Below are 115,343 nucleotides of genomic sequence, written 5' to 3' on the forward strand. Positions count from 1 at the left end.
TATTATCCATAGACTTTATAATGATATTGGTAATCAAGTTCCCATTTAGACAAGATTCGCTGTGTTACAAACAACTCTTTAGACTGATTTCGTGATAGCAACTGACGACCAGTGGTTAAAACAGCCATCGCTAACGGAATAGGGGCAATCTCAATATCTAATACTGAAATTTTTCCTTCAGGCAACCCAAGTGACTGAACCCAATCAAGAGCTAAGCATTCAGGCCGAGTTCGCCTCTGTAGTGGATCTTGCTCAAATTGTCGAAACAATACAGCCAAATCATAATCACTTTCTTTACTCGCATTCCCTTTTGCACGTGAGCCATAAAGCCACATAGCTTCAATACCCTCATCCATTTTGGCCAAACTAACGATAGAATCAATCATACTCAATCCATTATTGTTGTTTATTTGGATACTATAGCATAAGAGATAGACGCAACAAGTTGCTTAAGAGCGCTTCGCTTAAGACGGACTTCGTTCTAGAGACGCTACGCTTGAGGAAAGCAAAAGCAGTGCTCAGATCGCTTCGCTGGCAGAATTCAGAAGTGATCGTTAAAATTACCGCGCTCACAATATTGCTCCTCCCCTTTATCGCCATAGCCACTTGGCTAAAAAATATCAATATAAGGGGAGGTTGGGAGGGGTTGGTTATAAAAAACTAAAAACTAGGCTTCAGGACGCTACGCGCAGAGGTTTCAGGGGAACTCGCTTTTAATCTCACAGTATCAAATAAACACAGCGCATAATATCTAGTTTCACAACGATCACCTCTGAGCTCAGCAAGGGAGCCCGCGACCGATCTGAATTCTGCTCTTATCACTTCTACTCAGACAATAAAAAAGTGACCGCCTTCTCCGTAAAATCGGCAAGAGCTTGATAATGGCCTTCACGTAAAATATCTTCAACAATCAATAAATCAATATTTAAATAATCATGCACCAGACCATTACGCATACCAATAATCTGTTTCCACGTACGTAACTCATTACTAGAAATTAGGCCATGCTCTTTTAGCAAAGAAAATGATTGATAGGCTTCAGTTGGGCTTTTATTTTGGATTTTCTTTACCATGTGCTTAGATAATCCAATACACATTTCAGTAAAAACCTGCAATAAGCGCTCAGCAGCTAAATAATCACGACTTTTTAAGGTCGACTGATTAAGATCAAAACGAAGTTCATTTAACTATTTTAGGTATTTTTCTTTATGAGACTCAACTTCCGCGAGATATAGTTCAAGACCTTTATTCATACGATGCACTTCTTTTGCTTTCAATTAATTGATGTTCAAACATTGAGCTAATGCGATTCAGCTCTTTATAAAACAGAAGAGGATTATTGTTATAAATCAGTTTCCCGTACTCAATGACGTTAAATGCAAGGGCTATCGGTATGTGATTAATATCTACGATACTGACTTTATTCAAGGGTAGGTTCAAATGCTCAGCCCATTCTATGGCCAAACACTCAGGGCGAGTTCGCAAAGCAAAAGTAGATAACGAATGATCATTAAATGCCACCGCTAAATCAAAATCACTCTCTTGATGATGCGTGCCTTGAGCGCGTGAGCCGTATAGCCATACAAGTTCAATACTCTCATCCATTTTGGCCAAACTAACGATAGAATCAATCATACTCAATCCATTATTGCTGTTTATTTGGGTACTATAACAGAGTTTAGAGCGCTACGCTTAAGGCGGACTTCGTCCTTGAGACGCTTCGCTTAAGGAGAGCAAAAGCAGTGCTCCGATCGCTTCACTGGCAGAATTCAGAAGTGATCGCTTTTGATCTTAGCTCCTCCCCTTTATCGAACTAATCACTTGGCAGTAAATATCAATATAAGGGGAGGCTGGGAGGGGTTGGTTATAAAAAACTAGGGTTCAGGACGCTACCCGCAGAGGCTTCAGGTTTACTCGCTTTTGCTCTCCCTGAGCTCAGAATCCCGCTTCCGATCTATTCTTACTGAGTTTACTTTCTCAAACTCTGAATAATATCAACACTCAAACCCGTGTTTGCAGCTATTGTCTCATTGTCTAACAAACTCAACAGATTCTTAGCTATCTCGACTGATTTATTATATTCCCCTTCAGCCTTACCTTGCTCTATACCCTCGGCCTTACCTAGCTCCTTACCATCATCAAACGCGGTATCTATTACATTATTTAAATCACGGTAATACTTCAAACTGTTCTCATATTCTCTTTGTTTATCTAACGGCAATTGTGCTAATTCGGCTTCCGCAAAGAAAGATTTGAAAATACCACTGGTGAGTGACTCAGGGTACGCTTGCAATGAATCCAAATTCTTAAACACATACATCCAACGCTCAAAATGCGTATTCAACTCCGCTAACGGCTTGGTAAATTTGGGCATCTCAAGGTAAATAAAGGTGAGCTTATCGTAGAACACCTTATTGGTATCTACATCTGATAACTTCACTTTGTAAAAGTACTTTTCTTTGTCTTCCTTATCTTCATCAAAGACAAAATCCAAAATAGCGATGGTATAAATGGCCTTTAATTCAAAGTTCCAATTACCCTTTTGTCCCTGCTCTTGAATAGGAAATGACGAATAAAACACACTGCGATCTTTAAAGAAATTTTGCTTGGATTTCTGTAACTCAACAATAAACTTCTCGCCTTTCTCGTTTTCACAGTAAATATCAAACACCGCTCGACGATCGACCATTTGCTTACCTAACTGCTCATTAGAGATAAAAGTAAGATCAACAATGGTGGACTCTTCGCCTTCTAATAAGGTATTTAAAAAATCAATAAGGATGGTTTTATTCGCCTCAGAGCCAAACAGCTTTTTGAAGCCAAAGTCTGTAAACGGATTGAGGTATTTGTCGGTGAGATACGTCATGCTAAGCCTACTGTAAGAATAAACAGGTAAATATGAGTATATACTGTGGTTAATTAAAGAGCAAAAAATAGGATTCAGGACGCTACGCGCAGAGGCTTCAGGGGTACTCGCTGAACGAACAGCACCAAAGAAAGTTCTCCCCCTTAAACACTAAAATAATGAGATAGATAGAGTCAATACAAGGGGGAGTTAGAGGGGGTTGGTTATAAATGATTTAAGACTATACGCTGCGCTAACTAGAAACGAGACCGCTTCGCTCCTATAAGATCAAAAGCAAACGCTGTACCCGCTTTTGCTTTTATCGTCTCTAGTCAGCGCAGCGTATCGTTTCTAGTCTCGCAGTGTAGTCGTGATAAACCTTACATAAAGCTTCGCTTAAACTTCTCATGGTTTTCGACATTCGACCTCAAATCTTCTTTATCCCAAATTTGAAGCTCCCACGGAAAGTAAAAGTTACTTCTATTTTTAAAATAGATGTGAAGGCCTTTATAACCTTCCTTATCGCGCAAATACCAGTTTTTCAACCCAAGTTCATCTTGCCAGTTATCCAACTCTTCCATCACCTCTGCGATCTCAGGCTTGGTTAATATAATCCTTGCCCCAAAAATATCATTGAGCCAATTGTTCACCGGGTATTGATTATCACGCTCACTATAACGTGCAATTTTATCGTCGATACTTTCTCTTGTTTTTACTCGATAAAAGTATTTCAACTCAATATGGGAAGTCATAAGATAATCATTGATACTTTCATGAAGCACTAAGCGGTATTTATAGATATGAGAAACAGGAACGTTCGAGATTGTCCTAGATAACTTCACTTGCTCAAATATCCCCTGATCAAAGCAAGACTCTGAAAACTCTTTGTGAATTCTATTTATCTCTTCAATGAGTTTTTTAACTTGCTCTTTCATCCCACCTCCACGACGTTAACTGACTAATTAATAATCTAACATGACTAAATATGGATGAAAGTATAGCAAGTTTGGTGATGGAAGCAAAAGCAAGTGCCACAGCCGCTTTTGGGCTCCTCCCCTTTATCGCTATTAGTCACTTGGCTAAAAATATCAATATAAGGGGAGGCTGGGAGGGGTTGGTTATAAAAAACTAGGTTTCAGGACGCTACGCGCAGAGGTTTCAGGTGTATTCGCTTTTGATCTTCCTGAAACCTGAGACCTGAGCCCTGAGCCCTGCTCTATCCCTTAATCACTACCAAACAAATCGCGGGTATAAACCTTACCCTCAACATCTGCCAGCTCTTCCATCATACGATTTGAGACAATCACATCAGACACTTGCTTAAATTCATTTAAATCTTCAATAACACGAGAATTAAAGAAATCAGCTTCTTTCAGTACTGGCTCATACACCACAACTTCAATGCCTTTGGCTTTCAAGCGTTTCATGATGCCTTGAATCGAAGAGGCACGGAAGTTATCAGAACCCGCTTTCATAATTAAACGATAGATACCCACAACTTTTGGATTACGCTTCATAATAGAGTCAGCAATAAAATCCTTACGTGTGCGGTTAGCATCCACAATCGCACCAATAATGTTATTTGGCACTTCTTGGTAATTAGCTAACAACTGCTTAGTGTCTTTAGGTAAGCAATAACCGCCGTAACCAAACGATGGATTATTGTAGTGATTACCAATACGAGGATCTAAACCAACCCCTTCAATGATCTGACGAGCGTCTAAACCATGAGCTTCAGCGTAAGAATCTAATTCATTAAAGTACGCCACACGCAAAGCAAGGTAAGTGTTAGAGAACAACTTAACCGCTTCAGCCTCTGTAGAATGAGTGAGTAAGACCTCGATATTTTCTTTAATTGCCCCCTGAACAAGCAAATTAGCAAAAACTTCAGCACGCTCCGATTGTTCACCAACAATAATGCGAGACGGATGAAGGTTATCAAACAACGCACGACCTTCACGTAAAAATTCAGGAGAGAAAATAATATTTTCACAACCTAATTCTTGCTTAATACGCTCAGTATACCCAACAGGAACCGTCGACTTAACCACCATTACCGCATTTGGGTTAATTGCCATTACCTCTTTAATTACTGCCTCTACAGAGCCCGTATTAAAGTAATTAGTCGCTGGATCATAATCTGTTGGTGTAGCAATCACCACATACTCAGCATTTTTATAAGCCAACTCTTTATCTAAAGTAGCAATCAGGTTCAGCTTCTTATTAGCTAAGAAATCTTCAATCTCTACATCAGAAATTGGAGATTGCTTGTTGTTAATCAGCTCAACTTTTTCAGCCATAATATCAACCGCAATCACTTCATCATGTTGTGCTAACAACACTGCATTTGATAAGCCAACGTAACCTGTACCTGCAATGGCAATTTTCATTATTATTTATCCTGTAGGAGAATTTATCTTAGGGGATTATAAGGGAATGGAGTAGACGCAACAAGTTGCTTGAGGACGCTTCGCTTAAGACGGACTTCGTCCTAGAGACGCAATACTTAAGGAGAGCAAAAGCTATTTCTTTTAACTTCCTCAAGCAATTTATTGCGTCTTCAGCGCAGCGTTCTCAAGAGCGAAGCTCGTCTCAAGCCGAAGGCGTCTGATCTTGTGCCTTCCACACCAAATCACCAATCCCATCAACTGGCGCGAAACCAGTCGGTGCATCCAGAAGCAACTGACGTATCCCTTCATGGTCAAAATCATGACATGCCGTATCTAGCTTATCCAACAACAAATTATATTCATCAAGTGGTAAGAAATCTTCATGAGCCGTCATGATTCGCTCATGCGCGGTTGAATCGACATTGTCACCGATCAATAACTCTTCATACAGCTTTTCACCTGGACGTAGGCCTGTGTATTTAATCTCAATATCACCGTATGGGTTAGATTCATCTTTTACTTCCAAACCAGAAAGGAGAATTAAGTTCTTAGCTAAATCCACAATCTTAACCGATTCCCCCATATCAAGAACAAACACATCACCGCCTTTGCCCATAGCACCCGCTTGGATAACAAGCTGTGCCGCTTCAGGAATCGTCATAAAGAAACGCGTGATCTCTTCATGCGTAACTGTGATTGGTTCTCGGTTTTCAATTTGACGCTTAAATACCGGTACAACAGAGCCAGATGAGCCTAATACATTACCAAAACGCACCATACAAAAACTCGTACCTGCACTTGCGTCTTTTGCACGGATCTTATTTTGCTGCTCTGCCAACGCTTGCAGTCCTAATTCTGCCATACGCTTAGTCGTGCCCATCACATTCGTTGGGCGTACCGCTTTATCCGTTGAGATTAAAACAAACGACTCTACTTTTGCTTCAATGGCAGCACGCGCTGTGTAGTTAGTACCAAATACGTTATTACGCACCCCTTCAACGACGTTATATTCAACCAAGGGTACGTGTTTATAGGCAGCGGCATGATAAATGGTTTGAACTTTAAAGCTTCCCATTACTTTTGATAAACGATTAATACGTTGAACCGAACCAAGCAGAGGAATAATTTGAATATCTAAACCCTCTACTTCAACAAGCAAAGATAGCTCTCTATCAATCTGATATAAACCAAACTCAGATAACTCAAATAAGACTAACGCTTTAGGTTTGTTACGAACAATCTGACGACATAACTCAGAGCCAATAGAGCCCCCCGCCCCTGTTACCATAACCACTTTATCTTTAATGTTTGCTTCCATTAAGGCTTGCTGTGGTGCAACGGGATCACGACCTAACAGATCATCAATAGAGACATCTTTTAACTCATCAATACTTGCATTACCCGCAACAATATCGGACATATCAGGAACCGTCAGTATCTCAACAGGTAATAAAGAGATAGTATCAATCACCTCTTTACGACGGCGACGAGACGCACTTGGTATCGCTAGTAATATCTGCTTTACATTATATTTTACAATGATTTTTTCTGCATCTTCTGTTGTATAGACATACAACCCCATCATCATAGTATTTTGCAATGTGACATCTTCATCAACAAAACCCACGACTTTATGAGTCTCTGATTGACGGAGTGCTAACGCTAGCTGACGACCCGCACTGCCCGCACCATAAATTAATACGGGATTACCTGCTTTATTTGATGATTGTGCAACCAAGCTACGAATAATAAGACGGCTACCTCCAACAGAAATAGCTAAAAATGCACCATAGATAATAGGAACAGAACGCGGAATTGCAGCATCAAACCAAAATGCTAAGCCTGCCATCGCAATAGCAGATAAGGCAGTACCTAACCCAACTAAAGCAAGTACATGTAAACCTAAATATCTTAATACAGCTCGATATAGGCCTAACTTTGTGAATATAAGTAAGGTTAAGATTACAGTGCTAACTAAAACATACTGGCTTTCTATTGAAGGTAAAACCTTAAATTGTCCAATACGAACCCAATAAGCACCAAGAAAAGAGAGTGCAATAAAAAAGAAATCAATAACTAAGCTGATTAAGCGTTTTTTATAGCGAGGAAGTGACCAAATGACATTAAAGTTATGCATAGAAAACCGTATTATTTTTATAGTATGGATATACAAGAGCTATGTTAAAATGAGGGTATAAAAAATCCCAGAAATTATAGTGAAGAACTCACAATTCTGGGATTTAATACATAAAAAGCAATACTACTTTTGAGCCTGTAATAAAACAGTTCGAATTACTTCACAAGTTTTCGCTACTTCTGAATCAAGTAGCGTAGGATGAACCAAAAACATTAGGCTTGTCTCACCAAGCTCTACTGCATTCTTTAAGCGTTCTTTTGGTCGCCATGGCGTATTATCAAATGCCTTTTCTAAATACACTTCAGAGCAGCTTCCTTGATACGCAGGCACACCTTGCTCAACAATAGCATCGATAATTTTATCTCGTGTCCAACCCTCTTTAAGATTTTCAGGTTGAACAAAAAGATAATGCTTATATTCTGCATGCTCAATATAGTCAGGGACTTGAACAGTACGAACTACGCTTAAATCATTTACTGCATTATCAATCGCTTTACCATTTAATTGGCGCTTATTTGTCCACTCTTTCATTCGAGATAATTGAATACGACCAATAGCTGCTTGTATTTCGATCATTCGCCAATTAGTACCAAAGCTTTCATGTAACCAACGGAAACCCGGTGGATGTTCGCGGTTATAAATAGCATCATAGCTTTTGCCATGATCTTTATAAGACCACATAAACGACCATAACTCTTTATCTTTCGTAGTCACCATACCGCCTTCACCGCCTGTAGTCATGATTTTGTCTTGACAAAAAGACCATGCACCAATATGACCAATCGTACCGACACTGCGACCTTTATATTTAGCACCATGCGCTTGAGCACAGTCTTCAATTACTTTGAAGCCATGCTTTTCAGAAAGCGCCATAATTGCATCCATCTCGGCGGGCATACCGGCAAGGTGAACAACAATGACCGCTTTAGTTCGCTCGGTTAGTACCGCTTCAATAGATTGAGCTGTGATATTTTGACTGTTAAGATCTACATCAGCAAAAATAGGATTTGCACCAGCAGTAACAATCGACGAAGCTGAAGCTAAGAAGGTTCTTGAAGTAGTAATTACCTCATCACCCTCACCGATAGCAAAAGCTTTTAATGCAATATCAAGAGCCAAAGTTCCATTGCCAAGAGCAATAGCGTATTCACAGCTAGCCCAAGCTGCAAATTCTATTTCAAATTCTCGGCCTTCTTGACCAGTCCAATAATTAACTTTATTAGATAATAGAATCTGACTAACTTTTTCAGCTTCTTCTTGAGTAAAAGAAGGCCAAGGGGAAAACGGAGTATTAAGCATGCTCACTCTCCAGATATTTACGCTCTACATTTAACACTGCTTCCATATCTCTTTTCTTTAGTTCTTTCAATCTACCATCAACAACTGCGTAAACAGTCCAAGGTTTCAAGCTTTTACGAATAACTGCACCAGCACCTACTGCGCAACCTTCACCAATAGTAACCCCAGGAAAGATAATACTGTTTGTACCAATAATCGCGTGGCGGCCAATTTCAACTTTACTTGATTTCACATTTGTGAAGTTTTCATGGACAGTGGGGTTCGTTAAATAAGGACCAGAAAAATCATCACTAGCAGTGATTATTCGACACCCTGCACTCAATCCAGCAAAATCACCTATAACACATTCACCTCCACCGACAATGGTAGTAAAAGACGCAATATGAACATTTCGACCAATTTCAGTCTTTCTTCCTGCATTAATAAAGCAAAAATCGTCAATCTGGCTTTTTTCACCTAGAGTTAAATTGTTTGAACTAACAATTTTAGCCAAGTTATATATCGTACCTTTAATCATTATTCGTGCCTTTAAATGCTTCAGTTGTCACATGCCCCTCAGCAGTGATACCTTCTTTAACAAAGACTTTCTTTACTGTTAAACAAAGGATTTTAATATCTAGCCACAATGATTGATTTTCGACATACCATACATCTAATTTAAACTTTTCTTCCCAAGAGATAGCATTACGTCCATTAACTTGTGCCCACCCTGTAATACCAGGACGAACATTATGTCGTTTAGCTTGAACTTGATTATATAGTGGAAGATACTCAATCAGTAATGGGCGAGGTCCTACTAAGCTCATATCGCCTTTCAAAACATTCCATAGCCCAGGAAGCTCATCCAAACTTGACGAACGTAGTTTTTCACCAAATGGCGTTAAACGTTCAGAATCAGGTAAAGTATTGCCTTGTGAATCAACGGCATCTCTCATGGAACGAAATTTTTGCATTTCGAAGATTTTGCCGTTTAAGCCTGGGCGTTTTTGGCGAAATAATACAGGAGAACCTAGGTTTTTAGCCACCTTTCTACTAACAATAAACAAAATAGGAAATAATAGGAATAATGCTATTATAGAAATTATAATATCAACAAGACGCTTAATCATTGATTGCATCCATCAGAGTGTTTTCTATCCTTTTCGCCATAACATCCCTTGAAAAATTATTGTATGCTAAGTATTTACAACGCTCCACTGCACTAACATATGCACTAGTATCACCTAAAAATTGCGAGATTTTTTTAGCTGAAAGTTCAATATCATTACTATCTAGTGTTATCCCACATTTGTGCTCATGAATGAATTCATATTGCCACCCACCATAATTTACCGCTATAGGTGTAGAAGAAGCCAAACCATCAAAAAGTTTATTCGCAGAGTTATGCCACATTTCAGGAACAGGTCCAAATAGGGATAAAGACAGCTCTGCTGCAGACAGCAATTCTACAATTTCAGTTTTAGGTACTGGTGGTAGAATATATAGGTTATCATTCAAAACACCTAGCTTTTCAGCCTCACTAATAACAGCTTCTTTTTCCATCCCATCGCCAATTGCAATAAAGCAGATATTGCTATCTATTTCTTTTACCGCACTTGCTAGTTTAGGTAGATAACCAACTTTATTAATTAAACCAAAGGTTCCCGTATAGACAACTAATTTCCTCCCCTTCAAATAAGGCAACTTTTTATCAATATAGCGTTCGCCAATATCTTTTGAAACATCAAATAGTTCCGTATCACAGCTATTTGTCGCTAAGGTTATATGGCGAGGATTAATACCATGACGTTCAATACCCTCACACATTCCAGGTGAAAGACCGATTAGCCTCTTTGAGTTTTTATAAGTATATTTTTCAAGCCATTCTGCAAACTTAATAACAATTGGGTTCTTAATTGCCCCGACTGCAATTGGTAATTCAGGCCATAAATCCCTTACTTCAAAAACTAAAGGTCTTTTCTTTAATTTAGAGTAAATAAGCCCCGGTATAGCAATGGTCAAAGGAGTGCTAGTAGCAAAAACGACATCGCAGGAAAGCTTTAACGATTTAATTGTTGAAAACAAAGAAAATTGAATAAATTTATAAATACGCTTTATAAATGAGTCTTTATTTGAATATGGTAAGTCTAAAACATGTAGCTTTATCCCATCAATTACCAGTTCATTCCAACCAGACTTAAAAGAGTAATTATCTATAAGAGCCGCCGAAGTTGTTACGAATGTAACTTCGTGGCCAGCAGCAACAAAACGTTTAGCCATTTCATAACTTCTAGTTCCAGCCTTAGAATTTGGAGTTGCGAAATATTGGTGTAAATATAATATTTTCATTAACGTGACGCCTAATTAATTCAAACTTGATAAATTATTTTCAAATAATTAACAGCAATTTTCTCCCATTTATATTCACTTACAGGATTATGCTTATTATACGGACCTAATCCAGCAGGATATAAGCTTATGACTTTAGAAATCGCATTCTTAATACTTTCGATTTCATTAGGTTTACAATGGAGCCCTACCTCCCCCTCTTCAAAAGTACCATCTATGCCTTGATTCATAGAGTAAACTATAGGTATACATCGACTAATGGCTTCTAAATAAACTAACCCAAAAGTTTCTGTGCGCGAAGGCATAATAAAAACAGTTGAACTGTCAAAGTAACTTAACAACTCTGGCTTTGACGAGGTTCTTTCAATAAAACGAACTTTATCAAACAAGTTATCATCCAAAGTACCATATACTTTTTTATAATCGTGATAAGTTCCTCCTATTACAGTAAATTTCCAGTCCAAGCCTTCTACAGCTTTTGAAAAACCAACTATAGCGTTATAGATATTTTTGTTCTTGTCAATCGCGCCAACATATATTGCATGTGGTTCAATTTTAATACTATTCTTCTGCAACAAAGAATGTTCAATAAAAAAATCATCTATACCATTAGGAATAACAACGGTCTTTCTGGCAAAATCTAGACCAAACTTTTTTTCAAAACTATGCCTATGCCCATGGGATATAAATATTATTTTATCACTATAACTCAACGCTTTTTTGACCAACCAATAATATTGTGGATAAAACCTAAACCCTAACCCTACATCGGTGTTCCTTAATGTAATTATCAGTTTCTTACCAGTCAACTTAGAATACAAGTAAGCAGGAATGCCATCAGCAAAAAGCGTATGTGCATGAACAACATCAAAATGAGCGTTCCGATACTCTTTATAAGCCGACATAAAAATTTTAAATAATTTATAAGAATAAAGAAGACGAGTGAAAATGGACAAACAGTTAACATGATTATAAGATATACTCTTTTCATTAAGTATATTATTTCTTATATCATTTCTATTTTTAATAGGTATAAAAACAGTTTGTTTAACCTTAGATGAACTATTTAATGCAGAGAAAAACTCTCGATAAACTTTGGAGCCTATATAGTAGGAACAAAAATGCAATATTTTCAAATAAACCTCTAACTACATTATAATGATAACAATATTACCATTTTAAAAACTACAAATTGAGTTTAACTCTTTCATTCATTAAGAGCCAACCCACTGGTAAGACCATGAAAAAACAAATTAAAATCTCATAATATAGCGAACTTATTTAACCACAAAACCTTAACATAACGATAAATCATTGAAACGCTGGTCTATTCGGAATTTAATACATTTAAACCACATATTAAAATAATCACGACTAGAGAAGCAGGGTCCACGCATGAGTTGCTAAAATGTTAAATTACAGCTAAGTGCCAAATAATACCATCTCTCTAAAGTCTGTATTAAGTGCACATTTCAACTGCCGTTTCTTTAACGTTCCTTTTAAATCCACCAATTTTATGAAGTTCATACACATCTGGCGGATCCTAGATAAATTCTCTGCAGCATGCTGATACATTATCTTACTGTCGTCTTCTTTCATTACGCTATCCAACCACCAATGCATCAGGGTCCACGCATGAGTTGCTAAAATGTTAAATTACAGCTAAGTGCCAAATAATACCATCTCTCTAAAGTCTGTATTAAGTGCACATTTCAACTGCCGTTTCTTTAACGTTCCTTTTAAATCCACCAATTTTATGAAGTTCATACACATCTGGCGGATCCTAGATAAATTCTCTGCAGCATGCTGATACATTATCTTACTGTCGTCTTCTTTCATTACGCTATCCAACCACCAATGCATACTTTCTACACCCCAATGGCCTCGGCATAATTTACCAAACTCTTCTGCTGATAATTTCTTAGATGATATGAAATATCTAATACCTAAAGACCCTGAGTTACTTTTGTTATGTTTATTATAAGTCACTGCTATACATAAACTTTCTAGACCGTCCCAATCAACAGAGAAGTCTCCAAATGCTTCTGTAAATGGCACAACATAATAAGACCTAACCATTTTTCTTCCGCGCTTACCGACTTCTTCCGTTTCAAATTTATCACACTCTAAATGAGCAAGTTGAGCAAAAGAAAATTTATTTAAAAACATATTACGTAAGCGTTCTTGGTTACCTTTCACTGCTAATAAGTAATCACCTTCTCTATTAACAATATCTGCTGCAATTGTTCTCTGACAGCCCATTGCATCAAGACTAATAATTCTGTTTTTAACTTTAATTAGCTTTAGTATTTCAGGAATTGTCGTTATTTCATTGCTTTTGGAATCTGTTTTTAATTGGCCTAAAACCAAGCCTGTATCAACAGAATAAGCATTTACCATATGAGTTAAGCATTTGTTTTTACTATAGTCATATGTTCCTCTTAATGATTTCCCATCAATCGCTACATGAGTCGTATCTAATGATTTTTCATGCTGAATATCATTGCACCACCGTGTAAAACAAATTGAAAATTCATCGGGGTCAACCAAACTAACTATTCGAGCAATGGTATCGTGACTCGGTACTCCATGAGAGTAATCGCTAAATTTTCTAAACCACGTTAAATTCTCTTCACCAAAGGTATCTATCTCGTCCCAGGTCTTCATTCCACACAACATTGCGGTAACCACTTGGAACATGACTTCAAAGAAATTATACGTCGATTTTCTCGACTGACGTGTATCGCTTAATATGTTAAAATGGTCTTTAAAATCGTCGTAATTCATTATTTTGTCTTCTTCTGTTTTGTTAACAGTATAAGATCATTTCTAAACTTCGAATTCAAGCTATTTTAAAAAATTATATCCCGAAATATTAGGAATCACTGCGTAAATAACATGCGCGGACCCTGATGTTAAAATGGTCTTTAAACTCGTCGTAATTCATTATTTTGTCTTCTTCTGTTTTGTTAACAGTATAAGATCATTTCTAAACTTCGAATTCAAGCTATTTTAAAAAATTATATCCCGAAATATTAGAAATCACTGCGTAAATAACATGCGCGGACCCTGCATCGTGCACATTATCGACGAATAATAGATTTAGCCTTCCTAAAAATAAGCTCAATAATTATAGCTTATCTTCGTTACAGACCAGTATAAAGAGACCAGCTCAATACTTTCAATTCATATTCACTAAGAAACTTTGAATCCAGTTAAACACGTGAATACATGAAATTCGAGACTAAGCGATGGAGTTACAGTACTTGAGGTAAACAGTTGGTAACGTTTCCAGCTAATAATTGACCAAATTTTAATTAGCTGATTGTTGACTATACAGCGTCTCGAAAAACACATACTACGCTTCACTAGACAAATTCCTTTTGCTTAAAATAAAACAATATGTGCAAATAGAGATTTTTAGCAAAAACGTGAAGTAACCACCTACAAATAGACCACTAAAGTGGTTCTTAAAACTGAGTAAAGTAACTAAATCTCTAGGGAAAGATTAAACTGTCATTAAAAGTTTTCGGCTAGATAAAATTTCACTATATTTATCAGACTCGAAGATACTATGGGATACTGCATGTATAAAAGCGTCATATGAACAAGGATCAACTTCATCAACCAACTTGATGCCGCAGTTATTAAATACTTCTTCAGAACAAGCTTCAGGATCGTGTATAGTGACAACTAATCCATATGAACATAACTCTTTTGACAAATCTACAACTTTAGTATTTCTTATATCAGGACAATCTCCTTTAAAAGTAACACCTAATATACAAACATTTGCACCTTTAACTCTAGCTCCCTGATTTATTAATAGCTTAACAAACTTGCTCGCCAAGTATGTTGGCATGTTATCATTTATTTCTCTTGCAGATTTAATTATGTCTGGAATATAACCAACCTCTTGTGCCTTATGAACCAAATAGTAGGGATCAACACTTATACAATGACCACCGACTAATCCTGGTTTCAAATTAATAAAATTCCACTTTGTAGATGCTGCTGCTATAACCTCTTTTGTATCAATACCCAATCTATCAAATATCATCGAAAATTCATTCATTAATGCTATATTCACATCTCTTTGCGTATTTTCTATAATTTTTGAAGCTTCAGCAACACGTATAGAAGAAGCTTTAAATGTGCCAGCTTCGATAATATTCAAATACAACTTGTCAACTAAATCTGCAACATTTGGGTTTGAACCTGAAGTTACCTTTTTAATGTTTTTGAGTCGATTATTTTTATCACCGGGGTTAATTCGTTCTGGACTGTAACCAGCAAAGAAATCAACATTATAAGTAAGTCCTGATACTTTCTCAATTTCCGGTATACAACACTCTTCCGTTGCTCCGGGATAAACCGTTGATTCAAAAATTATGATATCATCATTCTTTATAATCCCACCTAGCATTCTTGATGCTACGATCAAAGGAGTTAGATCAGGTTGCTTATGTTTATCTATAGGAGTTGGGACTGTAACAATATAAATATTACAGTCAGTTACATCCTTAATATTTGAAGAAAAAGTTAGAAAACGTGGTTCTAACAACTCATCCTTCGTACATTCTAATGTAGAGTCAACATGATTTTTCAACTCCTCAATACGTGAAGTATTAATATCGAATCCTATAGTTTTAAATTTTTTCCCAAATTCAACAGCTAATGGTAATCCCACATAACCCTGACCAATAATTGCTATTTTAGTTTCAACTTTCATATCTAACTCTCTACATGCAAATTTAAAGACACTTTAAAACGAAGACAATTTATAAAGCCCAAATACATTTATTACACTCTATTACATAGAATCATCCTTAAAGAAATCTACTTGGGTATAAACATACCAAAGTAAGAAAAAACAAGGCATTAAAAAAACCGTTCCGGGCACAAATGATAGCAGTATAAAAGTTGTCATTAGAAATGGAGTTTTAAACAACGACTTTATAGAAAAATAAAACAAAAACCAATATACAGGGAGGAACAAATACCCCATTGACATAATCAATTCAAAATAAAAAGAGTGAGGTTTGTCTGCGAATAGTCTATGCCCAGTAAAGTTTAAATAATAGTTTTCGTAAAAATCGTTATAATAACCTAAACCACAACCGAAAGCTAAGTCGTTTATATTATTCAAAATATACAAATAATTACTAATTCGACTACTTGATGATGAATCATCGCCTCCTAAAAAAATGGTTAGAATAGATTCAATACGCCGTGACAAAAGGGAAAACTCTTCATGAACATTTATGTCGCGAAATAAAAACGAAATAGCTAAGAGTACAATAGGAGCACCAAACACCATCAATCTTTTATTTAAAGACAAATAATATGCAAACCATAAAGTACTAATAACCAAGCTCAATCTTGAGAGTGTCATCAAAATTCCGAACAAACTTAAAAGAACCAATACAGTTGCAACCTTATTAGAGTACTTTCTAGATTGGAAAAACATGATATTTAAAGGTAACAGTAATGCAAAAATAATTGACTGGTTGTTAGGATTTCCAAAACCTCCCGTAACTACGAAACTCCCCCATACCTCCTTTTTTAACAGTACGCCAAACGCTGAATTGGTGAAGCCATAAATAAATAAAAATTGACACAAACAAATAAAAAAAGAAATAATCGTCACAGACTTAATTAAACTAGGAAAATTAATTTCTATTAGTTTAAATTTCCAACTCAAAAATATCCAAGAAATCGCTATAACATGAACAAAATATAAACTTTCAACTAGCTTTGCATTAGAAAGTAAAGCTGGGATTAGTAACAAAACAAACATGGAAATTGGGCTAAATAACAACATTAACCCTTCTTTATTATATTTATTTTTTTTAGTGAAAAGTAACAACCCACTAAAAATCAACGCTCCGGGTAAAAGAATATTCATTGGAGTAAGAAACCCAACTCCAAAAAATATATAAGCTGAGCCAAAAAAAGTAGTCAGCATATATAGTTCAATGTAACGTTTAGTCAAAGTGTGATAACCTCTATACCATGTTCTTGGTAGTACTTATAGATCAAACTAGCTCTATTCTTTTCTTCCGTTTGTTTCAACATGTGTAGATTACTAATACTAATTAGCTCTTTAAACTGATATTGTTGAGACAATGTCCATAAAACTGTTGACCAGCAAGAAGCTATTGAAATAGGTAATGTCCTAGCATGTTCAAAATATTGTTCAGCAGGCATACCTAAATGTTTAACACTATAACCTAACGCCTCAATTCGATTTAACTTATCTTCTTTTTCATCTCGATGTGGAATATAAAAAACCAAATCATAAGTTTTACGCAATTGGTTATATACTTTTTTCAAAAAGTTCAACTCATCAGTTAACGCAACTCCGCCACTTTCAACAAATTTAGAACCAAAGTAAAAAATAGTACCTGTATCTAACTTCTTTTTAGTACTAACTCTATCAATAACCCTTAAATTAGCCAACCTATCAAAATCAAAAATAGAGTATAAAACATAAGGCTCAGACTTTTCTCTAGCAAAAAACATTAAAAACTTATATCTAAACTTATCTAAGTAACTATTTGGGCTTAGATATCGATAATTGTTACAAAAGAAATAATTATACACCACATCAATTGTTGATGCACCATCATCCAAAACAACAGTTTGATCAGCGTGAATATAATTACTAAGTAGGTGGCTTATAGAGCTTCTGAAGTCTCCCATGAAAAAATATTCATTTGTTTGTAATTTAAGCAAACAAAGTAATTTGATAAGTTTAAAATGAAAAGTAACTTTAGATGCAGCATCGAGGTAGATAACTCTATCCCATTGATTAGATTTTAAAACCGACATCATTTGTTTTGTATGATTACCAACTCTTTTAGTGTTAATTTCAACAATTAATGTACATTTATTCAACAGAAGTGTAGATTTAGCCTCATTTGCACATATTATCTGAAAAGGGGAACGAACATAAAATATTGAGCTCATCCAAACTACCTCCACAGATACTTTAAATATCTATAACAACGGACCATTTTTTCTGATAAAAAACTTCTCCTTTTAATTTGCTTAACTTCCAACATTAATATAACTTCATCCGCTATAGCTTTATAAACATGTCTTTTATAATGGCGAATATTGTCCGTAAGATCATTTTCGGATTTTATATGTTTCCTTACATCTAAAACTTTAACTCTATCCTGAGTCTTACAAAACTCATCTAGTGCGAGATTCATAGCTTTATGTCTATTTATTGAAACATCGTCAGTTATTATCGGACTTATTTCAGAACCATTTAATATAATAAGTTCGGTATTTTTGGATAACCTTCTTAATATCAAGTTGAGATTTTCAATAAACTGCTCTGTTTTTATTTGCCCTATATTTTCATATCTATCATAAAAATCATCCATTAAACATTTAATATCAGGAGATGTTTCATTCAAGTCTTTGCGTTGCCCGTACCCCCCAAATGGAAAGCTCCTAACGCCATCGCTATATATATCTTGTGTATAATCCATTAGAGGACTAAAAATTATATATTTAAATTTTTTATTGAAAAAATCTGTTTTTGTACTTCCGCTGGTTAAATAAGGTAAATCGTCATTCAGTTCAGCTTTATTTAATATCAATAATGTATGTTCAGTATGCTCTGGAAGTCCATATGAGTTAACCGAGTTTGTCTCTTCAAATAAGTGACTTGAAGAATTAAGGTAAGCTGTCATTTGAAGTAAATCACAACCTCCTTTAAATAAAACCTTGACATCAGTACTTTTAAAATCTACTTCTTCAATTTCAACTAACTCTTTATCTGTTTTATCTTCTTTTATCCAACAAAGTTCGTCCGTTGAGTTCAAAGTTACAACGGTACTGCCACTCAAAAGAATTTCATTGGAACAAATTCTTTTATAGACCCATTGTTCAACACCAAGGTTAATTGTACGGCAAGAAAAACAAAAATGTTCAATTTCACTTCTAATTTTATTTATGGCATAAAAGCCTACGATTCCATAATTTCCGTAGTCGTCTTTAACTTCAACTATACAACAATCGTAATCTATATTCTGAATAATGGACTGGACTTCAATTTCACTCAGTCTTACCTTAGTAAAATTAAGTTGATTTGCACGCTGCAAAAGATCAGCGACTCTTTTTACATGAATATCAGTGGCTTTCTCTACTTTAACTAAAATATTACAAGACTTTAAAAAATCAATATCTGTTTCAAAACTCTGCTTCTGAATTTCTTTACTTTCTAATATTTTATATTGCTTTAATCTTGTAAACTCTGTATCAAGATCTTTATCGAGTACTTTCGAATTATTAAAGTATGTAACTATTTCATTTGGATGTATAACACTAATATTAGGAATAAGCGTGCTGACTTCTTTCATATTTAAATGATTATCATCAATGAATACTGTATTTTCAGCTCTCAAACTCATTGCTTTTAATGTATCTTTGATTGCATTTCCTTTGGAGTACCAACCTATTTTTGGGAAAACAAAGTACTCCCAAACCCCTAACTTTTCCAACTCTTCTTTCGCTTTTTCAAAGTCATTTTTAGAAGAAATTGTGTTGATCACCCCTTTCAGTGATAATTCTTTAACCAGCTTAATATTTTCCGAAATGGGTTTGATTCCCTCTTCAGACAATGTACCTGACCAAAATGTCTCATCTAAATCCCACACAACTAATTTAATCAACTTTCAAATAACCTCTTTTAATATAGGAATAAACAAAGATACTTAAGAATACATTAGCAATAACTGCAGATATTGGAACGTAAGTAACTGGCAGAAAACTTGTAATAATAAAAATGACAAAAATGTAAATAAAAGCAGACACAACGGAAAGATATCCAACTATCTTAGTCATTTTATAATAAAACAAATAATTAACATATATAAAGTATGGAATCAGACATATGCTAGATAGGGAAAACATTAGAACATAATACTTAATGTCAACGCCAAACACTAGCTCATATATTGTTTCAGGTACAATAGCAATAGCGAAAAGTAAGGAGATAGAAAATAAACAAACTTTGTCCATTGAAAATACTTTTTCAATTTTACTCTTATTTTTTATCATTTCGAAAACATATGGTTGTACAGCTTTGTTGACCGCTAAAATTAGCGTTAGAACTGCAAGACCTACTTTAGCACCTATCGAATAAACCCCCAATTCATAGTTATTATAAACATTGTTAATAAATATTTTATCGGATTCAGTTCTCATAAAGTTCGAAAGCGAATGTAATAACAAAGGTAAACCGAAAAAAAATTGATACTTTAAATAAATAATAAATTTCTTTTTTGAAATATTTAACCTTTCCCAATCCCCACAAACTTTAACAAAATAAAAAACTGTAGGACACATCAATAATAAATATGTTGAAATTTGAGCTATAAATCTATTTTCAACAGAGCCTGAATATAATTCAAAAATCAACACAGTCAAAATAACACTCAATATCGCATAAGAAACTTGATATATTGTGTAATTAATAGCTTTCTTTTGACATTGGTATATTGTAACTTTTATTGTAAAAATGTAGCCTATCCACGAGTAAGCAGCTACAAATACAATGTTTGAATAATTTAAAAACTCCATAACCAAAGAAATCACAAAGAAAACTAAACTCGACCAAATTAGATATGTAAAAACCAAATTATTTATGCGCTTACCGCCATACTTATAATAGTATCTAGATATAGAACTATGCACACTAAAACCAACAACAATGGTAATCAATTGAGCGTAAGCCATATATAAGGATAATACACCATATTCTTCTACACCTAGCTTAGCTGTTAAATATGGTAATATAAGAAATGGAGAGATTTTAGCTAAAACTTCGCCACAAATATATACCAAAATATTTTTATACATTAAAAACACCGTAGATCAAAGAAATAAAATCAATTTAAGATTAAGAATCAAATAACTGACTCAGCTTTAGTTTTGTTATCTGTGCTTGTATTGGAAGAATGACTTAGTATACCGTTTTCAAACTCTCTGAAGTTACGCAACCATTCCAAGTTAAACTCACGAAGGCTTCTATTTCTTTCCATCCTTTGCTTCCGAAAAGAATAGAGTAAGGTATAAAGTAACACATTCATGATGATTAGCAGTTATTTTTAAAATTTTTACCTAGCTTTCTGAAAAATACTGTGTTTTATACATGCGTCGGCCCTGGCTTCCGACAGCAGACTTTGCAGGGTCGACTTTCAAGCTTCTTAAGCCTGTACTCAAATGACTAACTTACAGTTAACTTCTGTGCTCCACAGCGTACCCATGTAGTTTCCCTACTACTTTATCGATTCAAGAAATTCAAAAGCAGACCAAAAACCTTCACCGCCATTCTTATGTCCTTGCCAAACTTCAGGAATAAACTGAACTTGTGAATTTTCTTTATCTAAAAGTGACATTAAGGCATGAAAATTAACATCTCCTTTTCCAATCTCGATACCTTCACCATCAGCGCCTTTTGCATCAACTATGTGTAAATGAACATTATATGGTGCAACTTTTTCTACAAATTCAAGCAAATCCCAACCATAGTAATTACACGACATCATGGAATGTGATATATCTAAACAAATCTTAATTTTCGGGTTATTTTTGCAAAACTCAACGATCTCATCTGCACATACAAAAAGATTATGGTAGCTTTGACCACCAAAATGCCATGGAAAAGGAGGCATGGTTTGAATTGCTATAGTTACACCACCTAAGTCAAGTTCATTTAAAGCATCTGAGATTAGTTGATATTTCCCCTTTTTAAGGTTCTCATCAATAAAACCATTACTATTCCAACCACCAGCATTCACAACAATCACCGGATCTTTCGTTTTAGGGAAATATTGATTTAACACTCGTGTAATATTAACAACTTCCTGCAATAGTTTTTTTGATTGCTCAAGGTACAGAGGGTCATCGGAACATAAATCTAGAATATGATCATTAGCAAAGAGCTCAGGACTATGAACTGCAAATCCAATACTTTCTTCTTCAGAGAAATAATCTTCTAAATCAACCTCCATATCATTATATGAAAGATGAAACTCGACAAAATCTAAGTTTGTATCTGCTAGAATTTGTCTAAAGTCATGGTATCTAACTGGAACACCAAATGGACGTTTAAAATCGTAATGTCTCTTTTTAATTTGCCCTAAGATATCACTCATATAGAAGAAACCACCTGAACTTATTTCTCGCTCAACTTTTTTCCCTATTAAATCATCTAACCGATTAGGTTGTAATCCTTGCCCAGGGCTTTTAATCTCAACCATATCACGAGTTACAACTTCACCTGGTTTAATATCCCTTATTGCTACTAAACTCTTAGCTAAATTCTCACGGTTCATTAATTCACCTTGCGTGATCTCGCGAGGCTGCTCGTCACTTCCAAGTCCTTCTTCAACTTGTCGGATTTGCTTAACCATTTCCTTTAATTCATTTGGAAGCAAACTAACTTTATGATCCGTCCCTTCTAAACTTGTATCAATAGTTAAATGCTTTTCAATAACGCTTGCACCTAAAGCTATAGATGCAATAGGCACACAAATTCCTCGCTCATGACCAGAATAACCGACTAAAGCTCCAGTGATTTCTTTTAATCGTGTTAAATATCTTAAATTCACATCTTTGAATGGCGTTGGATAAGTTGAATTACAGTGTAGGAGTACATAATTTGCTCCTAATTTATTAAGAAAATCAACTGTCTCTTTTATTTCGCCTTCACTCGACATTCCTGTTGAACAGAAAAATGGCTTACTTGTATTAACGATTGCTTCTAAAAGTTCAAAATTGGTAAAATCTGCAGAAGCTACTTTATATGCTTCCATACCATATGCTTCTAATACCTTTAAAGATTCAATATCCCATGGTGTACATAAAGGTAAAATATTTTTCGACCTTGCATAATCAAATACTTCAATTAACTCATCGTTAGAAAGCTGAAATTTAGAAAGCAAATCTAATGTATATTGAGCCCCCAAATCAGCAGAGACATCATTTTTACCAGAGTCTTTGTAAAGTGTTTTCATATTACGCATTTGAAATTTAACACAATCAACTTTCGCAGCAATAGCATGATCAACCAACTCTTTGGCTAAATTTATGTCACCTTGGTGATTATTACCAATTTCAGCAATAATAAAACTAGGAGATTTTTCAGAAACCTCTATATTTCCGACAAAAAAACCACTCTGTTTTTGAAACGCTAATTGAATTAAGTGTCCACTTTCATCAACTAGTGGCACACAATCTATGCCTGTATTAAAAAACTTCTCAACTATAGCTTGATTGGCACTAACAGAAAGCTTTTTTACATTTTGATTCATGACCGTCATTGCTAAGACATTCAAATTCAATGTGTTAGTTTCTGTTAACCAACGACGAATATCTCCGTCTGAAATACTACCAAGTAGCTTTCCGTGTTCTGAAACAACAAAAATAATACGAGCTTTATTTTCATTAATTTTATTTAATACATCGACTAATTTCGATTCTGAAAAACAGATATATTGTTGAATATTTTTAGTTAGCAACATAATACTTACTCTATATTATTTTTTAATTTAAAAATTTCTTCGCATACTTTAAAGTCAAATAAACTATCGATTTCATAACTTTCATCTTCCGGTACTTCAAACATTCCAATTTTCCCTACAAGACGATTTTCATGCTCTCTTAGCAAAGCTGTTTTTGTTATATAAAATGACCCCGTTTCTAAATACTCTTGATCTTCTTCTTTTATATCTTGTCGGCGAGGTCGATTTTTATAATCATATGATGCAGAAGGATGTAACTTATCTTTCCATGTAAAACGATGAGATGCAGAAACTGTCAGCATACTATCATAATGATTCTCTCTAAAAGCCAAGATAGCATCATCAAATTGATTTTTTGAACGAAGTGGAGATGTCGCTTGAACGAGAATAAACAACTCTGGCAACACATTATTATCCTCTAGGTAATCACAACAATGTAGCATTGCAGATTCTGTTGTCGCTGTATCACCAGAAATAGAACTAGGTCTCAAAAAAGGAACCTCAGCTCCATATTCTTTTGCTACTTTTGCTATTTCAGGGCAATCCGTTGAGACAATAACTCGGTCAATAAATTTTGAAGAGCGAGCCTGCTCTATACTCCAAGCAATAAGTGGTTTATTTGCTAAAAGCCTTATATTTTTCTTAGGTACACCTTTAGACCCGCCACGGGCTGGTATGAACGCAACGATCGACATTCGTAATTCCTTAATTTAAAAAGTATATAAACTACATAGACTGCATAGCTTTTAAAGTCCACTTTACGCAATTTATTGCATTTTCATGCTTCCCAGCCTCTACATAACAGCGCAGCTCAGGTGCGTTTCCTGAAGCGCGTAAATGAATAATATGATTATTCGATAGAGTTAACCTAAGTCCATCCGTCGTATCAACATTATCAATTTCTACATTATCTATACCAATTAGCTTAAGCAATTCCAACGGTGCTTCTTTGCCTTTCGAAATCAATGATTGGCTTTTTTCTGTTGCAAAGTTTTGAATACGGTCGCTATGGGTAAAGCGTTGCGGAAGGTTTTTTACTAGCATTGAAATCGGTGCTTGATGTGCAGCCATCAAAAGCATAATCACAGGTAGTACCGCATCTCTTGTTGGTAGTGCTTTTAATTGTTGACCATTCAGTTCAATATTACTTCCAAGCAAGTAGCCACCATTAGCCTCAAAGCCTGCTACTGAACTGTATTTTTCAGTCAATTTTGAAAATTCAGCAATTACATAAGGTGAACCAATTTTGGTTCTTTCTACATGAGAGAAACGCTTACACAATTCTATTGCAGTATTACAACTAACTGGCACTGCTAATGCTTCAATATTAAGCGCATCAGAAGTTAATAAGCCTAAAATGTCACCTCGTAACCAATTGCCATTTTCATCGGACACTAATGGGCGATCGCCATCGCCATCGGTGGAGAACACTAAATCGAGGTTGTGTTCTTTAGACCAATTAATTGCTTTTAATGTGTCTTCTTCTGAAACGGCCTCGGTATCGATCGGCACAAATTGATCACTTCGCTCTAAGCTAATAACTTCAGCACCAAATGCCTCAAAGATTTTGTAGTAAAGATCACGCCCTGCACTTGAATGCTCATAAATACCAATACGCTTGCCAGCTAACCAGGGGTTATCAAACAAATATATATAACGCTCAATATAATCGTCAGCTGCTTTATTATTTACTGTCAACTCAGGTAATTCTGAAACATCCGTAAACGCAACTACTGCATTTAAAATAGCTTCTTCATCAAGCTTACTAATTTCACCATCAGGGCGATAAAATTTAAGACCATTTCTATCAAATGGAATGTGACTTCCAGTAACCATAATGGCAGGAATTGCATCTTCTTGAGCAACATAAGCCAATGCGGGTGTAGGCACAACACCATAATAGATAACTTCAATATCTAGCTGTGTTAAAACTGATACACAAGCTTGCGCCATTGCATAACTGCTTGGGCGGTTATCAATCGCAATCGCTATTTGCTTAAATTCGAAATTTGGTTTTATTGCTGCAACAAAAGCCGCACTAAATGCACCGCATACATTTGCTGTAAACTGAGTCACTAGACCACGGGCACCACTTGTACCAAAAGCAACACCACTTTCTTTAATTACTGTTGAGCTAACTAACTTAGTTGACATATTTTCCCTTAGCTTCTGCCGTAACGATCTTCAAAGCGAACAATATCATCTTCACCAAGATAACTACCTGTCTGAACTTCAATTATCTCTAATGGGATTTTACCTGGATTTTCTAATGCATGAATGGTTCCAAGAGGAATATACGTCGATTCATTCTCTGTCACTATAATAGTCTCATCGCCATTTAACACACTTGCTGTACCTGACACAACGATCCAGTGCTCTGAACGGTGGAAGTGCTTCTGAATTGAAAGCTTCTCCCCTGGTTTGACAGTTATACGCTTTACCTGATCTCTTGCACCAAAATCGATAGAGTCATATTTACCCCAAGGGCGATAGACTTCTCTATGCAATTTTTGTTCAGTGCGCTCTGTTTCTTTCAATTTATTTACAATACTTTTAACTTCTTGCACTTTATCTTTATTTGCAACCAAAATGGCATCTTTAGTTTCAATCACAACTAGATTATCGACACCAACAGTTGAAACTAATTTATTTTCTGCATAGATGTAGTTATTTGTCGAATCAACGGTAATTACATCACCTTTGACTACATTTTTATTTTCGTCTTTTTTTGATATTTCCCACAACGCAGAAAATGAACCTACATCACTCCACCCTGCATCCATTGGAACGACTACTGCTGAATCAGTTTTTTCCATAACTGCATAGTCAACCGACTTATCAGGACAAGTCTCGAACACATCAGCATCTACACGGATAAACTCTGCATCTTGTGAAGGTTTAGCAATCGCTTGTTGGCATACTTTCAGAATTTCAGGTTCATACTTAGCCAACTCTTCAAGATAGCGAGTCGCTTTAAATAAGAACATGCCGCTGTTCCAGTAATACTCATTTGTTGCTAAGTATTGTTCAGCGGTTTCTAAATCAGGCTTTTCAACAAACTCACTTACAGCAAACGCATTTCCTTGCTTCTCACCCGCTTTGATATAGCCATAACCGGTTTCTGGTGCGTTAGCCACGATACCAAAGGTGACTAGCTTATCTTCCACTGCTGGTTGCTGTGCTTTCTTCACTGATTCAATAAATGCGATTTCATTTTCAATCACATGATCGGCAGCTAAAACTAACAGAAGTGGCTCTTCATCATTTTTAGCATTGTTTATTGCTTGTAGTGCTGCAAGCGCAATAGCTGGCGCAGTATTTCGGCCTACAGGTTCAAGAATTATACCACCGTGCTCAAAACCACCTAAACGCATCTGCTCTGCAGCAATAAAGCGATGCTCTTCGTTACAAATAAGAATCGGTGCTTGATGTTCAAGACCAAAAAGGCGTAATGCTGTTTGCTGTAACATCGTCGCATCACCAGTGACACTTAAAAATTGTTTTGGGTACAGTTCACGGGATAGAGGCCATAAACGAGAGCCTGTTCCACCAGCCATAATTACAGGAGTTATCATTTTTAATTCCTAATTCTTATTTTAATGTGGTATTTATTGAGTTGATGTCAAAATCAGCTTGCTTACTGTCTTGAAAATACCATTTAGTATGAATATGTGTTTGCAGGTTATTTACTAGATCATCTTTTGAAAACCATTGATAAGATGAGTGCTGCTCTAATGGCAAGCTTGATAGGTCTTCACCTATATTAATTTCATAGGCCAAGACCACATAATGCGTCGTAAAGTCACCTTCAGAAAAGTTATCATCATAAAAATGCTGGTATATGCCTTTGAACTTTGATTCAGCGCAATCCAAACCTAATTCATCTTTAATGAGACGATTAAACGCTGAGGTAAAGGACTCATCAGGGTCCACGCATGAGTTGCTAAAATGTTAAATTACAGCTAAGTGCCAAATAATACCATCTCTCTAAAGTCTGTATTAAGTGCACATTTCAACTGCCGTTTCTTTAACGTTCCTTTTAAATCCACCAATTTTATGAAGTTCATACACATCTGGCGGATCCTAGATAAATTCTCTGCAGCATGCTGATACATTATCTTACTGTCGTCTTCTTTCATTACGCTATCCAACCACCAATGCATACTTTCTACACCCCAATGGCCTCGGCATAATTTACCAAACTCTTCTGCTGATAATTTCTTAGATGATATGAAATATCTAATACCTAAAGACCCTGAGTTACTTTTGTTATGTTTATTATAAGTCACTGCTATACATAAACTTTCTAGACCGTCCCAATCAACAGAGAAGTCTCCAAATGCTTCTGTAAATGGCACAACATAATAAGACCTAACCATTTTTCTTCCGCGCTTACCGACTTCTTCCGTTTCAAATTTATCACACTCTAAATGAGCAAGTTGAGCAAAAGAAAATTTATTTAAAAACATATTACGTAAGCGTTCTTGGTTACCTTTCACTGCTAATAAGTAATCACCTTCTCTATTAACAATATCTGCTGCAATTGCAGGGTCCACGCATGAGTTGCTAAAATGTTAAATTACAGCTAAGTGCCAAATAATACCATCTCTCTAAAGTCTGTATTAAGTGCACATTTCAACTGCCGTTTCTTTAACGTTCCTTTTAAATCCACCAATTTTATGAAGTTCATACACATCTGGCGGATCCTAGATAAATTCTCTGCAGCATGCTGATACATTATCTTACTGTCGTCTTCTTTCATTACGCTATCCAACCACCAATGCATACTTTCTACACCCCAATGGCCTCGGCATAATTTACCAAACTCTTCTGCTGATAATTTCTTAGATGATATGAAATATCTAATACCTAAAGACCCTGAGTTACTTTTGTTATGTTTATTATAAGTCACTGCTATACATAAACTTTCTAGACCGTCCCAATCAACAGAGAAGTCTCCAAATGCTTCTGTAAATGGCACAACATAATAAGACCTAACCATTTTTCTTCCGCGCTTACCGACTTCTTCCGTTTCAAATTTATCACACTCTAAATGAGCAAGTTGAGCAAAAGAAAATTTATTTAAAAACATATTACGTAAGCGTTCTTGGTTACCTTTCACTGCTAATAAGTAATCACCTTCTCTATTAACAATATCTGCTGCAATTGTTCTCTGACAGCCCATTGCATCAAGACTAATAATTCTGTTTTTAACTTTAATTAGCTTTAGTATTTCAGGAATTGTCGTTATTTCATTGCTTTTGGAATCTGTTTTTAATTGGCCTAAAACCAAGCCTGTATCAACAGAATAAGCATTTACCATATGAGTTAAGCATTTGTTTTTACTATAGTCATATGTTCCTCTTAATGATTTCCCATCAATCGCTACATGAGTCGTATCTAATGATTTTTCATGCTGAATATCATTGCACCACCGTGTAAAACAAATTGAAAATTCATCGGGGTCAACCAAACTAACTATTCGAGCAATGGTATCGTGACTCGGTACTCCATGAGAGTAATCGCTAAATTTTCTAAACCACGTTAAATTCTCTTCACCAAAGGTATCTATCTCGTCCCAGGTCTTCATTCCACACAACATTGCGGTAACCACTTGGAACATGACTTCAAAGAAATTATACGTCGATTTTCTCGACTGACGTGTATCGCAGGGTCCACGCATGAGTTGCTAAAATGTTAAATTACAGCTAAGTGCCAAATAATACCATCTCTCTAAAGTCTGTATTAAGTGCACATTTCAACTGCCGTTTCTTTAACGTTCCTTTTAAATCCACCAATTTTATGAAGTTCATACACATCTGGCGGATCCTAGATAAATTCTCTGCAGCATGCTGATACATTATCTTACTGTCGTCTTCTTTCATTACGCTATCCAACCACCAATGCATACTTTCTACACCCCAATGGCCTCGGCATAATTTACCAAACTCTTCTGCTGATAATTTCTTAGATGATATGAAATATCTAATACCTAAAGACCCTGAGTTACTTTTGTTATGTTTATTATAAGTCACTGCTATACATAAACTTTCTAGACCGTCCCAATCAACAGAGAAGTCTCCAAATGCTTCTGTAAATGGCACAACATAATAAGACCTAACCATTTTTCTTCCGCGCTTACCGACTTCTTCCGTTTCAAATTTATCACACTCTAAATGAGCAAGTTGAGCAAAAGAAAATTTATTTAAAAACATATTACGTAAGCGTTCTTGGTTACCTTTCACTGCTAATAAGTAATCACCTTCTCTATTAACAATATCTGCTGCAATTGTTCTCTGACAGCCCATTGCATCAAGACTAATAATTCTGTTTTTAACTTTAATTAGCTTTAGTATTTCAGGAATTGTCGTTATTTCATTGCTTTTGGAATCTGTTTTTAATTGGCCTAAAACCAAGCCTGTATCAACAGAATAAGCATTTACCATATGAGTTAAGCATTTGTTTTTACTATAGTCATATGTTCCTCTTAATGATTTCCCATCAATCGCTACATGAGTCGTATCTAATGATTTTTCATGCTGAATATCATTGCACCACCGTGTAAAACAAATTGAAAATTCATCGGGGTCAACCAAACTAACTATTCGAGCAATGGTATCGTGACTCGGTACTCCATGAGAGTAATCGCTAAATTTTCTAAACCACGTTAAATTCTCTTCACCAAAGGTATCTATCTCGTCCCAGGTCTTCATTCCACACAACATTGCGGTAACCACTTGGAACATGACTTCAAAGAAATTATACGTCGATTTTCTCGACTGACGTGTATCGCTTAATATGTTAAAATGGTCTTTAAAATCGTCGTAATTCATTATTTTGTCTTCTTCTGTTTTGTTAACAGTATAAGATCATTTCTAAACTTCGAATTCAAGCTATTTTAAAAAATTATATCCCGAAATATTAGGAATCACTGCGTAAATAACATGCGCGGACCCTGCTTACAGGGTTCCCTCGTGAGTTACAAAATTGTTAAAAACCCTTAAGTACCAAACAAAACTCTCTCTCGAAACTCAGTATTTAACGCGCATTTCAATTGTCTTCGTTTCAATGTCCCTTTCATCTCTACAAGCTTAATAAAATTCATACACATTTGACGAATTCGAGATAGGTTTTCTGATGCATGCTTGTAGATGATCCGGCTGTTATCTTCATTCATTACAGTGTCCAACCACCAGTGCATACTTTCTACGCCCCAATGGCCTCGGCATAATTGGCCAAATTCTTCTGCTTTCATTTCCTTAGAAGAAATGAAGTATCTAACGCCTAAACTTCCCGAAGGCTCTCCGTTTTTCTGTTGATAAGTCGTTGCTATACATAAACTTTTTAAGCCTTTCCATTTAGAGGCAAAATCTCCATATTTATCCGTAAATGGAACAACAATATAACTTCTTAAGGTCTTACGACCCCGTAGACAAATTTCTTCTTCCTCAAAAGAATCACTCGCATAATCGCATAATTGCCCTAACGAAAAGTGTTCAGTAAAAACCTTATGGAGACTTGGTTGATTGTCTTTTACTGACATTAAATAGTCCCCTTTACGTTCAACTATTAGCTCTGCAATTGCTCTCTGGCAACCCATTGCATCAACACTAATTACTCGACCTTTAACTCTGATTAATTTAAGCAACTCAGGGATAGTCTTTATTTCATTCGATTTCGAGCTCGTTTTTAGTTGACTTAAAACCAGACCAGTATCAACAGAATAAGCATTAACCATATGTGTTAGGCATTTCTTCTTACTATAATCATACGTGCCTTTTAAAGACTTCCCATCAATAGCTATATGATTGGTTTCTAACGACTTTTCATTTTGAATGTCGTTACACCATCGAGTAAAACAAAGAGAAAATTCATCTGGGTCAACCAATCCAACAATGCGAGCCGTTGTATCTTGACTTGGAATGCCTGATAAATATGGACTGAACTTTTTAAGCCATTCTAAGTTCTCTTCTCCAAAGGCTTCTATCTCATCCCAGGTTTTCATTCCACACAACATGGCTGTCACCACTTGGAACAAAACTTCGAAGAAATCGTAAGTGATTTTTCGTTTCTGACGGCTATCACTTAATATGTTAAAATGGTCTTTGAATTCGTCGTAATTCATCTTTTGAATCTCATTTAGTTATCTAAACAGTATAAGATCACGTCAGATCGCCAAATTCAACTTATTTTTAAATTTTTATCCCGAAAAATTAAGAAAATCCGCGTAAATAACATGCGGGAACCCTGGTATCGCTTAATATGTTAAAATGGTCTTTAAACTCGTCGTAATTCATTATTTTGTCTTCTTCTGTTTTGTTAACAGTATAAGATCATTTCTAAACTTCGAATTCAAGCTATTTTAAAAAATTATATCCCGAAATATTAGAAATCACTGCGTAAATAACATGCGCGGACCCTGACGTGTATCGCTTAATATGTTAAAATGGTCTTTAAAATCGTCGTAATTCATTATTTTGTCTTCTTCTGTTTTGTTAACAGTATAAGATCATTTCTAAACTTCGAATTCAAGCTATTTTAAAAAATTATATCCCGAAATATTAGGAATCACTGCGTAAATAACATGCGCGGACCCTGGCTGCAATTGTTCTCTGACAGCCCATTGCATCAAGACTAATAATTCTGTTTTTAACTTTAATTAGCTTTAGTATTTCAGGAATTGTCGTTATTTCATTGCTTTTGGAATCTGTTTTTAATTGGCCTAAAACCAAGCCTGTATCAACAGAATAAGCATTTACCATATGAGTTAAGCATTTGTTTTTACTATAGTCATATGTTCCTCTTAATGATTTCCCATCAATCGCTACATGAGTCGTATCTAATGATTTTTCATGCTGAATATCATTGCACCACCGTGTAAAACAAATTGAAAATTCATCGGGGTCAACCAAACTAACTATTCGAGCAATGGTATCGTGACTCGGTACTCCATGAGAGTAATCGCTAAATTTTCTAAACCACGTTAAATTCTCTTCACCAAAGGTATCTATCTCGTCCCAGGTCTTCATTCCACACAACATTGCGGTAACCACTTGGAACATGACTTCAAAGAAATTATACGTCGATTTTCTCGACTGACGTGTATCGCTTAATATGTTAAAATGGTCTTTAAAATCGTCGTAATTCATTATTTTGTCTTCTTCTGTTTTGTTAACAGTATAAGATCATTTCTAAACTTCGAATTCAAGCTATTTTAAAAAATTATATCCCGAAATATTAGGAATCACTGCGTAAATAACATGCGCGGACCCTGACTATTAGCTCTGCAATTGCTCTCTGGCAACCCATTGCATCAACACTAATTACTCGACCTTTAACTCTGATTAATTTAAGCAATTCAGGGATAGTCTTTATTTCATTCGATTTCGAGCTCGTTTTTAGTTGACTTAAAACCAGACCAGTATCAACAGAATAAGCATTAACCATATGTGTTAGGCATTTCTTCTTACTATAATCATACGTGCCTTTTAAAGACTTCCCATCAATAGCTATATGATTGGTTTCTAACGACTTTTCATTTTGAATGTCGTTACACCATCGAGTAAAACAAAGAGAAAATTCATCTGGGTCAACCAATCCAACAATGCGAGCCGTTGTATCTTGACTTGGAATGCCTGATAAATATGGACTGAACTTTTTAAGCCATTCTAAGTTCTCTTCTCCAAAGGCTTCTATCTCATCCCAGGTTTTCATTCCACACAACATGGCTGTCACCACTTGGAACAAAACTTCGAAGAAATCGTAAGTGATTTTTCGTTTCTGACGGCTATCACTTAATATGTTAAAATGGTCTTTGAATTCGTCGTAATTCATCTTTTGAATCTCATTTAGTTATCTAAACAGTATAAGATCACGTCAGATCGCCAAATTCAACTTATTTTTAAATTTTTATCCCGAAAAATTAAGAAAATCCGCGTAAATAACATGCGGGAACCCTGGTACTCCATGAGAGTAATCGCTAAATTTTCTAAACCACGTTAAATTCTCTTCACCAAAGGTATCTATCTCGTCCCAGGTCTTCATTCCATACAACATTGCGGTAACCACTTGGAACATGACTTCAAAGAAATTATACGTCGATTTTCTCGACTGACGTGTATCGCTTAATATGTTAAAATGGTCTTTAAAATCGTCGTAATTCATTATTTTGTCTTCTTCTGTTTTGTTAACAGTATAAGATCATTTCTAAACTTCGAATTCAAGCTATTTTAAAAAATTATATCCCGAAATATTAGGAATTACTGCGTAAATAACATGCGCGGACCCTGCCATTGTGAACAATAAAATCGATAGAAATGAGGGGAGTTGATTTGATAATAGTTTTAAATTGTTCTAAAGGGAGCATATTAATACAACCGTTCTCTTACTTTCAGAATTACTACTTATCACTCTCATAACTATAGTTATAGTACCCATAACCATATGAGCTACTTGCCTTCTTCTCTACTGCATTCAAGATAAAGCCTTTCACTTCTATTCCTGCTTGTTCAAACCTATGTCTTGCCACTTCAATCTCTTTAATTGAGGTTTGGTCAAAACGGCCAACCATTAACGTAGTACCAGCTAATGCCCCAACAATGCTTGGATCTGTCACCGCAAGTACTGGTGGCGTATCAATCAAGACTAAATCATAATTAGTTGATGCCCACTCAATAAAATCGTTAAAGCGTTTTGTCATTAATAATTCAGATGGATTTGGGGGTACTTGCCCACGAGTCATCACATCTAAATTTGGCACTTCTGATGTTTGAATTGATTGCTCTAAGGTCAGTTTACCAGAAAGATAGTCAGATAATCCATTATCCCATTGCATGCCAAAATAGCGCTGCATGTATCCTTTTCGCATATCGGCATCAACTACCAATACCTTTTGGCCAGTTTTCGCAATTACTGCCGCAAAATTAACTGCTACAAATGATTTACCAATGTTTGGTGCAGGGCCAGTAATCATCACTACATTGTTTTTTGCTTCCATCATTGCAAAGTGCATACTGGTACGTAGACCACGTAGTGCTTCTATAGATAAATCAGCAGGGTTTGATTCCGCAAGTAAGGTTTCTAAATGCTTAACCTTCTTTTTGTTATAACGAATATCGAGTTTTTCTTGCCAATTTGATTTTGGAATACTGGCGTAGACAGGGATACCCAAAGCTTCAATCTCATCTGGGTTTTCAACACCACGGTGTAATGCCGCTTTCACTAACACCAAAGCGACGCTTAGCATGCCACCTAATAATGTTGCTAGTACTACAATTAATGATTTTTTAGGCTTTACCGCTGCAGAATAAGCTTGTGCACTATCTAGAATACGAACATTACCCACAGTTCCTGCTTTAATAATACTCAACTCTTGAGTTTTATTAAGCAGTTGAATATATATTTGTTGATTTAATTCAACATCACGCTGCATGCGTAGAACTTCACGCTGAGTTTTTGGTAACTTTTGAACTTGTTGATTTAAACGCTTACGTTCACTAAGCAAAGTCGCTCGCTTATCTAATAATGATTTATAAGCAGGGTGATCTTTTGTGAAACGTTGGCTTATTTCACTCTCTTTAAAGGTTAACTCATTTAATTGCGCTTCAAGTTTTACAATAACATCCAAAGCGGATCTTGCCTCTAAGCTAAGATCGACTGATTGACGCTCTAACCTAAAGTCATTTAATGTGTTTTCAGAGAGTGTTAGTTTATCTTTAATAGAAGGAAGTTGAGTACTTAAAAATGTAAGACTTTTCTCTGCTTCAGCACTATCACGAGCAATATTTTGTAAAAAATAATTTTGGCTAACATCGTTAATTATTGCTTCGATTTTGGCTTTGCTTTCACCTTGCAGTGAAAACTCAAGTACACCTGATTGCTTGCCTTTTTCCGCTATCGATAACCCTTCCTGTAAATGGGTAATGGCATCAATGCGAGATATTTTAGATAGAGTAAATGTATCACCAGTTTCTCCCTCTAATTGCATCACGAATAAGTGGTAATCTTGATTTCCTGCTAATTCACCGACTTTTCCTGAAAGGATTTTTCGTTTATCTAAATCAAATAAGCTGTACTCTCCCTTATCGGCATCATCTAGCACTACAGAAAAGTTAGGAATTTCTATATAAGAAGGAATATCAAAACGACTCACTTTAATTGATTTATCTTCCCCCATTAAGCGAGATAACCCTTTACCGACGATAGGCATATAAACAGGCGACGCTATTGTTGTTAAGTTTAGCTTATCTACAGTATTGCCTAAAATCATACGAGATTTAATGATCTCAATTTCGGTGGTTGCTGATGATTCAGAGGCAAACATTTCTCCTACATCACCCATTAATGACGAGATACCGTTACCACTTTTTTGTTCAACTTGAACCAAAGCATCTGCTTTATAAATTGGGGTAGATAAAAGTGCAAAAGCAATACCAAAGATAGCAAATAAAGTCGTAATCGATATGATCAACCAACGACCATCAATTAAATATCCAAACAGCCTAGATAGATCGATTTCGTCTGATGATTCATGTTTTTGTGCTAAAGATGAGGATGACATTAGAATTCCGAATATTGGCAGAGATGAGCGTTCGTCTGAAGAGTGAGTAACATATATTAAGTTTCACTCACTCTAGACTCTTTACGCATTCATTTATAATTTTTTAGCCCACTCTCGAGCGGCTTTGTCTATTAGTCCGTAAGCATGTTCAAATGCTTCTCGACTTTGGCGGTATGGATCAGGAATATCTTGTTGTCCTACCCATTGACCAAACAACATGGTTTTACTTCGAGCTTCTGGCGCTAATTTAGTTACAGCCTCTTTATGTCCCGCTTCCATAACCAGAATCAGATCATACCCACGACAAATTTCACTGGTTAATTGGCGTGCTTGATGTGTTTCTAAACTAATGCCATTATCTGCTGCGACTTCTCTTGCCATTACATCGGCAGGTTTACCTGCTAAACGGCTCTTTTTTGTTGCTACTCCTGCAGAATCAATGGTTTTATTTGGTAATAAGGTTTTTAAAAGATATTCACCTGTTGGTGAACGACAAATATTTCCCACACACACGACTAAAATTTTATTGAACATGAGGTAAAAGCGATCCTATGGATTAGAGCGGGAAGAGCGATCCTATGGGTTACTACCTTACTATTCCTTTTCTTATTTTAATTAGTTTTGCGAGCATCACTGATATGTGTTTTGCTTCACTGATGAAAACTACACTCTTTTGTTTTGATATGTAGCCTAGCTCTGTCGCTATGTATATTTGTGTAATCATTTCACCGCATGAACCTTTTGCATAATACAAAAAACGGGCAGATTCTTTAATTGTTTCTCTTTCTTCACCTTCGGCTATATTTGAAGGAATAGATAATGAACTTCGCATTAACTGATCAACAAGACCATAATTACGACAACCATCAAGCTCACGAACAACATCGACGGCCAAGCGTGAACTTTTTTTCCACACTTCTAATTTTTCAAAATCCAATGTTCTCATCATATAAAAGCCGTCCTATGTATTTAAGATTAAGCTCTAAGCTCTAAGCTCTCCTTAGGATCACAGGACCGCTCTTACCTTATTTTCCGCTCTACCTTACGGCCAATTCTTAATTCGTAATACACCTTCCGTTAATTCATTAAAGCCTGTAATTGTTGGCATTAATTGCAGAATTAAACGGTTCCATCGAGCGATAGGAGCAACGGTGACATAAACGACGTCATATGGTTTTAAATAAAATTCAGTCCCAATAATAAGGGCAGAGGCATCTTGAATATCTAATTGATAGATATCCGCCATTCGTTCTTTTTTCTCTTCTTTATTTGAAGAGCGGATAACAAAAACACCCGTTGCGTCAGCGGCCAATTCATTAATACCGCCCACACTACTTAGTGCTTCTGTCAAACTCATTCCTGAGCGATCTATTTTAAGTAACTGCGGATTTTTCACTTCCCCCATAACAAATACTTTTTGAGCATCATTACGAGGAACATGAATAATATCTCCCGGTTCTAATAAGCGGTTTTGGGTAAGATCACCACGTTGCATTAAGGCATATAACGAAAGCGTTTCTTCTTTACCTTTACGAGTTAACGTAACATTGCGCCAATCGGCATTTTCAGATAACCCACCAGAGCGATTAACAGCATCTAACAATGTTAATGGAATATTTGTGATGGCTTGTTGACCCGGTTTATCGACTTCGCCTGTCACGTATGTTTTTTTCGCTCTAAATGCAGCGACATTCACATCAACTTGCGGGCTCTCAATAAAACGCCTCAGTCTTTTAGACACATCTGTTCTTATTTCTCGAACCGTTTTACCGGCGACTTCCACAGTGCCTATATATGGATAAAAAATAGTGCCGTCGGCATGCACCCAATTACCCGATTCACTTGAGCTACGATAAGAGCCAGCAGGAATCGTTAGTTCAGGGTGATCCCAAATGGTGATATTTAATATATCTCCAGGCCCTACACGGTATTCATAATTAGCAATTTGCGCTTCAAGTTCAGGGTTAGATTGTGCAACTGCTTTTTTAGCTTGATATGCAGCGACTTTTTGAGGTGTTAGTGCATACACATTAACCGCAGCCGAGTAATCCGTCTCTGACTTTTCATCATCAACATTGTTTTTATCCGAAGTCGATAAATGTGTTCCAGGAAAAACAGTACAACCGTTTAATATCACTAAAGCTAGCCCTATCAATACTGATATTTTTATTTTTTTCATGAGTATGATTCAACTTATCGATAACAAAATTTAGATACGCTACCGCCCAGAGGTATTAGCACGTTCCCTCTCAGCGCAATAGTATAATCAACAAGGTTTCCCCTCTTGATGCTATGTAATAGTTATGAATAAATCTGTTATCAACCTATCTATATTAACAAAAACGTCATTAAAAGTCCGTCTCATTAATAGCTAAATTTCTATTTTAAATAATTTAATAACTGCATTCATAAGCGCGGCATTATACATACCAACCCAATAATTGGAAACCATAAAAAAACGAATTATGCAATATACAAATTCATCAATAAGCGCATTCAATGTAACAATTCTGAGATTAAATGGATGTAATATTGATTTTTGTGAATGATTTTATGTTTACCATACAGAACTATTTATGATACCTTCACGACGTTTGCTCATGCATTGAGTAAATATTCATCAATACATTAAAAATAGATAAGGTTATCTTATGAAAAAGACTGCTATCGCTCTTATGCTGGCGATGACTGCTGGTTCTGCATTTGCAGCTGGTGAAGTAGCTACAACAGCGGCTTCAACTTCAGGTAGTGCAGCTGGCGCAGCTGGCGCTTCTGCTGCTGCTGCAGGTGCCGCTACAACAACAGCTATCGCTGTAGGTGTAGCCGCTACTGTTGCTGTCGTTGCTGTTGCAGATTCAGGCTCAAACTCTACAACAACTACTGTTTCTAAATAGTTTATGTAGATTTAAGGGCCGAGATGTAAGGTGTTTACCTCCTTATTCTCGTCCCTTTTTCTTATTTTCAGCTTGTTATTGACTAAAGAGTTTCCTGTGTTTAAATTTCTCACCATTATGACTAGTGTCGTTTTTCTTTCTGCTTGCACTCAAAAATTTAATGACGTTAATGCAACTCTTGATGAGGCTTTATTTGGCGTAAATGATGCGGCTCTTACTCAGCAAGAAGTTCTAGAGATTCCTTATGCAAGTAGCTTTGTACGTATTAATGGCGGAGCTAAACTCTTTATGGTGTTAGCCTTTGCTGAGCCAAACCCCGTTACAGGAATTATGCAGTTAAAATGGCTTTCTTCAGATAAGGCAATGATAGTCACTGAGAATGGACGTATTATAAAAACCCTTGGTTTACCTCAATCAAACTTAGCGGCGATACATCCTATACCAAGCTCTACTGCTACTGACTTTTCTTCCCTGCCTTCCTTTTCTTCCATAATAAAGCAGCAAACAACGTGGTCTGCGCAATATGATTGGATTTCTGGTAAACAGTATTTATTTGGCTATCATGCTGAAATAACACCGATTTTAAGAAAAAAATCACGACTAAAAAACACAATATGGGAGAAGGAAGTAACAGAAATCATAGAGGTTGTATCAATCCCTTCTTTAAATTACTCATACAGCAATCAATATTGGGTAGATAAGCATTCAAATGTAGTGAAATCTCATCAATATTTGGGGCCAAATATGGGTGAAATCGAAATGACATTCCTAAAACCTTTTTCTTTATAACCTTAATTAAATCAAAGTTAAAATTGATACGGAGTGATCATGCGTTTTATTTATTCTCTATATATTATTTTACTATTATCAATATCAACGGTCAGTTATGCCATCCCTGTAGAAGCCTTATCTGTGGCCTTACCAAAGCAGGATCTACAACTTAATTATCCACAACCAGTGAGACTTGAACAGGTACTTTCAGATACTAGCAAACATGTGAATTTTGATGAGTTTGGTGCAGTATTAAGCAACAACCAATTAAAAAAAAATATTGAGCGTCTTCAAAAAGAATCAACTGAACAGCTACGTTTACTTTCGCGAGAGACATCACTTTTTTCGTCTCATAAAAAATTTAAACATTCTGCGACTCATATCATTTCACAGTTAGAAAACCTGACTTTTGTAGGACGAATCTTCTCTCCGCTAGATATTGATTTAATCCGTATCAATGAAAAATTGAATCCAATACTGAATGGCAACTATCAACTTTTTGTTGGTTCTCGCCCTACTTCTGTTTCTTTTTTTGGTGCTATTGAGTCAGAAAAAAGCATTAAACTGCCATTAATAGAGCACTCGACAATTGATGAGTATGTAAAGTTACTCACATTATCTCCTACTGCTGAGACCTCTATTATTTATGTCATTCACCCTAATGGGGAGGTTCAAATGACTGAATCTTCGCTATGGCAAAGTAAACCGGTCTATTTAACTCCGGGAGCAGCTGTCTATATTCCTCTTGGTGGATTACCAAGTGATTTCTCTTCTTTAAATGATTCTATTGTTCAACTGCTTCGTAATAAGGCATTTTAATTTATGGCTGCTCCTAGATTTTCTTTATCTCTTGTTGCGAGTGTTATTGCTTCTGCTTTGCCTTGCTCTGTCTTTGCAAGTGACATTAGCAACACAGTGTTCAATCCTGTAACGTTATCTACCTCTCAAACCGATTTTGGTGGCGTTGGGTTAATACAAATGCCTTCAGGTCGAATGGCGCCTGAAGGAGAGTTTAATCTTGGTGCGAGTATTAATAATGAATACCACTTTTATAATATTTCATTACAAGTGATGCCGTGGCTTGAGACTACCATTCGATACACCATTACGCAGGATATGAAATACAGCAGTGATCCTGAATTCAGTGGTGATACTGCTCATACCGATAAAGGCATCGATTTTAAAATCCGCTTACTTGAAGAAAGTAACTGGTTACCTGAAACCTCTATTGGTGTTCGTGATTTTGGTGGTACAGGGCTATTTGATGGTGAATTTATTGCCGCAACCAAACGCTTTGGCAACCTTGATGTGACAGTAGGTATGAGTTGGGGCTACTTAGGTCAAAGTGGCAATATCACTAACCCTTTCTGCAAAGCATCGGATAAATTTTGTTCTCGTGAAGGAGATTATAAAGGAAGTGGCGGCAGTGTGGATTTTGAACGTTGGTTTAAAGGTCCGGCTGCTATTTATGGGGGGGTAGAATATCAAACACCTTATCAGCCGCTACGTTTAAAAGTGGAATATGATAGTAATGACTACAGCCAAGATTTCCCAGTTAAAGGTGGCGTTGCTGATATGACTCAGCACACCCCTTGGAATTTTGGTGTTCTGTATGGGTTAGGTGATTGGGGCGATTTGAAACTTAGCTATGAGCGAGGTGATACCCTTACCCTTGGGGTTAACTTAAGCACTAATTTTAATAGCATGAAGGCGATTTGGCGTGATGAGCCGATTACTGATTATAATGAATCAACGCATGACTCTATCAATGACGTTAATTGGAAACGCGTTAACCAAGAGTTAAATGGTAACGCAGGCTATGAAGAGAGCCAAATTTATGCAACTGATGATTCAGTAACGATTATTGCCAAACAAACTAAATATCGTGATAGTGATGAAGCGCATGACCGTGCCTCTCGCATTTTAGCTAACAACGTTCCCGCAACTATTTCCACCTATCGTATTGTGGAAACGAATCAATCGATGCCCGTTTCTGAAACGGTGATTGATGCTAAACAGTATAAAAAAGTGGCGAATAACGACTATTTCGATGCCGATATTACCGATGCAAGCCAAACCGGTGAAGTCACTTATTCACCATTAGAGAGTGATCTTAAAAGCGATAATCTTGAGCGTTGGGATTACTCTATCTCGCCGACATTAGCGCAATCTATTGGTAATGCAGAAGATTTTTATCTTTATGCGATTGGGATTAATACAGATGCCTCAATTTGGCTTACCGATAATGTTCAATTCTCTGGTGGTTTGTATTTTAATTTGTTCGATAATTACGATAAGTTCAATTACATTACACCACCAGATGGTTCTGGAGATTCTGTTGCTCGTGTTCGTACCATGTTTAGAGCCTATGTTCATGATAATCCAGTACGCTTAAATACCCTTCAATTGACTTGGTTTGAAGAGTATGGTTCAGGCTTATATAGCCAAGCTTATGCTGGTTATTTAGAAAGTATGTTTGGCGGAATTGGTTCAGAAGTGATGTATCGCCCATTAAATTCAAATTGGGCCATTGGTGTTGATGCTACCTATATTAAGCAACGCTCGCCAGACAGTTGGTTTGGTTTTTACGAACAAGATTTCCAATCGGGCGGGACTGAAGGTAGTGACTTCATGGTAATATCTAGCGGTATGACAGGCTTTATTACTGGCTATTACACTCCACAATGGACTTTCTTAAAAAACACCTTATTTAAAGTTGGTATTGGGCAATTCTTAGCTGGCGATAAAGGCACACGTATCGATTTCTCAAAACAATTTGATTCTGGCGTGATAGCAGGCGCATACGCAAGCTTTACCGATTTATCAGCCGAAGAGTTTGGAGAAGGTAGCTATACTAAAGGGTTTTATATCTCAATACCTTTCGATATCATGACAGTCAAACCAAGTAAGAATCGCGCAGGTTTTAACTGGCAACCTCTTACTCGTGACGGTGGGCAAATGCTAAATAAACAACATGAGTTGTATGAATTGACAGATGAAAGATCACCTTGGTTTACGAGGAAAGGGCTTTAAGGGCGGAAGAGATGGGAAGGGCGGTCCTATGGTCCTGAAAAACAGAGTTCAGATCGCTTCGCTAGCAGAATTCAGAGGTGTTGACTTAAGTATGTAAGTTACAACTAATACCTCTGAACTCAGCAAGGGAGCTTGTGGCCAATCTGAATCCTAAGCTCCTAATCTTCTTTTCTAAATGCAAACCTAACTAAAACTATCGCAACACCTAACATTCCGCCTAATAAGGTTCCTAATACAGCGATTAGCGCACGTTTTGGCTTATCTCGAGTGATCGGCTGTTCTACGTTTTCTAAATAACGAAAAGTTTGAAACTTAATATTTCGATCAATTTTCATCGATTTAAGCATTTCAAGTTTCGCGTCAATTTGTTGTAAGCGTGGTTCAATGACTCTTAAATTTTTCACTGATTTAAGGGCTTTAATCTTCGCATCTAATGCTTGAGCACCTAAACCAATCGCAAATAATTCATTATTATCCATATTTTGAATCGGCTTGTTCACTTGAGCAGCTTTTGCAATTTCTGCCCCGTATTGTGAACGCTCAATCTCAACGATTAAGCGGTTTTTTGCTTGCGATTCTAAAACAACTTTTTGCTGGCGTAATTCATTACGCTTTCCATCAACCATTGCTTGAAGATTACTCAAAGCATCGTTAAATACAACAGAGCTCACCAAATAAATATACTCATAAAGTAATCGATAACTGCTTTCTTTTGTCGTTGCTTGTAAGCTAATTGTATATGGAGAAATACCTGATTTTTTATCAATAGCAGTGGCGTTTATCTTTTGAAACCATTCTAAGTATAATTGGCGAGTTGCTTCTATATCTGTATTAAGCAGCGCTTTAAAGGATTGAAATTCGACACTTCCATCTAAAAACTTCTTTTTGTTATTCGATGAGTTATACGCACTGATAAAATTCTGAAATAATATTTCACTATCCACTAATGAATCTAATTCTTCACTTACTAATACTGTCCCATCATCTTGATAAATATCAAAAATTGGTTGATATTGCTTTACTTGAACTCGATACTCAGAAAAATCATGGATTTGTGGGATCATTACTTTGGCTTTAGATGACCACCACTCTTGAGCGGTTAAAGCATAAAGCACAGCACCAATAGCGAACACTAAAGTGCATAAAATAATCGTGATTTTTCCTTTCCAAAGCGCGATAAAAAGCTCTTTAAGATCAATCTCATCGTTTTGAAATGATGGTTGTGGGTAATCAGGTAATTGCGGTGATGATTGCTTCATTTGTGTTCCTGTAAAAAATGGCTTTTTATAATGCTTATTTTTATTCTAAATTGATCAATTCAGAACTGATGCTTTACTTCATCCGCTCTTTATAATGTTTTTCTAACTCTAAAATCTGCTGGCGTCCTAAATCTGTCGCTATCGGACGCACAACATTTAACATTTGAATCATACCTTGGTAAATAACTGTCTCTGTGATTTTTACGTCAGATGACATTACTGTCTGATAATTAATCCAACACGATGACACTAAATGCAACGTTTTCGTTAATGCAGCAAGCTCATCATCATCTAACTCTATTAATTTAGCATGACGAAAATTATTCATTATACTTATAAGGTTATCGTTTAGATCTTGTTGAGCTTGAAGGTATTTTAGCTGCAAGGTTTGATCTCTGCCTAAAATATCAGGTAAATTAGCGTAAAAGAATCGATAGCTCCACATTAATACAAAAATAGAATCTAAATAGTTAAGCATCACCTGCAAATTTGGTGTTTTTGCTTGCTCATCTAAGTGAATTGGCTGAAAACGAATCTTTAGCTCTTGAGCATAATTATTAAAAATAGAATGGATAATTTCTTCTTTGTTACGAAAGTGATAATAGAGATTACCAGGGCTTATCTCTAGATGTGCAGCAATATGATTTGTCGTCACATTACGTTCACCATCTTGATTGAAGAGTTCTAAGGCACCATAAATAATTCGATCTTTTGTTTTCATGGAAGCGTGCGCCTTATGCTAATAGTTTGACTTAAGTAATGTCGAGGTTGAAGTATAGCGGAAATGTTAATTAGGGTGAAGAGCAGTCGCAAGCTCCCTTAAGACGGACTTCGTCCTTGAGAGCGCTCCGCTTGAGGAAGTCAAAAGCATTATCCGCGCTTGTTTTTAATTAATTGTTTAATAATCGCTATTATTTCTTTCGTTTCAGCAATTAACTCTAACCCTCTCGCTTTTGGTATATAACCGATTTCAATACCAATAAATATCTGAGTAATGAGTTCAGCTGCAGAACCCTTTGCATAACTGAAAAATCTAGCCTGCTCCTTCAAACTATCTCGCTCTTGCCCCTCCGCAATATTTGAGGGAATAGATAGACCCGATCGAGTAATTTGATCTCTAAATCCGTAATCTTTTACATTAACCATTAGTTTGTATATATCACACGATAAACGGCAAGAACGCTTCCAAACATCTAATCTCTCAAACCTTAAAATCATTTTTAATTCCTTGTATATTTTGGATAACTATTTTACTAATTCTGCTCATATTTTTTTCTAGGTATACCTAAAATCTAGAACAAAGACGGCTTCGCTTAAGACGCAGCAAGCTGCTAGAGGAAATCAAAAGATAGTTATATCGGTGAGAGATTGATTTATTTTTCCAATTAACTCTCCGCAGCTCTTCTACCCTCTCAAGGACGAAGTCCGTCTTAAGCGCAGCGCTCTCAGCAACTTGTTGCGTCTAATATCTTTTCAAGAGTCTCTCGCGCTTCGCGCTCGCCATGCACCACTACAACCTCCTTTCTCCCCTCTTTAATCCCATCAACAAATTTCATCAAATCTGCTTGATCGGCGTGAGCTGAATAGCCTGACATAGTATGAATTTGTGCATTCACTTTTATTGGTTGATTATCTATCCAGACGGTTTCTTTTTTATTTTGAAGATCTCGCCCTAGTGTTCCGTGGGCTTGGTATCCTGCAAGGATGATATCTGTACGTTTATCTGGTAATAACGCTTCTAGATAATTCATAACCCGGCCACCTGCGCACATGCCGCTGGCGGCAACGATGATGCAAGGCTCGGCGGTACTTTTTAGGCGATTGACGATTTGCATATGTTCTTTATGACTTTCTATGGTGATACATTGTTCAAAGTTTAGTGGATGACGTTGGTTACTTAGCTTGATCTTGGCTTCTTTACTCCATAATTTTTTAAAGCGTCGATATTGTTTGGTGACTTTGTTAGCTAATGGAGAGTCGAGAATGATGGGTATTTTTGAGTCAATTTTTTGGTGATGGATTAAATGTTCTATATCAAACAGAAGTTCTTGAGTTCGACCAACTGAAAATGCGGGGATAATAATTGCGCCACCATCTTCTAAAGAACGCTCAATAATGTCTTGTAGACGCTTCGCTCTGGTTTCTACACTATCGTGAATTTTATTCCCGTACGTGCTTTCTATTATCAATAAGTCAGCACGTTTGGGGGGGATTGGATCGGATAATAATGGGGTATTTGAGGGACCTAAGTCTCCTGAAAACACGACGATGTCATTGTTGGGGAGTTTTATTTCGACATAGGCGGAGCCGAGGATATGACCTGCGGGTTGGAAGCGGAGAAGCAAGTATGAGGAACTAGTTTTTAGGGGCGAGGAAGAGCGTAAAGAACGAGAGCTAGAAGAGAGTGGGATTCGGTGCCATCGGTTATATGGGATGGGTTTTATTTGTTTTCTTATTAGTTCTAATACTCTTGCTCTTTGGCCTTTATTTAACCCGAGTTGCAATTTTAATCCATCATCTAGCATTAATGGTACTAACTCTGCGGTGGCGGGTGTGCAGTATATAGGTTGCTTAAAGCCTTTTGCTAATAACCAAGGTAAACGACCAATATGGTCTATGTGAGTATGGGTGAGAATGAGTGCTTTTAGGTGTGAAATAGGAAATTCGATATCGAGTTTTTTATCATTACCGTGTTTATCTTTCGCATCTTTGCCTTGGAATAATCCGCAATCTATAAGTATTCCATGATTGTTACCGTTGTTATTAATGGTAAGTTCGTGACAAGAGCCAGTGACGCCGAGTTTGCCGCCGTGGTGTTTTAGGGTGATTTCAAAATTTGAGTTTTGTGATTGTGTTGGCATTGGTGGTCCTTTTGGGGTTTAGAGAGAAGAAAGACGGCTTCGCCTTGAGAGCGCTTCGCTTTAGGCGCAGGCAAGCTGCTAGAGGAAATCAAAAGATAGCTATATCGTGAGATTGACTTATTTTTTCAATATAATTTAACGCAGCTCTTCTACCCCCTCAAGGACGAAGTCCGTCTTAAGCGAAGCGCTCTCTAGCAACTTGTTGCGTCTAAGCGTCTAAATCCCTATAGCGTATGGTTTTACTTTGTTTTATCAACATCACTCACTAAATATTCGAGAGACATCTAAAATGTAGGGTAATGATGACTTCGCCTTGAGGGCGCTCCACTTAAGACGCAGCAAGTTACTAAAGAAGAAAAAGATGGTTATAGCGTAAAACTCTGCTCTATTTTATCTATTCAACTAACCGCTGATCTTCTTCCCCCTCAAGGACGAAGTCCGTCTTAAGCGTAGCGCTCTCTAGCGTAGCGTCTGCTTTTGTTCTCTGCTACAATCGAACCAATTATCTTAATAAATCGTGGTATCAAAATGATCATTGTAACTGGCGGCGCTGGCATGATTGGCAGCAACATTGTTAAGTCTTTAAATGACAAGGGCTTTAACGATATCTTAGTGGTTGATAACCTTAAAGATGGCAAGAAATTCAAGAACCTAGTTGATCTTGATATCACTGATTACATGGATAAAGAAGACTTCATTACTCAAATTATGGCGGGTGATGATTTCGGTACAATTGATGCTATTTTCCACGAAGGTGCTTGCTCTGCAACGACTGAATGGGATGGCAAATACATCATGATGAACAACTATGAATACTCTAAAGAAGTACTTCATTTTTGTATCGAACGTGAAATCCCATTCCTTTACGCATCATCTGCCGCGACTTATGGCGATACTAATACTTTCGTTGAAGAGCGTGAGTATGAAGGCGCATTAAATGTTTATGGTTATTCTAAACAGCAGTTTGATAACTACGTTCGCCGCCTATGGGCTGATGCTGAAGCACACGGTGAAACCGTTTCTCAAATTACTGGTTTCCGTTACTTCAATGTGTATGGTCCTCGTGAACAACATAAAGGTTCTATGGCTTCTGTTGCTTTTCATTTAAACAACCAAATGAATGCCGGTGAAGATCCTAAATTGTTTGAAGGCAGTGACCAATTTAAGCGTGATTTCGTTTATGTTGGCGATGTTGCTGCGGTTAACCTTTGGTTCTTAGAAAACGGTGTTTCTGGTATTTATAACTGTGGTACTGGCCGAGCTGAACCATTCCGAGCTGTTGCTGATGCGGTTATCAAGCACCACGGTAAAGGCGAAGTTCAAAGCATTCCTTTCCCTGAGCATTTAAAAGGCGCATATCAAGAGTTTACCCAAGCTGATTTAACTAAGCTTCGTGCTGCTGGTTGTGATGTTGAGTTTAAGTCAGTAGCTGATGGTGTTGCTGAGTATATGGCGATTGTGAATAAGTAAAGCAGAATTAAGGGCGCAGCGCTTAAGACGGACTTCGTCCTTGAGATGCTACGCTTGAGGAGAGCAGAATGTTGGTGTGGTTATTCTTTTTGTCACGTCAACACACTGCTCTCTATGTTTCTATTTTCTAACAAGACCTTCGCTGATGGATATTATTGGTATTACATGAAAATCTTAATTATTGGCCCTTCATGGGTTGGCGATATGGTGATGTCTCAATCACTCTACATCACACTAAAACAACTGCATCCAGAAGCGATTATTGATGTAATGGCCCCTGCGTGGTGCAAGCCTATTTTAGAGCGTATGCCTGAAGTTAACCGAGCGATTGAAATGCCGCTTGGTCATGGTGACTTTGATTTATTTGGCCGTCGTCGTTTAGGTAAACAACTTAAAGCCAATAATTATACTCATGCTTATATCTGCCCCAATTCAGCTAAGTCTGCCTTAATTCCTTGGTTTGCTGATATTCCAAGACGTATTGGTTGGAAAGGCGAAATGCGTTACGGCTTACTTAATGATTTACGTCCAAATAAAAAAGCCTTCCAGTATATGGTTGAGCGCTATGTTGCTTTGGCACATCCTAAATCTGAAATGATTGATTCAAGCTCATTAGGAGGACTAGATGCATTACCACGCCCAAAACTTGCTATTGATAGTGATATTCAACAAGCAACGCTGACTAAGTTTTCTTTATCCACTGACAAACCTGTACTTGGCTTATGCCCAGGGGCTGAATTTGGCCCTGCAAAGCAATGGCCTGTTGAGCATTATGCGTCCGTTGCTAATGAAATGATTAACCAAGGCTATCAAGTGTGGTTATTTGGCTCTGCCAAAGATAAAGAAACCACAGAAACAATTAAATCTCTTGTTGATTCAGACAATCAATGTTCTGTTTTTAATCTTGCCGGTGAAACAAGTCTAATTGAAGCGGTTGATTTACTTGCCGCTTGTAAAACCGTAGTTAGTAATGATTCAGGATTAATGCACGTTGCAGCTGCTGTTGGTTGTCATGTTGTCGGTGTATATGGCTCTACCTCTCCGAAATACACGCCACCATTGGCTAAAAAGGTTGATATTGTAAGCACTGATATTGAATGTCGTCCATGTTTCAAACGAGAATGCCCATTAGGACATTTGAAGTGCCTAAAAGAACTTCCTGCAGCAGATGTCATCTCTAAAATTGGATTATAGAAGTATATTTTATGACAATTAAAAAAGTAGATATTGTTTATACTTGGGTCGATGGAACTGACCCTATTTGGCAAGAAAAAAAAGAATTTCACTTAAATTCTGAACAAGAATATTTGCAATGTCAAAATAGTCAAATAAGTGATGAAAGATACATAGAACATTGTGAATTAAAATATTCATTGCGCTCTATTTGTAAATTTGCATCCTGGGTAAACCATATTTATATTGTGACAGATAACCAAACACCACATTGGTTAAAGAAGACAGATAAAATAACGATCATTGATCATAAAGATATTATTCCAAAAGAGTTTCTTCCTACATTTAACTCTAGTGTTATCGAATCTTTCTTACATAAAATTCCAAATTTAGCTGAGAATTTTATCTACTTTAATGATGATATGATGATTGGTAGAATAACAACAATTTCAGATTTTTTTAAAAATGGAAAGCCGAGAGTATTTACATCATCAATATTTCCATCAAGAAAAAAAGTAAAAGATAAACCCACTTACAATATGCTTTCTATAAAAAATAGCAGAGATAAAGTAAAAGAAATTATAAACGCAAATTTGAATTATGGATTAAGGCATGGGATTAGACCAATAAATAAGTCTAACTTTTCTGAATCAGCTTGTTTATTTAAGAAAACATTACACTCTAATTTTAGCGAGAAGTTTAGGTTAACACCATTCTCACTACTTTATCTATATACGTTCTATGAAATTGCAAAAAACAGATCAGCAATAACTTATCAAAAACACCTTAAAAAACCTTTACTCTTTGATTTTTTTTCAACATTCATATATATTAATAATAATAACATAGAGTATTTTTCATCAAATTTTGAGCACCTATCGCCATTGGTATTTTGCATTAACGAAACAAACACTTCACTAGAGAATCTACCTTTATTCTCAAATGGAGTGTTATCTGAAAAAAGTGAGTTTGAACTATGATTAAGCATATTCATAATCTGCTAGTAAGCATATCTATTTTATGGATCACTGCGGGATTATGGTTATTAGAAGATGGATTAAAAACACTTACAGGCGTAGGTATTGTATTCCTCGTATTCACCTTAGTAACTACACCATCAAAAGAGTTATTATTACGAATTAGAGATAATAAACTAATAATTTACAGTTTATTATTTACTGCAATTGTAATAATAACAAAAGAATATTATGGTGGAATTTATGGCAGCTTTATGAGAAGTTGTATTATTTTTTCAATTTTATTCCTCTGCATCTATTCATCTAAAACCAATAAGTTAAGCATTAGGCTACCAATAATATTGGGTGCAATCTTAAATATATTATACGTTCTTTACATCGTATATATTGAAGGGCAACCCCGCCCAACTGCTATGATGAACCCTAATATATACGCACCTTTATTTGGTTGCTTCGCAATTTTAGCATTCCATTTCATCAAGCCTAATAAAAATAATTACACGACCATCGTTAGTTGTTTCTTATTTTTATTTTTACTTTTGTGTATCATATTAATGCAATCTCGTGGTGTTCTCGCCGCTTCTCTATTTTCTCTTTGTATATTTCTCATATATAAATTAAAAAAATATGAACACAAAATGATCATCACTTTATCGCTAATTTCTATTGTCATATTTTCTGGCTTTATGAATAAAGATAGAATTGAACACTTGTATAATAAAAGTGCTTATGAATACCAACGCATCGTTAAAGGTGATTTAAACTCATCAATTGGGCTTCGAATTCAAATGCTCGATGTTGGACTGACTATGATTAGCGAAAAGCCTCTTATTGGGCACGGCAGTAACTATAAACAGGAAAAAACGAAAATTATAAAAGAAGATAAGAAGAACCAAGTAATTAACAATTTTGGCACTTTACATAATGTATATATCGATACTTGGGCTAAACTTGGCATATTAGGATTTATCGCAACGATCTTTTTAACTATCCTACCTCTATTTATATTGAAAGGTGGTGAACATTGGGTTTTAGGTTTATCTCTTTCTTCTTTTAACCTTCTTATATCTTTAGTTGATACCGTGTTACTCGGTGGGGACTATCTACTAGTCATTATTACTATAAGCTTAATACTAAAATATTCTACCTTAAACAATAAGGAATATACATGAACATTGCTGTAGTTGTTAATTGTTTAAAAATCGGTGGCATGGAACGTGTTGCTGTAAATTTAGCAGATGCTTTTTATAGTGGTGGTCATTCTTCTGAATTAATGAAAATTTTCATATAAAAAAAGGATTAAATAATCTTCATGATTTTAATATTGAAATTCAAGTATCATACGGAATTATAGGCTTGCTATTAATTTATGCCCTTTATATAAATTTACCTTGTTCATTATTATCTATAAGAGAGCAACTACCAAATGCTAACTTATGGATATTATTATCTATTTTTTATATAACCTATTGGTTAACTATAAACGTATTTGAATCATTTAACTCTAGAAATTATGGAGTTTATTCATATAATATTTTCTTTTCTGGTCTTTATATTTTTTATCTGATGATAAAACTAGACTTAAAAGATAAGAGTACGGAGTAATTTATTATGGCATCCTCTATTCTTGTTGTCTTATATAATTGTTCATTAGAACAATCTGAAACAATAAAAGCACTAAAACTAACAAAAGTTAATATTTTTGGAACGACATTAGTTTTATATAATAATGGCCCAATAAAAGTAGATGACAACTTAGTTAGTGAATTAAGTAATAAAGGGTACAAATGCTCCATAATTCAAGATACTAACAATAAACCTTTAAGCTACATCTATAACCAGTTTGTAAAAGATAATCCAAATGATCATTACATTATACTGGATCATGATTCTAAGTTGAGTAATGAGTATATTGATACCATTATTAACAACAATATCAAAGGAGTTGGGCTTCCTATAGTTAAATCTGCTAATAAAGTATGTAGCCCAAATAAATTTCCAAAAAAAACATCAACTAGTTTTGGCCGAAGAGATAAGATTGTAGCGATAGGCAGTGGATTAATCATTTCTCACTCTTTCTCTGAGCTTATAATTCAAAAATACGGTAATTTATTTGATGAACATTATGCACTCTATGGTGTAGATACTTCGTTTTTATTAAGAATAAGAAAAATAAAAGCAATAAATCAACTAAGTATTATTCCAGGATTTGATCATTCACTTTCTCGTGATGAAAATGAATCAAAAAGCAAACAGCAATTTAGAAAAATTGAAATGGGCTATCATACCGCCCTTACATTACGGTATTACCCTAGTTTTTCATCATTAAGGCGCTTCAGAAAAGTGTTAATGGAAAGCTTCTCAAGTAAAAACAAAGAGCTCACTAGCGCTCTTTTGAATACTTTATTAACGGGTAAACACCCTCGTTGTAATTAATTTAAATATTTAGGAAAAAGCCATGCGAATTGCAGTTGTTGTTAATTGCTTAAAGATTGGAGGAATGGAACGCGTTGCTGTAAATTTAGCAGATGCTTTTTATAGTGGTGGTAATTCTTCTGAATTGATTTATTTAAAAGATCGAAAAAAAGAAGTAAATCCAAGAAATAAAGATCTACCCGTTCATCTATTTAATTTAAAAAAATCAGTGTTATCGACGGGAGTTGGATTTATATGGTTTTTAATTTGCAAAGTTCTAAATATAGTATTCAAAAAAACATTTCCTCTTTGGTTTGCTTACGCTGAATCTTATTTCTTTAAAAAGAAACTGAAGGCTTTAGAGGAAAAAAATGGTCATCCATTTGATTTAATTATATTTAGAGGTCAGGGAACATTTGAGCACCTATGGCCTCTACACGATCCTCGTTATGTTTATGTTTGTGAGAGCGTACAAACTAAGCATAGATATGGAAAATTCTCTAAATATATTTTTTCCAAATTGTTTGATAACAGAAAAGTAGTTTGTGTTTCTGATGGTGCCTACGATAGCTTCTCTGATTTAATCAAAACGCATTCAATCACTCCTGAAAAGCACTTAATGATCTCAAATCCTAATGATTTTGAACAAATTAAGCTAGAGTCCTATACCGATGAGCAACTTCACCATAACTCATACATTTTAGGTTTAGGCCGGTTAGTTCCGAATAAAAACTTTTCATTGCTTATTGATGCCTATAATCATGCGATTAGAAATTATGATATTAAACAAGACCTCTTAATCGTAGGTGCAGGCAAAGATTTAAATACGATAAAGAAAAAAATCATAGATCTTAACCTTACTGAACGTGTTTATTTAAAGGGGCAACAATCCAATCCTTTCCCTTGGTACAAGCAAGCAGATCTATTTATTCTAAGCTCTAAATCAGAAGGTTTAGGAATGGTGTTAATTGAAGCTCTAGCTTGTCACACAAAAGTCGTCTCTACAGACTGTAAGGGAGGAGTTAGACAAATCATGAATGGTGATTTAGCACATTTTTTAGCACAAGAAACACCTACATCTCTTAGCGAAAAAATACACTTGGCTTTAAATACAGAGTGGGATGAATCATTTGATATCTCAGTCCAAAAAACACTGCATAAATTTGATGCCAAAACGATTATCAATAAATATATAAATGAGTTTACGTGATGATACTTCGCTATTTCTATACCATTTTTCTTTTTTTATTGTCTCCTTTTTTACTTTATTCTCTGTATAAAAAGAAGGATGGAAAACCTTCGTTTGGCCAGCGTTGGAAAGAACATTTTGGTTTTACTCCTAACTTAAAATCTAATATCAATCCTATTTGGATTCATGCTGTTTCTGTTGGTGAAGCGATTGCTGCTATACCAATAATTAAAGCCTTAAAGAAACAAAATCCCGAGCAACCAATTCTGGTTACTACGACAACCAGCACAGGCGCAGAACAAATAGAAAAACTAGGTGATTTGGTTGAACACAGATATATGCCGATTGATTTTTGCTTTGCGGTTCATGGTTTTTTAAAAGCAACAAAGCCTGAAAAAATGCTGATCATGGAAACGGAGTTATGGCCAAATACTCTCTATACTGTGTCAAAATTTGGTATTCCTATTTCAGTATTAAATGCTCGTCTTTCTGAAAAGTCGTTTTTAGGCTATAAAAAAATACAACCGATATTTAATCTACTTGGTAAACACTTAACTCATGTTTGTTGTCAATATCAAGATGATGCAGATCGATTCGTTGCACTTGGTATCAACCGTGAAAAAGTACACGTTACTGGATCTGTAAAATTTGATATCGTGATTACTCCACAAATACAAGAATTAGGAGTGGACCTGCGTAAGAAATTTGGAGTCTCTCGCCCTACTTGGATTGCAGCTAGTACACATAAGGGAGAAGACGAAAAAATATTAACGGCTCATAGAACCTTGCTATCAACAATCCCTAATGCGCTGTTAATTTTAGTTCCTCGCCATCCAGAGCGATTCAATTCCGTATTTGAACTTTGCATTCAATCCAATTTTAACTGTATCAGACGTACCCTAAATCAAACAATAACAGCGGATACTCAAGTTTATCTAGCTGATACTATGGGAGAGATGTTGACACTCATTGGTGCCTCTGACATCTGTTTTATGGGAGGAAGCTTACTTGGTGATAAAGTGGGTGGACATAATATATTAGAGCCTGCCGCACTAGGTAAACCGTCTTTAATTGGTCCAAGTTATTTTAATTTTCAAGAAATAACACAACAACTTATAAACAATAACGCAGCGATAGTTTCTCACAATGCTACAGAGTTAACAGATAATCTTATTGTGATTTTTCAAGACGAGCAACACAGAAAGAAACTACAAAAAAATACGTTAAGTTTTATAGAAAAAAATAAAGGTGCTGTAGAAAAAACATTACAGCAAATAAATAAAATATAGGTCACGGTATGAAAAAAGTTGATTACGAATATCCATTAAAAGCAACTTGGGAATGTAGTGCTAATATTTCAGAAAACGGTTTTTTAAAGTGTGATGATCAAAACTCATTCATAACCGAAAATCACTCTATTTTACTACGTTTCGATTACACATCTTTAAGTAAAAAGAAACCGGGGATCATATCCGTAAATGGTTGTGAAATCTCTAATAAACAATATTTTGAAGCTAATCAGAAAGGCATTAGATATTTAAATATTACTGGGATTAAAAATTTAAACGATATATCAATTACATGTAAAAACTGCGAAATATCTTCTAATAATCAGTTACTTGGTTTCAAAAAACCTGATTTAGCATCAGGGCCAATATTAATTATTGCCCCTCATGCTGATGATGCAGAACTCTCAGCATATGGTTTATATAGTGACTATGCACCTAATACTTGGATTGTTACTGTTAATATTGGCTCAAACTTACAAAATTTAGAACGTCAATATGTTCATAATTTAGACACAGAAATATCAAGAGCGGAAAAGCGAAAGGGTTATATTCGTAGTTGGAACAGCATAACAACACCTTTACTTGCGAAGGTTCCTATGCAGCAATTATTGTGTTTGGGTTACTTTAACATTTCAAGTTCATCTATACTAAATACCCCAAAAGACAATGTACTCCACCCTTCAGTTTCTGATATTTCACCTCATGATTTCCGTCAATGGAATAATGTGAAATTATCTAACGATACTTATAATATGAATAGTGGTGCCGCTTTAATTCAAGATTTTATTGAACTGATTGAGCATATTAAGCCAACAACAGTTTTAGTGACTCATCCAGAAATAGATCCGCATGATGAACATATTGCCTCTGCGATCGCATTACATTTGGCTCTACAAAAAAGTACATTTATTCCTGAGAATATCCTATTTTATGTTAACCATTTGCGAGGAATTAAACTATTCCCTTATGGTCCAGAGCATTCTAGAGCAGCACTCCCACCCTGGTTTGAAAATAGCTCATTATTAGGCGATAGCTCTTGTTATAGCCACTCATTATCTTACACAAAGCAACAGGAAAAAGTCCTCGCCTTTGATACGATGCATGATTTACGTTCTAAAGATAGGCTTGAGAAAAAACTGAAACGTTGGATTAATCAAAAAATCAAAAAAAATGGCTACCAGTATTATGGTAACCATAGTTATTTTCAAACACACATCAAAGCCGATGAAGTATTTATCTCAATAAATGGAAATATCTTTAAAGATAAAAAGTTTTATTAAATTTAACCAACACAATAAATTAAGTTAGCTACTAATAACATTAGGGAATGGAAAGCACAGTTTTTTAATATTAACTTTACACCTAAACGTTTCCATTTAAATCGCACCTGACTTAATCGACTGAAGAAAATGTTTCGGGTCATTCATTAGTGGAGTAGCTCTCTTTATCCTTTCCTCATCCCAAGTCCACCATTTAGATTCCATCATTCCATCAACGATGTCACTCTCAAATCGGTAGCGAATGACTTTAGCAGGAACACCTGCAACAACAGCATAAGGAGGAACACTTTTACTTACGACTGCACCGGCTCCAATAATAGCGCCATCACCTATAGATATCCCAGGGAGTAATGTTACATTCGCGCCAATCCATACATCATTACCAATCGTAATTTTTGGGTTTAGAATACTTTTACTTTGATGAATACAACCGTATTCTTTGTCAAATAAAAATGGATGCGATGACACCAAGTTTATAGGGTGATTACCGCCAACAACTGTTATATTTATCGCAAATGAGCAATAAGCACCTATTGATTCAATTAAGGTGTCTTCTTTCCAAAATTGTTGATACCTATAGCTATACATCCCAACGTTGAAGCCAAAGAAACGTTGACTAATATAACGTTCGCCCTCAGTAAATCGACCATAAGGCAATGTATACGCTGTTTTTTTCAGATAAAAATAAATTAATTCTTTAATTAAATTAAATTGCACTTTCTTTTGTTTTTTTCGAATCAAATAGGATCCAATCCAATCAATAAGCTTTATTTGTAACTTGGTTAATTTGTAATTATCCATATATACCCCATGTTGCCTATTTACTAAAACGGCTAATCTGATCTAACGCTTCTTGAAGGTGATTATAATTCAAATCAGCATCTTTTTTGGGACGATTTCTCTTATCTAATAATTGATATTGCCCCGTTGAACCCACTTCTAAAATGGACTCTTTTTCTATAATTGCATAACCACTGTAGTTAGACGACATGATCCAATTTCGGTCTACATGCTTTCCTAATAGGTCTTCACCAACAGAATAATCTTTAATATCATTGGTTACGCCTAAGTAGTTTTTCATCAACGTTGGGACTACATCTTGATGGCTAGTTAGCTCATCAGATTTCCAATCTATTGTTTTACTATTTACTTTAGGGGCAATAATAATGAAAGGCACATTCACTTGAGCATCGGTAAAGTTGCTATTATGCCCCCAAAAATTCATGCGATTATCATTCATCTCTTGTCCGTGATCTCCTGTAATAATCACGATTGTATTCTCTAAATCACCCGTTTCTTTTAATTTATCTAATACTTGTTTTGCTACGCTATCAACAAAGTGAACACTGGTTTTATAGCGATTAAAGAAAAGAGTTGGATCTGTATCATTATTTAATTCTAAATAATTGATGTTATCTAACATTGGTTCATAACGATGTGCGTAGTCTTTTGGAAAATCATATCCATGTGGCGCATCGTAAAATAAAAATGAAAATGCAGGCTTGGAAGTATCACGTTTGCTGTACCACTCTAACCAATCTTTAGTTAAATCTTTATCTAACTCTGATGGTGAGTTCCCTTCTGATTTAATGCGTAAGTTAGGGATATTTTTAAATACTGTTTGATTAAACTCAGGCTTCTCAAGTTGAGCTGCTGTGAATATCCCCATTTCATAATTTAATTCTTGAAGGCGGTCAATCAACACTGGTGACTTTTGATTCGCTAAGAAACCATGCCAATACGTTCCTGGAATACCATAAAATAAACCAAAGATACCAGTACGTGTCGCGTTACCCGTTGCTATATGGTTATTAAAAATCATCCCATCCTGTGCGTATTGCCACATATTTGGGGTGTTTTCAGCATTAAAAGTATCTGCACGCCATGAATCAATTGCCAAGATCATAATATTAAGTGGCTTCTCAACCACTTCTTTTTGTAATGGGGTTAGTGGGTAATTTAAATCGCTCTTACGATTCATTTTCATCGCATCTTGACGAGCAATAGCCTCTTCATCTACCCAACCATATTTCTTCATCATGCTGGTTGAGGTTGCGGGATAAAATACTGGTAAGTAACGTTTTACAGTTGTGACTGGTTGATACGCATTAGCTGCAGCCCAAATATGGATACCATGAGTTGCTAATAACGCAAAAAAGGTAATGATGGCAAATTTACGACCCAATTTATGTTGTGTTACTGCAGCTGGTTTTTCTAACCATGAGATCAATAGATATTGACCAACAATCAATGCAATAACACCACCAATAACCGTTATCCAAGTGATTAATGGGAAACTGACGACTTGTCCAGATAACACTAATTCAAGTACCACTGCGTTAATATGGAATCGGTATTGAGCAAACACTAATGTATCAATAAACAGTACTGCAATACCTAACGAAGCTACAAACGCTTGAGTGCCATTACGTGCTCTTGCATTTTTAATAAAAAGAACAGGTAATGTTACTAACCCAATAATACTAGCCAGTAACACCATCTGACTAAATGTGCCAGATAAAAGGAAGCTCAACCCTAAAATATCGGTTGGAATTTCTGGTAAGAAAGCAAAATAACGGGTGGCGATAACCATAGCGATAAGGCTATTTATTAAAATAAACCAACTATGACTATGAATTTTTTGTTTAAATGTCAATGTATTCAAAATCTATATTTCCGATTAATTAGTGTAATTTATAAAACCTTATCGATACCTTCATTAGCCCAGAAAGCTCGTTCCTTTACTACCTCTTGGAATATTTTTCTATTGGGAGTATCACGACTTAATAGCGAATGATACATGTGCACTTGATTTGCTAAATACCGAAGCGATTTATTTTTCACACCAATTAAGTTTAATCGATAATCAACATCAGTATCTTCGCCAATTGCAGGAGCTTCATACCTCATATCAAAACCGTTCACTTTTAATAAATCGTCTTTATAAAGTGAGAAATTACATCCTAAGATTGCTTTTTGTTTTTTATTTGCAAACAGCCTTTGTTGCCACCCCTTAGCAAACCTCAAACCATTTTCTACATGCCGCCCTTTAATCCTATCATCACCTTTTGTTAATAAGTAATGCGTCATTATTTTCCATTTATTATCTTGAAAAACAGTGCCTGGCGAGTGGCTGTTCAGCACCAATTCATTATATTTTTCAGGTAATTCAACTCGTCGACCAGTTAAGCTTCGTCCCTTTTCTGCATTATTTATATGATCTTCAATAAAGAATTTTTGAGGGATACAATCCCCATCAATAATGATCAGATAATCACTGCTTGATTTAATCACTGCATGGTTAAGAATACGATTCTTCCTAAATCCTTTATCTTCATGCCACACATGTTTAACCACAAAAGGAAGACTCTTTCTACGTTGATATATATAATTAATTGCCTCTTGTTTTGAGCCATCATCAGCAATAATAACTTCAAAATCCATTTCACTTTGAACTAAAAGTGCTTTAAAAATCAATTCTAAGCATGTTGTATTATTATAAAATGCAATAATTAATGACGCTTTAGGGCTATTCATAACATCCCTCTAATTGCGGGATCTCTGATACTAATAATCCGATTTTATCTTTAGAAGAAAGAAGCGGACTTTCAACTAAAGGCCATTCAATAGCTAAATCAGGATCACTCCATAATAAAGATACTTCCGCTTTCCGGTTATAATAATCTGTACATTTATAAACAAACTCAGCTTCATCGCTTGTCACATAAAAACCATGAGCAAAGCCTTCAGGTACCCAAAGTTGACGCTTGTTCTCAGTCGACAAATACTCTCCTACCCATTGACCAAACGTCGGGGAACCTTTTCGTATATCAACGGCAACATCAAACACCTCGCCAGACACTACACGTACTAATTTGCCTTGCGTATTTTCTGTTTGGTAATGCAACCCTCGTAGAATCCCTTTCTTCGATTTTGAATGATTGTCTTGCACAAATTGTGTCGGCTTACCAGTTACAAGCTCTTCAAATTGTTTTTGGTTCCAAGTTTCCATAAAGAAACCTCGTTCATCACCAAACATACTTGGCTCTATAATTTTCACATCAGGAATTCGGGTATCAATTACTTTCATTATCTTAGCCTTTATATGCTTGGATATTGTTTAATGCTGCTGTCCAATCGCTCACTTTAATCGCAAAGTTCTTTGTGATTTTATCGGTACTTAATCGAGAATTACTTGGGCGCTTTGCTTGTGTTGGATACTGCTCAGTCGTGATACTAGTTAAACTTGGTTTGCTTGAGATAATGTTTTGTTTAACCGCTGTATCAAAAATCATATCAGCAAACTCAAACCAACTCACATGAGGTAAGCCTGAATAATGATAAACACCATATTCAACATCATCACCTTCTGTGATTCGATTCGCTATTTGAATTAGCGCATGAGCGATATCACCCGCGTATGTCGGACCACCAAATTGGTCGCCTACAATACTGAGTTCATTTCGTGTAGCACCTAGGCGCAGCATGGTTTTCACAAAATTATTGCCATTTTCACCAAACACCCAAGCGGTACGAAGAATAATATGCTTATCACACGCATTAGCAACTGCTATTTCACCTGCTAATTTACTCTCACCGTAAACGCCCTGTGGGTTTGTAATATCCGTTTCTTGATACTCACCCACCTTGTTGCCTTCAAAGACATAATCCGTTGAGATATGCATTATTGCAGCACCAACACTTTGTGCAGCTTGTGCTAAATAGTTAGGACCATCACGATTAATCGCATAAGAAAGTTCAACTTCCTCTTCAGCTTTATCTACTGCAGTATGTGCAGCGGCATTAATGATGATGTTTGGTTGAAACTCAGCAACTGTATTATTTACCGCCTCTTGATTTGTAATATCAAGGTTTTCTCTATCAAACGCTAGTACGGCTGTATTTTCATCAACTGAAAGCTGTTGAGTTAAACAATAGCCCACCTGTCCGTGACAACCAGTAATCAATACTCGCATTAGCTCGCCACCTTCTTCTGCTTTTCATTAACTAAGCGAGTTAAATATTGCCCATATTCATTTTTCATCATTGGCTTTGCAAGAGCTAATACCTGCTCATCACTTAACCAATCATTTCGCCAAGCAATCTCTTCTAAACACGCAACTTTTAGCCCTTGGACATTTTCAATCGTTTGAACAAATGACGATGCTTCATGCAAACTTTCATGAGTGCCTGTATCTAACCAAGCAAACCCACGACCGAGTAATTCAACGTTCAGTGAGCCATCGTTAAGGTACATCTCATTTAACGTGGTTATTTCAAGCTCACCACGTTCAGATGGCTTAACTTGCTTTGCCATTTCAACAACACGGTTATCGTAGAAGTATAGTCCAGTTACCGCATAATTGGATTTAGGCTGCAGAGGCTTTTCTTCAATCGAAACTGCTTTCATATCGCCATCAAATTCAACCACACCAAAACGCTCTGGGTCTTTTACTTGATAACCAAATACCGTTGCTAAACTTTGGTCTGTTAACTCTCTAGCTCGAATCAGTTGTTGGCTAAAAGACTGCCCATAGAAAATATTATCACCAAGCACTAAACACACGCTGCCATCACCAATAAACTCTTCACCAATGATGAACGCTTGCGCTAAACCATCAGGACTTGATTGAATGGCATATTCTAGGTTAATACCAAAATCTGAACCGTCTCCCAACAAACGCTTAAAGCCTGCATTATCTTCAGGAGTGGTGATAATTAGAATGTCTTTAATACCTGCAAGCATTAACGTCGAAATTGGATAAAACACCATTGGCTTATCGTAAATAGGCAAAAGCTGCTTTGATACCCCACGGGTTAATGGATATAGGCGAGTTCCTGAACCACCAGCAAGTACAATACCTTTCATTATTTAGCCGCCTTTTCAATTAAAGTTGACTCTGAAGAGACACCTAAACGCTCACCTGCATAAGAGCCATCTAACACGCGTGCCCACCATTGTTTGTTATCTAAATACCATTCAACCGTTTTACGAATACCTGATTCAAATGTTTCTTCTGGTTTCCAACCTAATTCACGCTCAATTTTCGATGCATCAATGGCGTAACGAACATCGTGACCTGGACGGTCTGTAACATAAGTAATTAAATCAAGGTATTGGTTAACACCTTCAGGCTTATTAGGAACTAACTCTTCAAGTAATGAGCAAATAGTCTTAACGACTTCAATATTCGCTTTTTCGTTATGCCCACCAATGTTGTAGGTTTCCCCTACCTCACCTTCAGTAACGACTTTATATAAAGCACGTGCATGATCTTCAACAAACAGCCAATCACGAATTTGCATACCATTACCGTAAACCGGTAATGGCTTACCATCGAGAGCATTCAAAATCATTAATGGTATGAGTTTTTCAGGAAAGTGATATGGACCGTAATTATTTGAGCAGTTGGTTACTACTGTCGGTAAACCATAGGTGCGTAACCACGCTCGAACCAGATGGTCAGAAGACGCTTTTGACGCAGAATATGGGCTAGAAGGTTCATACGATGTTGTTTCTGTGAATAAATCATCAGTTCCTTCTAAATCACCATACACCTCATCGGTTGAGATATGGTGGAAACGAAATGCCTGTTTTTTATCGTCAGGCAAAGTGTTCCAATAAGAGCGCGTTGCCTCAAGTAAGGTATAAGTACCCACAATGTTGGTTTCAATAAAGGCTGCAGGACCATCAATAGAACGATCAACATGAGACTCAGCTGCTAAGTGCATTACTGCATCTGGTTTATGCTCTGAAAATACTCGGTCTAATTCAGCTCTGTCACAAATATCAACTTGCTCAAATGCATAGCGCTCATGAGAATCAACATCAGATAATGATTCTAAATTACCCGCGTAAGTCAATTTATCTAGATTAATGATGCTATCTTGAGTGTTATTGATAATGTGACGAACAACTGCTGAACCAATAAAACCTGCACCGCCAGTGACTAATATTTTCATGTTTATACCTTAATTTTTTAATTACCAAGTAAATGGTTCCACTCTTTGCTCGTCCAATAAATATTTTTTTTATTCACTTCTTTTACAAACGAGCGTTTTAATCTATCCCAGTTATTTTGCTTCCAGTTATCGCCTTTCTGTTGATAACATTTATCAAAATCGATAATCCAAACTTTATCATTATTATCAATTAGAATGTTGTGAATATTTAAATCTGTATGGTTCACTTGAGCTGCGTGCATTTTACGAATTTCATTACCTATCTTCTGGTAGATATCTTTTGGTAATGGCTTTTCTTGCAAAATTGCCACCAAATCACGAGCGTTTGGGATCTTTTGACTTAATAAATCCGCCTGATAACAAAAGGTTCTTTTTACACTTCTCGCTGCAATTGGCTTTGGTACATTTACACCCGCTTCGATTAAGGTGTTAAGAAGCTGAAACTCTTGGTAGCTGCGCGTTTGCTCCCAACCAGTGAAAATGTAGTGGTCTTTAATTAGCTTTCCAAACAACCCTCCACGGCGATAGTGGCGCAACGCAGCATCCATGTTATCTAATACTACAAACCATGTCGTTCCTCGCCCTTGAGCAGAGCCAATCACTTTATTTTGTTGTTGCCAATATTCAGGCTCACAGCACTGTTCTGGTGGAGCTGCTAAGATTGAGTCGTCATACCAAATGGTTTGTTTTTTTGTTTGGATTTTTTGCATGTTACAGACACTCCAATATTAAATAATTAGAGACTATACGCTGCGCTAACTAGACCGCTTCGCTTCTAGAAACTATAAGATCAAAAGCTAGGTATTTTTATAACTTCTAGTCATTCACTAGCACCCCCTCCCAACCTCCCCTTATATCAACATTTATAGCCAAGTAGCTATATCGATAAAGGGGAGGAGCTAAAAGCAAGTACTCCTGAATCCTGCTCTTATAGCCTCTAGTTAGCGTAGCATATAGTTTCTAGTCTCTTTCTCACTCAGTCATTTTACATTTATGACCGTTAATAGCATAATTCTAACTCATTCTTCTTGGGTTAACATCTCTATGGCTTTATTCACTTCTGCCCCTAACTCTCTCTGCATCCTACGCTTATCTGCAATTGGGGATGTTTGCCATGCTATAGCGGCAGTTCAAGCAATTCAAAAAGAATGGCCAAGGACTAAAATAACGTGGATTGTTGGTAAAGTAGAAGCACAATTAATTCATGATTTACCCAATATTACTGTCATCCCTTTTGATAAAAAATTGGGATTTAAAGGCATGAAAGCTATTTGGGCACAATTAAAAAATCAACATTTTGATGCTTTAGTCCATATGCAATTGGCACTACGAGCGAGCGTATTAACCGCAGGCATTAAAGCTAAATATAAAGTGGGGTTTAATCGTAAACGTGCTAAAGAAGCCCAATGGCTTTTTACTAATCGAAAAATTGAAGATACCGCCTCAGCACATGTGTTAGATAGTTTCTATTCTTTTGTGGAGTATCTTGGCGTACCTAAAAGCAAACCAATATGGAATATTCCTTTATCTGACGATAATTTCGCGTTTGTGAGCTCAAATATTCCCGCAGAAAAACCGTTTGTGGTGATTTCTCCTGCTGCAAGTAAAGATGAACGTAATTGGATAACCGAGCGCTATGCTCAGCTGGCAGATTGGTTAACTGAACATGGCTACCAAGTGGTATTATGTGGTTCACCAAGTGAGAGGGAGAAACAACTTGGTAAAAATATTGAATCTTTAACACTGCTACCTATTATTAATTTAATAGGTCAAACCTCGTTAAAGCAATTAACTGCGGTATTAAATAAAGCACAGGTTGTAATTGCTCCTGATTCAGGACCCGCTCATATTGCTACCACACAAGACACCCCTGTTGTTGGGCTATATGGCCACAGTAATCCCAAACGAACAGGCCCTTATAACAGCTTACCTTATGTCGTTAGTGTGTATGAACAACACGTAACGACACAACACAATAAATCGATTGATGAGTTAAAATGGAGTACTCGCGTTAAAAGCGACCATATCATGCAAGATATTAGTCTCGATATGGTAAAAACTCCCTTAAAAACCTTACTCAACTTATAATAATTACATCACATTAAAATAAACAAGGCGCACTTATGATCACTGGCATTGTTATTACTCTAAACGAATCGAAAAATATTGTTGAATGCATTCAATCGCTACAGAAAGTGTGTTCTGAAGTGATTATTGTTGATTCCAACAGCACGGATAATACTGTTGAACTTGCAGAGCAACTTGGTGCGAAAGTTGTCACTCAGAGTTACCTTGGCGACGGTATTCAAAAAAATATTGGACTCGATTACGCCACTAATAACTGGGTATTAAGCCTAGATGCTGATGAGCGCTTAACCGACGAAATGGTGAAAGCTATTGAAGCGTTAGATTTAACGTCTACCCCTCATGACGCTTTTGCTTTCCGCCGTCGTAACTACATTGGTAGTCGCTGGATTAAACAATGCGGTTGGTATCCTGATTTCTGTATTCGTCTTTATGACCGTACAAAAACACGCTTTGCTGATGTAAAACAGCATGCATCAGTTCAAGCTAAAAATCCAGATCGTATCAGTGCTGATATTATTCATTATTCTTTTGAAAATTTAGGTCAGTTATTTGCAAAACCTGGACGTAACTTCAGTGGCCGAGCGGCAAAAATTATGTATAAAAAAGGAAAACGTGCAAATAGCTTTTCTCCTTTCACTCATGGCTTGAATGCATTTATTCGTAAGTACATTTTTCAACGAGGTTTTTTAGGGGGCGTTGATGGCATGACGGTAGCGTTAAGTTCTGCAATTAATAGCTACTTAAAATATGCTAAATTACTTGAATATCAACGCGATCCTAAAGTTCTTGAAAACGAAGACTTTAATAAGGTTTGGTAAATACTATGCATATTTGTCATGTAAATTTAGCTTCTGGTTTTAGTGGCGGTGAACGCCAGACCTTACAACTGATCACTCGTCAGCTAAAAGAAGGTTATCAACTTACTGTTGTCGCAAACCCTAAAAGTCCTTTTGTTGATGAAATCAAAAAGCTGCATTGTAAGTTAATACTTGCTAGCCACTTTTCAAAACAGCATAAGAAATCAATTACTGCAGATTGTGATGTTATTCATGTACATGAAGGCCGTGCAATTTATTGGGCTCTAATTCAATCTAAGCGCTTTGGCGTACCTTACATTGTGACTCGCCGAATTGATAATCCAATGAAAAGCAAATGGTTATCAAACCTTGCATATTCAAGCGCAACAGCCTTAGTCGGTTTAAGCAATGAAATTATCTCTAAAATTAAAGAACTTCATCCTGAGCAGCTAGTTTATAAAATTCCAAGCTCTCCCGTAAGTTACTCGGTAGAACAAGATAATGTAGACACTATTTGGCGACGTTTTTCAAACCAATTTTTAGTTATTCAAGCTGCTAATTTACTGCATCATAAAGGTCATGAAACCACTATTGAAGCTGCTAAATTATTGCAAGAAATGGATTCTAATATCCATATTGCTCTACTTGGTGATGGCTCTGAGCGTGAGAAACTAGAAAGCTTAGTAAAAGACTACGATTTACATAATGTCAGCTTTTTAGGCAAACAAAATCGCATGGGTGATTGGTTTGCAGCTGCGGATCTATTAATTCACCCTTCTTATAGCGAGGGTTTAGGTTCGGTTATTTTAGAAGCGATGGGAGCTAAGCTTCCTGTTATTGGCAGTAATGCCGGTGGTATACCTGATATTATTGACGATCAAGAATCAGGCCTATTGGTTGAAGCAAAAGATGCACAAGCACTTGCTGATGCAATTTACCAAGTAGCGACGGACAAGCCTTTACGCAATAAGTTAATTGTAGGCGGTCAAGAAAAGCTTGCGATGTTTGATATCAAATATACCTGCTCACTTTATCGTGATGTTTACCAAACGATTATTGATGCAAGGAAAGCTTCATGACAACACGAGTAATCTATCCAGGAACTTTTGATCCAATCACAAATGGGCACTTTGACATAATTAAACGTTCAGCAGCTATGTTTGATGAGATAATTGTCGCTGTGGCTGCAAGCCCAAGTAAAAAAACCTTATTTACTCTTGAAGAAAGAGTGACGTTAGTTCGAGACTCTATTCAATCTCTACCTAACGTCTCTGTTGAAGGATTTACTGGGTTAATGGTAGATTTTGCAAAAGCAAAACAGGCTAATTTACTAGTTCGTGGATTACGGACAACGATGGATTTCGAATATGAATTCGGTTTAACTAATATGTACCGAAAACTCATGCCTGAATTAGAAAGTGTATTTTTAACACCCTCTGAAGAGTATGCATTCTTATCATCAACGATAGTCAGAGAAGTTGCTCTTCATGGAGGAAGTGTTGAAAGTTTTGTCCCAACAACTGCCCATAATGCACTACAGAGTAAGATACACCCTAAATAGCATACTTAACCAAAAATCTATTTAAATAAATTAAGACCACCCCTGTTTAACCATATAAAGAGTGCGGTCTATTTTCATTATTTTACTTTGTACCTTTTATCTGCCCATTAATATACAACGTCTGTAATTGATGGTACTCCGGTCCAATATGTATTTTCTCATTAGATGTAAAAGTCTTATCCACCTCAAGCTCAGATGTCCAAGAATATAATTTTTCAGGATATGCATTTAAATACACACCTTTATCGGTATATGTCATTTCTGGGTGGTAGCCAAAACGTGGTGTTGAATCCATTCCTAGTAAATTAGCACCGCCTAAACTGTAATAATTAGCATCAGATAAACTAAAAGCATATAAAGTTGGAAAGATATCTTTATGAGAGCCAACGCGTTCTTTGTTGTATTGGTACTCTACTTTTTCTTTAATCTCTTTAGGCACATAAAGATAGAATGGTACAGAGTTAGTCACTGCAAGATCCTCAGGGTACTTCATCGTAAACCCTCTCAACTTATGATCCCCTGCAGCTGCTATTAATGTTGAGTTACCTAATGGAGATGCTTTTATATCTGCCACAAACTGACCTAATGCATTATTTGCATATTGATAAGTCTCATATAATCGAGTAGCTTCTTCCTCACCCTTTTTCATTCGATTAAGCAAACGATCACTGACTTTTAATGGTTTTACGTCATAATTTGCAGGTACTTGGTAAGGGGTATGATTCGTAATTGTGAGGATATAAATCATTAATGGTTGTTTTGCTTCTTTTAATACTTTCTCAGCTAACTTAAAAGTATATTCATCAGATAATCCCCACTCTCCACGAAACTCTTCAGCTTCTGGAAATACTTTTAATATCGCATTTTCATCAAGAACCTCATCAAACCCTTGAGATGGTAAATAATTCGCCACATTCCGCCACATTCCATTAGTTGCTGTAATAAAAATAGTTTTATAACCCGCTTCTTTATAAGGTCGAGCTGCTGCTGCTGCAACTTGCACTTTTTGTGCAGAAGAATGACTGATAGTAGGAACGTTACTTTGACCTAACATATTCACTAACGAGTTAATGGTTGCGGTTGTTTCAGCTAAAAATCGAGTAAACACAAAATCAGATTCAAAAGCAGGTCGTAATGCACCTAAAAGATCATTTTCTGGATAATTATCTTCAACCAATACGTTCATTCCCATGCCTTCCATTAAAGTCATGACAACATGAGGCTTATTCTCTGCTAAATAGGCATTATAAGGAGTGCTAAATTGACCTGTAGTATTACCAACCACCTTTTTAAATTGCTCTTCAAGCAGATCTTTACTGACTGACTGAAATTTATTTTGCTCTTTATAATCACTTTTCGCCCACTCAAGAGCAACTAAGCCGTTAGGTGTAATGCTATTTAAAATTTTAGAATCAGATACTTGAGCGTGGTAACGTTTTAATGGATGAGAACCTAATGTACCTCTAGCAAAAAAGAATACAATTACAATCATCGCAATAACAGAGATGCCAGTAAGTCCTTTACGCTGTGGCTTCCACGACCATAACGCCATTTTCTTTATCGCGAAACGAACAAGAATCGCGGAAAGAAAAGCCACAATGACACTACTCATAAAAGATAAGAAAATAGGATAATCAGCCCATGCATTCGCTAATACAGCTTTGGTGTCATCATCAGCTAAACCAAAGATAAAGACATCAATATGATTACCATAAGTAAGATAATAGTAATAATTACCAATTGAAAAACCGGTGACTAAAAAGAAAATAAGCCCTGCATACCAAGGGAAAATTTTTGCCAATATTCGATAGAGTCTTGGAAAAGCGGCAACAATTAAACCAATAAGTAATAACGGTGCAAAACCGATAACTACAACTTTCAAATCAAAACGAAGGCCTATAAACAAAGCACGCCACAGATCTGTACTTCGCTGAGCGAGCTCCGCACTATCTGCAATATTAAATAAGAAGATCAACCGCCCAACACAAAGTATCGTCACAGCAATAAAAACAGATAACCAAATGACTCGACTCAGTTGTTTATAATTTTCTTGAAAATTCATCTAACTCTCTATGTTATTTGTATTTTGATAATAATTTACAGGTCAAACGGTTGGCAGTTTTCACACCAAAATGTATTTCTCTGTCCAATTTTTTCTTCTTGAATGAGTGAGTGACAAATTAAGCACTCTTTTCCAGCACGTCCATACACATGCAATTCTTGTGCAAAGTATCCAGGTTTTCCATCAACTTGATTAAAATCCTTTAAGGTAGTGCCGCCTTGCTTAATTGCCGTTTCTAGTACTTTTTTAATTTCAAATACTACTCGTTCAATTTGGGCTAACGTCAATGTACCTACTGGTGTTTTAGGGTGTATTTTTGCCATAAAAAGAGATTCACTGGCGTAGATGTTACCTACTCCCACCACAACGGCGTTATTCATAATAAACTGCTTTACGACAGCTTTTTTATTCTTTGCTTTTTCTGCTAGATATTTAGTATCAAATATATCAGTAAGTGGCTCAGGACCAAGCTTAGCAAGCACGTCATGTGATACGCCTACTTCAGAATATAACCAAGCACCAAACTTACGAGGATCGTTATAACGAAGAAGCTTACCGCTATCTAAAACAAGGTCCACATGATCGTGTTTCGCTGGTGGGATCGTCTCATCAAGTATCCGTAGACTACCCGACATACCAAGATGAATGATGGCTGTGCCTTCTGGAGTGTCTATCATTAAGTATTTAGCGCGACGGCGAATGGATTGAATTCTTTGCCCTACGAGTTTTTGTAGCTCTTGTGGGATCGGCCAGCGCAGTTTTTCTGTTCTGACTATGATCGCTTTAATGGTTTGGCCTTGTAGATGCGGTGTTATTCCTAAGCGGCTGGTTTCTACTTCTGGTAGTTCTGGCATTTTTGATCCTTTTTAAAATAAGGTTTCAGGAAGATCAAAAGCGAGTCCCCCTGAATCCTGCAAGCGCAGCGTCCTGAAACCTAAAACATTACCACGCCAGTCACACATGCTCTTATAGTTTCTAGTTATTTACTAGCAACCCCTCCCAGCCTCCCCTTATATTTACTTTATCAGCCAAGTAGCTATGCCGATAAAGGGGAGGAGCTAGAAGCAACTTCCTCTGAATTCTGCTCTTCTTCTTTCGCTCTTACTCGTCCCTCAAGCGCAGCGTCCTCGACTCTCACCCCTGCTCTTCTATCTAAACAAATACCCTTCTTCTGCACTCACGGCTATCCATTCACCTTGCCAATTCTGCATCATCCAAAAATTCGGAGCTTGGTAGATTGTCACTCGCTGTGGCTCTTCTTGGTTTTCAAACCATACCTCTACAGAGCTTGGCGCGGGCAATTTAGTTTTAAGTACTTTGACTGATTCATCAGTAAGTAATGTGCCCTCAAGAGTAAACCAACGCTCAATAAACTGAGTATCTTGATCTGATGTATTTGAAGCAACATCATAGTCCGCAAAGTGCATTTTCTTAATCGGGTTCATGCGCTCAAATAAAGGCTGTACGCCAGTGTTAACTGTAACTGCTTGTTCTGGTTCTAATAGATACGTTTTAATTAACTGAGGGGCTTGTAGGACACCAATAAAAACTAAAACGGCAATCATGAGGATATTGTTGTATTTACGACGTGATGGTCTTTTCATTTTAAATCCTTTTTAAAAAGCAGGGTTCAGAATTAACCCTTATTGTTAACTACTTTCACCATACGGCTCCTCCCCCTTTATAAGGGGAGGGAACGGTATATTTATCGCTGAGGTATCAATGATCACCTTCAAAACCAGTGTACTACAGCGCAAGTTTCTAATTCTTTACTAGCAACCCCTCCCAGCCTCCCCTTATATTTACTTTATCAGCCAAGTGGCTATGTAGATAAAGGGGAGGAGCTAGAAGCAAGCACACCTGAATCCTGCAAGCGCAGCGCCCTGAAGCCTAGAGCTTCTTAAGCGTAGCATCTCAAGGACGAAGTCCGTCTCTCGCGAAGCGACCTCAAGCAACTTGTTGCGTCTTTCGCTTTCTTTAATCCAAAAAAAAACCCAGCAACAAGGCTGGGTTTTCAATATTATCAAAGTTGCAATCAGTAATCGAATTACTTGATTTTAGCTTCTTTGTAAAGAACGTGCTGACGTACAACAGGATCAAATTTTTTGATCTCCATTTTGCCAGGCATGTTACGTTTGTTCTTATCTGTTGTGTAGAAGTGACCAGTGTTAGCAGTTGATACTAACTTGATTTTCTCACGTGCGCCTTTAGCCATTTTTCAGATTCCTCTTAAACGTTCTCGCCACGAGCACGCATATCTGCAAGAACGGTATCAATACCTTTCTTATCAATGATACGCATACCTTTAGCGGTAAGACGAAGTTTAACGAAGCGTTTTTCGCTTTCTACCCAGAAACGATGAGTTTGTAGGTTCGGCAGAAAACGACGCTTGGTGGCATTTTTTGCGTGTGAGCGGTTGTTACCAACTGCAGGACGCTTACCAGTTACTTGGCATACTCGGGACATTGCTGTCTTCTCCAAATCGTTTCAGCTCGATATCACCTTGGTGGCAAAAAACCACTAGAGCATTTCATGTGAAAGTTCTAATTCAAGGCTATCAAAGGTCGCGCATTATACTAACTGAATGCGCATTGCTCAAGACCCTAAGGGGTCATTTTTACTTTTTTTTGTGTTTTTTTTATTCAATTGCTTAAAAAAACACTCAAATCCATCCTCTTTCGGCAAAAGAGACTATTTCTCCATCACCAATCACAAAATGATCGAGGACTCGGATATCCACCAATTCTACTGCATCTGAGATACGTTTTGTTATCCTTCTGTCAGCTTGACTTGGCTCTGCGACACCAGATGGGTGATTATGCGCTAAAATGATGGCGGCTGCATTATAATCTATCGATCTTTTTACAACTTCTCTCGGATAAACTGCTGCAGCATCAATTGTTCCTTCAAATAATACCTCTCCTTTAAGCACTCGATGCTGATTATCAAGAAAAAGAACATAAAAGGCCTCTCTGTGTCGATCTCTCAATACTCGAGTTAAATAACGCTTAGTATGCTCTGGACTTGTCAAAGCATCTTCTTTTTCAATTTTTTCAAATAAATAGCGCTCCGTCATTTCTACTACCGCTTGTAGCTGTGCAAATTTTGCAGAACCTAATCCTTTATGGCTGCAAAATTCACTTTCATTCGATCCTAATAACTTTCTTAAGGATCCAAACTCTTTTAATAACTTATCTGCCAACTCGATTGCATTCATCCCCCGAATGCCGGTGCGAAGAAAAATAGCCAGTAACTCGGCATCGGTTAATGACTTTGGCCCTAGAGCGAGTAATTTTTCTCTTGGGCGAGATTCCTCTGGTAGATTCATTAAAGACATAAATAACTCGTTCGGTGAATACTATTTATACAGCCTACGCACAATAAATAACGACTGCCTTTTTGATTTGGTGCCCTTCGACTTGGTTCAAAGCTTGATTGCAATTATGTTTTTGCTCATTTACTTACTTGAAGAGATTGAAGTGCATCACTCTGAAAAAAAATTATGCTATGGTTAGCGCATTACGATGAATCACTTAAAGGTTATTAGTGTCATGGCATCTCTCTCAGGGAAACGAATCCTTCTTGGTATTAGTGGCGGCATTGCTGCATATAAATGTGCAGAGCTAACTCGTCGACTTATTGAACGCGGGGCAGAAGTTCGCGTTGTGATGACTACCGCAGCAAAAGAGTTCATCACCCCTTTAACGATGCAAGCCGTTTCTGGCCACCCTGTTGCTGACAGTTTATTAGACCCTGCAGCAGAAGCTTCAATGGGGCATATTGAATCAGCGAAGTGGGCTGATATTGTACTAATCGCACCTGCCACTGCTGATTTAATTGCTCGTATGGCTGCAGGAATGGGCAATGATTTGTTATCAACACTAGTGCTTGCGACTGATTCTCCGATTGCGGTTTCTCCTGCGATGAATCAACAAATGTATTCGAATATTGCAACACAAGAGAACATTGCGACTCTTTCTCGTCGTGGTATGAATATCTGGGGACCTGCAGCTGGCCAACAAGCGTGTGGCGATGTGGGTATGGGCAGAATGCTTGAACCTATGGAGCTGGTGCATTTGTGTGAAAACTTTTTTCAAAAAGATAAAGATAAACCACTTTATGGCCAATCTTTATTAATCACGGCAGGTCCAACTCGTGAAGCACTTGATCCCGTTCGCTACATCTCAAACCACAGCTCTGGAAAAATGGGGTTTTCGATTGCCGATGCCGCCGCAAAGTTAGGTGCAAAGGTCACTCTTGTTAGCGGTCCTGTGAATTTAGTAACACCTGATAATGTTGAACGCATTGATGTAGAAAGTGCTGAACAAATGCATAACGCAGTAATGGATAATGCGGGAACACATTCTATATTTATTGCATGCGCTGCTGTCGCTGATTTCAAAGCAAGCTTAATTTCAGAACAAAAACTAAAGAAAAATGCTGATGAAGATGGCATGACGATTCATATGGTGAAAAACCCTGACATTGTCGCTTCTGTTGCTGCTATGACAGAAAAACGTCCATTTACCGTGGGTTTTGCTGCTGAAACTCAAGATGTTGAAAAGTATTCACGCAGTAAATTAGAACGTAAAAATCTCGATATGATCTGCGCTAATGATGTCTCAATTAAGGGACAAGGTTTTAATAGCGATAATAATGCCCTCCACCTATATTGGAAAAATGGAGATAAAGCATTACCGTTAACGACGAAATCTGAGTTGGGTAAGGCGATTATGCTTGAGATTATAGAAAGAGTAGAGACGGCCTCCGGCCTTAAGACGAGCAAAGCTCTTGAAACGCCTTCGGCTTAAGAGTCGAAATAATAAATATAAATATTAAACAGCCAATAACAAGAAACTCTTAAGCGTAGCGCCCTCTAGCGAAGCGCCTTAAGGGAGCTTGCGACCGCTCTTAGGAACAAAGGAACAACAATGACGACAACAAAAAAAACAAATCGTCGTGATGAAATATTACAAGCTTTAGCCGAAATGCTAGAGTCAAATGAAGGCGCTTCTCGTATTACCACTGCCAAGCTTGCGAAACAAGTGGGAGTTTCTGAAGCGGCGTTATATCGCCATTTTCCAAGTAAAGCGAAAATGTTTGAAGGCTTGATTGAGTTTATTGAAGAATCTCTTTTCTCGCGCATAAATCGCATTATCGAGGAAGAAAAAGATACCTTAAAACGTATTGAGCTATTATTAAAATTGCTTTTAGCATTTGCTGAACGTAATCCAGGCCTTACTCGTATTATGACGGGTCATGCCCTAATGTTTGAAAACGAGCGCCTACGTAACCGTATTAATCAAATTTTTGAACGTATTGAACTTCAGTTTAAGCAGATCCTACGCGAACGTATGTTGCGCGAAGGAAAATCGTTTCCCGTTGATGAAGCGATTCTATCTGCACAGCTTATTAGCCAAGTAGAAGGTTGTTTCTGTCGCTTTGTGCGTTCTGATTTTAAATATCAACCAACAGCAAATTTCAACGAACATTGGGCGCTCCTTAGTGCTCAGATCCAATAAATCCATTTAATTAAATAGGTTTACGATGTCAAAATACCAAGCCCCTCAGTTCTCTATCGCTCTTCTACATCCTAAATATTGGGGGGTATGGTTTGGCTTTGGTCTTTTGTTCGCTACTGTCACCGTATTGCCTTACAAAATGACATATAAGCTTGGAAGAGGACTTGGTCTACTCGGTTTAAAAATGGGGAAATCTCGCTCTCATGTTGCTCGTCGTAACTTGGAATTGGCTTTTCCTAAAATGGAAGCAAAAGAGCGCGAAGAAATCATTATTGAGAATTTCAAAAACTCTGGTTTAGCTATCTTTGAAACTGCAATGGCATGGGTATGGCCAGAGTGGCGCATCAATAAACACTTTAGTTTTGAGAATACACAACATGTACATGATCTAGCAGAGCAAGGTAAAGGAGCTCTTATTGTTATTGTTCATGCTTTGAATCTTGAATTAACCGCTCGAGTTTTCACTCAAATCGCTCCAGGACACGGGGTCTACCGCCCTCATAACAATCCTGCTTATGATTTTATTCAATATTGGGGACGAACTCATTACGGAAATCAAGTCGTTGATCGTAAAGACGTAAAAGGAATGATCCGCTTATTACGTGCGGGGGAACGTGTCTGTTACTTACCTGATCATGATTATAATCGTAATAAATCTGTTTTTGTTCCATTTTTTGCAGTTCCTGATGCTTGTACTACCGTAGGTTCTGATATTTTAATTAGTGCAAGTAATTGTGCTGTTGTCACTGTATCTGGCTTTAGAACCTACAATAATTATCATTTAAAAATAGATAATGACATTAGCTCTGAATTTTCTAAAAAAGATCCAATTGGAACCGCAACCCGAATGAACAAAGCTGTTGAGATGGTCATCCTTCGATGTATTCCTCAATGGATGTGGCTACATAAACGCTTTAAAACCATGGAAGACCCAAATATTAAAAAAGGCATTCGCTACGATTAGCGATACCAAGGAACATAATGAAAACTAATTTAATCACACGTGAAGGCTTCAATAAGTTGCAAGATGAACTCGCGTTTCTATGGAAAGAAGAACGCCCCGAAGTCACTAAAAAAGTGACTTGGGCGGCAAGCTTAGGTGATCGCAGTGAAAATGCAGATTATCAATACAACAAAAAGCGTCTTCGTGAAATCGATCGTCGTGTGCGCTACCTTCGTAAGCGTTTAGACCAAGTAAAAGTCGTCGATTATTCCCCTCAACAAGATGGCAAAATCTTTTTCGGTGCGTTCGTTGAAATTGAAAACGAACAAGGCGATACCCTCTCTTTTCGCATTGTCGGCCCAGATGAAATTTTTGGCCGTCATGATTACATTTCCATAGACTCTCCAATGGCTCGCGCACTCATCAAAAAAGAGGTGGATGAAGAAGCTATTGTGAGAACGCCGGAAGGAGATAAAGAGTGGTTTGTGAATTCGATTAGGTACTAGGAGCAGGACGCAACAAGTTGCTGAAGGGCGCTTCGCTTAAGGGCGGACTTCGTCCTTAAGGATTCAGGAGGAGCAAAATAGTGATCGTTGAAATTACAGCACCAAAGAAGGTTCTCCCCCTTTATCTCTAAGGTTATGAAAGTGGCATTGTTAATATAAGGGGGAGTTAGAGGGGGTTGGTGACACCACACTCTAGTGATTAAGATAAACTAAACATTATCGCTAGCAACCCCTCCTAGCCTCCCCTTAGATAGAAATTTGCTACCAATCAGCATTTATGAACAAGGGGAGGAACTGTATCGTGATACCTTGTAGTGACAGCGAACTGCCTGACATCTTTGCTCTCCTCCAGCGAAGCGTCTTTAGGACGTAGGCCGTCTTAAGCGAAGCGCTCTCAAGGCAAAGTCGTCTTCTTTTAAAATTTCTAACAAATAAAAAGAATCAAAAATGATAATAAACATAATTGCTAAAGAACTTAACGTTCGCCCTCAACAAGTTGCCGCTGCTGTTCAATTGATTGACGAAGGCAGCACTATTCCATTTATTGCTCGTTACCGTAAAGAAGTAACAGAAGGTTTGGACGATACTCAACTTCGTACCCTTGATACGCGTTTAACTTACCTACGTGAATTAGATGATCGTCGTCAGTCAATTTTAAAATCGATCAAAGAACAAGAAAAACTGACGCCTGAATTAGAGCGTGAGATTTTAGATGCCGACAGCAAAACTCGTCTTGAAGACTTGTACTTGCCTTTCAAACGTAAGCGCCGCACTAAAGGTCAAATTGCAATTGAAGCAGGTATTGAGCCGCTGGCTGATTTATTGTGGACACAGCCTGAAAATAACCCTGAAGACGCAGCTCAATCGTATATTGATGCCGATAATGGTTTTGCTGATACCAAAGCCGTACTTGATGGTGCTCGTGCCATCTTGATGGAGCGTATGGCTGAAGACGCTAACTTACTTGAAAAAGTACGTAACTACTTAACCACAAATGCAGAATTAAGCTCTAAAATGATCGATGGCCAAGAGCACGCTGGTGAGAAGTTTAAAGATTACTTTGAGCATAATGAGAAGCTAACACGTGTCCCTTCTCACCGTGCGCTTGCAATGCTTCGTGGCCGTAACGAAGGCTTCTTACAGCTATCAATTAACGCAGATCCGAATCAAGAAGAAGGCGTTCGTGGCTCTTACTGTGAAATCATCATCGCTAATCATTACGGTATCACTCTAGGGTCTCAACCTGCGGATTTATGGCGTAAGCAAGTGATCAGCTGGGCATGGCGCATTAAGATTTTAATGCACATGGAAACCGAGTTAATGGGTGCATTAAAAGAGCGTTCTGAAAACGAAGCCATTGATGTTTTTGCTACTAACCTTAAAGACTTATTAATGGCCGCACCTGCAGGCCTTAAAACGACATTAGGTTTAGATCCAGGGTTACGTACTGGTACTAAAGTTGCCGTTGTAGATGCAACAGGTAAGGTACTAGCAACAGATACTATCTACCCTAACCAACCTCACAACCAAATTGCTAAATCTGCACATACGATTGAAAATTTAATCAAAAAACATAATGTTGATTTGATTGCGATTGGTAATGGTACGGCTTCACGTGAAACCGATGCGTTTGTTGGTGATTTACTAAAGCAATCAGGCTTATCGGCAACGAAAATTATCGTGAGTGAAGCCGGAGCTTCTGTTTATTCAGCATCTGAATTGGCCGCAAAAGAGTTCCCAGATTTAGATGTATCAATCCGTGGTGCTGTCTCTATCGCTCGTCGCTTGCAAGATCCACTGGCAGAGCTAGTAAAAATTGACCCTAAAGCGATTGGTGTTGGTCAATATCAACACGATGTTAGCCAAAGCCAATTAGCTAAGAAGCTAGATGCGGTTATTGAAGACTGTGTAAACGCCGTAGGTGTCGATGTAAATACCGCTTCTTCTGCATTATTAACGCGAGTTGCTGGCTTATCAACGACGATCGCACAAAATATTGTTGATTATCGCGATGAAAATGGTCGTTTTGAAAACCGTACTACCTTGAAAAAAGTCTCTCGTTTAGGGCCTAAAGCGTTTGAACAATGTGCTGGTTTCTTACGTGTAATGAATGGTAAAAACCCTCTGGATGCATCGGCGGTTCACCCTGAAGCCTACCCTGTGGTTAAAGCAATGGCAGAGAAAAATAATAAAGCCATTGATGCAATTATTGGTAACACTGAGTTCTTACGCTCGGTTGCTGCTAACGATTACATCAGTGCTGATTTTGGTTTACCAACGGTAACGGACATCATCTCTGAGCTTGATAAGCCGGGCCGAGATCCTCGTCCTGAGTTTAAAACGGCAACCTTTGCGGATGGCGTAAACACGGTGTCGGATCTGGAACTAGGTATGGTTCTAGAAGGCGTGGTATCTAATGTAGCTAACTTTGGTGCCTTTGTTGATATTGGTGTTCATCAAGATGGTTTGGTTCATATCTCTGCACTGAGCGATGCTTTTGTTTCTGATCCTCGTGAAGTAGTTAAAGCTGGTGATATCGTAAAAGTGAAGGTGATGGAAGTGGATGCACAACGTAAGCGTATCGCGCTTTCTATGCGTTTGAATGATCAGCCTGGGGAAGATAACCGCCCTCAACGTCAATCAAACAAACCACAGCAGCGTAATGAACGTTCTCAAGCGCCAAGACCTTCCTCTTCAGCAAGACAACAGCGTTCAAATAATGATGTTGGTAATGCGGCGATGGGTGGTGCGTTTGCAGCGGCGTTTGCGAAGGCGAAGAAGTAGGTTCGAGGGACGAGAACGCTACGCTCCGAGGGGCTAGTAAGAGCAAGAATTCAGATCGCTGCGCTGGCAGAGTTCAGAGGCGCTTTCTTTTGCTTTTAGCTCCTCCCCCTTAGTAAGGGGGAGGCTGGGAGGGGGTCAAGAACTAACAGCGTGCATATTCAATTCTACCTGTATCGCAACAACCCCTCCCTAACCCTTAATGCCGTTCGTTTAGCTACTTGAGCGATCCTCCAGAGACCTCATAATCGGTCGTAACCTAAGTTACGGCCGATTTTTTATGTATGAATTTTCAAAAGAGTTACAAGTTACCGCAGAGTTTTGCCACGAACGTCCAATCGATGTGTTCAGTAAACATATTCCTTTAGAGTCGGTTGAAGAAGCGATTCAACAAACGGGACGAACATCGCTCCGAAAACGCCGACTACCCGCTGAACAAGCTGTTTGGCTAGTTCTAGGGATTGGGCTACAGCGTAATCGCTCCATTCAAGATGTCTGTGATAAGTTGGAGTTGGCATTCCCTGATGTGGATGGCAAATTCACGCCTATGGCAACAAGCAGTATTATCAAGGGAAAAGAACGTCTCGGTGATAAACCTATGCGCTACTTATTTAAAACTACAGCACAACAGTGGGAGCAACAGTCAGACTTTGATGAAGTTTGCGGTTTGAAGCTTCTTAGTGTCGATGGCACACATTTCAAAACTCATAATACAGAAGAAAATCAACATTTCGGCTTTGCTCAAAAAGGGGCATCGCTTCCGAGTGTACTGGCGGTAACATTGATGTCAACACGCAGCCATCTTGTCTCTGATGCTGCTTTTGGGCCAGTGACAAATAGTGAAATATCCTATGCTCAACAACTAGTGGGCTCAGCACCTGATGATTCATTAACACTCTTTGATAGAGGGTTCACTTCTGCAGAGCTATTTACCACCTGGCGTGGCGCAAGCAGTAACACTCATTGGTTAACACCAATCAAGGCTAAGATGCGTTATGACATCGTTGAGAGTTATACTGAACATGATCATCTCATTGATATGCCCGTTTCACCACAAGCTCAAAAGCTTGCTCCTTATCTTGATAAAAAGTGGCAGGCTCGACTTATTCTTATCCCAACGCCTACAGGTGAAATCAAAGGCTTTATTACTTCTTGCCTATGTCCGGAACGCTACCCATTTGATACATTGGTTAAAGTGTATTGGGAGCGTTGGGAAATCGAGCGCAGTTACGGAGAGCTCAAGCAGTATCAGTTGCAGAACAAGCCAGTATTACGAAGCAAGAAAAAAGTTGGCGTATATCAGGAGTTATGGGGAATATTAACCAGCTACAACATAGTAAGGCTGGAAATGGCTGAAATGGCTAAACAGCACGAAGTTGAGCCCCTGCGGATCAGCTTTATCAATGCACTATTTTTAATTATGGACGAGATGATTTGGGCGAGTGATACACGAAGCCCTGGAGCGATACCAAAAAACTTAAAGGCTCTCAGAGAAAGTGGGAAACGGCTTATTCTCCCCAAGAAACGGAATAGGAAACCATATCCCCGAGCAGTTTTAAAAAAGTCAGTCAAATATCCTAATAAACATGCCACTCGCTCTTAAGCGAGTGGCATTATCCCTAACCCTCCCCTTATTAAGGGAAGGGAACAGTATGATGATCGCTGTAATTACAGCGATCATCTCTGAACTCTGCTTTTGCTCTTCCTGAAACCTGAACCCTCCGCTTCTTCTCGTTTCTCGAGCAAAGCGTCCTCGCCTCTCATCCCTGCTCTTAAGCCCTTAAAGCACAGCCAATATATCTGACGGATTATTCGGCACTACCGCTTTATCATAATGAAAACTGATCACACTTCTACGACGAACCATTCTTCCCATCTCTGCCAATTTTTCTAATAACTCTTTTGGCAAATTAAAACGCATGGTGTAGCCCGTCCCCTCACCCTGAGCGTAAGTATCTAACGACAACAATCTGGCTAACTTTGCCAAGTCATCATCAATATCATACAAGGTTCCAAAACGAGGTTTGGATTCTTCTTTCTCTTCCATCACATCATAACCGGGATGATCTGATGGTTCCCACGAATCACGTTTATGCTGTTTATCATCGCCTTTAATTGCTTTTTCAGACGTGGTTTCGCTCATCTTTGTCGTTGGCACAACAGGCTTTTTAACACGATTTTCACGTGCTACTTGTTCTGTTGGCAAATTAACAGAGGGTGCAATAAGCGGCACGCTGACACTGTTAGGTGAAAAGATCATAAAACGTTTCCTTATCGAAAAACTAAACGAGTTAAATTAAAAGTTAATCTTATCGAGCTAAAAAACGATGTAATTCCGTAATAAATTCATCGCTATGTGAAATAAATGGAGCGTGAGAGGCTTGATCAAAAATAACTTTAACTGAATGTGGAATCAATTCATCCATATCATGAGCAACTTTAATTGGCACTAATCCATCTAAACGACCATACATTCGGCACACCGGCATGGGTAATTGAGATAAATGCTCTCGTAAATCTATATCGGCCAGAATCGTTAAACCTGTAGCTAAAGCGTCTTGATTTGGTGCAGGTCTTGAAAAAACAGCCTGCTTTACTTGCTTGATATCCTGCTTCGCATTTGAACTACCCATTGCTTGTAGGGCCATAAAGCGCTCAACCGTTAATTTAAAATCATCTTTTAATTGCTCAGTAAACAAAGAGAGAACAACAGGCTTAATTCCTCGCCACCCTTTCTCAGCAGAAAAGCGGGGGGAACTTGCCACAGTGATTAACTGGCTCACTCGCTCAGGTGAAAGTAACGCTGCTTGAGTCGCAATTAATCCGCCCAAAGACCAACCTAACCACGCCGCTTTCTCTGGTGCTTGAGCTAATACTTGCTGCACCATTTTATTAAAATCAGCACTGCCGAGTTCTGCACTGTGCCCATGGCCGGAGAGATCAACGGTATGCACTCGGTATTGAGAACGTAATTGCTCGACAATTGGCTGCCACACAGCTCCGTTCATTCCCCACCCGTGAATGAGAACCAGATCGGAACCTTTACCTTCTGTTTGCCAATAAAGAGGAGCTGTCATCTACACTGCCTATTCGTATTTAATTAATCATGGGAGGTTAAGTGTTCATCAGGTTACTTCGAAGGTCAATACAAAGTTTAGGTATGAGCCATTGTGATTACTGCAGTTTAGTTATGCCTCCATCCGATACCATTTGGTGTCAGCCGTGTTTGGATTTAATCCTAAAGGTTCCTCGCTGCAAAAAGTGTGGCTTACAAACCGAACATGAAACTGATGTATGCGGTGATTGCTTAATTCACCCACCACAATGGGACCGCTTATTTTGTATCAGTGATTATTCTGAACCATTAAGGGAGTACGTCGGCAAACTTAAATACGCTCAACAATTTTGGTTGGCTCAAGATTTAGGAGTATTACTCAGTAATTACATTCCAGATCCCGCCCCTCTCATTCTTCCAGTTCCTTTACATTGGAAACGCTTTTGGTGGCGTTCTTACAACCAAAGCGATCACTTAGGATGGACATTAGAAAGAGAATTTAATCATAGAAAACACGCTGTTCGATGTGAGACTAAAATCTTAAAACGCATTAAAGCGACTCGCCCTCAACAAGGACTATCTCGTTCTTTCCGCCAATCTAACCTTGTTGGTGCATTTAAAGTCATGAAACCAATTACAGATAAACACGTAGCCATTGTGGATGATGTGGTGACTACCGGCGCAACGATTAATCTGCTGTGCATTGAGCTGAGGAAGGCAGGGGTTGAGCGAATTGATATTTATGCGATTTGTAGGACAGGGAAAAGTAAAGAGCAGGACGCAACAAGTTGCTGAAGATGGACTCCGTCCTTGAGACGCTTCGCTTGAGGAGAGCAAAAGCAGAGTTCAGATCGCTTCGCTGGCAGAATTCAGAGGTACTGGCTTTTAGCTCCTCCCCTTTATCGAAATTGCTACTTGGCAGCCAAGATTAATATAAGGGGAGGCTGGGAGGGGTTGGTAATACATAGGATCACAACCCCCTCTAACTCCCCCTTCTATTAACTATTTCAATCTCAATAATTTATCACTCAAGGGGGAGAACCTTCTTTGTAGTTGCAATCACAACAATCACCCCTGAACCCTGCAAGGGAGCCCTCGACCGAACTGAACCCTACTCTTGCCCTTCCTGAAACCTGAGACCTGAATCCTCGTTTTTTGCTCTTCCTCACCCCTAGAGCGAAGCCTCCTCGATTCTCGCCTCTTCTTTCACCCTGCTCTTAAAAACCTTAGCAAACGATTGCTTTCTTGTTTTTTATCTATAGAATACCGTCCCAATTGATTAAAGACTCATCTTAATCAATCAACCCCAATAGAGACAGGTTCTGATTAACAGCAATCACAGATTGATGCCTTCTCACTTCATGCTCCCATTCAGCGAACCATGAAGACAACGTTATACAATTAGGAATATCGGCCATGACCGTTAAAAATAACACCACAAAACCATCTGAACTGATTTATCAATTAGATGAACGTCCACCGCTACCGCAAACTTTATTTGCTGCACTTCAGCATTTATTGGCGATGTTTGTCGCGATTATTACTCCCTCTCTGATCATTTGTCAGACACTTGGTGTTCCAGCAGCAGAAACTAATACCATCATTAGTATGTCTCTGTTCGCTTCTGGTATTTCTTCTTTTATTCAAATCAAAACCTTTGGCCCAATCGGCTCAGGCCTTCTTTCTGTTCAAGGCACAAGCTTTAATTTCTTAGGCCCTATCATTGCTGCAGGTCTGGCGCTTAAAGCTGGCGGTGCTGATATTCCAACCATGATGGCTGCCATTTTCGGTACTATCTTGATTGCTTCGACTGCTGAAATCTTCTTATCTCGCGTCCTTGAATACGCACAAAAAATCATTACTCCATTAGTATCTGGCATTGTCGTTACCTTAATAGGTTTAACGCTTATTCAAGTAGGCTTAGTTTCTATGGGGGGAGGTTATTCCGCTATGGGTGAAGGCACATTTGGTAGCTTAGACAAACTGGCGTTGGCTGGTACGGTATTACTTATCATAGTGGTTCTTAACCGTTCTACTAACCCTTACTTGCGTATGGCTTCTATCGTGATTGCGATGACAGTAGGTACAATCGCTGCATGGGCAATGGGGATGCTTAATACCAATATGGCTCACGACGCTGCATTAATCGCTTTACCAATTCCCATGCAATATGGTTTAGGTTTTGATTGGTCTTTATTTATTCCTCTGGTTCTAATTTTCTTAATCACCGCTTTAGAAGCGATTGGTGATATCACTGCAACGTCTGAAGTGTCAGGCCAACCAGTAAAAGGACCAGTATACATCAAGCGTATTAAGGGTGGCGTATTAGCCGATGGCATAAACTCAGCCATTGCAGCCGCATTTAACAGCTTCCCTAATTCAACGTTTAGCCAAAACAACGGCGTAATTTTGCTAACTGGTGTTGCTAGCCGTTATGTTGGTTACTTCATTGCGGGTATGTTGGTTATTCTTGGTTTATTCCCTGGAGTGGCAAGCATGGTGCAAATTATTCCAGAACCTGTTCTTGGCGGGGCAACGATTGTGATGTTCGGTACAATTGCGGCGGCAGGCGTGCGTATTATCTCTCGTGTTGAGCTAGATCGTCGTGCAATCCTAATCATGGCAATGTCTTTCTCTATGGGACTTGGCTTGGCACAAAAACCTGAAATCCTTCAGTTCATGCCTGAGATGATTAAAAATATCTTCTCATCAGGGGTAACTGCAGGTGGTGTGACAGCGATTATCTTAAATATCGTATTGCCGTATGCAGAAGTGAAAGAAGAAGCAAAACAAGATGTGGTTGTTTAAATAAAGGGACTAGGAGCAAGTTCGCTTCGCTCTAGGGACGAGTAAAAACGAAAAAGACCGCAGATGATTATTATCTACGGTCTTTTTATTTTTTACTAGGAACTATACGCTGCGCTGACTAGAGACTATAAGAGCGGACATGGTTGATGTGGTGAGTTTTTAGGCTTCAGGTGTACTCGCTTTTGATTTTAGCTCCTCCCCCTTACTAAGGGGGAGGCTGGGAGGGGGTCAAGAACTAACAGCGTATAAATTAAGTTAGCTATGAACTCAACTCCAGCTTCACCGCAATAACCCCTCCCTAGCCCTCCCCTTATCAAAGGGAGGGAACTGTATTGCGCACACTGCAAGCAAAGCGTTCTAAATTCGAGTTCTTTTCCTGAAACCTGGATCCTGCTTTTGCTCTCCCTCGCCCCTCGCCCCTCGAGCGAAGCGTCCTCGAATCTCGTCCCTACTCTTAATCTCTATCTCCCCAACGGCAACTCAACCTGAACCTTCAAACCACCTTCTCGACGGTTCGACAAGTTCACTTCACCTTGATGCTGAGTTACAATACGCTTAACTATCGCTAAACCTAATCCTGTACCTTCACTTCCTCGGGCGGTATCTCCACGAGTAAAAGGTTCGAAGACAGATTCTAGCTGTGCTTCATCGATACCGGGACCATTGTCTTCAATAATTACCCATACCGTTTTACGATCAGCAGATACTCTTGTCGTTACTGAGATTAAATCACCACCATAACGAATCGCATTAACGACTAAATTAGTAATAACTCGTTTTATCGCGATCCCATTACCATGGATAGGTTTTGGTATATCCACCAAGTTGGTTTTAATCTCTCGTTCATAACCACCCTCAGATAAAATCACTTCATTAACAATGGTATTAATATCAACATCAATAAAGTCTTGTTTCGCAACAGGCTTTAAATAATCCATAAATTGACCGATGATCTCATTACACTCTTCTGTGTCTTTGATCATACTTTCCGCTAGGTAATCATCTTGAGGTGACATCATTTCTGTCGCTAAACGAATCCGAGTTAATGGCGTTCGAATATCATGACTGACCCCTGCCATTAACAAAGCACGGTCTTGCTCTAGCTGTTGAATACCTTTGGACATTTGGTTAAAAGCTCGAGTTACTGCTTGAATCTCTGATGCCCCTCTTTCTGGTAATGGGTCAGGAATTTCACCTTTACCCACTTTACGAGCCGCAGTTTGAAGCGCCATGAGCGGTCTATTTTGAATTCGTATAAATGCCCAGCCACCAAGAATAACAAGTAAGGCTATGATTAAGCTGTTTCTAAATAAGGGGGCAAAGTCTTCTTCTTGTAATTCAGAAAGAGGAATTCGCATATAATATTCAGGCATAGCGTCACTCTTCATCCATAAAACATAGCTATCAGCACCTAAAATTAAACGAACTTCAGTGGGTGAATCTAACTCTTGTGTCATTTCTTCACTCAGAAAAGCGATTGGGCTAGCTTGGTAATATTCTCTTAACTCAGGATCATTCTCAGAATGAATACTCACCCCTAATTGCTCTAATAATTGGCGACGTAAAGGCTGATCTAAATGAATATTTTCTCCATCATCCAAAGTAACGTCTTCTGACAGCATCAAGCGCACCTCATAAGCTAAGATCCGATTAAACTGCTGTAAACTTGGTAATAGTGCATAGTTAAACACAGCAAGATAAGAAAATATTTGACTAGCAATGAGAAGTGATGCGAGGAGTAATAGTGTTCTGGCGAAGGTACTTTTCATGGGAGTTCTCGTGGTTGTTAATTTGAAGAGAGCAAGAGCTGAGTTCGGTTTCTTTTTGCTCTTCCTGAAACCTGAACCCTGAGACCTCGCTTTTTGCTCTTATAGGAGCTAAGCGGTCTAGTTAGCTCAGCGTATAGTCTCTAGTTTCAAACTCAATACTCACAACGACAAAGAACGGTTCTCCCCCTTTTTCACTATAATCATGAGATCGATATAGTCAATACAAGGGGGAGTTAGAGGGGGTTGGTTATACTATTTACAACCCCTCCTAGCCTCCCCTTATATCAACAATGACTACCAAGTAGCATTAGTGAACAAGGGGAGGAACTGTATTTTACACGCTGCAATTACAACGATCGCCTCTGAAATCTGCAAGGGAGCTTGCGACCGTTCTAAACTCTGCTTTATTCCTATGCTTCTGCCCCATCAGGAACAAACACATAACCTAATCCCCATACCGTTTGAATATAACGAGGACGGCTTGGATCTTCTTCAATCATACGGCGAAGACGAGAAATTTGAACATCGATAGAGCGTTCCATTGCTGAATATTCACGACCACGAGCCATGTTCATTAACTTATCGCGCGACATTGGTTCTCGCATGTTCGTTACCAATGATTTAAGTACTGCAAACTCACCAGATGTTAGTGGCATCGGCTCTTCGTTGCGGAACATTTCACGCGTACCTAAGTTTAAACGGAACTCGCCAAACTCAACCATTTTATCTTCAGCACTTGGCGCTCCCGGCGCTTCAATAACTTGACGACGTAAAACTGCACGAATACGCGCTAACAGTTCACGTGGGTTAAATGGTTTTGGTAAGTAATCATCTGCACCTACTTCTAAACCAACAATACGATCAATCTCATCGCCTTTTGCTGTCAGCATTAGAATTGGCAGCATATTATTATTACTACGCAAACGACGACAAATAGATAATCCATCTTCGCCCGGTAACATTAAGTCCAATACCATTAGGTGGAACGTTTCTCGTGCCAACAGGCGATCCATTTGTTCGCTATTTGCCACACTACGAACTTGGAAGCCTTGCTCTGATAAATAACGCTCCAATAAAGAACGAAGACGAGCATCATCATCAACAACTAAAATCTTATGGTTTTCTTGCATGGGCTTAACCTCAATATATGTCTTATTTCAGTTTACTCATAAGTGAGCGCAAAAGAAGAACTATTTCATGAAAAGTGAGAGGTGAAATTGTTACTTTTTATGTAACAGATTCAAATTTTACGTATAAAATAAAGTATTAGGATAGATTTACATGTCATATTGGCTACTTAGTTAATAAAAATTATGAGCACGATAGATTAGTGAGTAAAATATGTTAGTCGGCTATAAACGTTCACAATGTAAAAAGGTTCTTGTCATCAACCGTAAAGGTGGTGCCGGAAAATCAACCTTTGCAATTGCAATGGCGTCTTTTTATGCCCATCAAAATATTAAAACCGAAATTATTGACCTTGACCCTCAAGGAACCAGTCATTTCTGGGGCAGTAAAACAGAGGGAGTGAGAACAACTAAGTTCTTACCCTCTTCTAATGTTCCTTTCTCTCTGGCTTTACGATTAGAGGCTGACACCAGAATTACGGTCATTGATTCTCCCTCTAACTTCAGCCAATTTGAAATGGAAAAATATATCTCGATGGTGGATAAAATCGTCTTTCCAGTTCAACCCTCACCGATTGATGTCCACTCTATGCTAGGGTTTATTAAAGACTTAATTAAATCGCCTGCTTTTAGAAACAATAAAGTTGAGTTGGCATTTGTTATTACTCGCTGCAAAGAAGATAAACAAGGCACTGAGTTTGTTCATAAAGTATTGCAACACATGAAGTACCCGCTATTAGGTACTATGTCTGAGAGTCAGGCGTATCAAAATATGTTTTCTGAAAAGAACAGTTTTTTGATTAACCATCCTGAATTAGATAAAGAACTTTGGCAGAAGATGAAACAATGGCTTAATGTCGATATGACGCCACCACAAACGCCAGCCCTAGAAACAAAAAAAGTGGCTGAGCCAAAGCCAACCACTTATCGTTCTTTACTTAAAAAACGCTATTAACACATTTGTTTGAATCTACAGTTAGATACCAAACTCAGCACGGTACGCTTTTACCGCTTCAAGTTGCTCTGCGTTACCGCCTTTTTCTTCTAAGAAAGAAATCAGGTCAGTTAAGCTTACGATTGAGATAATTGAACAGCCAAAATCACGTTCAACTTCTTGAATCGCAGATAACTCACCCTTGCCTTTTTCTTGGCGATCGATTGCCACAAGAACACCAGCAAGATCAGCACCGTTTGCTTGGATAATTTCCATTGATTCACGGATTGCAGTACCTGCTGTAATCACGTCATCCACTAACATGATACGACCTTCAAGTGCGCTACCCACTAGGTTGCCACCTTCACCGTGATCTTTTGCTTCTTTACGGTTAAAGCAGTATGGCTTGTCTGTATCATGGTGATCCGCTAACGCTACCGCTGTGGTTGTCGCGATTGGGATACCTTTATACGCTGGGCCGAATAATACATCGTAATCAATACCTGAATCTGCCAATGCTGCCGCGTAAAAACGACCTAGACGCGCTAGATCACGACCGGTATTAAATAAGCCAGCGTTGAAAAAATATGGGCTTGTGCGACCTGACTTTAAAGTAAACTCACCAAATTTTAGTACTTCTTTCTCAAGGGCAAATTCAATAAACTCACGCTGGTATGCTTTCATTTTCATTCTCTCTTTTTGGTTAATAATTTATAACTTTCAAATTGGTAAGAGCAGGTTTCAGGTCGCTACGCTTACAGGGTTCAGAGGTGAATGTTGTTATCATAGCGACAAAGAATAGTTCTCCCCCTTTTATTACTATTACTATGAGATCAACATAGTTAATACAAGGGGGAGTTAGAGGGGGTTGGTTATGCTGTTTTTACGTTATTCAGATAAACCGAACTTCATCATTTACAACCCCTCCTAGCCTCCCCTTATATTGGCATTGAAAACCAAGTCACATTTGCGAACAAGGGGAGGAACAGTATTGTGAACACAGCAATAACAACGATCGCCCCTGAACTCTGCAAGGGAGCTTGCGACCGATCTGAACTCAGCTCTTAAAACACATAAAAAAATAGCCCCTGAATCAGGAGCTATAAAAATCAATTATTCGGCCAACGCCGCTTTCTGCTTCTCAATGATATCATTGATGCCCTGTTGCGCCAGAGCCAGCATGTCTAACAACTCTTGATGAGAGAACGGCGCTTCTTCTGCCGTGCCCTGCACTTCAATCATCTTACCGTCTTCCATCATTACGACGTTCATATCGGTATCAGCGGCTGAGTCTTCTAAATACTCAAGGTCACAAATCGCTTCGCCGTTGTAGATACCAACAGAAACTGCAGCAACATGGCCTTTCATAGGGTTCGTCTTTAACTTGCCCGATGCAATCATGTGATTGATAGCGTCTGCTAATGCAACACTTGCGCCAGTGATAGAAGCAGTACGTGTACCGCCATCCGCTTGGATAACATCACAATCGACCGTGATCATTTGCTCACCTAATGCTTCTAGGTCAACAGCAGCACGAAGGCTACGAGCGATCAGACGTTGGATTTCCATCGTACGACCACCTTGCTTGCCACTTGCCGCTTCACGACGGTTACGAGTGTGCGTCGCGCGAGGTAACATGCCGTATTCAGCCGTTACCCAACCTTTACCTTTGCCTTTTAACCAGCGAGGAACATTTTCTTCAACACTTGCAGTACAAATTACTTTTGTATTACCAAATTCAACTAATACAGAACCTTCTGCGTGTGCAGTAAAGTTACGAGTAAGAGTAATTGGACGGACTTGCTGAGCTGTTCTTCCGCTAGGACGCATGGCAGATACCTTAATTATGACAAATTGTCGGCGATTATACCGAACTCCCATAATAAAGCATAGCGCCGTTTCTTTCATCGACTCTACTTACTTCCTAAAGCGCTTATCTGCTATAGTATGCCCAATATTTTATTCATCATCCTTCCTATTGATGATTTGAGGACGCTTACATGATCTACAGTATGACAGCTTACGCACGCCGTGAAGTAAAAGGCGATTGGGGAACGGCTGTGTGGGAAATCCGCTCAGTAAACCAACGCTATTTAGAAACGTATTTCCGCATGCCAGAACAATTCCGTGGTTTAGAACCTGTATTACGTGAGCGTTTTCGTAAGCGTCTTGCTCGCGGTAAAGTGGAATGTCACTTACGTTTTGAAGCAAACAACGCAGCAAATAGCGAATTAAGAATCAATGAAGACCTTGCTCGCCAAGTAATTAAAGCGGCACAGTGGGTAAAAACTGAATCTGGCGAAGGCGGTATTAACCCTTTCCAAGTTCTTCAATGGCAAGGTGTGATGGAAGCGCCTGAACAAGATTTCGACTCTATCAATAAAGAATTATTGGCGGAATTTGAACTGGCTGTGAATGATTTTGTTGAAGCACGTGCGAGCGAAGGCGAAAACATGAAAGCACTGATCGTTCAGCGTTTAGATGCGATCACAGAAGAAGCAGCAAAAGTTCGCGCTCGTATGCCTGAGATTCTAGAATGGCAACGTAACCGTCTGCTAACTAAATTTGAAGATGCGAAAATTGAATTAGATTCTTCTCGTGTTGAACAAGAGCTTATTCTTCTTGCTCAAAAATCTGACGTAGCTGAAGAATTAGACCGTTTAGATTCACACGTAAAAGAAACCACTAATGTAATGAAAAAAGGCGGCGCTTGTGGCCGTAAACTTGATTTCATGATGCAAGAATTTAACCGTGAAGCGAATACGCTAGCGTCTAAATCTATTAGCACAGACATCACAGCATCGGGTGTTGAGTTAAAAGTACTTATCGAACAAATGCGCGAGCAAATTCAGAATATAGAATAATCAGTTCTGATCATCGCTTACATCGAGTAGGGTGAGGCTTTTGCCTCATCCCTCTCACAGAACCGTACGTACGGACCTCGTATACGGCTCCTGCAATTTACTATTTCTTAATAAAAAGAAGCGAGTACACCTGTTTTAACTTCGTCTATTGAATACAAGCCTAGATTTTTGAACCACTGATTAGGCATCGCATAGCTTGCTAACGGACTCGCACTGTTTCGCCATGAGTCCATTTTTATGGACTTAAATGGCGGTTTGTACTTTAGTTGCTTAAGACGACGATGCAATCTGCACCGCTTCTTCCACAAACTCATTTGTACCGCTCGCAATCTCCGCCTTATCCAAGCCGCAAGGCTTTTCAGTGTGCTCGTAATATTGGCTATTTTGAAGTAGTTTACAAACCCTCTGAGCACTGGATTCAGTTGCTTTAGCACTCTCGCTAAATTCAATCCTCCATTACGCTTGGTGAGTTGTCTTACTTTCGCTTTTAATGTTTTGAGCTTCTTTTCTTGAATTGCCGTGTAATTTGTAAAAATTTCCACTCCCAAGAATTTAATACCTGTATCGCTATGTGCTATATGGGTTTTCCGCTCATTCACTTTAAGTTTTAGCGTTACTTCTAAAATATGGCTAGCTACTTTTAATGCATTCTCTGCACCCTTTTTCGAGGTGCAGAATATCAAAATGTCATCCGCGTATCGCACTATTCGATGCTTACGCCTCATCATTTCTTGATCGAATTCATCTAAGTAGATATTAGCAAGTAGTGGACTAATCACCCCACCTTGTGGACTGCCTATTACACTATTCTGCCAGTTTTCACCAACCATGACTCCACTTTTTAGAAATTGACGGATCAAGCCTAAGATACTGCCATCCACGATGCGCTTTCGCACGAACTTGATTATCAGATCGTGGTCAAGCATGTCAAAGCATTTAGACAGATCCATATCAACAACATGCCGCTTATTATATTTACGTATAAAGAGTGTAGCTTTGCTGATGGCTTGATGACAGCTTCGCCCAACCCGATATCCATAACTGGATGGATGAAAGTTTGGGTCAAATATGGGAGTCATTATATTCGTTAAACATTGTTGAACAATTCGGTCTCGAACTGTGGGGATCCCCAATAACCTGATACCGCCATCGTCTTTGGCGATCTCAACTCGTTTTACGGGCCGCGCTTGATAGCGCTTTTCTTGTAGTTCAAGTAATAGTTTTCTGAGCTCTACTTCCAAATTTTGTGTGAAATCATCGATACGCTGCCCGTCAATACCAGCTGCGCCTCCATTCTTTCTCACTTGTTTGTATGCCACGTAAAGCGCTTGCAGTGATAGCATGCGCCCGTAAAGGCTATAGTGTACTCTCAAATTATTATCTCACATCACCTGCTGCTGACTTTATTTATGTTGGTTAGGTTTATTTCGTTGTCGCGTTAAGTTTTCTAGCAAGGCTACGCCCTTTTATTCGCAATATGCTTAACCGCCTCTATGCCTCTAGTAAAGAGAAACACTTACTCCCCGTGCCCAGTTCTATTCACAGCTTTAGTATCACCCTTAGCCATTAAAATAGAGACTTTACCTTATTTGGTAATTCGTGAACCCATCATAAATTACGTCACTTTAAGGTAATTTATAAATCACTTCCCCCCTTCGCAATCAATAAGTGCTTTTGGCTCAAATTGACTCTATCAGATATATTACTGATAGTCGGCTTGGTTTTGTCCTCCACACCATCACTGGCTTTCACAGGCCTAGCCTTACTCACTACTACGGGTTCATCTGCCACCTCACATCGGCATTAGATCTTGAGTTTCTTCTTGAATCTAAGCCACTTACTGACAATTAAGTTTAGATGCCAGGCTTCCCCAGTTATTGCACTGACTCCCTGTTAGATATGCCACCCTCAAGCACAGAATTGGTCTGACTAAGTATTGGGCTTCGCGCTATTTTGGACGCTTACCCACCAATCCCGCCGAAACAGGTTACGGTTAGTTGTGTACATCTAACTTCCTATGGCTTCCTTCAGACCCCACCGTTGGCCAGTGACGCCCTTGCCATTCAGATTGTCTTCCCCTTAGTCGGGGTGACTCTGCTATCTTGCAAGCAGACGGGTTTGCCAGCTTTGCTGGGCAAACAAAAAAGGCCGCATCAGTGCGGCCTTTTTTGTATGCAAATTAATGATTGCACATACGGTCAGGGTTTGCTGTTAAACCCGCACCAACTTCTACGATCTTTCTTTTAGATAAAAGAAACTCAAGTAATTCGTTTAAGCTTAAATCTTGCTGACTGCAAGTATGAAAACACACATCACTACCAAACTCTGTTTCTATCTTCTCTTCTAGGGCTAAACGAGAAAGAGGCTCAGGAACGTCCAATAAGAGATTTAGAACGACATGACCATGGATATCTTGTTTCATACTTTATTCTTCTTTAAAAAACGAAGTTGATAGCATAACAAAAGAATTACCCTCCCTTTATGATCAATCTCATTCATTTAAACACTTCATATAAGCCTCAGAATAAGAGCTAATTAATCACTCTAATAGTACCAACTTAGCAAAAGTACAAGTAGTTAAACAATTGCTGCTTTATCAAACAGCAACACAAAGAAAGATAATAAAAATAAATACATTAAAAAACAATAAGATAAAAACCTTAAATATTAATTTTATAAAAATAATGTCATTAAAGTTCACTTCTAAATATACTACTTAGATAAAAAAAATGACCTTATATGAGTTAATAATACAATTACTAGTAACAAAGAGATAAATATATAGTTTATGAAAAACAGAAAAGTAGAAGTCGAAGTCTATAGCAAGGTTAAAGCGCAAAATCACAAACAAACTATATGCTTAATTATTAAACCATAAAAAAGCCATATAAGCACATTAAAATCAATAGCTTATATTTATTTAACACAAAAAACACAGAATAAACCACAATACCAACAGACAAAAACACACCTTAACCAACAAGCAGACTGCTACTTTTGTCATAGAAAAGTTATTTTTTTAAGCTTTTGAGCATTACACACTTGATCAACAACCAAAAACGATGTTATTCTATTTATCAAGCAATGATTGAAGACATTAAAGGAGCATAGTAATGATTACTTCATCGCAAAAACAAGGACTTATGATGATCGCAGTAGTTGTTGGACTAATGACTCTGCCAATGATGTACTAATATACATTCAAATAAGTTTCTATAAAAAAACGGACGCATTTGCGTCCGTTTTTTTATATTTAAAATTTAAGTCTAAAATAAATTTACAATGTTATCCCAATGAATCAAATAGATAGCAACAGATATCAAAGTTGAAATCAAAACAATCCCTCCAACCAGTTTCCATAAAAAACGGCTTGCTCTTGGTGTTAAAATATCGTTCATTTCATTGCATGTTGCTTTGAAACTCGATTTATCTTCCAACCTATACCCTTCTTCATGCACTACCTTATTCCTCATAGTTGCAATAAAGCGTAATGTCCCGATCACTCCATGCGGTAAACGCTCCTCACAACTGGTGATAAGTTGATGAAGTCCTTTTCCTTCTGCGTGATAATGTGTCTTTAATAAAGATTCAATTTTTCGACTTTGTTTTACAACAAGATCAATATCAGACATATCACTCTCCTAATCTTTTTCTGAATGTCTCTTTTCTACTTTATACCACTCTCGCATCGATTTCTCTTACTGATCCTTAAGATTGCTTTAAGTTTCTAGATAAAAGGATAGGAGATAATGAGTCAATAGTATTCGAGCCAGATCCCAGTTCACACTTGATTTTTTTGATCTCAAAACAATATCGATAAAATAATCTGAAAACCCGCACAAACTGAACAAATACTCCTTATCTATCGATAAAGAAAAGTTAGAATGATGAGCAATAAAAGACGAGGACTTTTTAGCGTTATCCCTCACTCTCAACCCACTACGTACATACTCGCAAGTTTAAGGAAAATCATGCCAGTTACTTATATTATTCTTTTGCTCGTATTTATTTTGGTTGCTGCGATATTATTCCAGCGCTTTCAAACTAAATTTATTTTGGGTGATAACGCTCCCGAGATGAAAGCAGAGGTAACGATTCTAGATAAGCAAATAGTCGAAATCCCAGATACACAACCCGGAGAAGAAAACCAAGAGTTTTGGATATTCGTACAAAAAGGTAAATTCGGACCAAAAAGAGAATTTGAAATCGGCGTTCATTATTTTCATGCTTTAAATCCTGGAGATAAAGGTATAATGACCTATCAAGGGCGAAAATTTCATCACTTTGCTTTAAAGCGAGATTAACTCTAGGAAATTCACTATGACCAACGCAATGCTTTCTGCTATTCCATTAACCTCCCTTTCTGGTGTTGGAGCCAAAGTAGCAGAGAAGCTCGAAAAAATTGGGTTGGTCACTATTCAAGATCTCCTTTTCCACCTTCCTCTTCGTTATGAAGACAGAACTCGTGTTTATCCAATGGCACGAGTTCATTCTGGTTTATTTGCTGCCGTTCAAGGTAAAGTGATGTCCTGCGATATGCAATTTGGTAAACGGAAAATGCTGTTAGTCAAAATAAGCGACGGCAACGGAACCATTACCTTACGCTTTTTTAATTTTAATGCTGGAATGAAAAATAGTTTCAGCGAAGGAAAAGTGGTTCATGCCTATGGTGAAATTAAACGTGGCGGAAATGGCTTAGAGATCGTTCATCCCGAATATCAATTCCACACCCCTTCTAAATCTTTAGATATAGAAGCCACGTTAACACCAGTCTATCCAACCACAGATGGTTTACGTCAAAACACGCTACGTAGTTTGACCGACCAAGCATTGGAATTACTAGATAAAGCTGCCGTTACTGAGTTATTACCTCAAGGTTTGTACAACAACCAAATTACACTCAACCAAGCTTTGCATATTATTCATCGCCCAGATCCTTCAATTAACCTTGATGCATTTGATGAAGGAAAACACCCTGCACAACAACGTTTAATTATGGAAGAGTTATTGGCTCAAAACCTTTCGATGCTTTCAGTTCGTAGTAAAGGCCAACAAGAAAATGCCTTACCATTAGCAACAGTGGCAGATTTAAAACACAAACTATTAGCTCAATTACCTTTTACTCCAACAGGAGCTCAACAACGTGTTGTAGCGGAAATAGAGCAAGACTTAGCAAAACCACACCCAATGATGCGATTGGTTCAGGGAGATGTTGGTTCAGGTAAAACCTTAGTTGCCGCACTAGCAGCCGTACAAGCGATTGAACATGGCTATCAAGTCGTCTTAATGGCACCCACAGAATTATTAGCAGAGCAGCACGCAGTAAACTTTGGTAATTGGTTTGAAAGCATGGGCATTCCCGTTGGCTGGTTAGCTGGCAAACTGACAGGTAAAGCAAAAGAAAAAGAATTGGCTCGCATTGCCAATGGTGAAGCGAAAATGATAGTGGGCACTCACGCACTCTTTCAACAGCACGTTGAGTTTCATCATCTTGCTTTAGTCATTATTGATGAACAACATCGCTTTGGGGTAGATCAACGCTTAGAGCTACGAGAGAAAGGCGAGAAAGATGGCGCTTACCCACATCAATTAATCATGACTGCAACCCCTATTCCAAGAACCTTAGCAATGACAGCCTATGCTGACCTAGAAACTTCCGTTATTGATGAACTTCCACCAGGACGAACGCCAATTAAAACCATCGCTTTACCAGACACAAGACGCGATGAAATCGTCAATAAAGTCAGAAATGCCTGTATGAACGATGGGCGACAAGCGTACTGGGTTTGTACTCTAATCGATGATTCTGAAGTTCTTGAAGCACAAGCGGCTTCAGATACTGCTGACGCATTACGCTTACAGCTGCCTGAGTTGAATATTGGTTTAGTTCATGGTCGAATGAAATCAAAAGAAAAACAGCAAATCATGCAAGAATTTAAAGAAGGAAAGCTTCACTTGTTAGTGGCTACTACGGTTATTGAAGTGGGCGTTGACGTACCAAATTCTAGCTTAATGATCATAGAGAATCCTGAACGTTTAGGTTTAGCACAATTACACCAATTACGTGGCCGAGTGGGCCGAGGCTCAGTTGCAAGCCATTGTGTTTTGTTATATCACTCCCCATTATCGAAAACAGCTCAAAAGCGCTTAAGCGTTCTGCGCGAAAGTAACGATGGTTTTGTAATTGCTCAAAGAGATTTAGAAATCCGAGGACCGGGAGAATTACTGGGAACAAAACAGACAGGACTGGCTGATTTTAAAATTGCAGATTTAGTGCGCGACCAACATTTAATTCCTGAAGTGCAACGTATCGCTCGTCACTTACACGATAATTACCCTAGTAATGCCAAAGCCATAATTTTACGTTGGTTAGGAGAACGAGATATTTACTCCAATGCGTAAGTAAAAGAGTATTATCTAAATAGCAGAGACATCGAGTAGGGTGAGGCTTTTGCCTCATCCCTCTCACAGAACCGTACGTACGGACCTCGTATACGGCTCCTGCAATTTACTATTTCTTAATAAAAAGAAGCGAGTACACCTGTTTTAACTTCGTCTATTGAATACAAGCCTAGATTTTTGAACCACTGATTAGGCATCGCATAGCTTGCTAACGGACTCGCACTGTTTCGCCATGAGTCCATTTTTATGGACTTAAATGGCGGTTTGTACTTTAGTTGCTTAAGACGACGATGCAATCTGCACGGCTTCTTCCACAAACTCATTTGTACCGCTCGCAATCTCCGCCTTATCCAAGCCGCAAGGCTTTTCAGTGTGCTCGTAATATTGGCTATTTTGAAGTAGTTTACAAACTGGATTCAGTTACTTTAGCACTCTCGCTAAATTCAATCCTCCATTACGCTTGGTGAGTTGTCTTACTTTCGCTTTTAATGTTTTGAGCTTCTTTTCTTGAATTGCCGTGTAATTTGTAAAAATTTCCACTCCCAAGAATTTAATACCTGTATCGCTATGTGCTATATGGGTTTTCCGCTCATTCACTTTAAGTTTTAGCGTTACTTCTAAAATATGGCTAGCTACTTTTAATGCATTCTCTGCACCCTTTTTCGAGGTGCAGAATATCAAAATGTCATCCGCGTATCGCACTATTCGATGCTTACGCCTCATCATTTCTTGATCGAATTCATCTAAGTAGATATTAGCAAGTAGTGGACTAATCACCCCACCTTGTGGACTGCCTATTACACTATTCTGCCAGTTTTCACCAACCATGACTCCACTTTTTAGAAATTGACGGAGCAAGCCTAAGATACTGCCATCCACGATGCGCTTTCGCACGAACTTGATTATCAGATCGTGGTCAAGCATGTCAAAGCATTTAGACAGATCCATATCAACAACATGCCGCTTATTATATTTACGTATAAAGAGTGTAGCTTTGCTGATGGCTTGATGACAGCTTCGCCCAACCCGATATCCATAACTGGATGGATGAAAGTTTGGGTCAAATATGGGAGTCATTATATTCGTTAAACATTGTTGAACAATTCGGTCTCGAACTGTGGGGATCCCCAATAACCTGATACCGCCATCGTCTTTGGCGATCTCAACTCGTTTTACGGGCCGCGCTTGATAGCGCTTTTCTTGTAGTTCAAGTAATAGTTTTCTGAGCTCTACTTCCAAATTTTGTGTGAAATCATCGATACGCTGCCCGTCAATACCAGCTGCGCCTCCATTCTTTCTCACTTGTTTGTATGCCACGTAAAGCGCTTGCAGTGATAGCATGCGCCCGTAAAGGCTATAGTGTACTCTCAAATTATTATCTCACATCACCTGCTGCTGACTTTATTTATGTTGGTTAGGTTTATTTCGTTGTCGCGTTAAGTTTTCTAGCAAGGCTACGCCCTTTTATTCGCAATATGCTTAACCGCCTCTATGCCTCTAGTAAAGAGAAACACTTACTCCCCGTGCCCAGTTCTATTCACAGCTTTAGTATCACCCTTAGCCATTAAAATAGAGACTTTACCTTATTTGGTAATTCGTGAACCCATCATAAATTACGTCACTTTAAGGTAATTTATAAATCACTTCCCCCCTTCGCAATCAATAAGTGCTTTTGGCTCAAATTGACTCTATCAGATATATTACTGATAGTCGGCTTGGTTTTGTCCTCCACACCATCACTGGCTTTCACAGGCCTAGCCTTACTCACTACTACGGGTTCATCTGCCACCTCACATCGGCATTAGATCTTGAGTTTCTTCTTGAATCTAAGCCACTTACTGACAATTAAGTTTAGATGCCAGGCTTCCCCAGTTATTGCACTGACTCCCTGTTAGATATGCCACCCTCAAGCACAGAATTGGTCTGACTAAGTATTGGGCTTCGCGCTATTTTGGACGCTTACCCACCAATCCCGCCGAAACAGGTTACGGTTAGTTGTGTACATCTAACTTCCTATGGCTTCCTTCAGACCTCACCGTTAGCCAGTGACGCCCTTGCCATTCAGATTGTCTTCCCCTTAGTCGGGGTGACTCTGCTATCTTGCAAGCAGACGGGTTTGCCAGCTTTGCTGGGCAAACAAAAAAGGTGAGTACACACTCACCTTTTTAATGCATTGATTTAATTAGACTCTTAGTAGTAAGAGTGCTCACCACGATCATGCTCGGTTAAATCTTTAACGGCTGTCAGCTCACCTTCAAATTGAACTAGTAGTTCTTTTTCGATGCCTTCTTTTAAAGTCACATCTACCATTGAACAACCATTACAACCACCACCAAACTGAACAATCGCAATGCCTGCTTCAGTGATTTCCATCAGGCTAACATGACCACCATGGCCAGCAAGCTGTGGGTTAACTTGAGTTTGAATTGCGTATTCAACACGCTCAAACAAAGGTGCATCATCATTTACTTTACGCATTTTTGCGTTTGGCGCTTTCAATGTTAATTGAGAACCCATTTTATCAGTAACATAATCGATGTCAGCATCTTCAAGGAAAGGTAAGCTTAACTCATCAACATACGCTGATAATTTTTCAAATTTCAGCTCAGTGTCATTTGCTTCGATTGCTTCTGGTGGACAGTAAGATACGCCACACTCTGCGTTTTGCGTACCTGGATTAACCACGAATACACGAATGTTTGTCCCTTCTGGCTGTTGCGCTAGAAGTTTTGCAAAATGCTCTTGGGCACTTTCAGTAATATTGATTGAAGACACAAGTAATACCCGACTAAATTAGTATGATTAAGGATTGTACTCTGAAAAAGGAATATTTTCGAGTAGCGTTCTCAAATTATAGCAATCTTAATGATCAATTTATCAAGATTAGATCGATTATTTACACGTAAGAATTTTATTCCATGGTAAATTTTCATCACCTAATACGATAAAATTTGGATTCTCTAAAGACTCTCTTTCGTTATAAGAAAGAGGCTCAAGCTCAGTTGATAATATACGTCCCCCCGCTTCTTGAACAATGCATTGTGTTGCTGCTGTATCCCACTCACCCGTAGGGCCTAAACGTAAATAGCAATCTACTGCACCTTCTGCCACAAGACACGCTTTTAATGCCGCAGAACCTAAAGGAACTAAATCGTAATTCCATTCTGGACTCATACAACGCGTAATATTGTTAATGTTTTGACGACGACTGATAGCAATTGCGATTGGCTGCTTTTCTTCTTCATGCTTTAAAGTGCTAATACGGATACTTTCATCCATATCTGGAATTTTCCACGCACCCTTGCCTTCATAAGCATAATAAGTCACACCTGAAACGGGACCATAAACAACACCCATTACTGGGCGGTTATTTTCCACTAACGCAATGATCGTCGCAAAATCACCACTACGAGCGATAAATTCTTGCGTACCATCTAATGGGTCGACTAACCAATAACGATCCCACTGAGCACGCTGCTCTAATGCGATATCCGCATCTTCTTCTGACAAGATTGGAATATCTGGCGTCAGTTGAGATAGCTTTTCCATTATTAATTTATGAGCGGCTAAATCTGCACTAGTCACCGGAGTATCATCCGATTTAGTAAATTCTTCAAAATCACCTTTCTCATAAATATCGAAAATAAGCTGGCCAGACGCTCGTGCAATATTGATCACCTCAGGAAGCAGATGAGAAAGTGTAGAATCCATCAATATCACTCCTTTGCTAAAAATTGTTGAGCAAGCAATAACGCACTAATGCTTCTCGCTTCTGAAAAATCAAGATGATGCAATAGCTCTGACGCTTGCGCCAAAGGCCAACGAACAATATCTAACGGCTCAGGCTCATCACCCTCAAGTTGTTCAGGATATAAACCTTGAGCGACAAATAACGTCATCTTACTTGAGAAATAAGACGGCGCTAACACCAACTCTTTTAATGGTGCTAATGTTTCAGCACCAAATCCAATTTCTTCTTTTAACTCTCGGTTTGCGGCTTCTGATGGTGTTTCGCCTGGGTCAATGAGTCCTTTAGGAAAGCCTAACTCATAGCTTTCTGTACCCACGGCATACTCCCGAACTAATAATAGATCCCCCTGCTCGGTCACAGGAACCATCATCACAGCATGACGTCCACTCGGTTTCATTCTTTCGTAGGTTCGTTCAACCCCATTAGAAAAACGTAAATCTACCGATTCAATACAAAACAACTTTGATTGTGCTTCAACGCGTTTATCTAAAATTGTCGGCAATTGTTTTTTAGCCATTGTATTTCCTTACAAACGTCCTGAATAAGTTACTTTATATTGCCCTTTTGAATCCGGCTTGCCTAGCCATTTCAGCTGACTTCTTAAGCTGGAAGGGAAGTTTGCCTCAGGTTTGAACCATCCATTCACTTGATAAGAACGGTTAGAGCTCAATACCACATTAAACTGGCTAGCGACATCTTCTGATGATTGTTTGCTAATCAATGTAACTTTGTTATCAACACAAGTCACTTCTGCTATTGCCGTTTTAGGGTCAATATTACCCAACGGCGAAATAATTTTCCCGCCAGACCAAACCACTTCTCCACTTGCCTGCTTACACCAAGGCTGACCCTGTTGAAAAGACTTAACACTGATCTCTGCCTGACCCTGCAAAGAAACAGGCAATGCCATTGGTAATCGACTCATCACATTAGAGACAGGAAAAGAAACCACCATGTTCTCAGCGTAAGCTCCCATTGAAACACTATAACCAACAATACCTTTACCACGTAATTCCAATTCACTACCACGCCCAAAGCGCACAGAAAATACCGCATGCCCCTTTAAAATAGCAAATGGGTCAATCTGCCATTGAACTTGGCCATAGTTCACTCTTTGCCAAGAAAGAGAATCCACTTGTCCCTTCCAAGGTGTTCCTGATAATCCTGTTAACGATAAACCTCTTACTTTTGGTGCTTGCTCTACTACCCACTGAATCGGAATGTGTAATAAGGCACTAAAAGTAAAAAACGTAGAAAATACCGTCGCGATCAATAATTTAAATTTCATAATGCCTCTCGACTTAATTGCAGACGGTTCACTTCCACCACACCTTCCGTATCGGTTTTATTTAAATCTAAAAACTGAACATTGATGCCTTGAGAGTCTCGTAAGTACGCTAACCAATTTACCAACTTATTAAATGGAAGTGGTTTAACCCATACTTGCATTTGCTCGCCACGAGGTTGCATACGGATCAATTCAATCTTAAATTGACGAGTACTGCTTGGTATTACCTGATTCATTGGTCGAATTGCCGTTTGAGAGGTTGATGACGCCCCCCCTCTTAATGTCACAATCACATCGGCTTTCTTTTGTACCCACGTTAATAAACTTCTCTCACTATTGATTCGGTTTTGAGCAATTTCAGCGCGATCATTTAACGGCTTAATTCCACCCCAATACAATGCAGCAATCACTAACGCTATACTGCCACCACCAACCAAAACACGTTCACGTGGTGAGATACTTTGCCACCAGGTCATTAAGGCTTTCATTATTTTCTCCTAATAATAATCGCACCAAACACTTGGCCTTGATTTTTATTTAATTGACCTTGCTCAACGTCAAACTTGGTATTTAACTCTGACGTTAATTGCTCAAAATATGGGAAATCGGATGCACTTGCTTGTAGGCGTAATTCATCGCGTTTTCCATCAAATTTTAAACTCTGCAACTTCACTTGAGGTACTTTTATTAAATATGGCGTCAACTCTGACATCCACGCTAATAAGTCATCTCCATCCGAACCACCTTGTAAACGTGATTCTTCATTTTTCATTTGGGATTTCAAATAGCTCATGGTTGGGATCTTACGTTTTCCTGGGAACACATCCCTAAAAATGCGTTCGCTTTCAGCACGCAATGCAAGACTATGTTGTTCCAATTTTTGTACTTCTGAAACGTGTTGAGCAACAAAGGCCACCATAACCAAACCAAACGCTAAAATCACTTTTTGCCAAATTCGCCAATGCTTTCGCCATGACGATTGAGGACGGTATTTACCACTAAGTAGATTTACTCTCGATGTTAAAACACCTTCTGCAAGCAGTTGCATCACCAACTCTGGTGTTTCTTGAACATACTTTGTGTTTTCAATTTCAACCAAGCAAGGTGAGTAACTATGAAGCGCATAACACGGCACATCATCCACCTCATCACTTTCCTCTTGTTCTTCTTCCTTATCTTCTTGAACAACAATGCCATCGGCGGTTTGAACGGCATGTTTCACTAAGCCATTCAGCAGCATTGACAGCCATTCAGGTTCAGCGATAGCACCTTGATATTCACCATAACGTAATAACCATTGTTGATTTAACTCAACCATAGCGACACCATCTTGATGAGAAGGTAATGACAATACATCTGGAATAAGTCGTTTAGTCTGAATTCCAGCATCCGCTAGTAGAGATATCCATCTTTCCATTTTTTGATGTTCAACAACCGCAACTTGAGCTGTCTTGCTGTCTTTTTTCAAAATCACAATATGTAAGTCATCTACATCTTGCGCTAAATCATCTTCAATAATAAAAGGTAGCATAGAAGGAAACTGTCGAGCAGCCCCTTCAGGGATAGAGACTTCACGCAATAAAATATCGCTACTTGGTAACAGCACCGATACACTGCGTTGAGCACTGTATTGAGTTAATGACTCTAAGGTTTCAGAAGAGCTTAACTCTCCTGATGCAATCACTTCTTTATTTTCTGGTGACCAGACTATCCATTGAATGGGATCTGACGACTGACTATTCAGCCTTATTATCAGATGTTCGCTCATTCATTCCTCCATATTGGCGACGGATAACGTTCACCACTTTTTTATCACTGCTATGCAATAAAGAACGCACACGTACGCGCGAATCTTCTACTAATACTTGAGCATCTAACTCAAAAAACTGACTATCTACGGATAAATAGGCTTTTGCTTCTTTCTTTGTTTTTTCATCAACTTGGCTAATCGCAGATTCTGCTAAAAAATCATCAACACTTGCCCAGCCATCAAAAGGACGATTCTCTAATACTTCTTGAGCGTCATTATCACTTAAATTCGGGGAAAATAACGCCACTAATATTTTTGCCTGCTCTGGTTGCATTGTATTCACATTCAAATACCAATTCGCACTTGGTATTGCACATACAAAAGGAGAGACGGCATTAAACACTTCTGCAGTCACGCCATTAATCGCTCTCAATTCACTAACATCAGCAATCCAGCCGTTCGGTGCTAAATACGCAGGCTTAAACGATTGGTAAGTACTGTCTTCAACTCCAGTCATTGAACGGACAATATCGTCTTCATCCATAAACTCCCAACTGGAGTCTGCAATCACTTCTGCTAAATAATTATCTACCTCTACAGACTCCAATAAATTAATCCAAACTTTGACCAAAAATGGACGTTGAGAAGGATCAGTCTGTGGTTCTATATTGCTTAATGCATTTAAATTGAAACAAGCTTGCTTATCTTTAACGCTGCCTAGTGCTTCACCATAATCAAGTGGATAAGTCGTTTCTTCTGTTGCCCACATTTGGCTTAGATTAATGGTGTCGCCATCTTTGTATGCTTCTTCTATTCCTGCTTTTGCTAACGCTTCAACACCAATAGAGTACCAATAGGCTTGCTGATGATTTATTTGGTTTTCAGCTCGGTGAAATTGAATAAATAACCGCTCTGTCATTTGAGCAGCAATTGTCGCCATAATAGCCAGCAACAATAAGACAACGATTAATGCGACGCCTTTCTGTTTCCTCTGCGTTTTAGTGTGTATTGTCATTACCCGCCACTCTTAGTGTCATCATCATTCTGACCACTTTGATCCAGTTTATAGCCAGAGGTAAGATAAATTCGTTCGACGTCTCCATAATCTTTAAATGTCACAATCACTTTAATGGCTTTTGGTAATTGATCTTTTATTTCCCATTTCTTCTGCCATTTCTTGCCATCATAAAATTCAAATTTCAGTTCATCAATGCCATCAATTAATGGCGTTACTACTGGTTTCTGACCCACTGGAGTATCTGGGTAGCGCCACCATAATCGTTCAAGTTTATTCTCAACAACTCGATATCCGACTTTAGTAATTTCACCACGAGGAAAGGCCTGCTGCGGATTTTTCCATCCCAAACGAACAAATAGAATGCCTTGAGATTCTGAATCCAATAAATATTCGCCAGCTAAAAGAAGTTTTCCATCGGCCTTTTCTCCGTTAATTCTGAATTGGCGAGCAACTATTTGTCGAAAATCATTATCTAAAAAAACTAAGCTGCGTTGTAACGCTTTAATGCGATTACTCTTTTCTAATGACTGTTCATTGCTACGCTGAACTTGATTTACCACTTGATAAGCAGAAAAGCTTAAAGTGGCAAACACAGAAATTGCGACCATCACTTCAATAAGGGTAAAGCCGCGCGACTTTTTATGAGTAGAATTACGGCGCAACATAGGTTCTTACCGTTAATAAGGATGATTTTTGATCTTTGGTTGTTGCGACAGACACATCGACCGACTTTAAAATATCAGACGTCGTTTTTACTGGGGCAATAGTCCAATACCATGTTTGACCTGCCAATTCTGTCTCCCCTTTTTTTATCGAGGTTGGCGGTTTATCTAACATCATTAATACCATTTGGTTATCAACTACCATAGAGGCAAATGTTTTTTCTTCTAAATAACTTAACGTATTAATGTGCTGCGTCACTGAGCGAAGCACACTCAGCGCTGCGGTAGCAAAGATAGCCAGAGCAACCAAAACCTCAAGCAGAGTCATGCCTTTATTTAATGATCGATTACTTGATGAAGAGTTACTCATCAATTTCTTCTCCAGGCTTAATTAAAGTGATCAATCCCGATTCATCTACGTTAATTGTCCATGTTTTATCATCTAAATTGCCGCGCTCATTACTCGGTAAAAAACGAACAATAAACGGGGTCATTTCTCCACTTGATAACACCATCACTTGAGGAGGTTTCGGTTTTTTCTTTTCTTCAACATCCGCGAACATTTCTTCATCAAACAAAGAGCCGGGTTCAAATAAACGATCATCATCAGCCCATGCAGAACCGCCAAGTTCCATTTCAAATCGAGTGTCGTCTTCCATCTTCACTTCGGTAAAAAAGCGACTTTTCTCAAGAGGCTGCCAGCCATCTGATTTCAATGTCATAAAGCGATATTCTTGTCGCTCTTGATTAAAATAGATGCCGTAATCCATCCCGTTGAGTAAAGCGTCTTCATTAAGAAGTTGTACTAATTGATAAAAACGTGAGGCTTGCTCTTCAAGTTGGTCATCGCTACTTTCAGGCAAACTCATGATAACCGCCATCGAACTCACCGACAGCAGCACCAATACCAACATAATTTCGATTAGGGTAAACCCAACCTCACGTTTTATTTTCATCATTGCTCTTATCTAGCTATAAGCTCATGACTTATTGAAAGTCTTGCATGTTCCAGTTACCAATATCTGCATTCGCACCTTCACCACCTTCTTGACCATCTGCACCTAAAGAGAAGATATCAATCGTGCCGTTATCACCAGGGCTTAAGTACTGGTATTCATTGCCCCATGGATCATTTGGTAAACGACGAATGTAACCGTCAGCACGGTAATTACGAGGCTCAGGCGTTGCTGATGGCTTAGATACTAAGGCTTCTAACCCTTGATCTGTAGATGGGTACACACTGTTATCTAGCTTGTACATATCTAATGAGTTTTCTAGTGCCACGATATCAGTAATCGCTTTTTGTTGATCGGCCTTCTCTTTGTTACCCAGTAAGTTTGGAACAACTAAGCTCGCTAACACACCAAGAATAACGATAACAACCATAACTTCTAAAAGAGTAAAGCCGCCTTGTTTACGTTGAGCTGAATTGACTTGCATGGAATAACTCCTAACGTTAAAAATTCATATATAAAATAAAAGAAAAATAGATAGCAGTGAATGCTACCCAACCAAATTGTTTAATTCGATAATTGGCATCAAGGTCGCAACAACAATGAAGAGTACGATCCCTGCCATGAAGACAATAAGCAAGGGTTCAAAAATGCCTAATGCCATGTTCACTAATGATTCAAAATCTCGGTCTTGGTTATCAGCCGAACGTGTTAGCATTTGCTCTAACTCACCACTTTGCTCACCACTGGCAATCATATGCAGCATCATTGGTGGGAACAATTTGGTTTGCTCAAGCGAAATTCGCAAACTTGCCCCTTCACGAACATTATCCGCCGCTTCTAATACTTGTTGTTTAAAATACTTATTACTCATTACGTCTGCGGCGACTTTCATACCATCCAGTAATGGAATAGCACTTGAAGTACAGATCGATAATGTTCGCGCAAAACGAGAGGTATTTAAGCCACGAACCACTTTACCAATAACAGGTAACCGTAATATTTTTTTATCCCACGCTAAACGTAAGTGAGGCTTAGTAAGTAACCACTTCACTCCAACAATTAACACCACAACAGCGATAACAACCAACAACCCCCAGTGAACAACAAAATTACTGGCAGCCAATAATATTTCAGTCACGGTTGGAAGACCTTGCCCCATTTGCACAAACTGATCGACAATTTTCGGTACCACAGTAGCAAGCAAAAAGGAGATAACCGCTATCGCAATCAACGTCAGCATGATTGGATAAATCATCGCTTGCTGTAATTTACTGCGCATCTTCTGGCGATTCTCAGCGTAATCCGCTAACCGATTTAATACCGTATCTAAATGACCTGACTTTTCACCCGCTGCGACCATTGAGCAAAACAAATCATCAAACACATGAGGATATTCACCAAAACTTTCGGCTAATGGATACCCTTCAATCACTTTTGAACGAACACCCATCATCATGCTGCGAATGTGTGCTTTTTCACCTTGTTCTGCGACAGCTTTCAAGCACTCTTCTAATGGCATACCCGCCTGAACCAAGGTGGCTAGCTGGCGCGTAATTAACGATAAATCATTAACGCTAATGCCACGCTTAAAGCTTAAACCTTGAGAGGCGTTTTTCTGCTGCTTTGATTTAGTTTCAATAACCTCAACAGGAATAAGCCCTTGCTCTTTGAGGCGTTGACGAACTTGGCGACCATTGTCACCTTCCATTACGCCTTTTTTCTGTTTGCCATTTTTTTCGAGGGCTTTGTATTCAAATGCTGCCATTTACCCTTCCCGAGTGACTCGCATCACCTCTTCTAGCGTAGTGATACCTTGTTGAACTTTTAATAGCCCATCTTGCTGAATACCACGAGTGCTCTTACGAACTTCTTTTTCAATCTCTTGTTCGCCCACTTCTTTATGTATCAATTCTTGTACTTTTTCATTCACCACTAACAATTCATGAATACCAGTACGGCCGCGATAACCTTTACCATTACAATGCTCACAACCCGCTGGTTTATAAAGCACTAAATCATCAGAGGGTAATAAAGAAAAAAGTTTCTTCTGCTCGTCATCAGCTTGATAAGGCGTTTTACATTCCTTACATAAAGTACGAACTAGACGCTGAGCAAGAACACCCAATAAAGATGACGAAATTAAGAAAGGTTCGATTCCCATATCACGAAGACGAGTAATCGCACCAACAGCAGTATTAGTGTGAAGTGTCGACATAACTAAGTGACCAGTTAGAGAGGCTTGAACAGCAATTTCTGCGGTTTCTAAATCTCGGATTTCACCAATCATCACCACATCTGGATCTTGACGAAGAATGGCACGTAGCCCACGAGCAAATGTCATGTCTACTTTTGGGTTAACTTGTGTTTGTCCAATCCCATCAATATCAAATTCGATTGGGTCCTCAACCGTTAAGATGTTTGATTGAGTACTGTCTAATTCTCCTAACCCGGCATACAAAGTCGTTGATTTACCCGACCCCGTAGGACCAGTAACCAAAATAATACCGTGAGGTCGCTTAATAATATGCTGGAAGTTTTGATGGTTTTTTTCTTCCATTCCTAAGCTGTTTAAGTCTAGACGTGTTGCGTTCTTATCTAATAAACGCATTACAACTCGCTCACCATGAGAAGACGGCATGGTTGATACACGAACGTCTACCGCTCGACCACCAATTCGTAATGAAATACGACCATCTTGAGGAACACGTTTTTCTGCAATGTCTAACTTCGCCATTACTTTTACACGCGACACTAATAATGGCGCTAATTTACGGCTTGGGCTAAGAACATCACGTAATACACCATCAACTCGGAAACGAATCGATAGAACTTTCTCAAATGTCTCAATATGAATATCTGATGCCCCCTCTTTGATCGCTTCACCTAACATGGCGTTGATCAATTTAATGATTGGCGCATCATCTTCTGATTCTAGTAAATCGTCATTGTCTGGTAACTCTTCGGCTAATGAGAAGAAATCATCATTATCAGCCCCAATGTCTTCCATCAATTGCTGCGCTTCTGATGAGTTACGTTGATAGACTTGAGTAACTTTGGTATCGAACTCATCCTTGGTTAATTGAATTAATGAAAAACTCGCTTTGCATACTCGGCGGATCTCACACAATACAATTGGCGAGGGGGTTACTGCATAATACAAAACCCACCCTTCAGAACTTGCTTCAATAACAACGGAATGCCTTTTTGCAAATGAAAAAGGCAAACGTAAAACGGCAACAGGATCAGGAAATAGCATATCCGCCATTATTTATCCTTATTCTCATCATCAAGCTGATCAAAGAAAGCTTGGATCTCTGCAGGGTGCTGCACATCAGAACCAAACTTAGGCAAGATTGGAATGTTGGCATCATCCATTAACTTCAAGCCTTTCTCTGCGTTATACAACTGCTCTGCGCGAATATAGTTATATTTACGCTGGGTAATGCCATCAGCAGTCATGCCATCTCGAATAATAGTTGGCTTGATAAATACCATTAGGTTTTTCTTCTCAACCTGAGTACTGGTTGATTTAAATAAGTAACCTAATACTGGAATATCGCCTAAGAAAGGCACTTTTGATTCGCTTTCCATTGCACGTTCATCAATCAAGCCACCTAGCACCAACATTTGGCCATCTTGTACCATTACTGAGGTGTTTAGCTGACGTTTAGCAAAACGTACATCCACCGCACCATTAGCGCCCAATACGTTCGATACTTCTTGCTCGATATCTAAACGAACAGAATCACCTTCATTGATTTGTGGAACAACTTTAAGTTTGATACCCACTTCTTTACGATCAACCGTTTGGAATGGGTTTTCATTATTTGAACCCGATGTAGAGCCAGTTAATACCGGAACCTCCTCGCCCACAATGAATGAAGCCTCACCATTATCCATAACGGTAATACTTGGAGAAGACAGAATGTTGGAGTTTGAATCAGTAGACACAGCAGTAATCAACGCAGCCCAATCACCCATCATTACACTAACCGCCGCACCTTGAACGCCGCCAAGTGCCGAAGTTAATGCTGAATAATCACCTTTTTGCGTTGTCTCTTCATAGTATTTTATCGCTCCGGTATCGCTATCCCTAATCGGTTTTTTTTCAACGGTATCTTTCGCTTCTTCCAAACCAATCATGGTGGCACCAATAGATGCGCCTGTATTGCTGTATTGGATCATCGCACCGGTTTCTAAGTTGCCCCATTGCACACCAAGATTAATGCCATCACCTTCAGCAAGTTCAACGATTAGCGCTTCAATCAATACTTGAGCACGACGAATATCTAACTGAGCAATAACATCTTTTACTGCACGCATTACATCTGGCGGCGCGGTAATAACTAAGGCATTGGTGTCAGCATGAGCAGAGATCATCACATCACTGCGGTTACTTGAACTTCCTTTTTGAGAACCACTTTTATCTGCGGTTAAATTATCAGAAACCCCTTTTAATACATCAACCAAATCTTCTGCTTTGGCGTAACGTAAATAGACAACTTGGTTGTTGCCCTTCGTCGCCATTTCAACATCAAGTTGCTTAATGAGTTTTTTAAGGCGATTACGTACCTTTGGGTCACCCGAAATAAGGATCGAGTTGGTACGCTCATCAGCAACCAATTTAGGTTGTAGAAACGCTGGGGTATTTTTAGCGTCAGTGGTCTTATTTAGCGCATCAACAATTCGCACCATTTCAGCGGCTGAAGCATTTTGTAAATCAACCACTTCAACTTCTTTATCACCCGCTTGGTCAACACGCTCAATAATTTCAGCCAGACGATTAACAACAGCAGCACGACCAGTAATCATAATGATATTTGCAGGATCATAGTGAACAACGTTCCCCGCGCCTGCATTATCATTAAGTTGACGTAATAAAGGAGAAAGTTCACGAACCGACACATTACGAACCGCAATAACACGCGTAATTACCGCGTCTCCGGTTATTTTGTCTTTTGCACCAAGAACAGGAACCGCCGATGTTTTTGCGTCTTTATCTTTAATTACCTTTAAAATGCCATTGTCCATTTCAACAACAGCATAGCCGTACACTTCTAACACGCTAAGGAAGAACTGATAATATTGCTCTTCGTTTAAAAGATCGTAACTACGAACATCCACTTTTCCCCGTACCGACGGATCAACAATAATGGTCTTTTCTAGATTTCGACCAACAATGTTGATGAACTCTTGAATATCAGTTCCCTTAAAGCTGGCACTAAAGTCATTTGCGATAGCCGATGTCCACATCATGCTACCCGCAAGTAATAAGGCTCCCTTGCCCATCCACTTTTTCACAATACACCCTTATTCATTTTTTCATCTACCAGTTATAAACCGATAAAGATGTCATGTAGTTGTCCGTCACGTTGAACGGTTAAATTAAGCTCTGTCATTTCTGACATATTTTTCCACAATGCACTCATTGCAGCAGGATCGGTTAAATCAATCCCGTTTAAACTTCTTGCGATATCACCCGGCTTCAGACCCACCGAATCAAATAATTTTCTATCTTTACCTGGATTAACTCGGTAGCCTTCAATTTTCCCATTATTACTCACTTGAGAAAGGCGAATATATTTCAAGATTGATTGAGGATTTTTCGCCATCTCTTGACGAATTGTATCTAATTCATCTTGATCTGAATTCTGACGATTATTCCCTAATACCGTACCAGAACTACCAGTACGATTTTGTTCTACCGAAATTTTGGTGTACTCAACACCCTCAAGCATCAATGTTTCATCACGTCCATTATTTGAAATAATAATACGATCGGCACTAATCGCTTTTACTGTTGCTCTTGTTCCATCAATCGTTTCATCAATACCGTACGTATTTTGTTTACCTCGATTCGCGATAACAGCTAAACTCAATTTTGAATTAGAGCTCGCTACCACACCAGATAAAGTCAAGCTCAGTTTGGTTTTAGGTGCGTCTTTTACTTCAACAACCTTTAGCTGCTCTACTGTTTTTTCAGGATTAAACTGCCCAAAAACTTGGCCGTTTAATAAACCAGACAAAGAATCATCATTGCTTTTCTTTGGTGACCCGTTAATAGCGACCGCTTTCGGTGTCCATTGAGAAACCGATGTCTGTGGGGCTAATATTGACCAAAAAAGAGAACCACAGATCCACGCAAAGCAAGCCACTAACATAACCGTTAAGCCTTTTGAAATTGCAGATTGATATGTTGACCAATATTGAGAAACTTTTTCGATTTTCATATTAGCTATCATGTAGGTACTGATCTTCCTTTTCTGTCTCACAGAGCAATTAAATATCTGATGTATTTATGAATTATAAAATAACCCGGCATAATTTCCGCAAATGATGCCGATTTCTTAAATTCCTCGCAGCCATATCACGTAATTTAAGCAGATGACCTTGTATTAGAGCATTATTTCTCATTAATGACTCTAGTTGCTTATCAATTTTGATTAATTCACCTCAAAAGATTGAAAAAAATTTTACTAACACCATCTTAATAAGCAGAGATAAGACATTAGGTACCCATAATGAGTTCAAAATCCAATACTAGCGATGGTATCAGGCTCGACAAATGGCTCTGGGCGGCTCGTTTTTACAAGACTCGTTCTATTGCTCGTAATATGGTTGATGGCGGGAAAGTTCATTATAATGGACAACGTGCAAAACCAAGTAAATTAGTTGAAGTAGGCGCTGAGGTAAAACTTCGCCAAGGCAATAACGAAGAAATCGTCGTGATCATTGAGATCCTATCCGATCAACGCCGTGGCGCTCCTGTTGCACAAACTCTTTACAAAGAAACACAAAATAGTATTGAGCACCGTGAAGAAAACGCGAAATTACGCAAGCTCAATTCACTTGGTAGCCCGCACCCAGATAAACGTCCTGATAAGAAGCAGCGACGTGATATTATGAAGTTTAAACAGCAATAGACTTGTCTTTCTGTTTCATCCCTTATTTATACCGGTTGTCTTCGCTATACTATAAGTAACGACAACCCCTCTAATACAATTGCTGGAGTATTTCATGGC

111 protein-coding genes and 1 pseudogene (2 of these 112 cut by a window edge) are annotated in these 115,343 nt (G+C 38.1%); 31 read left to right on the top strand and 81 right to left on the bottom strand.

All coding sequences use genetic code 11. The features are described from left to right. The 36 genes from hepT (AC2IP4_RS13025) to AC2IP4_RS13200 form a co-directional block, all read right to left on the bottom strand. Positions 1–10: the beginning of a type VII toxin-antitoxin system HepT family RNase toxin gene (gene hepT / locus AC2IP4_RS13025; protein WP_130046177.1), read on the bottom strand. 407 nt of this gene lie to the left of the window's left edge; the window shows 10 of its 417 coding nt (coding positions 1–10); the start codon lies at positions 8–10; the stop codon falls past the left edge of the window. After that, positions 3–386: a type VII toxin-antitoxin system MntA family adenylyltransferase antitoxin gene (gene mntA, locus AC2IP4_RS13030; protein WP_375321603.1), complete on the bottom strand. Its 384-nt coding sequence runs from the start codon at positions 384–386 to the stop codon at positions 3–5. Before mntA (AC2IP4_RS13030) ends, hepT (AC2IP4_RS13025) begins: the two co-directional genes overlap by 8 nt. Positions 387–824: 438 nt before the next feature. Next, positions 825–1,097 carry a type VII toxin-antitoxin system HepT family RNase toxin gene (hepT, locus tag AC2IP4_RS13035; protein WP_486310350.1) on the bottom strand — a complete coding sequence of 91 codons (273 nt, stop codon included), beginning with the start codon at positions 1,095–1,097 and terminating at the stop codon, positions 825–827. Positions 1,098–1,245: 148 nt separating this feature from the next. Next, a complete protein-coding gene (gene mntA / locus AC2IP4_RS13040; RefSeq protein ID WP_486310351.1) occupies positions 1,246–1,635 on the bottom strand; it encodes a type VII toxin-antitoxin system MntA family adenylyltransferase antitoxin in 390 nt (129 codons plus the stop codon). A gap of 334 nt (positions 1,636–1,969) precedes the next feature. Then, on the bottom strand, positions 1,970–2,866 hold the full coding sequence (locus tag AC2IP4_RS13045; protein ID WP_486310352.1) for an Rpn family recombination-promoting nuclease/putative transposase: 897 nt from the start codon (positions 2,864–2,866) through the stop codon (positions 1,970–1,972). Between the two features lie 359 nt (positions 2,867–3,225). Next, positions 3,226–3,780: a nucleotidyltransferase family protein gene (locus AC2IP4_RS13050; RefSeq protein ID WP_486310353.1), complete on the bottom strand. Its 555-nt coding sequence runs from the start codon at positions 3,778–3,780 to the stop codon at positions 3,226–3,228. Between the two features lie 288 nt (positions 3,781–4,068). Further along, positions 4,069–5,235 carry a nucleotide sugar dehydrogenase gene (locus AC2IP4_RS13055; RefSeq protein WP_486310354.1) on the bottom strand — a complete coding sequence of 389 codons (1,167 nt, stop codon included), beginning with the start codon at positions 5,233–5,235 and terminating at the stop codon, positions 4,069–4,071. Positions 5,236–5,437: 202 nt separating this feature from the next. Next, positions 5,438–7,372 carry a polysaccharide biosynthesis protein gene (locus AC2IP4_RS13060; protein WP_486310355.1) on the bottom strand — a complete coding sequence of 645 codons (1,935 nt, stop codon included), beginning with the start codon at positions 7,370–7,372 and terminating at the stop codon, positions 5,438–5,440. A gap of 123 nt (positions 7,373–7,495) precedes the next feature. Then, complete coding sequence (locus tag AC2IP4_RS13065) at positions 7,496–8,671, bottom strand: DegT/DnrJ/EryC1/StrS family aminotransferase (protein ID WP_486310356.1); 1,176 nt, start codon at positions 8,669–8,671, stop codon at positions 7,496–7,498. Continuing rightward, positions 8,664–9,188, bottom strand: a complete 525-nt coding sequence (locus AC2IP4_RS13070; RefSeq protein WP_486310357.1) for an acyltransferase — start codon at positions 9,186–9,188, stop codon at positions 8,664–8,666. The genes AC2IP4_RS13065 and AC2IP4_RS13070 overlap by 8 nt, the downstream gene beginning before the upstream one ends. Beyond that, entirely contained in the window at positions 9,181–9,780 is a 600-nt protein-coding gene (locus tag AC2IP4_RS13075) for a sugar transferase (protein ID WP_486310358.1), read from the bottom strand. The genes AC2IP4_RS13070 and AC2IP4_RS13075 overlap by 8 nt, the downstream gene beginning before the upstream one ends. Then, complete coding sequence (locus tag AC2IP4_RS13080) at positions 9,773–10,999, bottom strand: glycosyltransferase family 4 protein (RefSeq protein ID WP_486310359.1); 1,227 nt, start codon at positions 10,997–10,999, stop codon at positions 9,773–9,775. Before AC2IP4_RS13080 ends, AC2IP4_RS13075 begins: the two co-directional genes overlap by 8 nt. Before the next feature lie 20 nt (positions 11,000–11,019). After that, entirely contained in the window at positions 11,020–12,135 is a 1,116-nt protein-coding gene (locus AC2IP4_RS13085) for a glycosyltransferase family 4 protein (protein ID WP_486310360.1), read from the bottom strand. 286 nt (positions 12,136–12,421) lie between these two features. Continuing rightward, positions 12,422–12,598, bottom strand: coding sequence for a hypothetical protein (locus AC2IP4_RS13090; RefSeq protein WP_486317125.1), 177 nt, complete (start codon positions 12,596–12,598; stop codon positions 12,422–12,424). 63 nt (positions 12,599–12,661) lie between these two features. After that, on the bottom strand, positions 12,662–13,786 hold the full coding sequence (locus tag AC2IP4_RS13095; protein ID WP_486310362.1) for an ISAs1 family transposase: 1,125 nt from the start codon (positions 13,784–13,786) through the stop codon (positions 12,662–12,664). Between the two features lie 721 nt (positions 13,787–14,507). Then, on the bottom strand, positions 14,508–15,731 hold the full coding sequence (locus AC2IP4_RS13100; RefSeq protein ID WP_486310363.1) for a nucleotide sugar dehydrogenase: 1,224 nt from the start codon (positions 15,729–15,731) through the stop codon (positions 14,508–14,510). Between the two features lie 81 nt (positions 15,732–15,812). Further along, a complete protein-coding gene (locus tag AC2IP4_RS13105; protein WP_486310364.1) occupies positions 15,813–16,967 on the bottom strand; it encodes an O-antigen ligase family protein in 1,155 nt (384 codons plus the stop codon). A 23-nt stretch (positions 16,968–16,990) separates the two neighbouring features. Beyond that, positions 16,991–17,971: a hypothetical protein gene (locus tag AC2IP4_RS13110; RefSeq protein WP_486310365.1), complete on the bottom strand. Its 981-nt coding sequence runs from the start codon at positions 17,969–17,971 to the stop codon at positions 16,991–16,993. A 5-nt stretch (positions 17,972–17,976) separates the two neighbouring features. Beyond that, complete coding sequence (locus AC2IP4_RS13115; RefSeq protein ID WP_486310366.1) at positions 17,977–19,689, bottom strand: HAD-IIIC family phosphatase; 1,713 nt, start codon at positions 19,687–19,689, stop codon at positions 17,977–17,979. Next, entirely contained in the window at positions 19,682–20,878 is a 1,197-nt protein-coding gene (locus AC2IP4_RS13120) for a lipopolysaccharide biosynthesis protein (RefSeq protein WP_486310367.1), read from the bottom strand. The genes AC2IP4_RS13115 and AC2IP4_RS13120 overlap by 8 nt, the downstream gene beginning before the upstream one ends. 419 nt (positions 20,879–21,297) lie before the next feature. Continuing rightward, entirely contained in the window at positions 21,298–23,544 is a 2,247-nt protein-coding gene (locus tag AC2IP4_RS13125; protein ID WP_486310368.1) for an N-acetylneuraminate synthase family protein, read from the bottom strand. Positions 23,545–23,549: 5 nt separating this feature from the next. Then, complete coding sequence (locus AC2IP4_RS13130; RefSeq protein ID WP_486310369.1) at positions 23,550–24,239, bottom strand: acylneuraminate cytidylyltransferase family protein; 690 nt, start codon at positions 24,237–24,239, stop codon at positions 23,550–23,552. Between the two features lie 31 nt (positions 24,240–24,270). Then, entirely contained in the window at positions 24,271–25,698 is a 1,428-nt protein-coding gene (locus tag AC2IP4_RS13135; RefSeq protein ID WP_486310370.1) for a phosphomannomutase, read from the bottom strand. Between the two features lie 8 nt (positions 25,699–25,706). Beyond that, complete coding sequence (locus AC2IP4_RS13140; protein WP_486310371.1) at positions 25,707–27,119, bottom strand: mannose-1-phosphate guanylyltransferase/mannose-6-phosphate isomerase; 1,413 nt, start codon at positions 27,117–27,119, stop codon at positions 25,707–25,709. Positions 27,120–27,135: 16 nt separating this feature from the next. After that, positions 27,136–27,477 carry an NUDIX domain-containing protein gene (locus tag AC2IP4_RS13145; protein WP_486310372.1) on the bottom strand — a complete coding sequence of 114 codons (342 nt, stop codon included), beginning with the start codon at positions 27,475–27,477 and terminating at the stop codon, positions 27,136–27,138. A gap of 29 nt (positions 27,478–27,506) precedes the next feature. Beyond that, a complete protein-coding gene (locus AC2IP4_RS13150) occupies positions 27,507–28,100 on the bottom strand; it encodes an ISAs1 family transposase (protein ID WP_486310373.1) in 594 nt (197 codons plus the stop codon). Between the two features lie 29 nt (positions 28,101–28,129). Then, entirely contained in the window at positions 28,130–29,227 is a 1,098-nt protein-coding gene (locus AC2IP4_RS13155) for an ISAs1 family transposase (RefSeq protein WP_486310374.1), read from the bottom strand. Positions 29,228–29,252: 25 nt separating this feature from the next. Next, positions 29,253–30,377, bottom strand: coding sequence for an ISAs1 family transposase (locus AC2IP4_RS13160; protein WP_486310362.1), 1,125 nt, complete (start codon positions 30,375–30,377; stop codon positions 29,253–29,255). Between the two features lie 167 nt (positions 30,378–30,544). After that, a complete protein-coding gene (locus AC2IP4_RS13165; RefSeq protein ID WP_375319889.1) occupies positions 30,545–31,669 on the bottom strand; it encodes an ISAs1 family transposase in 1,125 nt (374 codons plus the stop codon). Between the two features lie 436 nt (positions 31,670–32,105). After that, positions 32,106–32,693: an ISAs1 family transposase gene (locus AC2IP4_RS13170; RefSeq protein ID WP_486310375.1), complete on the bottom strand. Its 588-nt coding sequence runs from the start codon at positions 32,691–32,693 to the stop codon at positions 32,106–32,108. Between the two features lie 88 nt (positions 32,694–32,781). Beyond that, a complete protein-coding gene (locus AC2IP4_RS13175) occupies positions 32,782–33,378 on the bottom strand; it encodes an ISAs1 family transposase (RefSeq protein ID WP_486310376.1) in 597 nt (198 codons plus the stop codon). Positions 33,379–33,453: 75 nt separating this feature from the next. Further along, positions 33,454–33,708 (bottom strand): transposase family protein, encoded by a 255-nt coding sequence (locus AC2IP4_RS13180; protein ID WP_486310377.1) that lies wholly within the window; start codon positions 33,706–33,708, stop codon positions 33,454–33,456. A 235-nt stretch (positions 33,709–33,943) separates the two neighbouring features. Then, positions 33,944–36,103 carry a polysaccharide biosynthesis tyrosine autokinase gene (locus AC2IP4_RS13185; RefSeq protein ID WP_486310378.1) on the bottom strand — a complete coding sequence of 720 codons (2,160 nt, stop codon included), beginning with the start codon at positions 36,101–36,103 and terminating at the stop codon, positions 33,944–33,946. 93 nt (positions 36,104–36,196) lie between these two features. Continuing rightward, on the bottom strand, positions 36,197–36,637 hold the full coding sequence (locus AC2IP4_RS13190; protein WP_486310379.1) for an arsenate reductase/protein-tyrosine-phosphatase family protein: 441 nt from the start codon (positions 36,635–36,637) through the stop codon (positions 36,197–36,199). 52 nt (positions 36,638–36,689) lie between these two features. Beyond that, positions 36,690–37,052 (bottom strand): four helix bundle protein, encoded by a 363-nt coding sequence (locus AC2IP4_RS13195; protein ID WP_308727222.1) that lies wholly within the window; start codon positions 37,050–37,052, stop codon positions 36,690–36,692. A gap of 93 nt (positions 37,053–37,145) precedes the next feature. Continuing rightward, on the bottom strand, positions 37,146–38,282 hold the full coding sequence (locus tag AC2IP4_RS13200; RefSeq protein WP_486310380.1) for a polysaccharide export protein: 1,137 nt from the start codon (positions 38,280–38,282) through the stop codon (positions 37,146–37,148). Between the two features lie 472 nt (positions 38,283–38,754). On the opposite strand from AC2IP4_RS13200, the gene AC2IP4_RS13205 reads away from it, so the two are divergent. From AC2IP4_RS13205 to AC2IP4_RS13220, 4 genes are all read left to right on the top strand, one after another. Beyond that, a complete protein-coding gene (locus AC2IP4_RS13205; protein WP_486306918.1) occupies positions 38,755–38,997 on the top strand; it encodes a hypothetical protein in 243 nt (80 codons plus the stop codon). A 96-nt stretch (positions 38,998–39,093) separates the two neighbouring features. After that, a complete protein-coding gene (locus AC2IP4_RS13210; protein WP_486306917.1) occupies positions 39,094–39,786 on the top strand; it encodes a YjbF family lipoprotein in 693 nt (230 codons plus the stop codon). A gap of 39 nt (positions 39,787–39,825) precedes the next feature. Continuing rightward, positions 39,826–40,587: a capsule biosynthesis GfcC D2 domain-containing protein gene (locus AC2IP4_RS13215; RefSeq protein WP_486310381.1), complete on the top strand. Its 762-nt coding sequence runs from the start codon at positions 39,826–39,828 to the stop codon at positions 40,585–40,587. 3 nt (positions 40,588–40,590) lie between these two features. Next, the gene (locus AC2IP4_RS13220; RefSeq protein WP_486310382.1) at positions 40,591–42,801 is read left to right on the top strand and encodes a YjbH domain-containing protein; all 2,211 of its coding nucleotides are present in this window, start codon (positions 40,591–40,593) and stop codon (positions 42,799–42,801) included. A 158-nt stretch (positions 42,802–42,959) separates the two neighbouring features. On the opposite strand, the gene AC2IP4_RS13225 is transcribed toward AC2IP4_RS13220, so the two are convergent. The 4 genes from AC2IP4_RS13225 to AC2IP4_RS13240 form a co-directional block, all read right to left on the bottom strand. After that, positions 42,960–44,060, bottom strand: a complete 1,101-nt coding sequence (locus AC2IP4_RS13225; protein ID WP_486310383.1) for an LPS O-antigen chain length determinant protein WzzB — start codon at positions 44,058–44,060, stop codon at positions 42,960–42,962. A 73-nt stretch (positions 44,061–44,133) separates the two neighbouring features. Beyond that, positions 44,134–44,781 carry a TetR/AcrR family transcriptional regulator gene (locus AC2IP4_RS13230; RefSeq protein WP_486310384.1) on the bottom strand — a complete coding sequence of 216 codons (648 nt, stop codon included), beginning with the start codon at positions 44,779–44,781 and terminating at the stop codon, positions 44,134–44,136. 149 nt (positions 44,782–44,930) lie between these two features. Further along, on the bottom strand, positions 44,931–45,278 hold the full coding sequence (locus tag AC2IP4_RS13235) for a four helix bundle protein (protein ID WP_486306912.1): 348 nt from the start codon (positions 45,276–45,278) through the stop codon (positions 44,931–44,933). A 227-nt stretch (positions 45,279–45,505) separates the two neighbouring features. Beyond that, a complete protein-coding gene (locus tag AC2IP4_RS13240; protein ID WP_486310385.1) occupies positions 45,506–46,921 on the bottom strand; it encodes an MBL fold metallo-hydrolase RNA specificity domain-containing protein in 1,416 nt (471 codons plus the stop codon). Between the two features lie 528 nt (positions 46,922–47,449). Here AC2IP4_RS13240 and rfaD point away from each other — a divergent pair. The 9 genes from rfaD to AC2IP4_RS13285 all read left to right on the top strand — a co-directional run bounded on the left by rfaD (position 47,450) and on the right by AC2IP4_RS13285 (position 56,714). Continuing rightward, positions 47,450–48,391: an ADP-glyceromanno-heptose 6-epimerase gene (gene rfaD / locus AC2IP4_RS13245; protein ID WP_486310386.1), complete on the top strand. Its 942-nt coding sequence runs from the start codon at positions 47,450–47,452 to the stop codon at positions 48,389–48,391. Between the two features lie 165 nt (positions 48,392–48,556). Continuing rightward, on the top strand, positions 48,557–49,585 hold the full coding sequence (gene waaF / locus AC2IP4_RS13250) for a lipopolysaccharide heptosyltransferase II (protein WP_486310387.1): 1,029 nt from the start codon (positions 48,557–48,559) through the stop codon (positions 49,583–49,585). Between the two features lie 11 nt (positions 49,586–49,596). Continuing rightward, positions 49,597–50,544, top strand: a complete 948-nt coding sequence (locus tag AC2IP4_RS13255; protein WP_486310388.1) for a stealth family protein — start codon at positions 49,597–49,599, stop codon at positions 50,542–50,544. After that, positions 50,541–51,713, top strand: a complete 1,173-nt coding sequence (locus AC2IP4_RS13260; RefSeq protein WP_486310389.1) for an O-antigen ligase family protein — start codon at positions 50,541–50,543, stop codon at positions 51,711–51,713. The genes AC2IP4_RS13255 and AC2IP4_RS13260 overlap by 4 nt, the downstream gene beginning before the upstream one ends. After that, positions 51,710–51,832, top strand: coding sequence for a hypothetical protein (locus AC2IP4_RS13265; protein ID WP_486310390.1), 123 nt, complete (start codon positions 51,710–51,712; stop codon positions 51,830–51,832). Before AC2IP4_RS13260 ends, AC2IP4_RS13265 begins: the two co-directional genes overlap by 4 nt. Positions 51,833–52,152: 320 nt before the next feature. After that, entirely contained in the window at positions 52,153–52,977 is an 825-nt protein-coding gene (locus tag AC2IP4_RS13270) for a glycosyltransferase family protein (RefSeq protein ID WP_486310391.1), read from the top strand. Between the two features lie 22 nt (positions 52,978–52,999). After that, positions 53,000–54,166, top strand: a complete 1,167-nt coding sequence (locus AC2IP4_RS13275) for a glycosyltransferase (RefSeq protein ID WP_486310392.1) — start codon at positions 53,000–53,002, stop codon at positions 54,164–54,166. Further along, positions 54,166–55,434 carry a lipid IV(A) 3-deoxy-D-manno-octulosonic acid transferase gene (gene waaA / locus AC2IP4_RS13280; protein WP_486310767.1) on the top strand — a complete coding sequence of 423 codons (1,269 nt, stop codon included), beginning with the start codon at positions 54,166–54,168 and terminating at the stop codon, positions 55,432–55,434. Before AC2IP4_RS13275 ends, waaA begins: the two co-directional genes overlap by 1 nt. Before the next feature lie 8 nt (positions 55,435–55,442). After that, positions 55,443–56,714, top strand: a complete 1,272-nt coding sequence (locus tag AC2IP4_RS13285; RefSeq protein ID WP_486310393.1) for a PIG-L deacetylase family protein — start codon at positions 55,443–55,445, stop codon at positions 56,712–56,714. A gap of 96 nt (positions 56,715–56,810) precedes the next feature. On the opposite strand, the gene AC2IP4_RS13290 is transcribed toward AC2IP4_RS13285, so the two are convergent. From AC2IP4_RS13290 to AC2IP4_RS13325, 8 genes are read right to left on the bottom strand one after another with little or no spacing between them, the layout of a single operon-like run. Then, positions 56,811–57,515, bottom strand: a complete 705-nt coding sequence (locus AC2IP4_RS13290; protein ID WP_486310394.1) for a CatB-related O-acetyltransferase — start codon at positions 57,513–57,515, stop codon at positions 56,811–56,813. Positions 57,516–57,531: 16 nt separating this feature from the next. Continuing rightward, a complete protein-coding gene (locus AC2IP4_RS13295) occupies positions 57,532–59,370 on the bottom strand; it encodes a DUF3413 domain-containing protein (protein ID WP_486310768.1) in 1,839 nt (612 codons plus the stop codon). 38 nt (positions 59,371–59,408) lie between these two features. Beyond that, the gene (locus AC2IP4_RS13300; RefSeq protein ID WP_486310395.1) at positions 59,409–60,251 is read right to left on the bottom strand and encodes a glycosyltransferase; all 843 of its coding nucleotides are present in this window, start codon (positions 60,249–60,251) and stop codon (positions 59,409–59,411) included. Continuing rightward, positions 60,244–60,804 carry a dTDP-4-dehydrorhamnose 3,5-epimerase gene (gene rfbC, locus AC2IP4_RS13305; protein WP_486310396.1) on the bottom strand — a complete coding sequence of 187 codons (561 nt, stop codon included), beginning with the start codon at positions 60,802–60,804 and terminating at the stop codon, positions 60,244–60,246. The genes AC2IP4_RS13300 and rfbC overlap by 8 nt, the downstream gene beginning before the upstream one ends. Before the next feature lie 4 nt (positions 60,805–60,808). Further along, complete coding sequence (gene rfbD / locus AC2IP4_RS13310; protein WP_486310769.1) at positions 60,809–61,690, bottom strand: dTDP-4-dehydrorhamnose reductase; 882 nt, start codon at positions 61,688–61,690, stop codon at positions 60,809–60,811. Next, the gene (gene rfbA / locus AC2IP4_RS13315; RefSeq protein ID WP_486317126.1) at positions 61,690–62,583 is read right to left on the bottom strand and encodes a glucose-1-phosphate thymidylyltransferase RfbA; all 894 of its coding nucleotides are present in this window, start codon (positions 62,581–62,583) and stop codon (positions 61,690–61,692) included. Before rfbA ends, rfbD begins: the two co-directional genes overlap by 1 nt. Continuing rightward, the gene (gene rffG / locus AC2IP4_RS13320; protein ID WP_486310397.1) at positions 62,583–63,677 is read right to left on the bottom strand and encodes a dTDP-glucose 4,6-dehydratase; all 1,095 of its coding nucleotides are present in this window, start codon (positions 63,675–63,677) and stop codon (positions 62,583–62,585) included. The genes rfbA and rffG overlap by 1 nt, the downstream gene beginning before the upstream one ends. Positions 63,678–63,694: 17 nt before the next feature. Further along, positions 63,695–64,387, bottom strand: coding sequence for a 3-deoxy-D-manno-octulosonic acid kinase (locus AC2IP4_RS13325; protein WP_486310398.1), 693 nt, complete (start codon positions 64,385–64,387; stop codon positions 63,695–63,697). Positions 64,388–64,721: 334 nt separating this feature from the next. On the opposite strand from AC2IP4_RS13325, the gene AC2IP4_RS13330 reads away from it, so the two are divergent. From AC2IP4_RS13330 to coaD, 4 genes are read left to right on the top strand one after another with little or no spacing between them, the layout of a single operon-like run. Further along, positions 64,722–65,765 carry a glycosyltransferase family 9 protein gene (locus AC2IP4_RS13330; protein WP_486310399.1) on the top strand — a complete coding sequence of 348 codons (1,044 nt, stop codon included), beginning with the start codon at positions 64,722–64,724 and terminating at the stop codon, positions 65,763–65,765. A 35-nt stretch (positions 65,766–65,800) separates the two neighbouring features. Further along, positions 65,801–66,583: a glycosyltransferase family 2 protein gene (locus AC2IP4_RS13335; protein ID WP_486310400.1), complete on the top strand. Its 783-nt coding sequence runs from the start codon at positions 65,801–65,803 to the stop codon at positions 66,581–66,583. 5 nt (positions 66,584–66,588) lie between these two features. Beyond that, on the top strand, positions 66,589–67,641 hold the full coding sequence (locus AC2IP4_RS13340) for a glycosyltransferase family 4 protein (RefSeq protein ID WP_375321550.1): 1,053 nt from the start codon (positions 66,589–66,591) through the stop codon (positions 67,639–67,641). After that, positions 67,638–68,123, top strand: a complete 486-nt coding sequence (gene coaD / locus AC2IP4_RS13345) for a pantetheine-phosphate adenylyltransferase (protein WP_375321549.1) — start codon at positions 67,638–67,640, stop codon at positions 68,121–68,123. The genes AC2IP4_RS13340 and coaD overlap by 4 nt, the downstream gene beginning before the upstream one ends. An 82-nt stretch (positions 68,124–68,205) precedes the next feature. Here coaD and AC2IP4_RS13350 read toward each other — a convergent pair whose 3' ends face one another. From AC2IP4_RS13350 to radC, 6 genes are all read right to left on the bottom strand, one after another. Further along, positions 68,206–70,185, bottom strand: a complete 1,980-nt coding sequence (locus AC2IP4_RS13350) for an LTA synthase family protein (RefSeq protein ID WP_486310401.1) — start codon at positions 70,183–70,185, stop codon at positions 68,206–68,208. Between the two features lie 35 nt (positions 70,186–70,220). Beyond that, on the bottom strand, positions 70,221–71,039 hold the full coding sequence (mutM, locus tag AC2IP4_RS13355; protein WP_486310402.1) for a bifunctional DNA-formamidopyrimidine glycosylase/DNA-(apurinic or apyrimidinic site) lyase: 819 nt from the start codon (positions 71,037–71,039) through the stop codon (positions 70,221–70,223). Between the two features lie 294 nt (positions 71,040–71,333). Continuing rightward, the gene (locus AC2IP4_RS13360; RefSeq protein ID WP_375321546.1) at positions 71,334–71,789 is read right to left on the bottom strand and encodes a hypothetical protein; all 456 of its coding nucleotides are present in this window, start codon (positions 71,787–71,789) and stop codon (positions 71,334–71,336) included. A 443-nt stretch (positions 71,790–72,232) separates the two neighbouring features. Then, positions 72,233–72,400: a 50S ribosomal protein L33 gene (rpmG, locus tag AC2IP4_RS13365; protein ID WP_012549068.1), complete on the bottom strand. Its 168-nt coding sequence runs from the start codon at positions 72,398–72,400 to the stop codon at positions 72,233–72,235. A 14-nt stretch (positions 72,401–72,414) separates the two neighbouring features. Then, a complete protein-coding gene (rpmB, locus tag AC2IP4_RS13370) occupies positions 72,415–72,651 on the bottom strand; it encodes a 50S ribosomal protein L28 (RefSeq protein WP_130045066.1) in 237 nt (78 codons plus the stop codon). Between the two features lie 196 nt (positions 72,652–72,847). Next, on the bottom strand, positions 72,848–73,522 hold the full coding sequence (gene radC / locus AC2IP4_RS13375; protein WP_375321545.1) for a RadC family protein: 675 nt from the start codon (positions 73,520–73,522) through the stop codon (positions 72,848–72,850). A 214-nt stretch (positions 73,523–73,736) separates the two neighbouring features. Here radC and coaBC point away from each other — a divergent pair, with 214 nt between their 5' ends. From coaBC to AC2IP4_RS13405, 6 genes are all read left to right on the top strand, one after another. Beyond that, the gene (gene coaBC, locus AC2IP4_RS13380) at positions 73,737–74,996 is read left to right on the top strand and encodes a bifunctional phosphopantothenoylcysteine decarboxylase/phosphopantothenate--cysteine ligase CoaBC (protein WP_486310403.1); all 1,260 of its coding nucleotides are present in this window, start codon (positions 73,737–73,739) and stop codon (positions 74,994–74,996) included. A 120-nt stretch (positions 74,997–75,116) separates the two neighbouring features. Beyond that, the gene (slmA, locus tag AC2IP4_RS13385; protein ID WP_060993358.1) at positions 75,117–75,707 is read left to right on the top strand and encodes a nucleoid occlusion factor SlmA; all 591 of its coding nucleotides are present in this window, start codon (positions 75,117–75,119) and stop codon (positions 75,705–75,707) included. A 25-nt stretch (positions 75,708–75,732) separates the two neighbouring features. Beyond that, positions 75,733–76,671: an LpxL/LpxP family Kdo(2)-lipid IV(A) lauroyl/palmitoleoyl acyltransferase gene (lpxL, locus tag AC2IP4_RS13390; RefSeq protein ID WP_375321543.1), complete on the top strand. Its 939-nt coding sequence runs from the start codon at positions 75,733–75,735 to the stop codon at positions 76,669–76,671. A 17-nt stretch (positions 76,672–76,688) separates the two neighbouring features. Continuing rightward, a complete protein-coding gene (gene greB, locus AC2IP4_RS13395) occupies positions 76,689–77,156 on the top strand; it encodes a transcription elongation factor GreB (protein ID WP_375321542.1) in 468 nt (155 codons plus the stop codon). A 447-nt stretch (positions 77,157–77,603) separates the two neighbouring features. Then, positions 77,604–79,940: a Tex family protein gene (locus AC2IP4_RS13400; protein ID WP_486310404.1), complete on the top strand. Its 2,337-nt coding sequence runs from the start codon at positions 77,604–77,606 to the stop codon at positions 79,938–79,940. A gap of 277 nt (positions 79,941–80,217) precedes the next feature. Next, positions 80,218–81,540 (top strand): IS4 family transposase, encoded by a 1,323-nt coding sequence (locus AC2IP4_RS13405; RefSeq protein WP_486310405.1) that lies wholly within the window; start codon positions 80,218–80,220, stop codon positions 81,538–81,540. Positions 81,541–81,717: 177 nt separating this feature from the next. On the opposite strand, the gene AC2IP4_RS13410 is transcribed toward AC2IP4_RS13405, so the two are convergent. Then, positions 81,718–82,197 carry an ATP-dependent Lon protease gene (locus AC2IP4_RS13410; protein WP_375321539.1) on the bottom strand — a complete coding sequence of 160 codons (480 nt, stop codon included), beginning with the start codon at positions 82,195–82,197 and terminating at the stop codon, positions 81,718–81,720. 49 nt (positions 82,198–82,246) lie between these two features. After that, a complete protein-coding gene (bioH, locus tag AC2IP4_RS13415) occupies positions 82,247–83,014 on the bottom strand; it encodes a pimeloyl-ACP methyl ester esterase BioH (RefSeq protein WP_375321538.1) in 768 nt (255 codons plus the stop codon). Between the two features lie 83 nt (positions 83,015–83,097). On the opposite strand from bioH, the gene AC2IP4_RS13420 reads away from it, so the two are divergent. Both AC2IP4_RS13420 and AC2IP4_RS13425 read left to right on the top strand, forming a co-directional pair. Further along, positions 83,098–83,787: a ComF family protein gene (locus AC2IP4_RS13420; protein WP_486310406.1), complete on the top strand. Its 690-nt coding sequence runs from the start codon at positions 83,098–83,100 to the stop codon at positions 83,785–83,787. 621 nt (positions 83,788–84,408) lie between these two features. Then, positions 84,409–85,800 carry a uracil-xanthine permease family protein gene (locus AC2IP4_RS13425; protein ID WP_486310407.1) on the top strand — a complete coding sequence of 464 codons (1,392 nt, stop codon included), beginning with the start codon at positions 84,409–84,411 and terminating at the stop codon, positions 85,798–85,800. 461 nt (positions 85,801–86,261) lie between these two features. Here AC2IP4_RS13425 and envZ read toward each other — a convergent pair whose 3' ends face one another. Continuing rightward, on the bottom strand, positions 86,262–87,569 hold the full coding sequence (envZ, locus tag AC2IP4_RS13430) for a two-component system sensor histidine kinase EnvZ (RefSeq protein ID WP_375321535.1): 1,308 nt from the start codon (positions 87,567–87,569) through the stop codon (positions 86,262–86,264). A 410-nt stretch (positions 87,570–87,979) separates the two neighbouring features. Beyond that, entirely contained in the window at positions 87,980–88,699 is a 720-nt protein-coding gene (gene ompR, locus AC2IP4_RS13435) for an osmolarity response regulator transcription factor OmpR (RefSeq protein ID WP_105056699.1), read from the bottom strand. Between the two features lie 211 nt (positions 88,700–88,910). Here ompR and AC2IP4_RS13440 point away from each other — a divergent pair, with 211 nt between their 5' ends. After that, entirely contained in the window at positions 88,911–89,651 is a 741-nt protein-coding gene (locus AC2IP4_RS13440; protein WP_486310408.1) for a ParA family protein, read from the top strand. A gap of 21 nt (positions 89,652–89,672) precedes the next feature. Here the strand turns inward: AC2IP4_RS13440 and pyrE are convergent, their stop codons facing one another. Next, positions 89,673–90,314: an orotate phosphoribosyltransferase gene (gene pyrE / locus AC2IP4_RS13445; protein ID WP_130045090.1), complete on the bottom strand. Its 642-nt coding sequence runs from the start codon at positions 90,312–90,314 to the stop codon at positions 89,673–89,675. A gap of 429 nt (positions 90,315–90,743) precedes the next feature. Then, positions 90,744–91,460, bottom strand: a complete 717-nt coding sequence (gene rph / locus AC2IP4_RS13450) for a ribonuclease PH (protein WP_061004968.1) — start codon at positions 91,458–91,460, stop codon at positions 90,744–90,746. Between the two features lie 170 nt (positions 91,461–91,630). Between rph and AC2IP4_RS13455 the strand changes: the two genes are divergently transcribed. Beyond that, on the top strand, positions 91,631–92,494 hold the full coding sequence (locus AC2IP4_RS13455) for a YicC/YloC family endoribonuclease (RefSeq protein ID WP_375321533.1): 864 nt from the start codon (positions 91,631–91,633) through the stop codon (positions 92,492–92,494). Positions 92,495–92,601: 107 nt separating this feature from the next. On the opposite strand, the gene ltrA (AC2IP4_RS13460) is transcribed toward AC2IP4_RS13455, so the two are convergent. The 3 genes from ltrA (AC2IP4_RS13460) to AC2IP4_RS13470 form a co-directional block, all read right to left on the bottom strand. After that, the gene (gene ltrA / locus AC2IP4_RS13460; protein ID WP_486310409.1) at positions 92,602–93,837 is read right to left on the bottom strand and encodes a group II intron reverse transcriptase/maturase; all 1,236 of its coding nucleotides are present in this window, start codon (positions 93,835–93,837) and stop codon (positions 92,602–92,604) included. A gap of 836 nt (positions 93,838–94,673) precedes the next feature. Further along, positions 94,674–94,916 (bottom strand): YecH family metal-binding protein, encoded by a 243-nt coding sequence (locus AC2IP4_RS13465; protein WP_375321388.1) that lies wholly within the window; start codon positions 94,914–94,916, stop codon positions 94,674–94,676. 844 nt (positions 94,917–95,760) lie between these two features. Then, entirely contained in the window at positions 95,761–96,126 is a 366-nt protein-coding gene (locus AC2IP4_RS13470; RefSeq protein WP_375321389.1) for a DUF4145 domain-containing protein, read from the bottom strand. Between the two features lie 339 nt (positions 96,127–96,465). Between AC2IP4_RS13470 and AC2IP4_RS13475 the strand changes: the two genes are divergently transcribed. Both AC2IP4_RS13475 and recG read left to right on the top strand, forming a co-directional pair. After that, positions 96,466–96,798 (top strand): DUF2500 domain-containing protein, encoded by a 333-nt coding sequence (locus AC2IP4_RS13475; protein WP_105056953.1) that lies wholly within the window; start codon positions 96,466–96,468, stop codon positions 96,796–96,798. 16 nt (positions 96,799–96,814) lie between these two features. Next, entirely contained in the window at positions 96,815–98,896 is a 2,082-nt protein-coding gene (gene recG / locus AC2IP4_RS13480; RefSeq protein ID WP_486310410.1) for an ATP-dependent DNA helicase RecG, read from the top strand. Positions 98,897–99,012: 116 nt separating this feature from the next. Here the strand turns inward: recG and AC2IP4_RS13485 are convergent, their stop codons facing one another. From AC2IP4_RS13485 to gspC, 18 genes and pseudogenes are all read right to left on the bottom strand, one after another. After that, positions 99,013–99,219, bottom strand: coding sequence for a hypothetical protein (locus AC2IP4_RS13485; RefSeq protein ID WP_486310411.1), 207 nt, complete (start codon positions 99,217–99,219; stop codon positions 99,013–99,015). 12 nt (positions 99,220–99,231) lie between these two features. Beyond that, positions 99,232–99,312 (bottom strand): annotated as a pseudogene (locus AC2IP4_RS13490) (hypothetical protein); the annotation flags it as partial. 4 nt (positions 99,313–99,316) lie between these two features. Next, positions 99,317–100,237: a group II intron reverse transcriptase/maturase gene (gene ltrA / locus AC2IP4_RS13495; RefSeq protein ID WP_486310412.1), complete on the bottom strand. Its 921-nt coding sequence runs from the start codon at positions 100,235–100,237 to the stop codon at positions 99,317–99,319. Positions 100,238–101,086: 849 nt separating this feature from the next. Then, positions 101,087–101,671 carry a Fe-S biogenesis protein NfuA gene (gene nfuA, locus AC2IP4_RS13500; protein WP_045103146.1) on the bottom strand — a complete coding sequence of 195 codons (585 nt, stop codon included), beginning with the start codon at positions 101,669–101,671 and terminating at the stop codon, positions 101,087–101,089. A gap of 117 nt (positions 101,672–101,788) precedes the next feature. Next, positions 101,789–102,607, bottom strand: a complete 819-nt coding sequence (gene cysQ / locus AC2IP4_RS13505) for a 3'(2'),5'-bisphosphate nucleotidase CysQ (RefSeq protein WP_486310413.1) — start codon at positions 102,605–102,607, stop codon at positions 101,789–101,791. 5 nt (positions 102,608–102,612) lie between these two features. After that, the gene (gene nudE, locus AC2IP4_RS13510; RefSeq protein ID WP_105056950.1) at positions 102,613–103,164 is read right to left on the bottom strand and encodes an ADP compounds hydrolase NudE; all 552 of its coding nucleotides are present in this window, start codon (positions 103,162–103,164) and stop codon (positions 102,613–102,615) included. A 9-nt stretch (positions 103,165–103,173) separates the two neighbouring features. Next, the gene (locus AC2IP4_RS13515; RefSeq protein ID WP_375321391.1) at positions 103,174–103,935 is read right to left on the bottom strand and encodes a type II secretion system protein N; all 762 of its coding nucleotides are present in this window, start codon (positions 103,933–103,935) and stop codon (positions 103,174–103,176) included. After that, a complete protein-coding gene (locus AC2IP4_RS13520) occupies positions 103,932–104,423 on the bottom strand; it encodes a type II secretion system protein M (RefSeq protein WP_486310414.1) in 492 nt (163 codons plus the stop codon). The genes AC2IP4_RS13515 and AC2IP4_RS13520 overlap by 4 nt, the downstream gene beginning before the upstream one ends. Further along, the gene (gene gspL / locus AC2IP4_RS13525; protein WP_486306817.1) at positions 104,423–105,703 is read right to left on the bottom strand and encodes a type II secretion system protein GspL; all 1,281 of its coding nucleotides are present in this window, start codon (positions 105,701–105,703) and stop codon (positions 104,423–104,425) included. The genes AC2IP4_RS13520 and gspL overlap by 1 nt, the downstream gene beginning before the upstream one ends. Then, positions 105,672–106,700 (bottom strand): type II secretion system minor pseudopilin GspK, encoded by a 1,029-nt coding sequence (gspK, locus tag AC2IP4_RS13530; RefSeq protein ID WP_375321393.1) that lies wholly within the window; start codon positions 106,698–106,700, stop codon positions 105,672–105,674. The genes gspL and gspK overlap by 32 nt, the downstream gene beginning before the upstream one ends. Next, a complete protein-coding gene (gspJ, locus tag AC2IP4_RS13535; RefSeq protein ID WP_486310415.1) occupies positions 106,700–107,368 on the bottom strand; it encodes a type II secretion system minor pseudopilin GspJ in 669 nt (222 codons plus the stop codon). Before gspJ ends, gspK begins: the two co-directional genes overlap by 1 nt. Further along, positions 107,355–107,735 (bottom strand): type II secretion system minor pseudopilin GspI, encoded by a 381-nt coding sequence (gene gspI, locus AC2IP4_RS13540; protein ID WP_375321395.1) that lies wholly within the window; start codon positions 107,733–107,735, stop codon positions 107,355–107,357. The genes gspJ and gspI overlap by 14 nt, the downstream gene beginning before the upstream one ends. Next, entirely contained in the window at positions 107,728–108,321 is a 594-nt protein-coding gene (gspH, locus tag AC2IP4_RS13545; protein ID WP_375322829.1) for a type II secretion system minor pseudopilin GspH, read from the bottom strand. The genes gspI and gspH overlap by 8 nt, the downstream gene beginning before the upstream one ends. Before the next feature lie 31 nt (positions 108,322–108,352). Next, positions 108,353–108,805 (bottom strand): type II secretion system major pseudopilin GspG, encoded by a 453-nt coding sequence (gene gspG / locus AC2IP4_RS13550; protein WP_045103155.1) that lies wholly within the window; start codon positions 108,803–108,805, stop codon positions 108,353–108,355. Positions 108,806–108,868: 63 nt separating this feature from the next. Then, positions 108,869–110,086 (bottom strand): type II secretion system inner membrane protein GspF, encoded by a 1,218-nt coding sequence (gene gspF / locus AC2IP4_RS13555; RefSeq protein WP_486310416.1) that lies wholly within the window; start codon positions 110,084–110,086, stop codon positions 108,869–108,871. Then, positions 110,087–111,586 carry a type II secretion system ATPase GspE gene (gene gspE, locus AC2IP4_RS13560; RefSeq protein WP_486306819.1) on the bottom strand — a complete coding sequence of 500 codons (1,500 nt, stop codon included), beginning with the start codon at positions 111,584–111,586 and terminating at the stop codon, positions 110,087–110,089. Then, on the bottom strand, positions 111,586–113,622 hold the full coding sequence (gene gspD / locus AC2IP4_RS13565) for a type II secretion system secretin GspD (RefSeq protein WP_486310417.1): 2,037 nt from the start codon (positions 113,620–113,622) through the stop codon (positions 111,586–111,588). Before gspD ends, gspE begins: the two co-directional genes overlap by 1 nt. A 32-nt stretch (positions 113,623–113,654) precedes the next feature. Next, positions 113,655–114,563 (bottom strand): type II secretion system protein GspC, encoded by a 909-nt coding sequence (gspC, locus tag AC2IP4_RS13570; RefSeq protein ID WP_486310418.1) that lies wholly within the window; start codon positions 114,561–114,563, stop codon positions 113,655–113,657. Positions 114,564–114,842: 279 nt separating this feature from the next. Between gspC and hslR the strand changes: the two genes are divergently transcribed. Continuing rightward, positions 114,843–115,244 carry a ribosome-associated heat shock protein Hsp15 gene (hslR, locus tag AC2IP4_RS13575; RefSeq protein WP_105056939.1) on the top strand — a complete coding sequence of 134 codons (402 nt, stop codon included), beginning with the start codon at positions 114,843–114,845 and terminating at the stop codon, positions 115,242–115,244. 94 nt (positions 115,245–115,338) lie between these two features. Further along, on the top strand, positions 115,339–115,343 hold the beginning of the coding sequence (hslO, locus tag AC2IP4_RS13580) for an Hsp33 family molecular chaperone HslO (RefSeq protein WP_375321400.1). Its footprint extends 871 nt past the window's final position; only the first 5 of its 876 coding nucleotides appear in the window; its start codon is at positions 115,339–115,341; its stop codon lies beyond the right edge, outside the window.

Source organism: Aliivibrio thorii (assembly GCF_057368585.1).

What these genes read in the sequence shown, in the direction of transcription:
- mntA (WP_375321603.1), bottom strand. Translation starts at nt 386, where the DNA reads ATGATTGATTCTATCGTTAGTTTGGCCAAAATGGATGAGGGTATTGAA.
- hepT (WP_486310350.1), bottom strand. Translation starts at nt 1,097, where the DNA reads ATGTGTATTGGATTATCTAAGCACATGGTAAAGAAAATCCAAAATAAA.
- mntA (WP_486310351.1), bottom strand. Translation starts at nt 1,635, where the DNA reads ATGATTGATTCTATCGTTAGTTTGGCCAAAATGGATGAGAGTATTGAA.
- AC2IP4_RS13045 (WP_486310352.1), bottom strand. Translation starts at nt 2,866, where the DNA reads ATGACGTATCTCACCGACAAATACCTCAATCCGTTTACAGACTTTGGC.
- AC2IP4_RS13050 (WP_486310353.1), bottom strand. Translation starts at nt 3,780, where the DNA reads ATGAAAGAGCAAGTTAAAAAACTCATTGAAGAGATAAATAGAATTCAC.
- AC2IP4_RS13055 (WP_486310354.1), bottom strand. Translation starts at nt 5,235, where the DNA reads ATGAAAATTGCCATTGCAGGTACAGGTTACGTTGGCTTATCAAATGCA.
- AC2IP4_RS13060 (WP_486310355.1), bottom strand. Translation starts at nt 7,372, where the DNA reads ATGCATAACTTTAATGTCATTTGGTCACTTCCTCGCTATAAAAAACGC.
- AC2IP4_RS13065 (WP_486310356.1), bottom strand. Translation starts at nt 8,671, where the DNA reads ATGCTTAATACTCCGTTTTCCCCTTGGCCTTCTTTTACTCAAGAAGAA.
- AC2IP4_RS13070 (WP_486310357.1), bottom strand. Translation starts at nt 9,188, where the DNA reads ATGATTAAAGGTACGATATATAACTTGGCTAAAATTGTTAGTTCAAAC.
- AC2IP4_RS13075 (WP_486310358.1), bottom strand. Translation starts at nt 9,780, where the DNA reads ATGATTAAGCGTCTTGTTGATATTATAATTTCTATAATAGCATTATTC.
- AC2IP4_RS13080 (WP_486310359.1), bottom strand. Translation starts at nt 10,999, where the DNA reads ATGAAAATATTATATTTACACCAATATTTCGCAACTCCAAATTCTAAG.
- AC2IP4_RS13090 (WP_486317125.1), bottom strand. Translation starts at nt 12,598, where the DNA reads ATGAAAGAAGACGACAGTAAGATAATGTATCAGCATGCTGCAGAGAAT.
- AC2IP4_RS13095 (WP_486310362.1), bottom strand. Translation starts at nt 13,786, where the DNA reads ATGAATTACGACGATTTTAAAGACCATTTTAACATATTAAGCGATACA.
- AC2IP4_RS13100 (WP_486310363.1), bottom strand. Translation starts at nt 15,731, where the DNA reads ATGAAAGTTGAAACTAAAATAGCAATTATTGGTCAGGGTTATGTGGGA.
- AC2IP4_RS13105 (WP_486310364.1), bottom strand. Translation starts at nt 16,967, where the DNA reads ATGCTGACTACTTTTTTTGGCTCAGCTTATATATTTTTTGGAGTTGGG.
- AC2IP4_RS13110 (WP_486310365.1), bottom strand. Translation starts at nt 17,971, where the DNA reads ATGAGCTCAATATTTTATGTTCGTTCCCCTTTTCAGATAATATGTGCA.
- AC2IP4_RS13120 (WP_486310367.1), bottom strand. Translation starts at nt 20,878, where the DNA reads ATGTATAAAAATATTTTGGTATATATTTGTGGCGAAGTTTTAGCTAAA.
- AC2IP4_RS13125 (WP_486310368.1), bottom strand. Translation starts at nt 23,544, where the DNA reads ATGTTGCTAACTAAAAATATTCAACAATATATCTGTTTTTCAGAATCG.
- AC2IP4_RS13130 (WP_486310369.1), bottom strand. Translation starts at nt 24,239, where the DNA reads ATGTCGATCGTTGCGTTCATACCAGCCCGTGGCGGGTCTAAAGGTGTA.
- AC2IP4_RS13135 (WP_486310370.1), bottom strand. Translation starts at nt 25,698, where the DNA reads ATGTCAACTAAGTTAGTTAGCTCAACAGTAATTAAAGAAAGTGGTGTT.
- AC2IP4_RS13140 (WP_486310371.1), bottom strand. Translation starts at nt 27,119, where the DNA reads ATGATAACTCCTGTAATTATGGCTGGTGGAACAGGCTCTCGTTTATGG.
- AC2IP4_RS13155 (WP_486310374.1), bottom strand. Translation starts at nt 29,227, where the DNA reads ATGCGTGGACCCTGCGATACACGTCAGTCGAGAAAATCGACGTATAAT.
- AC2IP4_RS13160 (WP_486310362.1), bottom strand. Translation starts at nt 30,377, where the DNA reads ATGAATTACGACGATTTTAAAGACCATTTTAACATATTAAGCGATACA.
- AC2IP4_RS13165 (WP_375319889.1), bottom strand. Translation starts at nt 31,669, where the DNA reads ATGAATTACGACGAATTCAAAGACCATTTTAACATATTAAGTGATAGC.
- AC2IP4_RS13170 (WP_486310375.1), bottom strand. Translation starts at nt 32,693, where the DNA reads ATGAATTACGACGATTTTAAAGACCATTTTAACATATTAAGCGATACA.
- AC2IP4_RS13175 (WP_486310376.1), bottom strand. Translation starts at nt 33,378, where the DNA reads ATGAATTACGACGAATTCAAAGACCATTTTAACATATTAAGTGATAGC.
- AC2IP4_RS13180 (WP_486310377.1), bottom strand. Translation starts at nt 33,708, where the DNA reads ATGAATTACGACGATTTTAAAGACCATTTTAACATATTAAGCGATACA.
- AC2IP4_RS13185 (WP_486310378.1), bottom strand. Translation starts at nt 36,103, where the DNA reads ATGTCATCCTCATCTTTAGCACAAAAACATGAATCATCAGACGAAATC.
- AC2IP4_RS13190 (WP_486310379.1), bottom strand. Translation starts at nt 36,637, where the DNA reads ATGTTCAATAAAATTTTAGTCGTGTGTGTGGGAAATATTTGTCGTTCA.
- AC2IP4_RS13195 (WP_308727222.1), bottom strand. Translation starts at nt 37,052, where the DNA reads ATGATGAGAACATTGGATTTTGAAAAATTAGAAGTGTGGAAAAAAAGT.
- AC2IP4_RS13200 (WP_486310380.1), bottom strand. Translation starts at nt 38,282, where the DNA reads ATGAAAAAAATAAAAATATCAGTATTGATAGGGCTAGCTTTAGTGATA.
- AC2IP4_RS13205 (WP_486306918.1), top strand. Translation starts at nt 38,755, where the DNA reads ATGAAAAAGACTGCTATCGCTCTTATGCTGGCGATGACTGCTGGTTCT.
- AC2IP4_RS13215 (WP_486310381.1), top strand. Translation starts at nt 39,826, where the DNA reads ATGCGTTTTATTTATTCTCTATATATTATTTTACTATTATCAATATCA.
- AC2IP4_RS13220 (WP_486310382.1), top strand. Translation starts at nt 40,591, where the DNA reads ATGGCTGCTCCTAGATTTTCTTTATCTCTTGTTGCGAGTGTTATTGCT.
- AC2IP4_RS13225 (WP_486310383.1), bottom strand. Translation starts at nt 44,060, where the DNA reads ATGAAGCAATCATCACCGCAATTACCTGATTACCCACAACCATCATTT.
- AC2IP4_RS13230 (WP_486310384.1), bottom strand. Translation starts at nt 44,781, where the DNA reads ATGAAAACAAAAGATCGAATTATTTATGGTGCCTTAGAACTCTTCAAT.
- AC2IP4_RS13235 (WP_486306912.1), bottom strand. Translation starts at nt 45,278, where the DNA reads ATGATTTTAAGGTTTGAGAGATTAGATGTTTGGAAGCGTTCTTGCCGT.
- AC2IP4_RS13240 (WP_486310385.1), bottom strand. Translation starts at nt 46,921, where the DNA reads ATGCCAACACAATCACAAAACTCAAATTTTGAAATCACCCTAAAACAC.
- rfaD (WP_486310386.1), top strand. Translation starts at nt 47,450, where the DNA reads ATGATCATTGTAACTGGCGGCGCTGGCATGATTGGCAGCAACATTGTT.
- waaF (WP_486310387.1), top strand. Translation starts at nt 48,557, where the DNA reads ATGAAAATCTTAATTATTGGCCCTTCATGGGTTGGCGATATGGTGATG.
- AC2IP4_RS13255 (WP_486310388.1), top strand. Translation starts at nt 49,597, where the DNA reads ATGACAATTAAAAAAGTAGATATTGTTTATACTTGGGTCGATGGAACT.
- AC2IP4_RS13260 (WP_486310389.1), top strand. Translation starts at nt 50,541, where the DNA reads ATGATTAAGCATATTCATAATCTGCTAGTAAGCATATCTATTTTATGG.
- AC2IP4_RS13265 (WP_486310390.1), top strand. Translation starts at nt 51,710, where the DNA reads ATGAACATTGCTGTAGTTGTTAATTGTTTAAAAATCGGTGGCATGGAA.
- AC2IP4_RS13270 (WP_486310391.1), top strand. Translation starts at nt 52,153, where the DNA reads ATGGCATCCTCTATTCTTGTTGTCTTATATAATTGTTCATTAGAACAA.
- AC2IP4_RS13275 (WP_486310392.1), top strand. Translation starts at nt 53,000, where the DNA reads ATGCGAATTGCAGTTGTTGTTAATTGCTTAAAGATTGGAGGAATGGAA.
- waaA (WP_486310767.1), top strand. Translation starts at nt 54,166, where the DNA reads ATGATACTTCGCTATTTCTATACCATTTTTCTTTTTTTATTGTCTCCT.
- AC2IP4_RS13285 (WP_486310393.1), top strand. Translation starts at nt 55,443, where the DNA reads ATGAAAAAAGTTGATTACGAATATCCATTAAAAGCAACTTGGGAATGT.
- AC2IP4_RS13290 (WP_486310394.1), bottom strand. Translation starts at nt 57,515, where the DNA reads ATGGATAATTACAAATTAACCAAGTTACAAATAAAGCTTATTGATTGG.
- AC2IP4_RS13300 (WP_486310395.1), bottom strand. Translation starts at nt 60,251, where the DNA reads ATGAATAGCCCTAAAGCGTCATTAATTATTGCATTTTATAATAATACA.
- rfbC (WP_486310396.1), bottom strand. Translation starts at nt 60,804, where the DNA reads ATGAAAGTAATTGATACCCGAATTCCTGATGTGAAAATTATAGAGCCA.
- rfbD (WP_486310769.1), bottom strand. Translation starts at nt 61,690, where the DNA reads ATGCGAGTATTGATTACTGGTTGTCACGGACAGGTGGGCTATTGTTTA.
- rfbA (WP_486317126.1), bottom strand. Translation starts at nt 62,583, where the DNA reads ATGAAAGGTATTGTACTTGCTGGTGGTTCAGGAACTCGCCTATATCCA.
- rffG (WP_486310397.1), bottom strand. Translation starts at nt 63,677, where the DNA reads ATGAAAATATTAGTCACTGGCGGTGCAGGTTTTATTGGTTCAGCAGTT.
- AC2IP4_RS13325 (WP_486310398.1), bottom strand. Translation starts at nt 64,387, where the DNA reads ATGCAAAAAATCCAAACAAAAAAACAAACCATTTGGTATGACGACTCA.
- AC2IP4_RS13330 (WP_486310399.1), top strand. Translation starts at nt 64,722, where the DNA reads ATGGCTTTATTCACTTCTGCCCCTAACTCTCTCTGCATCCTACGCTTA.
- AC2IP4_RS13335 (WP_486310400.1), top strand. Translation starts at nt 65,801, where the DNA reads ATGATCACTGGCATTGTTATTACTCTAAACGAATCGAAAAATATTGTT.
- AC2IP4_RS13340 (WP_375321550.1), top strand. Translation starts at nt 66,589, where the DNA reads ATGCATATTTGTCATGTAAATTTAGCTTCTGGTTTTAGTGGCGGTGAA.
- coaD (WP_375321549.1), top strand. Translation starts at nt 67,638, where the DNA reads ATGACAACACGAGTAATCTATCCAGGAACTTTTGATCCAATCACAAAT.
- AC2IP4_RS13350 (WP_486310401.1), bottom strand. Translation starts at nt 70,185, where the DNA reads ATGAATTTTCAAGAAAATTATAAACAACTGAGTCGAGTCATTTGGTTA.
- mutM (WP_486310402.1), bottom strand. Translation starts at nt 71,039, where the DNA reads ATGCCAGAACTACCAGAAGTAGAAACCAGCCGCTTAGGAATAACACCG.
- AC2IP4_RS13360 (WP_375321546.1), bottom strand. Translation starts at nt 71,789, where the DNA reads ATGAAAAGACCATCACGTCGTAAATACAACAATATCCTCATGATTGCC.
- rpmG (WP_012549068.1), bottom strand. Translation starts at nt 72,400, where the DNA reads ATGGCTAAAGGCGCACGTGAGAAAATCAAGTTAGTATCAACTGCTAAC.
- rpmB (WP_130045066.1), bottom strand. Translation starts at nt 72,651, where the DNA reads ATGTCCCGAGTATGCCAAGTAACTGGTAAGCGTCCTGCAGTTGGTAAC.
- radC (WP_375321545.1), bottom strand. Translation starts at nt 73,522, where the DNA reads ATGTCTTTAATGAATCTACCAGAGGAATCTCGCCCAAGAGAAAAATTA.
- coaBC (WP_486310403.1), top strand. Translation starts at nt 73,737, where the DNA reads ATGGCATCTCTCTCAGGGAAACGAATCCTTCTTGGTATTAGTGGCGGC.
- slmA (WP_060993358.1), top strand. Translation starts at nt 75,117, where the DNA reads ATGACGACAACAAAAAAAACAAATCGTCGTGATGAAATATTACAAGCT.
- lpxL (WP_375321543.1), top strand. Translation starts at nt 75,733, where the DNA reads ATGTCAAAATACCAAGCCCCTCAGTTCTCTATCGCTCTTCTACATCCT.
- greB (WP_375321542.1), top strand. Translation starts at nt 76,689, where the DNA reads ATGAAAACTAATTTAATCACACGTGAAGGCTTCAATAAGTTGCAAGAT.
- AC2IP4_RS13400 (WP_486310404.1), top strand. Translation starts at nt 77,604, where the DNA reads ATGATAATAAACATAATTGCTAAAGAACTTAACGTTCGCCCTCAACAA.
- AC2IP4_RS13405 (WP_486310405.1), top strand. Translation starts at nt 80,218, where the DNA reads ATGTATGAATTTTCAAAAGAGTTACAAGTTACCGCAGAGTTTTGCCAC.
- AC2IP4_RS13410 (WP_375321539.1), bottom strand. Translation starts at nt 82,197, where the DNA reads ATGATCTTTTCACCTAACAGTGTCAGCGTGCCGCTTATTGCACCCTCT.
- bioH (WP_375321538.1), bottom strand. Translation starts at nt 83,014, where the DNA reads ATGACAGCTCCTCTTTATTGGCAAACAGAAGGTAAAGGTTCCGATCTG.
- AC2IP4_RS13420 (WP_486310406.1), top strand. Translation starts at nt 83,098, where the DNA reads ATGAGCCATTGTGATTACTGCAGTTTAGTTATGCCTCCATCCGATACC.
- AC2IP4_RS13425 (WP_486310407.1), top strand. Translation starts at nt 84,409, where the DNA reads ATGACCGTTAAAAATAACACCACAAAACCATCTGAACTGATTTATCAA.
- envZ (WP_375321535.1), bottom strand. Translation starts at nt 87,569, where the DNA reads ATGAAAAGTACCTTCGCCAGAACACTATTACTCCTCGCATCACTTCTC.
- ompR (WP_105056699.1), bottom strand. Translation starts at nt 88,699, where the DNA reads ATGCAAGAAAACCATAAGATTTTAGTTGTTGATGATGATGCTCGTCTT.
- AC2IP4_RS13440 (WP_486310408.1), top strand. Translation starts at nt 88,911, where the DNA reads ATGTTAGTCGGCTATAAACGTTCACAATGTAAAAAGGTTCTTGTCATC.
- pyrE (WP_130045090.1), bottom strand. Translation starts at nt 90,314, where the DNA reads ATGAAAGCATACCAGCGTGAGTTTATTGAATTTGCCCTTGAGAAAGAA.
- rph (WP_061004968.1), bottom strand. Translation starts at nt 91,460, where the DNA reads ATGCGTCCTAGCGGAAGAACAGCTCAGCAAGTCCGTCCAATTACTCTT.
- AC2IP4_RS13455 (WP_375321533.1), top strand. Translation starts at nt 91,631, where the DNA reads ATGATCTACAGTATGACAGCTTACGCACGCCGTGAAGTAAAAGGCGAT.
- ltrA (WP_486310409.1), bottom strand. Translation starts at nt 93,837, where the DNA reads ATGCTATCACTGCAAGCGCTTTACGTGGCATACAAACAAGTGAGAAAG.
- AC2IP4_RS13465 (WP_375321388.1), bottom strand. Translation starts at nt 94,916, where the DNA reads ATGAAACAAGATATCCATGGTCATGTCGTTCTAAATCTCTTATTGGAC.
- AC2IP4_RS13470 (WP_375321389.1), bottom strand. Translation starts at nt 96,126, where the DNA reads ATGTCTGATATTGATCTTGTTGTAAAACAAAGTCGAAAAATTGAATCT.
- AC2IP4_RS13475 (WP_105056953.1), top strand. Translation starts at nt 96,466, where the DNA reads ATGCCAGTTACTTATATTATTCTTTTGCTCGTATTTATTTTGGTTGCT.
- recG (WP_486310410.1), top strand. Translation starts at nt 96,815, where the DNA reads ATGACCAACGCAATGCTTTCTGCTATTCCATTAACCTCCCTTTCTGGT.
- AC2IP4_RS13485 (WP_486310411.1), bottom strand. Translation starts at nt 99,219, where the DNA reads ATGAGTTTGTGGAAGAAGCCGTGCAGATTGCATCGTCGTCTTAAGCAA.
- ltrA (WP_486310412.1), bottom strand. Translation starts at nt 100,237, where the DNA reads ATGCTATCACTGCAAGCGCTTTACGTGGCATACAAACAAGTGAGAAAG.
- cysQ (WP_486310413.1), bottom strand. Translation starts at nt 102,607, where the DNA reads ATGGATTCTACACTTTCTCATCTGCTTCCTGAGGTGATCAATATTGCA.
- nudE (WP_105056950.1), bottom strand. Translation starts at nt 103,164, where the DNA reads ATGGCTAAAAAACAATTGCCGACAATTTTAGATAAACGCGTTGAAGCA.
- AC2IP4_RS13515 (WP_375321391.1), bottom strand. Translation starts at nt 103,935, where the DNA reads ATGAAATTTAAATTATTGATCGCGACGGTATTTTCTACGTTTTTTACT.
- AC2IP4_RS13520 (WP_486310414.1), bottom strand. Translation starts at nt 104,423, where the DNA reads ATGAAAGCCTTAATGACCTGGTGGCAAAGTATCTCACCACGTGAACGT.
- gspL (WP_486306817.1), bottom strand. Translation starts at nt 105,703, where the DNA reads ATGAGCGAACATCTGATAATAAGGCTGAATAGTCAGTCGTCAGATCCC.
- gspK (WP_375321393.1), bottom strand. Translation starts at nt 106,700, where the DNA reads ATGACAATACACACTAAAACGCAGAGGAAACAGAAAGGCGTCGCATTA.
- gspJ (WP_486310415.1), bottom strand. Translation starts at nt 107,368, where the DNA reads ATGTTGCGCCGTAATTCTACTCATAAAAAGTCGCGCGGCTTTACCCTT.
- gspI (WP_375321395.1), bottom strand. Translation starts at nt 107,735, where the DNA reads ATGAGTAACTCTTCATCAAGTAATCGATCATTAAATAAAGGCATGACT.
- gspH (WP_375322829.1), bottom strand. Translation starts at nt 108,321, where the DNA reads ATGAAAATAAAACGTGAGGTTGGGTTTACCCTAATCGAAATTATGTTG.
- gspG (WP_045103155.1), bottom strand. Translation starts at nt 108,805, where the DNA reads ATGCAAGTCAATTCAGCTCAACGTAAACAAGGCGGCTTTACTCTTTTA.
- gspF (WP_486310416.1), bottom strand. Translation starts at nt 110,086, where the DNA reads ATGGCAGCATTTGAATACAAAGCCCTCGAAAAAAATGGCAAACAGAAA.
- gspE (WP_486306819.1), bottom strand. Translation starts at nt 111,586, where the DNA reads ATGGCGGATATGCTATTTCCTGATCCTGTTGCCGTTTTACGTTTGCCT.
- gspC (WP_486310418.1), bottom strand. Translation starts at nt 114,563, where the DNA reads ATGATAGCTAATATGAAAATCGAAAAAGTTTCTCAATATTGGTCAACA.
- hslR (WP_105056939.1), top strand. Translation starts at nt 114,843, where the DNA reads ATGAGTTCAAAATCCAATACTAGCGATGGTATCAGGCTCGACAAATGG.